This is a genomic window from Paenibacillus sp. OK003 (assembly GCF_900109515.1).
Classification (GTDB): Bacteria; Bacillota; Bacilli; order Paenibacillales; family Paenibacillaceae; genus Paenibacillus; species Paenibacillus marchantiae.
The window spans coordinates 288,357-403,699 of sequence record NZ_FOBD01000002.1 but is presented as its reverse complement, the minus strand read 5'-3'; the positions used below and the strand labels follow the sequence as shown (position 1 = coordinate 403,699).

Genomic DNA, 115,343 nt, shown 5'->3' with positions numbered 1-115,343 from the left:
CTACACGGGGTTTGTGTATGAGGAGCTGATAACAGACCCGTCACGGATGGAGTTATCCCGGCTATGCGACGTCATTATCGATGGACCTTATATCGCAGCTGAGCGTGATGTGTCACTACCTTTTCGCGGCAGTCGTAATCAGCGCATCATCGATGTGGGGGCAACGACGGCTCGCCAGACCATCGTTACTGTGCAGTTAGATGCATGGTAACGATTTTTTATTTGAGAGGAATTAGCACAGCGTGGGAGATGATATGGTTCATTTTAAGGAGTCAAATCTGCCAATATATCTAAGATTCATAGAGCACTTTTTTATTTCCGATCGGATTAATGATATATGTTGCAAGCCCTTAGGTTATCGTCTATGATTGGTAGCATAAGAGCAAGTATACGACGATTGCATCATGATACAATCTATCATCTATGCTTGGTCGCCAATTTCATAGCCAGAGATGTGTACGCACATTTCTGCACACGGAAACAGGTGCCTACCGCGCTACATGCGTGGTCAGGCTTAAAAGGGAAGCACGGTGCAAATCCGTCGCGGTCCCGCCACTGTATACGGGGAGTCTATGCATATAATCCACTGGTGTAACCACCGGGAAGGAATGCATATGACCATGATCCGCAAGCCAGGAGACCTGCCTGTTTCGACAGCATCGCATGACCTACGGAAGATAGGAAGGTGTTAGAGCAGCCGCTACAATGACTTATAGCAGGTGTTCTTTCCCATTCTATCTTTGTGCACAGTCGTCATTCATGATGCCTGTTTCTCGGGGTATGGAATCGGAAGGAACGCCTTTTTTTGATGCCTTCTTAAAAGAAACACACCACAATAGCTTCAACTTGATGATTTTACTTATTATAAATGAGGAGGAATTTTACATGTCGCAATCACAGCAACAACAGCCACAAGTCCTGACAGGCAACCTTGGTTACCCCCGCATCGGTGCGGGACGCGAATGGAAAAAAGCACTGGAATCCTTCTGGGCTGGCCGTATCGATGAATCCACGCTTCATCAGGAGCTGACTACTCTTCGGTTACAGGATCTGAAGAAACAGCAGGCACAGCAGCTCGATCTGGTTCCTGTGGGCGACTTCTCCTATTATGATCATATGCTTGACGTATCCGCGATGTTTGGCGTCGTTCCTGAGCGCTTTAACCATACAGGCGGACCGGTATCCGTATCTACCTACTACGCCATGGCCCGGGGTAATGATGAGGCAACCGCCTGTGAGATGACCAAGTGGCTGAACACCAACTATCACTACATCGTACCTGAGATTCATAATGATACTGCATTTGCATTGCTTGAAAATAAACCCCTTGCCGCCTATCGCGAAGCGAAGCAGGAGCTTGGGCTGGAAGGTAAACCGGTTGTAGTCGGTCCGTACTCGTATGTACGGTTCGCCAAAGGCTATGACGCGGAACGCTTCGCAGAAATCGTCACACGCCTCGTTCCCGTATACGCCCAGCTTCTCTCTGAGCTTCAAGCAGAAGGCGTACAGTGGGTACAGATCGACGAGCCTGCTCTGACGCTGGCTGTCTCTTCCGAAGATGAAGCCTTGCTGCAGCAGGTGTATGCTGCCTTGGCACAAGCTGCACCAGAATTGAAGCTGCTGCTTCAAACATACTTCGAATCGGTGGAAGCTTATCCGGTCGTGACAGCACTGCCTGTAGCCGGAATCGGCCTGGACCTGGTCCACGGCTATGAAGGCAACCTCGCCAGCCTGCGGGAGCATGGCTTCCCGCAGGCTAAATGGTTGGGCGCCGGTGTCATCGACGGGCGCAACATCTGGCGCGCCGATCTCGCAGAGACGGCGAAGCTGCTGGAGCAGGTGGCTGAATTCGCAGCCGAAGGCAAGCTGATCATTCAGCCTTCCTGCAGCCTGTTGCATGTACCGGTTACGGCCGCTCAGGAGAGCGCGCTTGATCCGGTACTGCGCAATGCCCTGGCCTTTGCCGACGAGAAGCTGGAGGAAATAGCGACGCTCGGCACGTTGTTGTCCGGTGGTGCGCAGCAGGCGGACCAAGCAGCGGCTTTGGCTGAAGCCAGCCGCCGCGCCCAGTCAAGCACCGAAGCGGTGCGCCTGCTGAGCGAGTCCGAATCACGGACACGCCTGAGTGGTGCGCCTGCTGGGGTGCACGCTGACGAGCAGCTGCTTCGCAGCGCGTCATTCCAGGAGCGGCGCGAATTGCAGCAGCAAAAATGGTCGCTCCCTCTGCTGCCAACGACAACAATCGGCAGCTTCCCGCAAACGGCGGACGTGCGCAAGGCACGTGCACTCTTCCGTAAAGGGGAGTGGAATGCGGAGCAATATGACGCTTATGTGCGTGAACAGATCCAAGAATGGATTACCATCCAGGAGGAAATCGGTCTGGATGTGCTGGTACACGGTGAGTTCGAACGTACCGATATGGTCGAGTTTTTCGGTGAGAAGCTGACTGGATTCGCCTTCACCAAAAATGGCTGGGTACAGTCCTACGGCTCACGCTGCGTGAAGCCACCTGTAATCTACGGAGATGTACTGTTCAATGAACCGATGACGGTGAAAGAAACGGCCTATGCCCAGACACTGACCAGCAAACCGGTGAAAGGCATGCTAACAGGTCCGGTAACGATCCTGAACTGGTCCTTTGTCCGCTCGGATATTCCACGCAGTGAAGTATCCTACCAGATCGCTCGCGCCATTCGGGACGAGGTTGAAGCGCTGGAGCAAGCAGGCATCGAGATGATTCAGGTCGATGAGCCAGCTCTGCGTGAAGGACTTCCGCTCAAACGGAGCAAGTGGGATGAGTACCTGCAATGGGCCGTGGAATCCTTCCGTTTAGCTACTGCTACCGTAAAACCAACAACGCAGGTGCATACCCATATGTGCTACTGCGAGTTCGATGATATTATTGAAGCCATCAGCGACCTGGATGCAGATGTGATCTCGATCGAAACATCCCGTAGCCATGGGGAACTGGTAGGCAGCTTCGAGCAGAATACGTATGACAAAGGCATCGGACTCGGTGTATACGATATCCATAGTCCGCGTGTTCCAGGCAAGGACGAGATGTTGAATATGATTGAGCGTGCACTTCAAGTACTGCCAGCAGATCTGTTCTGGGTGAATCCTGACTGCGGACTGAAAACACGTGGTAAAGCGGAAGTTGTGGATGCATTAAGCATCATGGTAGACGCCGCTCGCACGGCAAGAGAACGGGTAACCGCTGATTCTTCAATTTAAACGAAGCTTGTGAATGCAAACAAAGGGGCTGTCTCAAAAGGAATTCCGCCTCGCTCCAAGCCCTAACGAACCTACCGCACCTTAAAAGGCGGATCATCAACGCTTGCAAGATTTAACGAACCTCCGTAACGCTATTTCGTCATAAAACGTTGTCAAAACCTAAAAAATCGACCGAATCGACGAACTAACGTCTCTGTGATTCGTTAGTTCTCAGATCTGGGCAAATGGGAGCGAATAGCGTGTCTCAGGTTCATTGAAACAAAATAACACGAACAAGGGATGTCCCCTGTCATATTCATGACTTATGGGACATCCCCTTTTCATTTACCATCATTCTATTTATTTATCTGGTTGAAACTACAGCTAACTCTTCTAAAGGATCATATATTATCATTTCTCTCTATTTTATTCTCTATTGCATGACGATATATGATATAGGCAGTTATTAAATAATAATTTAAAACAATCATTTATCAGATCAAAAATTGAGGAGATGGACCTTTCCAATGGATATGATTCAATCATTAATCGCATGTATGCCCTTTTTTCGGGATACGATTCGCCAAGATGTAACCCTTTCCATTATTGACCGGGAGAAATTCCTGTATTTTTCCGCAGGAGAGTCGTTGAAACAACTGGAGTTCAAAGCAGGTGATCCACTGCTCGAGCCTAATCGTAATTTTGCCGATCTAAAAGGCGGTACAGACAAACAATTTGATCATTACCCGAAGGAATTATTTGGAGTGCCGTTTGATGTCGCTTACCTTCCCATCAAAAATGAACAAGGCGAGGTCATCGCTATATTCAACCTGCTCTATAGTATGGATGATCAGGATCAGCTGCAGCAGCTCATGAATGCAACTGAAAATCTGACCAACCAGTTGATAGACAGTGTTCAGCACGTGGCTGCACATTCGGAGGAGCTGAGCGCCACCACCGAAGAAATTCGCAACAACTCCAAACAAGCTGTACAGAAATCAGGCAACGTGACTCAGGTCGCCAGCTTCATCCGTGAAATCTCAGAGCAAACGAATCTGCTCGGCCTGAATGCTGCCATCGAAGCTGCTCGTGTCGGTGAAGCAGGTGCGGGATTTGGCGTGGTCGCCAAGGAAATCCGCAAGCTGTCCGTAGATACAAAGGAAGCGACTACGCGTATTGAAGAGTCTCTCCTCTCCGTCCGCCAATCCATTCAGGGGATGGAGAATGAACTTGGGGAGATCACCGCGAGTTCTCAGGAGCAGGCGGAACTGGTTAACAATTTTATGAGCACGATCGAGCAGTTGAATGCAACGAACCAGCAATTGAAACAATTTGTGCACAAACTGATTACGTTTGACGGAAAGTAAAAAGGGAAATCACCTCCATACCTACTCAACCAAACGCACAAACAAAAGCCTCCGAATCTCTTCGGAGGCTTTGTTCATTTACTATCAATCCATTTTGGTCATCTTGCTAATGTTATCCTATCCGGCTTAACGAATCTCGAAATGGCTGAGACGTACTCCTTCAGACAATACAAGGTATACATCCTGTTTACCTGATACGCCCTGCAAGTCTGCCTTAACCGTGGACCACTGCTGGGCCTCGCCCTGTGCCAGCTCCACACGCCCTGCCAGTGCACCGTCAGGTGCGCCCAGTCGAACTTCCAATACTGCATCTGCCTGCTCTGATGATACGCGAGCTTCAAGCGCTGCTGCACCGCCGCCCAGATCTGCATCCTTGAAGGCAATCCAGCCTTGTTCACCAATCACACGGACAGAAGTTCCACCTTCCTTGCTCTCATCCAGATCCACACCGAAATATGCATCGTAATTTTCGGCGCGTGTAGCCACACCCAGATTACGTGAAGGAATGGTCTCCCCTTGTACCGTCAGGTCAGCAAGAAGCTGAACATCGGCGGAAGATTTGCCCACCATAATGGAATACGTGCCGCTTTCAACTACATAACGATCACGGGTTACATCCCAGATGGCCAGTTCCTGAACTGGGAGTGTAAAGCTGACTTTCACTGTAGCTCCAGCTTCAATATGAAGACGACGGAAGCCTTTTAATGTTTTGAGTGGACGTTTCACACGGGACTGTCCGGCACGCACATACAACTGCACGACCTCATCACTAGCGATCGTTCCTGTATTCGTCACGTCCACATGTACAGTGATGGTCTCGTCGACTCCAGCTTGGGCCGGGTTCAGCTCCAAGTTACTGTATTTAAACGATGCATACGTTAATCCATGTCCGAATGGATACAGTACATCACCTTCAAAATACTGATACGTACGTCCCGATTGGATGATATCGTAATCTCTGATATCGGTCAGCTGATCTGCCGATTGCACCCACGTCATATTCAGGCGGCCTGCTGGCGCATAATCGCCATATAATACGTCAGCCACAGCATTCCCCAACTCTTGCCCTGCATGGGATGTATACAATACAGCCGGGATGTTCTCCTGCACCCAGTTGGACGTGAACGGGTAACTTCCCACGATAACTACAACGGTATTTGGATTCGCTGCATAGACGGCTTCAACCAGACGCTGCTGGGATTCAGCCAGATCCAGACCTGGACGGTCGATCTCTTCTTTACCATTCACAAGCGGATTGTTGCCGACAAATACAATCGCCGTCTCCGCTTCCTTCGCAGCCGCTGCCGCTTCCTCTAAACCATTCACCACAATATCCTTCTTAAATGTTTCCGTAGCACCGAAAGATTTCAACTCTTCGGATACCGCAAACGCATCGTTTCCACCATGGGGTGCCGTTACTATTTTACCGTTCCAAGTCGTCAGCCCCACGCTCCCGTCCTGTTGTGGCAACAGATGGAATACTTCCTTCACAAACCAGCCATACACTTCATCCGCCGAAGCCGTAACCGTTTCTTCATCCGTCGTCAGGTATTTGCCATTACGGTCTGCCTTCAGCGTGTAACTGCCAAAGCCCCAGTCACTCAGTGTAAAAATCTCGGCATCTCCTGAAGCAATAATGGATGATTTCTCATCTTCAGCCAGTCCGACAGCCTTGCCACTTGCCACGGAAGTCAAAGTAATGCGGTCATTGCCATCCTTGAAGGCAACCTTGTCGCCGCCTACTTTGCCGCTGATCGCTTCAAGCGGGGATACGCTATATGGCATGGTTCCTGCATACCAGTCACGGTAGACTGTTCCGCCCAGTTGACCAATCACAGCCACTTTGCCGGATTTTGTTTTATCCAATGGCAGCGTGCCTTTATTATTTTTGAGTAGTACCACTTGTTCTCTCGCTGCTCTCAATGACAAGGCCTTCGCCTTCTCCGTCATCATCGCTTCTTCACCAATCGAAGCATATGGATTGCCCTCCGCCGGATCGAATTCACCCAAACGGAAACGCACACGGAACGTATTGAACAATGCCCGATCGATATCTTCCATTGTGAGTGTGCCTTGCTCAAGTCCTTCTCTCAGCGCCTGTTTGGACAGATCCGCATCATCGGTAATGCTGTCAATTCCGGCTTTGACGGACTCTACTGTTCCTGGTGTGTGCGAATCATAGTATTTATGATCGTTCTTGATCCCCATGACATCCCCTGCATCACTGACGATGAAGCCATCCATGCCCCATTCGCCCTTCACAATCTCGTTTACAAACGGATGCAGCAATGCCGGTGTACCATTAATAGAGTTGTACGCGGTCATCATGGACTGCGCGCCGCCCTCTTTGAACGGTTTCTCGAACGCCTTCAAATAATATTCACGCATGTTACGCGGATCAATACTCGATGAACCACTGCCACGGTCCACTTCATTATTGTTTGCTAGAAAATGCTTCAATGTGGCAACCGCCTTATAATACTTCGGATGGTCGCCCTGGATTCCCTTAACCAAGGCCGTTGTCAGCTCAGCAGTCAGTTCCGGATCTTCGCCATAAGCTTCTTCGTTCCGACCCCAACGCGGATCACGCTCCATATCAACTGTAGGTGCCCACAGCGTCAGACCGTTTACTGCTGGGTTGCGTTTGTAAAATACACGTGCCTCGTCTCCGATCACGGAGCCAATCTCTTTCATTAGGTCTGCATCCCATGTACATGCCAGCCCTACCGGCTGCGGGAAGGAAGTCGCTTCGCCAAGCCAGGCCAGCCCATGGGCTGCTTCCGTGCCGTGTTTATATGCTGCGATACCTAGGCGTTCTACTGCGGGTTGGTATTGCAGCATGGATTCGATTTTCTCATCTTCTGACAGACGGGACACGAGGTCCTTTACACGTGTATCCAGTTCGAGCGTTGTATCCTGGAAAGGATATTTCGTTTGGTTAGTCATGAATGGAATCTCCTTTAGGCTTTCAATGTTTTATTTAGAATGATAGCGGATACATAATCGATAAAATTAATACGATGTGATCTTGATGTATCCGAGCTCATAATTCGAAGATTTACCCTTTTAGAACAAGTACTTTACGAGCCGTGGTTATCTCTTCATTTTATTTACTAAAACGATTTCGATAAATCTATCATATAGCATGTTTAGCAAAAAAAACAGGGGTGCTTTACAGGAAAATGTGAACTTTCCTCAGGAAAGTATGCGGACAATCGTTTTATTCTGGCACAGTATGGTAATCATGGATAGGAGTATAGATATGACGTACTTATTGAGCTGAGCATAGTCCTTAATGAAGAAGAATATTGAAGGAGGAAAATCGAGTGAATGACCATCAACAGCCCCCTACAGGTTTGCCTTCCATGCCGGAATCCCTGTGGAGAGCAACAAACACATTCAATGAATATCCGAAACTGACAGAAGATACAACCACCGATGTCGCCATTATTGGTGCAGGAATTGCAGGCATCACAACAGCCTATTTGCTGGCACAGACGGGAATGAGCGTAGTTGTGCTGGAAGCTGGAAAAGTACTGGATGGCACAACAGGCCATACAACGGCCAAGGTATCCGCGCAGCATGGCGTAATATTTGATGAATTGCTTCATCATTTTGGAGAAGAACAAGCCCGCATGTATTATGAAGGCAATGCTACAGCCGCCAAGTGGATGCGCGATCTGGTGAAGGAAAAGCAAATCAATTGCCAGTGGGCTGAGGAAGATGCCTATGTCTACATTCAATCCGAGGAGAATCTCAAGAAGCTGGAGATTGAATTGACAGCCTATGGCAAGCTGAATATTCCTGGTCAATGGGTCGATCCTCTTCCCATCCCTGTCCCATCTAGGGCAGGGATTAAAATGCCGGGACAGGCACGCTTTGACCCGCTCAGTTATTTACATTACCTGCTGGAATCCGCAGTCAAGCAAGGTGTCCGCATCTATGAACATACAACGGTTACCGATGTGGAGGAAGATGCCTCGCTACATGTGCGGACATATGAGAATGGTCCATCCGTAACGGCCGAACATGTCGTTGTGGCCTCCCATTTCCCGGTCTATGACCCCGGATTTTATTTTTCAAGGCTGCACGCCGAGCGTTCCTATGCTGTTGTTGTTGAACCTCAGAAACCTTTCACCGGTGGCATGTATATCTCTGACGATAAACCCTATCGATCACTGCGTACCGTCATTCATAAAGGGAAGGAACACATCCTCTTTGGAGGGGAAAATCACAAAACCGGACAGGGCATTTGTACCGTCGGTCATTATGAAAATTTGGAGCGCTATGCAGCAGAAACATTTGGCATTCGCAACATCCCTTTCCGCTGGTCAGCTCAGGATCTGATCTCCATCGATAAGGTCCCTTATATTGGACCAATTACTGGACGACATGAACGTGTCTATGTGGCTACCGGCTTTGCCAAATGGGGCATGACCACAGGAACGATGGCTGGACATATCCTGACGGACCGGATTACTGGACGAGATAACTCTTATGCAGCAGTATTCGAACCTGCAAGATTCAAGGTAGACCCTGGGGTGAAAAACTTCCTTGTAGAGAATGTCAATGTAGCCGCGGAACTGATCTCTGGCAAAGTCGGCATTATTCACAAGAACACGGGAGAACTCGGCAACGATGAAGGGGCTGTTGTTCGCCATGACGGCAAACGTGCTGGCGCCTACAAGGACCCGACTGGCAAACTCTTTCTGGTGGATACCACCTGCACCCATTTGGGTTGTGAAGTGGAATGGAATGCCGGGGAACGTTCCTGGGATTGCCCATGCCACGGATCACGCTACGATTACGCGGGCAAAGTCATTGAAGGCCCTGCCGTTAAAGACCTTAAAATGCTGGAAGCACAAGAATAAACGAAGCTGTTACCCCCATCAACGTATATCATCATCCCATAGACCCGGATCGGAATCCGCCTTCAGACGGAAGTAACCGATTCGGGTTTTGCGTATGCTGATCTATAGATAAAATAGCGAGAAAACAAAGTTAATCCAACTTAGCGGGACATCGTGATACGGAACTATTTTTAAATCACTACCTTGCATTAAACAGTACCGGGTGCTATGATGAATTCACGACTACTGAACAATACACACTAGTGATTGGATAGAGCAACAAGGAGGAACCCAAGTGAATGTTAATATTCAATTCAAAAAAGGGGTGCTGGAACTATGCGTCCTCGTGTTAATCAACCGCCAGGATCGTTACGGCTACGAACTGGCTCAGGCTGTATCCCAGCATATTGAAGTGGCGGAAGGTGCGCTGTATCCCCTTTTGCGGAGATTGGTCAATGACGGCTATTGTACGACTTACCTGCAGGAATCCAGTGAAGGCCCACCACGTAAGTATTACAAACTGTCCGATACCGGTCGTGACTATATGAAAACTCTGACAAATGAATGGAATGGTTTTGTGCGCAATGTCGCAAATCTTATAGAGGAAGGTACCCCCAATGAATAGACAACAATTCATGCAGGCAATGGAGATTCATTTAAGACCGATGGAACGGCTGGAGCGAGCCGAATTGCTCGCTGATTATGAACAGCATTTTGAGATGGGATTAAGAGAAGGAAAACTGGAAGAAGAGATTGCACGGGAACTTGGGCATCCGATCGAGATTGCCAGAGAAGCGCTCGGTGAACGGTATGATGCACAGACGCCAGGATCTGATCCGTTCTACGCAACGACATTCGAAGAAATGCGTTCACAGCAAATGAAAGGAAATCGAGCTGCACGCAACTTCTTCACGGCCATCGGACTTTTTTTCCTGAACATCATACTGGCGATTCCGTTAGGACTGACTCTGTGGTCGGTATGGCTCACAATTGCCAGTTTGTCGCTACTGGTCGTAGCCCCGGTTGCAGTTGTGGTGGATTTCTTATATCTCGGTCATTTCGAGTATTCTGAATTGTTCGTTTCAATTGGATTATTCGGTATAGGCATTCTATTCGCCATTGCGACAAAATCGGTGTTTAAAGCCTTTAAGCGGATAACTCTTCAGTATATAAGATGGAATCAAAAGACGATGAAAGGAGATGTCTAATGATGAGCACCAAAAAATGGATTGCTTTAGCGATACTATGTATCGGCATCGGTTTGCTCGGAACCTCCATTTACGGAGTTCAGTTCGGAGACCAGAGAGAACACTACTCCAAACGTTGGGAATTCAAAAATGATGAGCTGCACAACATCATGATGAATGCCAACTTAAGCGCAAATATTGAATTTGTTGTCAGTTCGGATTCCAATGGCTACATTGAAGTCGACGGGAAGTGGGACCCGGCCGTAATTGAAGGTTTTAAACAGGCCTCGATCACGGATGGAACCTTTACGTTAAACCAGAAAGAACGCCAGCGTTTGCAGTTTTTCACCCTTTATTGGAATAACCTGCAGCAAACGATCACGGTTGCGCTACCTGAAGGACATCAGCTGGATGAAGTTAACATCGTCTCTTCTTCCAGTGATCTGGATCTGAAGGGACTGCATGCCAATACCTTGGACCTTAACAATACGTCTGGAAGCATTCACCTTCAGGACATTACCGTACCAACCATTCAACTCGATCTAACTTCAGGAGACATTAAAGCTGCAGCAATTGCGGGAGATATGGAAGTCAAACAAACGTCCGGAAGTTTCACGCTGAATGGCATTGATGGCGATGTGACCCGCAGTGTACAGTCGGGAGATACCAGAATTACTCAATTGAACGGTGCAGCAAATGTTAAGTTCACTTCCGGCAGTGTGAAGATCGAGCAAGAAGTCACCGGTCCCATTGATGTATCGGGACAGTCAGGAGATATTTCCATCCAGGCGGCGCCTGATTTTGACGGCATTTACGACGCACAGGCCATTTCCGGTGATGTAAATATACCTGATTCCCCCATGGTAAGCCGTGAGGTCATCAAAGCTCGCACTACCTCAGGCAGCATCAAGATCAAGCAATCATGATAACTCATGATGAAGCAAATATTCGAACTGTGGGTAATATAGTATAATTAAATGCTAGTCCAATTCTAAGGAGGAGTTACCCACATGGAACTTAAAAATAAAACGGCTGTCATCACTGGCGCCGGTAAAGGTATTGGCCGTGCCATTGCTGAAGCACTTGCCAAGGAAGGTGTGCATCTCGGACTGATCGCTCGGACGGCCTCCGATCTGGAGGCTCTCCAGCAATCGCTGAGCCAGGAATATGGTGTAAAAGTAACCAGTGCTATTGCGGATATTTCCGATCGCACTCAGGCTGAAGCAGCCGTAGCTGCGATTGAGATGGAGCTTGGCGCAGTCGATATTCTGATCAACAATGCAGGCATTGCAAGCTTCGGCACACTGCTGGATATGGACCCGGAAGAGTGGGAACGTATCCTGCATGTTAATGTCATGGGTACATACTATGTAACTCGTGCTGTACTGCCAAGCATGATTAAGGAAAGCAGCGGCAGCATTATCAACATCGCCTCCACCGCAGGCGAGCGTGGATTTGCTACAGGCTCAGCTTACTGTGCTTCCAAATTCGCATTGCTCGGCATGACCGAATCCCTGATGCAGGAAGTGCGCAAATCCAATATTCGGGTTACTGCGTTAACACCAAGTACAGTGAACACGGAGCTGGCGACGAATGCCGGACTCAAAGTTGGTGACGAAGACCGTATGATGCAAGCAGAAGACGTAGCTGAACTGGCTTTGGCGACGCTCAAACTGTCGGACCGTGTATTTGTTAAAGCCGCAGGCATCTGGACAACTAATCCACAGTAAGCAGGAGTAGTGAGACCATTTATAAAGAACAATGAATGACGGAAGCAACCATTTCTAATGATGCACTCCGTCGCCATCCGGCCGCCCGAGAAACCTCTGGGCGGCCTTTTACATATTCAGCAGTCGCCATCGTGTCCGAATACGATTCATCACGCTGAATCTCTACCCTTATGATTAATGCAGCGTTACTTCTCTCATTCTCCATTCCACGATCCTCTGCCTATGCGTTCCACAAATGGTCCAAATCCAGTTCCTTGGACACGGCGATCAGTACTACCGCGGGTTCCTCCCCAATATTGGTTACTTCGTGGGGAACGATGGCATTCCAGCTGAATGAATCCCCCGCTTCCAGAATCTCTACGTCCTCACACTGCGCTGCGCGAATTCGGCCTTGCAGAACCAGATGACTCTCTTCTCCAGCGTGCTTATTAACCCCAGTCGATGCACCTGCTGGCAGCTCTACAATGGACATGCGCATGGCACCCTTGGCCGTTAGATGCTGTACTTTGATCTGCCCACTTCCGGCAGTCGTCTCCTTGCGTTCATCCTTGCGCACCACATTCATCCGCTGCTCTGGTGACAGCAGCAAGTATGGCAGTGGCACTTCAGTCCGATTTTATTATCGTCGCCGTACGTGGGCCTATTGTTCAGGGTAGCGGCTACGCCTATTTTCAAATTAAAAGCATTGGCAATCCCGTCCGTGAGTTGTTCGACGCCTCTGTTCAGGGACTGCAACAGCTAATGGTTGACTTGTCTGCCAAATATGCCATTGACCCGGCACGGCGTTATATCGCCGGATTCAGTCAGGGAGCCATTATGGCGATGACGCTCTCGCTGATCATGGGAGATGCAATCAAGGGAATGGTAGCCATGAGTGGTTACATTCCGCAATTTGTGAAAGACCAATACAAGATACAGCCCAACTCGGAGTTATCTGTATTTATTTCGCATGGCGATCAGGATCATCTCTTCCCGCTGCAACTTGGTGAAGATAACGCCAGCTTCTTCCGTGAACAGACCAATAACGTTACGTACGTTCCATATCACGGTGGACACCAAGTCACCCCCGACTTATATCAACAATTTCAACAATGGCTTCGGACGGATGCCAAGCTGACTGCCGAAGACCCGAAAGGACTGAATTCATAATGATGCCATCCCTGTTTATTGCTCACGGTGCGCCATCACTCGCACTGGAGGAAAATGCATACACTGAGTTTCTGCAACAACTTGGACAGGAACTGCCGAGACCCAAAGCGATCGTATTGTTCTCTGCTCACTGGGAATCCACAACTCAGTTGGTTTCTTCGGTAGCTAATTACGAGACCATCTATGATTTTGGCGGCTTCCAGCCCGAGCTATATCAGATCAAATACCCTGCACAAGGACATGAAGAGACAACAGCGGACATTCAGCGCCTGTTCGGGGATGCTGGTATTCCGGTGGAAAGCGACTCTGTTCGTGGTCTGGATCACGGTGCTTGGGTTGTGCTTCGCCTGCTCTATCCAAATGCGAATATTCCGGTCGTTGCTTTATCCGTGAACCGTTATCTGTCCAATGAACAGCAATATCAGGTTGGGCAGGCACTCGCCACATTGCGTGAGCAGGACGTTCTCGTCATTGGCAGTGGTGGGACGGTACACAACCTGCGTCAGTTAAACTGGGAAAGCGCAGGCATTGACCCTTGGGCCTTGGCGTTTGACAACTGGCTGCAAGACAAACTTGTGAGCTGGGATACAGCGTCCCTATTCGCCTATGACAAGCTGGCACCATCAGCCCAAGCAGCCGTGCCTACGCCAGAGCATTTTGTACCATTGCTGCTCGCCATGGGTGCGGGAGATCAGAACAAGCAGGCATCACTCCTGTTCAAAGCCTATCAGTATGGCAACCTGAGCCTGTCCTGCTGGAGATTTGATTGAGCTTACCTTACCCCAGCCGGGAGAAAATTGGGTATACAATGACACAAATTGCCGACTATGAAGCCAGCGAACAGACCATGCAAGCCTAGCTTATTTTTTGATGGAGCCGTTCATCATAAATAAAATCGTCACTTAAAGCCGTCACCTATCTTTTTTTGCAAAGCAGCAAAACATTTTTTTCTTGCTCTAACCATTGTTTGGCCTATAGCTTGTTCGGTTTTACCTAGCCGCTGCGCAATTTCTTTATACGATTTTTCTTCAATATAGTATAAATACAAGGCTTGTCGGTATTGGGGAAGTAACTCATTTAAAGCTTCATGCAGCATTTCATCCCGTATTTTATCTTCAACTTGTTCCGACACCGTAGGAAGTAAAAAAGGAGCCTCTATGTCAATAACGACTTGGGGCTCCGAAACATGATGATATTTATTCTGTTTTTTTAAAAAGTCACAGGCTTGGTTTCGAGCGATTTTTGTAATCCACGCTTTATGTATAGCTCGGGCTCCAGGTGCTATATTAATCACTTTAAAGAATGTTTCTTGGACAACATCTTCGGCAAGTTCATGATTACGATATAAAATGTAAATATCGCGATAAACAAAATTTCGAAACGCATCATAAATCAACTTCTGCACGCTGTAGTCTAATTCGTAAAAATTAGAACGTAAAAAAATCAACCATTGCTCTTGAATCACTCATATTCTCCCCCACCCTTTTTATGTTTGACTAAAAAATTAAAAAAATATGTAAATCAAACCTTATATTATCATAAATATATATTTTGCTCATTATTTTTTATTTAATGAATATCCGTCATAAATTACTAAGATAAGTCGTTTATAGAGTAGACTAACTTATTAGAACCAAACACCTTTTACTAGCTACCTTACTTCATTTTAAGCAAGGTGACGTACAAGGGGCATATCTACATAAAAAACTTGCTCAAAAAAAGAAGAGTAGCTCACATTTATGAAACAGGAGGTGAGTCTTTTTATTGTCGGTCTGAATCTGTTCAACTTATAAGAAAAATAATACGAAAACAGGAGGAATTTTATATGAAATTCAGAAAAATATTTATGTTGGCGTTGACTATGGTTATGATTTTCTCCACCTCTGTGTTTGCTGCAGCGAATGATAAAGAAGTAACTCGAACACCAGGTAAAAAAGTAGAAATTGACTTTTCATTAGGGGCCAGAAATGTTGACGTTCTTGATTTGAAAACGAGGAAATTAGACTCATACGATGAATATGGGGCCAAAGTAACTACTTATTTAACTGCTGCGCAAGTAGCTGATAAGGTTGCTGAGGCTGAATATGGAACAATGAATTATGATACAAGTAACATTAATATGCATGTTCCAATAAACATTAATGGAAATCAAGGAGCGAACGTTGGGTCCTATAGCATTGTAGCGCCACACAATAATGTGAACCTCCTTGTAATATCGTTGCCACAAACGACCATGCCAACGATTAACGTCGCATTTACCAATGCTTTCGGAGACGATACTGGCTGGATGGCAAACGTTCCCCAGAATACCCTCGTTACTAAGAGAGCGATCTATCCGAATGAATCTTACGTAGCCCGCGTCAGTACCAACGAACTGTATTCATCCATTGCTACATTAAGATCATTCTCTTCGTATTAATCAAAAAAAGCACAGCCGACTACACGTCAAGGCTGTGCTTTTCTTTTTTGCTATTCTTGAGTAAATGTAGCAGTGCGGGTTTTACTACTCCAACCGACTTTAATGCCTAAAGTTTCAGCAAGCTGCCTAACGGGCAAAAACGTCACCTTGCCTCGAACCATAGGTGCTACTCCTTTAAGATCCACCTTATTTCCGTCAACTAGCATTTCTTTTTTTCCAATATGCATAATAATGTTTCTGCTGTCTTTTTCCAAGGTTATTTTACCTTCACTTTGCTCCCACTTCACCTCAAAACCGAATGCATCTGCGACTGCCCGTAAAGGTATCATGGTCTGACCGTTTTCAATAAAGGGCTCAACCCCACTTCCGGCCACGGCGTGCAAATAGTTCCCATCCACAAGGACTGAAACACGGTTTTTCATTGCTTCATCGCATGAGGGGAGATCGAGATCAATTTCCTTGCCATCTATGACAAGGCCCATTTTCCCGGTCGATCCGTCTCTGGTGTTATTGGTACATGAAGGTCTAGGTTCTGCACCTGACCAGAAAAATCCCTCACTGGCATGAACAGAAGTACCGAACATTAAAGAAAACAACATCAACACGACAATGCTCTTTATTCTTATCGTTTTCAAACTGTATCAGCTCCATATTATTTATGATTTGATCAAATCAGCAACATTAAAAGTGCTAACTCCATCTTCGGTGAAAAGATCAATTTGGTTTATACCGTCGAACAAAGCGGCCAGCTCATCTTTTTCACCCTGTTTCTTCAATTGGGTAATGTACCCTTCCGGTACAGGAATTCCTTTTTTGATATGCAATTTAATACGCTCCACGATTTCTTCTTTCGTAAACACTCTTGGCTCATGACGTAGTGCCACTGGTATAATATTCCCTTCTTTATCGTAAGAGATCGTTGTGCCATCACTGCTTACTACTGTCACATTACTGCCTCCTTCACGTAAATATTTGGAGGAAGTGCCTGCAGCTGCGCTAGCATAATTTGCGGCGATTCCGCCACTACCAACCAAAACGATACTTGCAACGAGAGATAACATAACTATCGATTTTTTAGTCTTTTTTGCACTCATGAGATTTCCTAGTCTCCTTTTCATGTCCTCTTTAGAATGATATAAGCTACTAATGCCCATAAGGTTTCTTCGCATGACGCCATATTCCAGCATAGATAAAAGTGTCTCTCCGTAAAGCCTTCGACTTTCCGAATCCATTTCCTGAACGACCTTCTCATCGCAGGACAGTTCACAGTAGATGTTTGTCTGTTTGCTAATGAAGTAGACCATTGGATTGAACCAGTGAATCGCATTGGCAAGTAAAACGAAGAATTTCACTAACAAATCACGTCGATTTATGTGAATGAGTTCATGAGAAAGAATCATCGCCGTTTCTTGTTTTCCAAGACATGTATCAGGCATCACAATAACGGGTTTCAGAAAACCAATAACCATAGGTGTTATGGCATTGGGGCTTATAAACACCTTCACGGATTTGATGTCCATGTTAGCTGCTCGGCTATTCTGCAAGATTGATCGTTTAAATACCCAATAATTATTTGCATTCACGGCAAGAAAAACAATAATACCTGCAATCCAAGTCGCTAATGTGATTACAAACAAATCATGTATGTTCGCGAACTGTAGCAGAGAATCAACCAGAGTTTGCATAAAAGGCGGATTACCTGCTACCGTATGCTCAATCAGGGAGATATGTTCAATTTGTTCTATTATGGATTGAGAAGGGATCATTACACTTTTACTCGTAAGGAACGAATGTATAAACTGAATCATTCTGATCATAATTTCCGTACCGCCAAGCAGAAAGAATACAGGGATCAGAGCCGTATAATAATGCCAAGCTTGCGAAAAGACTTTTTGTGTAATCGGGCGCATACTGCTTTGAACAATCCAAATCATCGATCCGACGAATGAAGCAATACTTAGAGAAAGTAACAGTTCCATCATTCTTCACCTTTTTTTTGCCTAAACCATTCTTTTAACTCCGCAATGTCTTGTTGATTAAATTTATCATCGTTGACCAGCGCTGTAATAAAGTTTGTCACCTTCCCATTGTATAGGCGGTTGAGGAAGGTCTGGGTTTCACTCTTCCGATATTGTTCCAATGTCACTGTAGTGTGGTAGTAGTTCACTTTACCATCCAATGTTTTTGTTAGAAAACCTTTTTCAATCAATCGCTTTAAAAGCGTTGACACGGTTGATTTCTTCCAATACTTCGCTTCAAAAATTTCATGCAGCTTAGATACGGTTACCGGTGTCCTTTCCCGCCAAATCACCTCCATAAGTTCCATTTCCGTTTCAGATAATCTTCCTAAGTTTACCATTATGCGGACACCTCTGATCTTATATACGACAAGTTGTCGCAATCAAAATATACGACAAGTTGTCGCAGATGTCAATATGTTTTTTACCATATTTAGGATGGACGTAATGATTCGACAGCAGTTAATTAGCATAGTAGGGGTTAAAGAATGATTGTGACCAGTACCGATACCTCGGGAAGAGGACCTAGACTAAAGTCTAGGTTCAGTTTAACTCCAAAGACCGAGGATACCCTCTTGCGGTTAATGGTATGCTGTGAATAACGAGAATACATACTCCATGATTGTTCGGGAATTGATCTTGTATTGAAAAGGAGAGATATCATGGCTAAACGCACCATCCTTGCGCCTGTGCTTATTTTGCTCGGCGTGTACCTGATTTTGAACCAGGGAGGTTCACTCGGTCCAGGTACAATCTTTGCCACGTTCTGGCCCACCCTATTTGTGATTCCACTGGGGCTATTCTTCCATTGGCTCTACTTCTCCATGATTGGACGAGGGATCGGATTGCTAGTTCCAGGTGGCATCTTACTTACGGTAGGTGTTGTCAGCCAGATCGCCATGCTCTTTGGTAACTGGAGCACGATGTGGCCCGGCTTCATTCTTGCGGTAGCGGTAGGTCTGTTTGAATTATATTGGTTCGGTGGCCGTAACAAATGGTTGCTGATTCCGATCAACATTCTGACAGTTATCTCACTGTTATTCTTCGCCGTCATGTCGATTGGCACGATGCTGAACAGTCTGTCCTTTATCCAGCCATTCGTGGCGATTGTGCTGATTATGGGTGGGGCGTGGATCATTGTCGGTCGCAAAAAGCGCATGTAAATCTTAAGTCGTTTACACTAGAACACTGCGGTGACAGAACAACTTCGGATCGCTGTTATCCCCAGATTTTTTTGAATCCCATCTACAATGGGAAAATCCGGGGATAAAGGCGAGCGCTTCGCTTCCTTCGTTTGTTCTGTCCCCTCCGTTAACGTGTAAACAAAGATAAGACAACCACCTGAGCTATTGCTCTAAGGTAGGGTAAAGAAAAAGCCAAACATCCCCTGGTCCATTAAAGGATCAGGGGATGTTTGGCTTAGAGGCATGTATGGTGATATATATTCGCCATATGGAAATACTCCGCATGGCTAAACCTTTTACTTGCTATGCATTTTAAATTCGAGGAACAAATCGTTATAATGCGAGAGCATTTTTTTGCCCAGATTATCGTAGACCTCAAGTTTACCCGTCAGTGTCTCATCTGGATAGAATCGCTCATCCTCGGAAATATCCTCTGGCAGCAGCTTCAATGCCTTGGCGTTCGGTGTAGAGTACCCGACATATTCAGCATTACGAGCCGCATGATCCGGGTCCAGCATGAAGTTGATAAACTGATGAGCACCTTCAATATTACTGGCAGTCTTCGGAATAACCATGTTATCGAACCAAAGGTTCGAGCCTTCCTCAGGAACCACGTAATCCAGCTTGTCGTTCTCATCCATAATTTCTGACGCATCCCCCGACCATACAAGTCCAACAGCCGCTTCCTCGTTTGCCAGCAGCATCTTGATCTCGTCCCCGACAATCGCTCTGACATTAGGCGTGAGGGTGGACAGTTTCTTCAAAGCCTCCTGCAGATGATCTTCGTTCGTATCGTTCAACGAATACCCGAGGCTGTTCAGCCCCATGCCGATGACTTCACGGGCACCGTCGAGCAGCAGGATTTGATTTTTCAAACGTGGGTCCCACAGGTCGTTCCAGCTCTCAAATGTTAACCCATCGACCAGTTCAGGATTGTACACAATACCCACCGTTCCCCAGAAGTATGGGATGGAGTACTTGTTGCCCTCATCAAAGGACAGGTCCATGAACCGGGAGTCGATGTTGCTCAGATTGGGCAGCTTGCTGTGATCCAGCGGAATGAGCAGGTTTTCCTCTTTCATTTTGCTAATCGCATACTCGGAAGGAATCGCCACATCAAACGTCGTTCCGCCCTGCTCAATCTTGGTTAACATCGCTTCGTTCGAATCAAACGTCTGATAGATAACCTTGATGCCGGTCTCTTGTTCAAATTCCTTCAGCAAATCGGGGTCGATATAATCGCCCCAGTTGTAAATCGTCAGCGTGTTGCCGCCGGAATACCCCTGACTCTTGTTCAGATACGAAGCGAAAATCATCAAGGCAAAGGCAGCCACAAATACAATTGCAAATGTCCGTACCAGTTGCTTCATGGACGCAGCCCCCTTCCGGCAGGCGTACGCGCGGCACGGCGGTTAATGAAGTAATACCCAACCACCAGCAGCACCGTCAGCAGGAACAGCAGCGTGGACAGCGCATTGATGGACAATGACACACCCTGCCTTGCTCTTGAATAAATCTCCACAGAGAGTGTGGAGTATCCGTTACCCGTGACAAAGAATGTTACCGCAAAGTCATCAAGCGAGTAAGTCAATGCCATGAAGAATCCGGCAAAAATACCCGGTTTAACGTATGGAAGCACGACACGAGTTAGGATCTGCCATGATCCAGCACCCAGATCGCGCGCCGCATCCATCAAGGTCGGACTCATCTCCTGAAGCTTGGGCAGTACCATAATCACAACAATTGGCACGCTGAATGCGATATGAGACAACAGTACCGAAGTGAATCCAAGCTTGATGCCAATCATGGTGAACAGAATCAGAAAGGATGCACCAATGATGACATCCGGACTAACGATCAGCACATTATTGAGTGACAGCAACGTATTCTTGGTCCGTTTGCGCCGCACATGGTAGATCGCCAGTGCCCCTGCCACACCGAGCATCGTCGAGATCGCAGAGGACAGGAGCGCAATAATAAACGTATTGAGTACAATGATCAGCAGCCGGGTATCGGCAAATACTTCCCTGTACCATTTCAATGTAAATCCTTCGAAACCGCGCATATGCCCGCCACTGTTGAAGGAATAGAAGATCAGATACGCAATCGGTGCGTACAGTATGGCGAATACAACGGCCAGATAGACGTTAGACAGCTTTCCGTTTCTTCCCATTACGCACCTCCTTCTTGCCTGATCCAGTCAGGAACATAATGATCGCCATCGCAATAATCAAAAAGACGGCAATCGTCGAACCCATCCCCCAGTCCTGGGTGACGAGAAAATGCTGCTCAATCGCTGTTCCCAGCGTAATTACCCGGTTCCCCGCAATAAGGCGGGTAATCATGAACAAAGATAGCGCCGGAATAAATACGGCCTGACAGCCGGATTTCACTCCGCTGAGCGTCAACGGGAAGATAACCCGGCGGAACGTCAGCCATGACGATGCCCCAAGATCCCGGGCCGCATAGATCAGCGAAGGATTCATCTCTTCCAACGCGTTGAAGATCGGCAGGATCATGAACGGAATGAAGATGTACACCGAGACAAAGATAAAACTGAAATCGGTGAACAAAATCTGTTGCGTGCCAATGCCCACCACTTCCAGCAGGGAATTGGTCAAGCCATACGTGCCGAACAGGCCGATAAAGGCGTACGCTTTTAACAACAGATTGATCCAGCTTGGCAAAATAATAAGCAGCAGCCACAGCTGCTTGTGCTTCGTACGAGTCAGTAGATACGCCGTCGGATACGAGACCAACAGCGAGAACACCGTGATCAGAAATGCATACCAGAACGAGCTCAGGGTCATCTGCATGTACACAGGTGTAAAGAACCGAGCGTAGTTACCCAGCGTGAAATTGCCCTCCACATCGAAGAACGAGTAATACACCACCAGCAGAACCGGAGCAACTACAAACAACACCATCCATAATACATATGGAATCAGATACGCATTGCGTGTACTCGCCTTAGTCTGCATGAACGGCCTCTTGGTAGGCTTCCAGACGTTTATCGAACTCTTCTTCCGTCTCGTTAAAGCGCATGACGTGGATGGCTTCCGGGTCAAAATACAGTCCAATCCGAGCGCCTACGACAGCTTTCTTCGTGGAATGCACCAACCACTCATTACCCGCATCATCGTATGTGGATATCTCGTAATGCACCCCACGGAACAGCTGGGAGTCCACGTTGACCTGCATCTTGCCCTGTTCCTCGGTTGTAATCTCCATATCCTCTGGACGAATTACAATCTCCACAGGCTCGTCCCGCTGCAAACCCTGATCGACACACTCGTACTCTGCGCCAGCGAATTCCACCACAAAGTCCTGCTTCATTTTGCCGGATACAATGTTCGATTCACCAATAAAGTCCGCCACAAAACGGTTAATCGGCTCATCATAGATATCATTCGGTGTGCCGCTCTGTTGAATGACGCCGCCGTTCAGGACAAAGATCTCATCTGACATCGCTAAGGCTTCTTCCTGATCATGCGTGACAAAAATAAACGTAATACCCAATCGCTGTTGCAGCTCGCGCAGTTCATACTGCATTTCGGTCCGCAGCTTCAAATCGAGCGCCGATAGTGGCTCGTCCAGCAGCAAAATCTCGGGTTCATTCACAATTGCCCGCGCAATGGCGACGCGCTGCCGTTGTCCACCGGACATCTCGCCAATTTCACGGTTTTCATAGCCAGAGAGATTGACGAACTTGAGTGCTTCCAGCACTTTGCCTTGAATTTCAGCGGTTTTCATTTTTTTGATCCGCAAACCAAAAGCTACGTTCTCAAATACGTTCAAATGTGGAAATAACGCGTAATCCTGAAATACGGTATTCACCTGCCGCTGGTGAGCCGGCACTTGGTTAATCAGTGCACCGTTAAAATAAATACTGCCCTGTGTCGGCTCCGCAAAGCCGGCGATCAGGCGCAATATCGTTGTTTTCCCGCAGCCTGACGGGCCGAGTAGCGTATAAAATTTACCCCGCTCAATCTCGAAGCTGACTTCCTTCAATACGGCTTCATCCTGATCGTATTGCTGGGTCACCCGGTCGAACCGGATAATCGGTTGTTGTTCTGACATGCTTCATTTCGCCCCCTTTAAACTTGAGGTATACGTTGAGCCTGTACACTTCTTTTCATGCATGCTTCATTACAAATCCCATCTATTATATATGATTCAGCTATATCCGCAATGGTTTTGATGTAAACGCCATGTGTTATTTCTTCTTATTCTCATAAATACAGCATACATTACGGGTATATGTCGATATCTACGCATCCAAGTAGAGCGATTTCATGAGGATTGTCGGATCAAGTCTTGAGAGAGGAGTCCTGTTCGTGGATATTCGCCGTAACCTGCCTTTGCTGATGATCATTTGTTTTCTGAGTCAGATGGGCGGTTTCATGATCCTGCCCCTGTTCCCTTTGTTTATTGAGGAATTCGGCCTGTCCGGCTGGATGATGGGGGTTATTTTTGCACTCTTTTATGTCGGCAAAGTGATTGGCGGGGTGCCCGCTGCGGCACTCTATCGAAAAATTGGGGGCAAGCGGGCACTTATTGCCATGCTGCTGCTGCTCGCTGTTTGTATGGGCGGTTTCGCTGTATCTTCTGCCGCACTAGTATTTGGTCTGCTGCGGCTGCTGCAAGGGCTCGCTTCTACCGGACTAACGGTCGTCGTACGTTCCATCATTGGGGATGAGGGGAACGTCGACAACCGGGGGCTGTACAACGGTTATATCAGCAGCAGTGAAGGCGGGGGCATGGTGCTGGGTCCAGTCATCAGCGGCTGGCTCTCGTTGCATTGGCCGTTATCGGTGCCTTTTTTACTCGTTACCGTGTGCTGCCTGATGGCTGTGGTTGCGGCAATGGGGATGAAGACAGCAGTAAAGCCCAATCCTGTATCTGAAAATGTGGCGGACGGCCACGACTTAAGCGAGTCTCCAACGGATGCCAAACCAACGCAAACGCCTGCCGATTATACAGTTTCTCCAGTAAACGCTACTCCTAGCCCAATCATTCCTGAACCGTCCACCGGACTTACCCGGAGGCAGCAACTGATTGGCTACGGTACGGTTCATTTCCTGGAGATGAGTGCTTATGCCGTGTTTCTGACTTACTTTGCATTGTATGCAGCTCATATCATGCAGTGGGACCCGTTTGCGATCAGTCTTGCCTTTACCGTTGTTGGTATCTCTACACTCGCGGCTGCTCCGGTAGCCGGTTACCTGTCTGATCGGATGGGTGATCGTCTGCTGCTCTGCATGTTCGGCATGCTGATGATTGGTATCGAAGTGGTCGTTTTTCTGAGCACATCTTCGTATGTGCTGGTTTACGTGGGCATGCTGATCGGCGGCGTAGGCGGTGCATGTTACATGGATTCGTTCTTTGCTCATATCGGGGATCATATCCCGGACGAGGGTAGAAGCTCCGTCATAGGCAAAATTGTCTCTGTGGCAGAGATCGGTTCCATCGTGTCCCCTCTGGTGGCTGCTCTGCTTGTGGAGCGTGGATCGCTGTATACCGTGTTTGTGTTCAATCTGCTTCTGATTGCTGCTGCCATTGCCGTTCAGGCTGTGATGCGCAGCCGTTACAGATCGAAACGAGTGTAGACGCACAAAACTGCCCACATCAGTGGGCAGCCTCCAATCATTTTTTACCCAATAGTGCTGCGATATGTAGTGCATTTTCTTTGATTTTATTTTTCAAATAAGGGTCTGTGTTCTCAGGCAATTCCGTCGGCTTGTAAAACTTTGCTTCAAGAACTTCCACCCCATCGGGCTTCAAATCACCTTCGAACTCTGTGCATGGGTAGCCCTCCTATATTAAGTCATGATCCTTATTATAGAAGTGCAATTCATTTCCATATAGAGAAAGAATCTTCAGCATTTTTTCCTATTATAGAGCCCGTGCTTGATGAAAAAACAGCAAAAAAAACCGCTCGCACCTCAGTGTGCAAACGGGCATTTCATTGGTGAATTCTCAGGCTGGGGCTGATGATCCCCCTCAGGTTGTTGTTTTCCCCCGTCCATCCGTTCAGCTTCCGTTTTCTCTGTATCCAGTGTGTAGGAATGATCTCCATAGAAAAAGTTAGGTTTCACAATCTCATTGCGATAGGAACTGTGAAAAATATGCGTCGTCGCCGGCGACACCGGCGGAATCAGCCAGACCCAATCGCCTGTCAGTTCGCGTCCGGCTTTCTCTTCCCGCTGCTCAAACAGGGCAAATTGCGCTGCCGCTGTGTGGTGATCCACAATGCTGACGCCTGCTTTCTTGAACGAATGCAGCACAGCTACATTCAGCTCTACCAAAGCCCGATCCTTCCAAAGTGTCGTTTCACTCGACGTATTCAAACCAAGTGCTGCCGCTACCGCTGGTAGTTTATTATACCGAAACGTATCTGCCAGATTGCGTGCACCAATCTCAGTTCCCATATACCAGCCATTGAATGGTGCTGCCGGGTAAGATATGCCGCCAATCTCCAGCCGCATATCGGCAATCATCGGTACACCGTACCAGCGCATGCCCAGTTCGGCAATTTCCGGACGTTCCGGATGTTCAATCCTCACTTCCACGATGTCTTCCTTGGGAACAGGATACCACTCTGGAGCTTGTCCCTGAGCCTGGAGAATCAATGGCAGCACATCATAAGGCGTACCTTCCCCCTGCCAGCCAAGCGACATGGCTGTCTTTGTTAGCTCAACGGATGCAGGGTCACCTACAATGCCATCCGTCGTCTCATATCCGGCATAACGGATCAACTGGTGATTCCAAATTCGCACGGGGGCTCCATTCGGTCCATCAGGTGGAAGGATCGTAATCATGGGAATAATCTTCCCTTTGTTGGAGGCCGCTCTAATGTGCGTCATCACAGCATCCGCTGCCGTTCCAACCGTATCTGCATGACGTGCATCCACAATGCGCAGTTTATCCCAGAATAGCCGGCCGATGCAGCGATTGCTGTTCCGCCATGCCATTTTACAGCCATGCTCCAGTTCATCCGCAGTATGCACATAAGTGCCTGTGTGTTCAATCTCGTTCAAAACGGCAACAAGCCGGGCCTGCGCGTCTTCACGCGAATGGCCCAGCTCTTCATAACATCTATATATAAACCGTTCAGCTTCATCCCGCAGTTCTTCCAGGTCTGTCCGCATTATTCACTCCACCAATCTATACATCTTGAATGCCATCATTATACGGCAAGCACACCGGATTTGTAAGTGAACGGGCACTTTGTTCACGGACTCTACATATCGTTGTTCAGGATGCAGGTTAACTTTGCTTATTTGCCCAGAAATGCGTTTAACATCCAGACCTCTTTATCCAATGCAGCAGTGAATCCAATCAGCATATCTTCGGTCGCATGATCCTCAGCTTCGCCAGCTGCTTGAATACCCTGGTTAATTACATCCACCATCGCTTGCAGATCAGCAACTACGGATTCTACCATTTTTTCAGCCGACAACTGTCCCTGTGCTTCCTGAACAGGTGACAACCGTAGTTGTTCAGCCATCGTTGCGACCGGACGTCCACCAATGGCCAACAGACGTTCTGCGGCTTCGTCCATATTCGCCGTAGCCAAGTTATACAACTCTTCGAATTTGGCATGCAGTGTGAAGAAATGAGGACCTTTCACATACCAGTGGAAGTGGTGCAATTTAGTATACAGTACAGACCAACCTGCGATCTGGCGGTTCAGGACCTCTTGAAGTTCAGTGGTATGGTTTGTAAAAGTATTGTTTCTAGTTTGGATTGTGCTCATGGAATTTATCCCCTCTCGAATACGATATAGTTTTGATTTTGATAACGTAATTTAACTTGCTTCCGTTTATTTAATTTAGACTTAATCTAAATCTTGTTTTAATTATAGCATTGCCCTTATCCTTTGTGAAGGCTTTAGCCCACTCTTTCGAATGAAGATTCCATGAAGCTACGCTTCATGTTTGGCTTGGGTAGGAAGACCCTTTTAAACATCTTTACACTTAGTATCTATACCTCGATTTTCGCCGGTGTACAATGACAATCCTCACGTGGTATATAACAAAAAAAAGCCCTGATCCTCACTGAGGATCAGGACTGCACCAACGCACATAGCGTACGCTTTATTGTTGAATCAACTCGGATGTAAGGATACGGCTTACCTCTTCATAACTGCGCGCTACATGATGTGGCTGATGCTCTGATTCTGGCAAAACACCACGATGGTTGAACCAGATCACTTTCCATCCGGCATCCACTGCACCGACAACATCATTGCGCCAGGAATCGCCGATGTAATAACAGGAAACGGAATCCGATCCCGTCTGCCTGCTTACATGCTCAAACAACCTGGGATCCGGCTTGGCGTAACCAAGGGTACCCGATATGAATATGCGTTCCTCGGGAATAAGGCTGAATACATCCAGCGCTTCGAGCTTCCGCTGCTGATGTTTTCCTTCTCCGTTGGTAATTAACCCTACTCTATGCCCTTCTGCAAGAAGTCTTCGGATAAGTTCATATGCTCCCTCAAAGGGCTGGATCTGGAACTGTCTACTCAAATACTGTGCTTGTAGTTCTTCAGCCTGCCCCGGTTGTAGCGGATGCCCAAACTCCGCCATGGTCAGCTCAAATCTGCGATGTCGCATCCGTTCCACCGCTTCCGGTTCGGGTACAGCAGACAAGTCTTCTTGGGCAGACAGCCAGTCGCTATAATAACGGAAGCGATGGTATGCCTCCCCATATGGGAACTCATCTGATAAACCAAGAACCTCCTGTAGTGCTCCTTTCAACGGTTGCAAGTGGTCATATAGGGTATCGTCTACATCGAAAAAGATGGCACTTTTCTCTTTGAGGTTAGATAACATTTGGTTAGTGTCCCCTCCTTTTAATTAAATGTATAATATCGTTGTTCTTCTAACCATTGGAGTTGATTAGACGATGAGAAATTTGCTTGATCCTAAAAACGCGCTTTGTTTTCAAAAATCTTTTTGGTAGGGAAGAGAATAAAGATTTACCGTTCGCTTTTCTGAATCAAATATTTCAAGAAACTGGAGAGCAACCACTACAGATATTGTACTTATAAATTCATATAACGACAAAGACTCCCCCGGTCAAACAATTCATATTGGAGCAAGTAATATTCCAGTCAGCTTAATGAAGGAAATGAGAAAAAATTAAAAGCTGTGTCACCATTAATATTCTGTTCTTTTAAACGAACGTTAGCATAACATATTTCATTTACGAGAAGTTAACACAGGAATTCCACTGACGGAAGATCTTGAAATACACTTTTTAGAACTATCCACACTCAATCAACAGTACACAGTCGACTCACGAGGTCGCTGTCAAAATGCTAGCCAAAAGCGTGGATCTTGAATCTGTTTTTAAATTCACAAGCTTTTTAGTTGAAGAGTTGAAAAAATGGATTCAACTTTTTAAAGCAATCTTATCAAAAAAGGCGTATGTGCTGTACCCCTCTCCAGGGTACAGCACATACGCCTTCACGAATTTACTTTTATACCAATTTTTCCGTTTAAATAGAAAATAATCCAACGACACAATCAATAACTGGATAATTAAAATTAGTAATTCCGAAGTTAGAAAACTTAATAGTTTACATTCTGAGTAGCAGCTTTTTGATATACCTTATCACTTGGACCAAATGTTATACCTGGTGTCGAGGATATCGTAGCAGACCAGTTCACACTGGATGTTGTGTATGCTTGTTTACCAACAACATCAAAAGAGCCATGAGATGAAATTGGTTTTTTTATTGTAACAAGTAAGCTTGTCCCAGCGTAATATCCATTACTAGGAACTCCATCGTAGGAATATGTTACGCCAGCTTGTGGAGCAGCATCAACTAGCACCGAATCAGCAGTATGCGAAGTCTCTACACCAAGAAAATTTTTTGTTTTCCAGGAAGCATAGGCAAATGATCTTACAATATTCCACTGTCCAGACCAGGCAGCCCCTGCACCCACCGCTTTTGAGTTAACGTTTGCTTTCAAACTTCCTGAAACAAGTATATCTTTATATTGGGATGTGGATGTGTTAGGGTAATCTGCTGAACTAGCAACAGTCAAGTAAGTGTTTAAATTAGAATTGGACTGAATAGTGTAATCATCTTCATTTGGATTTTCTATAGTAGAAATGGTATAATCAGGATGAGATTTGATAAATTTTATAATTTCATCCTTTTGTATTTCATTTAATTCTGAAATTTCTTGAGGGTAGCCGGCTTTAATAAGAATAGCATCTTTAGAAATTGACGGCTCCAATTCGTTAGCCATTGCGGCTAGAGGGAACATCAAGATTAACGACAAACATAATAGAATCACGCGACGTATTTTCATAAACAATTCCTCCTATAATTTGGTATAAAATAACCTTTTCACACTTTAATAGAAAATAAAACCATAAAAGGAGTTTTTATATGTTTAAATTGTTTAAATTCGTATTAATTATCCTCACCGTTTTAGCTTTAATGGGTTGTAATTCAAAAGAGAACTTATTAAATGAAAATAATATTCATCGCGAAAACATTATTGAAACAGCATCTCTAGATGATAAAAAAGACATTATTTTTTATGACGATATAGATACAAAAGGAATAAGTACTGCATTTGTAGTGGAAGGAAAAACGGGCTTTGGATACAAAATAATAAAAACAGGAAGTTTCTTAGCTAATATTGCAGATACTACACTACCGTATCATGTTACGAATCATAAATGGAGTGACAACAAAAACACATCCATTATCTATGGTTTAATCAACGATCCTCAAATAACCAAAATAGTCATTATTGATTTAACTAAGCAAAATTTTAATGAGATATCACCACAGATAAAGGAATTTGATCAAAGAAAACTCTGGTATGTGATTTTGGATAAACCCTTTACTTCATTCGAATTGAAACTTAAGGGATATAACGGTAAAGGGGAGCTAGTTTATCAAGTTAGTCCATAACATAGAGAAGCTCTGTATTCTCCTAAATACAAGGTAGAATACAGAGCTTCAGAGCCCCATAAATTTGAAGACACTTTCCTATAGAATCAACGGTACAACCTTGCCTGCATTCACATCAATCAGGCCGTGATCCGTAATTTTCAGAGCCGGACTTACCGCAAGGGAATGGGTACTGATGGACATGATTGGGTTATAGTGCACATAACCAAGAGACAACATCGCTGCACGCAGCTCTTTCACTTGGTGTGATACTACTGCCAGCGGTTCCTCCGTCAATATACCACCCACAGGAAGTTCGAGATGGGACAACACTTTGCCGTCTTCCACCACACAGAACCCACCCTGGCTCGAAATTACCGTGTTAGCTGCTAAGATCATATCTTCACGATTGCGTCCTACGACCAATAGGTTGTGGTTATCATGTGAATATGTTGTTGCAATGGCACCACGCTTGATCGTGTCTCCACCAATCAATCCATGTGCCCGATTACCGTTCACTCCATAACGTTCAAAGGTCGCAATCTGTCCATATTCACTTTCTTCCCAGAGAAGTTCACCATTCGCAGCCTGAATCTGTGCAATATGCTCTTCCACAAAGGTTGAACCATCCTTGACCATCATGACCCGGCAGTTGTTTAAACCATTTTCAGATAACTGCGTGTCTGAGTCAGATCTCTCACTTTGCCCATTCACCTTTGGATCAGACAAACGGATCGCGAAATCCTCGGCTCCCAGCAGATCCAATTGCACACTTTTGTAAAAGTGAGGTGGGAACTGTCCACTAATTCGGTCCTGCTTGTACGGTTCGTAGTCGTCATAAGCTTTACGGCCATTTTTGTATACCTGCTCTACTGCAAGTGTATCTAAGTTGGACAGCAGCACATAGTCCGCCACTTTGCCTGGGGCAATGCTACCGCGATCAGTCATTTTCATCCGGGATGCAGGGGTTGAGGTTGCAGCGTAAATCGCATCTTCGGGGCGCATACCCATCCGAATGGCCTTACGTACGATATGATCCAGATGTCCCCGTTCCACCAGCGAATCCGGCATAACATCGTCCGTTACGAAGCAGAAATGCTGAGCGACATCATGCTGAATCAGGTATTCCATGACTTCTGGCGTCATCGATTTTTCCTGAATTTCAATGAACATACCTGCCGCAATTCGCGCCTGCAAGCCTTCAATGCTCTGATGTGTATGATCAGAATCGATGCCCGCATAGATCAGTCGGTGCAGATCCAGACCAAGCAATTTCGGTGTATGACCTTCGATTACAAGATCGGGATAGTTTTTGCGAATATGCTGAAGAATCTGATTGGTCTTGCATTCCGGATCACGGATGACGTCCACATAGTTCATGATCTCACCCAGACAGATGATCTCGCCAGTAGCGAGCAGCACATCCATGTCTTCGATTTCGATTGAACCACCTGTTGTTTCCATCGGTGTCGCCGGAACGGAGCTTGGGATAGCGTAGAACATGTCCACCGTTGTCTCACGACTGGACGACATCATCTCCTGCACACCTTCCAGCCCAAACACATTCGCCATCTCATGCGGTTCCGCCACAATGGACGTTACTCCGCAGCGGATCAGACCATGGGAAAAGGTTGCGGGTGTCACCATCGTACTCTCAATGTGCAGATGAATATCAATAAGACCCGGAATCATGTAACGTCCACGTGCATCAATCACTTCATCGGCTTCAATCATCTCTGGTCCGTCTGGCCCAACATACATAAATCTACCGTCCAGTACAGCCACGTTGTTCATTTCAAATCGTTTATAATAACTGTTATACACATGTACATTCTTAATTAGTTGATCTGCACGCATGGGGCATAATCTCCTTCTTCATGAGCATCTTACAGCGATCCAGAGCAGCATTTACAACTAGCCTTAATGCTCTGGATTCAGCTGATAAAATGCCTCTTTTGCTGCTTCTGCTTCCTGCGGCTATTCCACAAGGACAAGTTTATCCTGCGGGAAAATCAGATTAACCCGCTGTCCGCTGAGATAAGGTGTCTCCATCTCCTGATTGGCTGTAAAGTCGCCAAGTTCTGTCTCAATGACGTACTGATAACTGCGTCCAAGGTACGTGCTTACTTTGATAATCCCTGGCAAAGCATTTGCCATGTCCCCAGAGGTATCTCCACTAACCATCAGATCATCCGGGCGAATTGCACCTTTACGTGCACCGGGACGTGCTGTTCCGGGATGCGCTGTTGCCGTGAACAAACGCCCCCCCGCTTTCAGCGTGATCACCTCTCCTGCATCACTGCGCTCTGCGAATTCAATAAAATTGTGGAAGCCGATAAATTGGGCTACAAATTCTGTGGCCGGGTATTTAAAAATCGTCTCTGGGCGGTCGAGCTGCTCGACAACGCCTTTGTTCATAATCGCTACCTGATCCGAGATGGAGAAGCACTCCTCCTGATCATGAGAGACATACAGCGTCGTAATGCCCAGCTCCTGCTGAATCCGGCGAATCTCCACCCGCATGTTCAGCCGCAGGTTGGCATCCAGGTTACTGAGTGGTTCATCGAACAACAGCAAATCCGGTTCAATGACGAGTGCGCGGGCAATCGCCACACGCTGACGCTGTCCACCGGACAGTTCCTGCGGGAAGCGCTTCTCGAAGCCGTTCAGGTTCACCACTTCAAGGATGCGCATTACGCGTGAAGAAATATCCTTGTATTTTACCTTGCGCATCCGCAGGCCGAAGGCCACGTTGTCATAGACAGACAGATGCGGGAACAGCGCATAACTCTGAAATACAAATCCGAAATTCCGCTTGTTTACCGGAACCTTCGTATAATCCTTGCCGCCGAACATAAACTTACCCTGTGTTGCTTCCAGGAATCCGGCGATGAGGCGCAGCGTAGTTGTTTTGCCGCAACCGCTCGGTCCGAGCAGGGAGAGCAGCTTACCTTTTTCCAGCTCCAATTGAAAATCCCTCAGGATCGTCTGGTTATCGTAAGCCACCGATACGCGATCCAATGTCAGCAATGCCATAGCGTTCTGCGCCTCCAATTAACGTTTAGTAAAGTATGAGAATCCGCCCATGATCCGTTCGATCACGAACATTAAAAGTCCAGTTAATACCATCAAAAGCACGGAAATGGCTGCAATGGTTGGGTCAAAATAATTTTCTACATAGGTCAGCATCTGAATTGGCAATGTGCTTACCCCCGGTCCGGTCATAAACACGGAAATGTCCACGTTGTTGAACGACTCCAAAAAGGCAATCAGCACCGCAGCGAGAATTCCTGAGCGAATGTTAGGCAGCACGATCTGGAAGAACGTTCTAACCCGTCCTGCGCCGAGACTCAGGGCTGCTTCTTCTACCGCAAAGTCAAAGCTCGACAGACTCGATGCGATAACGCGAATGATAAATGGAAGCATAATAATCGTGTGACCGATCAGCAGACCCAGATACATCGGCAGATGATAGATTACGATCAGGTATTTCATCAATGTAAAACCAAGCACGATTCCCGGAATGAGTACCGGAGACAGGAACAATGCATTCAGCACGGACTTGCCTTTGAAATCATAACGACTAAGTGCGTACGCAGCTGGAACCCCGAGCAACAGCGCCAGCAAATTCCCCAACAGGGAAATGATGATGGACGTCTGGAACGTGCGCAGGAAACCACCCGTGTTGAAAATATTCTCGTACCAGCGGAGAGAAAAGCCCTCCGGCGGAAATTTGAGTACCGTCCCCGGTTCAAACGAAGTCACCGAGATGATCAGAAGCGGGCCCAGCAGAAAGATAAAGACCAGCAGACTGAACAGGCCCAGCCCGATATGTTTCTCCCGCATATGTCTACCCCTTCGGATTTAAAGTTTTGGCCATTTTGTTCATGACACCGACCACGACAAACGTAATGACAATCATAATCGCAGCAACGACCGAGGCCAGATACCAGTCGTTCAGGGTCATGGCGTTCTGATAGAGGAACGTCGCAATTACGCGCTGTTTGCCTCCCAATAGTGCAGGCGTCGTATAAGCCGTCAGGCTGCCAACAAAAACAAGTACGGCTCCGATCACAAGCCCTGGCACAGCCAGTGGGAACACCACCCGGCGGAATGCCGTGAAGCGGGATGCACCCAGGCTCTGTGCCGCCTTGAGCAGATCACCATCGATGTTCTCAAGCACACCGACCAGGGAAATGATCATAAGTGGCAGGAACAGATGGGTCAAACCAATCATCATGGCTGCCGGCGTATACAGAATATCGAGCGGCTTGTCCACGATACCAAGCCCAACAAGGGCGTTGTTGATCAGCCCTTTGCGTCCGAGAATAATCATCCAGCTAAACGAGCGCACAACCGGGCTTGTCAGCAGTGGGAAGATTGCGAGCGCGAGCAGAATGCCTTTGCGACGCGGCGCTTTCCGTGAAATATAATAAGCTGTCGGGAATCCGAGCACCACGCAGACGATGGTGGTGACCACGCTGACCTGCAGCGTCGTAAGCAATATTTTCAAAAAGTAAGGGTCTCTGAAAAAATGCATGTATCCTTCAAACGTGAAGGAGTTTTCTTGAAAAAACGTCGATCCGATCGTCAGGACAATCGGAATGATCATAAATGCCGCCAAAAACACAAATCCCGGCAGCAATAGCCAGTATACTGATTTCTTCATCGCGGTACTCCTGACTTATAAAATGGTTTTATTCACACGTTTCATTGGAGCACATTTCAAAATAAATGCTATACGTTCGTCGCACCAACCGTTACGTTTACGAATCGTTCTTTCGATCGCTGTTATCCTTGGATTTTCTTGATCGCCTTCTGTTAGAAGGAAAAATCCAAGGATAAAGGCGAACGCTTCGCTTCTACAGAATCAATTTCGTCCCCTCCACTGCCAGCGAAATACGTAAGCACTGATTTTTAGACTGAACCCCCATGCCGTGAAGTTCATAGCTACGCATTTAATGCGTTAATAAACAGTTCTAGGAATGCTTCGGCATCTACCGTTTCGCATACGAGCGTGTTGGGTTGTTCGCCCAAACGGTTTTGGAAGTCACATACCATCTGACCATCACACAGGCGGCTAGCCGTCTCTACATCGACGAAATACGATTTGCGTCCAACCAGTTCCGGGGCAAGAGCGACACCAACGGCCAGTGGATCATGCAGGGCACAAGCGCGAATGCCGTTCATTTCTTCATACCGCTTGATGTAAATCTCTGTGCTCTGAGCCACGTAATCGCGCAATACCGGATCAGTTAATCGTCCGATGGCTTCTTCATTCAGCAGCGTTTGGCGGGTAACATCCAAGCCCACCTGCGTAAGCTTCTCGAAACCTGCGTGCAATACAATGCGTGCGGCTTCAGGATCGGCGTACGTGTTGTACTCCGCAGTAGGGGTAACATTGCCATGTCCACGAACGACGCCACCCATGAAGATGACTTCCTTCAATAATGTAGGCAGTTCAGGACACTTCATTAAAGCCAGAGCCAGATTCGTTAACGGCGCCGTCATGATCAGTGTCAGTTCGCCTGGGTACAACTTCGCTTGTTCAACGATAAATTCAGGGGCAAAACCTTCATCCGCCTGCTTGGACACGGCCGGATCAGGCAGCGCACCACCCAATCCGTCTTGTCCATGTACCCGGTGCTCATAGTGAGACTTGCGTGTGAGTGGCCCAGCCGCTCCGGCAATGACCGGAATGGAGGGTGCTCCCACCAGCTCGAGAATTTTGCATGTATTATCCGTTGCCTGCTGGAGCGATACGTTCCCGCAGACCGTGGTAATCCCGAGAATGTCCAGCTTCCGACTCTTGACGGCCAGCAAGATCGCCAGCGCGTCATCAATACCGGTATCCACATCCAGAATGATGCGATTTCCTTTTTCACTCATACATTCCCAACTCCTCTGTCGTTCAATGATTGCTTGCTGCAAATTTTTGTTTGTCGAGCACAATCTATACCTGTCTCTAAACCTTATCGTTCTAACGCTAATTATGCTTATTGTGCAATCTCGCGGTTCCAACGATCTGTCCATGCTTTAGCCTGTTGATTCACAAATTCCATATCCAGCTTGTTCAGCTTGCCAACGACGTCCGCACCATATGTTACGCCTTCAGCTTCTTCGGCATTCAATTCAACCTTCGTATTTACCGGGGAATCCACTTTAGCTTTGGCGGATTTGGCTTGTACATCCTGGCTCAGCTGCCAGTTGATGAATTCTTCGGCGAGTTCTTTGTTCTTGCTGCCTTTTACGACATTGATCGTATTCATGACTGCATATGCACCTTCGCTAGGTGTAACAAACTTCGCATTTGGAACTGCAGCTTTCAGGTCTTTGAAGTACATTTCCATAATCGGTCCGCCCGCAATCTCTTCCTGGGAGAACATGTTCACGAATTCGGAAGTTTGCGTGTAGAATTTAACAACGTTGCTGCTTAATTTTTTCAGTTCCGCAAATGCTGCATCTTCATTAAACGTTTCGTTTCCGGCTACACGGGAAGCTGCATCCAATACCATCGGGCCTGCTGTTGCCGTAATATTCGGAATGGTCAGGTTACCCGCAAACGCCGGGTCCCACAGATCTGCCCATGAAGTGACTTCTTTGTTAACGAGGTCTGGATTATAAGCGATTCCGAGCTGTCCAACCGTATAGGCCGGGCCGTAATCTTCGCCAAGCGGTGCTTTGGCAATATCATAAATATCATTCACATTCGGAATTTTGGAGCGGTCGATTTTCTCGAACAAACCTTCATCAATACCTTGCTGTGCATAGTAATCGGACAAATAGATCACATCCACATTGGATGTACCTTGGCGGATTTTGTTCAAACGCTCAGCGTTGTTACCCACTTCAAGCACAATGTCTACATTATGTTCTTTTTCAAATGGACCAAATACTTCTTCATTAAAGAAATCTTCCGAGAACCCCCAAGTGGAGATGACCAGCTTGGTTGGCGCCGTGCCTCCGCTGCCTGATCCGCCTGTTCCGTTCTCTGTGCTGCTGCCGCATCCTGCAAGTAATACCGATGTCATTGCCACTGCCGCCAAACCGCTAATCCACTTTTTCATCATGATCCTGATTCCCCCTGATATGTGTGATTTAACAACCCAAACCATTAAGTTGAACTAGCTTGATAACGCATTTCACGTAGAAAACAGAAAGAACCTGGAGAAACGAAGTGTTCGCCTAAAAGCTTTCTGAAAGAAAGCTTCTTCGGAAACATAAGCTATCACAAGATTTCTACCTTTATTAAAGCGATAAAAGAAATCTGGGGATAACAGCGATCGGAAGGTCTTCTGATTTTCGAAGGGTACATGCGTTATTTAGGGCTAGTTCAACTTAAAAAAACAAAAAGAAAAGCATTCTTGTATAAACAAGAACACTTTTCTTCGTAAACAAAGGAAAGCGACACCCGCTGCCGGTACATCATCGGTTTCTGCTTCAGAATCAATCCGAAGTCAGACGCCATCATATGAAATTGTTTGGAATCCGAATGATGAATTAGAATCGTGTGCAACGCATACATCGAACCTGTCGATCCATCCTATGCTTGTTCCAATATCACATTCGTGATGGCCCACTGCGTGGACGCATCATAATCCCGTAATACAGCTTCGATTGGCAAACCCATGTGCTGCTCCAACTTCTCCCTGAATTTCTTCTTATACAAGACAGACATGCGGAAGTCCACTTCCAGCTTCAAGCCGGGGGCCTCCCCTTCCAGGGCGTCAGAGCGCGGTGAACGTCGGTGCTTCGCGTAGAAGGTTACAATGTTCTGATCAATGGTCACTCTCAGGAGAGTGGTCCCAAAGCCGAACAGTTCCTTCGAAATTTCGTTATAATACTGGCACATCTTCTTCTTGCTCTCATTGCTGTCCAGCAGTTCCATGAACTCACCCACATCATTTACTACCGTACGTTCGACGTGTTAACACGATTGATTATACATATATCTACGTTTTTAGGCAACCCAAAAGATATAGTTAACATGAAAATAACACATAAAAGCGAACGATAGGTATAAACTAGCGAAAACAATTCGTAAATGTTCACCGTGAGCGCACTTCGCGTTACCTGTATCTCTTTTCTCTATTATTCTTGCTTAAAAACCCAATTTTGATACTCGTTCTCTCGACTGAGCATCACCTTTTCCTGATCCGCCTTGAACCGTGGCGTACTTTTTCTTGTCGTAAATGAGACAAAAATCCCACAAAGGACGGTGAGGTCACATAGCCAAGTGAACCTGCATCCGTCCCTTCTGGGACATTATTAATATAAGAAATTATAAAGCCGACGTTGGATTTTGCTGCAATGCCTCTAAACCCAATGCGAGGGCACCGCATAATCCTGCGTGCTGGCCCAATCCAGGCTGGACAATATATTGATCGATATGTTGCGTTATTGGGGCTGCATTCACATAACCATTCAGATTCCGTAAAACCCGATCCCGGATCATGGGGAACAGATGACTTTGCTGCATCACCCCTCCGCCCAAGATGACCTTTTGCGGGGAATGAAGCAGAATGGCTGTCGTGATGGACTCCGCAATGTAAAAGGATTCGATCTCCCAGGCAGGGTGGTCTGCCGGCAGTTCGCTGCCAGGGCTCTGCCAACGAGCTTGAATGGCTGGCCCCGCAGCCATGCCCTCCAAGCAATCGCCATGATACGGACATAATCCGGCAAAATGATCCTCCGGGTGCCGTCTCGTCCGGATGTGCCCACCCTCTGGGTGCTGCAATCCATGCACACGTTTACCTCCCGCCACAAGTCCAATCCCAACACCTGTGCCGATTGTATAATACACACAGTTGTCCAATCCCTTTGCTGCTCCCCAAGTGACTTCTCCAAGGGCCGCTGCATTCACATCGGTATCCCATCCGAAGGGAATCGGAAATTCGCGCTTCAAGGTTCCAATAACATTACAGTTTCCCCACCCTGGCTTGGGCGTTGTTGTAATGTAACCATAGGTGGGGCTATCCGGTTGCAGATCAATCGGACCAAAGGAGCCGATCCCGATCGCCACCACTCCTTTGTCCCTGAAATAGTCGATGACCTTCGCCAGTGTGGTCCCGGGATGTTCCGTTGGAAAGCTGCACCAATCTTCAATTTCCCCTCGTTCGTTACCTACACCACATAAAAACTTCGTTCCACCGGCTTCTATTGCTCCTATACGCATCTTGCTGTCCCCCTCGTGCTCATTTCAATTGGCCTTCAGCTCGGATAGGGGATAGCTCGTAGATATGAAGCGAAGCAAATACTACTTCCTTATTTTCGGACTGAACAGAGATTCCCTTGGAGCCCGCATCCGGATAGATCAGATCGGTAATCACCGCCTGGCCGTCATTGGCAAATACCTCTACGGATGAGCAATCCACAAAGATACGCAGATGTTGGTTGCCGTCCACTGCTTTTAATCCAGCTGCATGGCGACCCAGGAAATGTTCATGGAAATCGCTAATACCCGATCGACTGCGATCAACATATACCTCATTCTGGCTAGCGTCCACGCCGATGAGCGTTTCGTTGTCCGCACCACTTCGTAATGCAAATTGAACAGATTGATCAGAAGGCCATTCCGCATGAATCTCATAGTTTACAAGGCCCAAGGTGTTCAACTGCTCACTCACTTGTCTGATGGAAGCATTCTGTAAGGACATTACTGGCTTGCGGGCTTGCTCCAACTCGCGTGCAGGACGCTGAACCAGCAGGACTTCCCCGTCCCTTTTCTCCAATGTCAGCTCTCTCGCAATGGTCATCGCGCCGCGGTATGCTTCGGTTGGTGTCTGATTGGCATACATCCAGTTGCTCATCCAACCCATAAACAGGCGTCTGCCGTCTTCTGCCGGAATGTCAGACCAACTGACCCCTGCGTAGTTATCCCGACCATGATCAAGCCAGCGAACGGTATGGGAAGCTTCATCAGGAACAAATGTAATGCCATCAAAATCTCCGGTGAAGTATTGCGTTCTGGAGCCTTCTTTGAAGGCCGGATCTGCACCAATGCTGACGAGCATCACCCATTTCTCCTGGCTCGCATCTCCATCCACGGCCAGCGGGAACAGGTCAGGGCACTCCCATACGCCATCATGCGAACCGATCCCTGCGCCGAATTCACTGCCCAGTGTCCAATCCTTCAGATTGGGGGAATGGTACAGACATACCGTTTGACCACAAGCGATAATCATAATCCATTCCTTGGTCTGTTCATGCCAGAACACTTTGGGATCACGGAAATCCACGAACGACTCATGCTCCAGTACCGGATTGCCCTCGTATTTCATCCATGTTCTACCACTATCCTTGCTATATGCGAGGCTCTGAGACTGAACGGGAGGATTGTTAGGCACCTCCTGATGATGGGTGAAAATAGCCACAAGTCCTGGCTCATCGTCAAAGAATCCGGACGTATTGTTCCAGTCCACCACGGCACTGCCGGAGAATATCATGCCATGTTCATCCGGCGCCAAAGCCACAGGAAGCTCTTCCCAGGTAACCAAATCCTTGGTCACCGCGTGTCCCCAATGCATCGGTCCCCATGTTGTGCCAAATGGATGATGCTGATAGAACAAGTGATACTCGCCTTTGAAAAATACCATACCGTTGGGGTCATTCATCCAATTTTTCTTGGGCGAGAAGTGATAGGCGCCCCGGTAATCCGTTGTTGAAATGGTAGACATGTTGGTTTACTCCTTTGATTCAAACCGTTGAAGAGGAGACTTGCTTCACTCACGCACCTTAATGCTATGTACGGCAGAGTCTCCTCATCGAGTTTGTTTTATTGGGTATTGCGGTCATATCCCGCTTGTTTAATTTGAAGCCACTCTTGCAAGCCAAGACGATCCAGCTCTTTCAGATAAGCATCCCACTCCTGATCGATCTTTCCGTTCTGATACCATTCCGTGCGCATACGCAGCACATAGGCGAACAGATCGGTCTCAATCGTGGAGAGGCGGTCGAGTTCATCAATTGAGAAGAACACTTTTGGATAGACGTTTTCTGCTTTCATATGCGGAACCATAACTTTGTCAAGCAATTCCATACGCCATGCGGCATCATCCGGTTTAGTCGTGTATTTATCATAGTAACTGTCGAGAATGGCCAGTGGTCCTGATATACTCGTTTTCTGTCTGAGCTCAACAGGTGCAGAGCCTTCCAGCGGAAGATGCTTCAGCATACCCTTGGCTTCATCGAATTCAAATATATTCTGCTGTGTCTCATCGCCGTAGGTTCCCCAGTTGTTCTGCACGGATTGGAGCGGATCGTACAATTGGTCCACCCACTTCGCTGTGGATTCCAGATTTTTATTGCTGCTCGTAATAACCATACGTCCCCGGTCGAGGCCAATACCGTTCGTACGTGCAACATTAACCTCTCCATTGGGCCCGGCAACTGGAGGCAGAACATCATAGGTATCATTCATGCCTGTAATGTTGGCCTTATCCCAAGTGAAGTACATGCCATACTTGTTGTCTTTGCCCTTGGCCAGATACGTATTCCAATCCTGCTGATACGCTTCGATATCCACGAGACCTTCCTGAACCAATTCGTGAATATATTTGACCGCTTCCTTGTAGCCTTCATCAGCTGCCGTGAATACCACTTTTCCATCGTTGGTTACAACCGTGTGATCCGAGTTCTCTCCAAGTCCAAATGCGGCAAAGAGAAATGTCAGATCTTCTCCGCCAGGCTTGTTAATGAAAGACAACGGGATTTCGTCCGCCTTACCATTACCGTTGGGATCCTGGGTTTTGAACGCAATCAGCACTTGTTTCAGCTCTTCGGTCGTCGTTGGCATCTTCAGTCCCAGCTTGTTCAGCCACTCCACGTTGATCCAGGGCAAGTCATCAACCGCCTGTATGCGCTGCTTGCCACTTCCGAGCTCCTCAATCCAGGGAAAGGAATAAATATGTCCGTCTGGTGCCGTAATCATGCTTTTGTATTCGGGAGCTTCCTCCAGCACCTTTTGCAGATTTGGCATGTATTGCTCAATCAGGTCTTCCAGTGGAATGATGGCCCCGTCCTTCGCCAGTTTCAGGAGATCATAATCCCCATAACCTGCGTCAAAAATAGCATCCGGCAAATCACCGCTGGCTACCGCCAGATTTCTTTTTTCCGCAAACACATCACTCGTATAGTTCTTCCAGTTGATATGCACATTGGTTTTCTCTTCGAGTCTCTTGTTAATCAGCTTCTCGTTCGGATCAGACGGAGCCAGCGGAGAGCTCTGTGTTATAAAATTCAATGTCACTTTGCCATCAGGTGACTGAGCTTCACTCGCTGCACCACCTCCACCCCCACCACAGGCCGAGAGCAGGAGCATGGCTGACAACATGGAGATGGATGCCGTTGTAGCGGCTTTTCTGGACTTGTTCACTTTTTTCATGATAATGACCTCCGTGGATTATGTTGGATCGAGCGTGCTATATTTCAGGCTGTTCACTATTTGAGTGAACCTACCATGACACCTTTTTCGAAATATTTCTGAAAGAACGGATACATGATAATGAGTGGCAGACTCGAAATGACAATGGCTGAATATTTGATCATTTCCGAGAGCCGTTTCAGTTCCGCCATCGCAAGCTGATCACTGATCATGCCCGGTGCAGCCTGATTCTGAATCAGAATGGAGCGCAGAACGAGCTGTAACGGATGAAGGTTCGGATTATCCAGATAGATCATGGCGTCAAAATAGGAATTCCACTGCCCAACAAACGCGTACAACGCGAGAACAAAAATAATAGGTTTTGATAACGGAATGACGATCTGGAAGAAAATCTTCATCTCGGAGGCGCCATCCACATTGGCGGCTTCTTTCAGTTCTCGCGGTACCCCTTTGAAGAAGGTTCTGGAAAGAATGATGTTCCATACGTTGACTGCGCCTGGGATGATAATGGCCCATACCGTGTCCAGCATGCCGAGATTACGAACAAGCAGATAGGTAGGGATCAAACCGCCACCGAAGAACATCGTGATGATAAATATAATCATGAAAAATCCTCGCCCAGCCAGCCTATCATCAGACAAGGCATAACCTGCAAATATGGAGACGGTCACCGTCACGAGTGCAAAGGAAACCGAGTACAGCACCGCATTGGCAAATCCTCGAATCATGGCCGGATTGGATAGAATCATCTGATACCCATCCAGACTCCAGTCGGATACATTGAAGGACAATCCCCGATTCAGCAGCACAGTAGGGTCCATAAATGAGGCGATAACGATGTAAATCAAAGGAACGACCACAACCAGTACAGCACAGGTGAGAAAGATGGCGTTCAGTGCGAGGATCAGACGATCCATTCCCGTATGTTTGACTACCATGGATAATACTCCTTTCCTAATAGAGGCCTTCGCCTTCATTCAATTTCTTCACAATCAGATTCACAGTCACCAGCAAAATGACATTGATGACCGAGTTGAACAATCCCACTGCCGCAGAATAAGCGTAATCTCCGGACTGCAAGCCCACCTTGTAGACATACGTGGCAATGATCTCGGAGGAAGGCAGGTTCATGGACGTCTGCATCAGGTAAGCCTTCTCAAATCCAATGGACATGATTCCGCCAGCGGCAAGAATAAATACGATAGCCATAATCGGACGAATCGTCGGAAGGTCGATGTGGCGAATACGCTGAAGTAGATTGGCTCCATCCAGATTGGCCGCATTGTGAAGTTCCGGATCGACATTGGCCAAAGCTGCTACATAAATGATGGAAGCCCAGCCCGCTCCGGTCCAAATATCCGACAAAATGTATATCCAGCGGAAATATTCCGGCTCGGACATGAACATGATTGGATGACCGGTAATCCATGTCGCGAATTGGTTAACCGGTCCTGTCGGGGATAGGAAGATGAACAGCATACCCACAACGACAACAACCGATATGAAGTTGGGTGCATACAGAAACAATTGAATATTTTTTTTCACTCCGGCTTTACGTACCTGATTGAGCATAAGAGCAAGTAGAATGGGCACCGGAAAACTGAATATCAACCCCAAAAAGCTCAGTTTAAGCGTATTCATTAAAATGATATCGAAATTGGGTGAAGCTATAAATTTCTCGAAATGCTTCAGTCCTACCCAATCACTGCCCATAATGCCTTTGATCGGACTAAAATCCTTAAATGCGATAATGGCTCCGTACATCGGGATGTATTTGAAGACAAGGGTTAGGATCAGAGCTGGTGCGAGTAACAAATACAAAAAATAATTCTTTTTGAGCTGCTGCATCCTGTAACCGGTTGACGCCCTCTCTTTCAACGCCCTTCCTGTACCCTTTTTGGTATCCACTGTGTTGTCCAACACGTTACCTCCGTTCATTCCTGAAGTTGACAATTGCTTGTAGTAAGGGCTTTCAATGTTTACAATTGTTCATTTAATAATTTACAATTTAGCAGGATATGTAGACTTTAGTCAATACATTTTGTAAAAAATAATTGTGCATTTGATAACATTTTGTCTATTTCCCGAGTTCTGAATGTGCATTTAGTTGCATATATAACGTTTACTCATATGCCTTCAACCTGTTATTCCCCTTATCAGAGATAGGGTATTATGTACTAATTATCATTTGTAACGAAACTTCTGAATACATATAAAAGTGTATTATCCTAATTTAATAATGTAAACTAAAATGTGCATATGTAAAATTGAGATTGCTATTTGTTCCGATCTATTATACATTTGACTAAGATAATTCTATGGACGACCATATGATCATTAGAGGTGAAGCACTAGATGGCAAAAGAAAAGGTTACGATACAGGACATCGCGGATGCTTTGGGCATCTCCCGGAATACAGCTTCCAAAGCCTTGAATGATAGCGGAAACATCCCGGATGAGACACGTAATCGTGTAATTAAAAAAGCAATTGAACTTAAATATAAACAGTTTGCCTATATGGAAAATGAGCATGTTCTAACCAAAGCACCGAGCAATATCGCCTTGTTAACAGAAAATCTGCCCAATACATCTCACTTTGGTTCGATGTTAATCAGTGGTCTGGAGAAAAGAATCAGCGCAGAGGGGTACAATCTCTCCATTCATATCGTGCGTGAGGTTGATCAGGACTCACTTACACTTCCCAACAATTTTGATATTTCCAACGTAGATGGCATCATCTGCATTGAATTGTTCGATCTGAAATATACGCAGCTTATTACCGATCTGGGAATTCCCACAATCTTCATCGATTGCGCTTCTGACATATGTTTTCCGGAATTTCATGCAGATTTGCTGCTAATGGAGAATGAGCACAGCACGTACCAGTTAACCAGAAAATTAATTGAGAGCGGTTATAACCATATTGGATTTGCCGGGGATTACAATCATTGCAAAAGCTTCAATGAACGTTGGGTAGGATATCAGCGGGCCATGCTGGAAGCGGGGTTGCAGGTCGATCCATCCCAATGCATTGTGGATGATGACCGCCTGTTCTTCTCGAAGCCCGGCTGGTTGAACGAGCGAGTAGCGGAGCTGAAGTCACTGCCTGATGCGTATGTATGTGCCAACGACTTTATCGCAGTCGATCTCATCAGAGCTTTGAGAGCAAAGAGTGTTACAGTGCCGCAGGATATCGTCATATGCGGCTTCGATAACGCACCTGAATCACGGATTATTGAGCCTGCATTAACGACGGTTCATATCTACAGCAACGAAATGGGCATCAAGGCTGCGGAGATGCTGTTATCCCGGATTGATTATCCGTCACAGCCTTATCAGGTCTCGCATATCGTGACCAAACCGATCATACGGGAGTCCACTCCCACACTTATGAATGCCAATCCACAGACCGTTTAACTTATCTCATGAATCTCTAAAGAAATAAATAGCCGTATCTTTCACGCAGAGTAGATCGTGAAGGATACGGCTTTTTTAAAGGGACTTCTATATGCCCTTTGTATGATGCAGTCACAATATGATGCGAACAGGACGCAGCCTTTAACCAAAACTCGTAGCTCCGTGCTACACGGATGCCTTGGATGCTCCTTTGGCCGAACGTACCTCTGTGCGAATCAAATTAAAGATCATAAAGACCAGCACAACGAGTTGTGGAATAAAGGTCTCCCATGTCGGATACATGCCAAGCCAGCCCATCGTTGGCAGACTCGGCACAACATGAGCCCCCAGCGCTGCTGAGACTTGAAGGGAGTGAATACTCTCTCCAAGGAAACGAAATACCAGATAATAAATCAGCAGCGTAGCGGTCAGGAAAAACCATCGTACAGGCAGACGTACACTGAACTGAATAATGGCTACAGCCAATACAATCAGGATGAGCAATGCTGCCCCCATACCGATCAACATCTGCGAGGTATCAATTGCAGGCGCCATGCCAATATAAAAGATCGCAGTCTCCGCACCTTCCCGCAATATGGCGAGACCTGCCACAGCGAAGAGTGACCACAGACTCCCCCTTGCCAGTGCACCACCTACCTGTCGCTGTACATAACTATTCCAGGAGCGGGTATTCGATTTGCTATGCATCCAATGTCCAACCGTCAACATTAGTACAACGGCTGCAAGCCCCGTATACCCCTCAATCATCTCCCGTGTGCTACCCGATGATGCCACAGCAAGGGTCAGCGACAGTACAACGGCCAGCGCCGCACTAAGCAGCAGACCACTACCGGCACCAGCCCAGATCCAGCGCCGGGCCGCAGTCTCGCCACTTTTCTTGGCATAAGCGAGCAATGCAGCCAGTACCAGAATGGCCTCCAATCCTTCGCGAAGCAAAATCAAGGCCGCATCCCATGCCGTGTATGAGGTAGTAGCCGTTAGCGGCTCCAGCCGATGGATCATGCGGGTTACAACCTCGGTTGCCTTCGCCGTATTGGGCGGATTCGAGACGACATATCCAGATGCTTCAGCCATTTCATTCTCAATGGCCGTATATGAAGCGGGAGATGATATCTGCACCTGACCTTCAACCAAAGGCCAGGCCACGATAAACTGCTCCAATCCCGTTGCAGCAGAAGTGGTATCCCCGGCTTGAATCTGCTGCTCTATTTGCTCCAGTAATTTCAGCAGGTCGGACAATGAAGAAACACCAGAGGATGCTGACGTATCCTCAACTTCCCCTTCCTTGAGTGTCCCTGCACTGTAGTCCGTGAGCAACGTGACTAGTTCCTGCATACGCTCTGTTGCCTGTTCTTCCTTGCGGGGCTCGGCCTGCATTGAAATACGAACCAGGCTGATGTCTTTCTCCAACTGGCTGTATACGCCAAAATGATCCTGACGGATCGGAGCTTCGGTGCCTTTCCATGCCGTAACAATCCGTTTATAGGCAAGCTCTGCCTGGGTCCAATCGCCCTGTTCCATTGAACTCAAACTTTTACGTGCGTCTGGCAGCAGCCTTCCGGCCGCTTTACGGCCTGCGTCGCTGCTCTCTTCCGCACCCTGAAACGCCTCAATATACTGATTGGTCGCACGGGCAAGATCCGCCAATGCTTTCTTGGCAGCATCAGAATCATTGCTCGACAGTGCCTGTTCCGCTTTGGACAAGGCTTCACCTACAACGCTGGCGGCCGTCGCAACCTGATCTGCGTTCTGCTCCGGCACCAACGTGCTGGCATCATCCCACAGTTGCCGGAACTCAGCGACATCCTCCGTCGCTTCTGCCAGCTTGCCCTGTCCCGCTTCAACCAAGGCGCTGCCCACAGGCGGCAATAGACTATCCAGTTGTTTTTGCACAGACTGCTCTTCGTTTTGGAGCCCCTCAGCAGAAGCGTGTGACATGCCCGGTAAACGAATCACCCCGGACCCCACCATCAGGAACACCAGCAGCATCAGCAAAAAGCGCATCAACCTTCCTTTGTACATCCGCCGCTTCTGCGCCTTCCGATCTGCGATCCTGCCCATCATTGTCATCCTCCCCATTAAATTAAGGTGTCCCCAATGTATCCACCGTTCGTAACCCCGGGGAAGCAGGCAAATACAGCACTGCCCGTGTGCACAGTATATTCGTTTAGCTTATCGTTCTTTGCCAGTCGTTTCTGAATCGGAATAAACTGCTTCTCCAGGTCCCGTTGATAGCTAATGAACAACAAACCTGCATCCAGCTGCCCAGTCTTGGCATCGAGCCCACTCGAATACGAGTAGGAGCGGCGTAAAATTTGCTGACTGCCGTCCCCCTTGGCGAGACGCAGATGTGACGTTGCCGGAATGATAGGCTGCCCATCGGCAGACTTGGCCTTCAAATCTACCGGATCGAACTCGCCGCGGCTGCCGAGCGGCGCTCCGCTGTCCCGGTGGCGTCCAAATGTCGCCTCCTGGTCTTTCAGTGTGGAGCGGTCCCACACCTCCACACGCATGCGAACCCGGCGGACGGCCATATAGCTGCCGCCGGCCATCCACCCCGGACCGTCAGCAGGCTGCGCCCAGACGGTCTGGTCCATCAGCACCGCATCCGTTGTATCCGGATTGCCGGTGCCATCCTTGAAGCCGAGCAAGTTGCGCGGTGTTCCACCCGCAGGGTCAGCTCGGCCTGTGCGCTGGAAGCCTTCCTGCGTCCAGCGCAATACCGCATGCCCGCGTGCGATGCGCGCGAGATTGCGGATGGCATGGAAGGCGACCTGCATATCGTCTGCGCAGACTTGCACGCACAGGTCGCCACCACACCACTGCGGGTCCAGCGCATCTCCAGCGAATGCCGGCAGATCGCGCAGGCCCTTGGGCTTCCGGCCCTGCAGCCCGAAGCGCCCGTCAAACAAAGAGGGCCCCACACCAAACGTCAACGTGGTTCGTGACGGTGTCAGGCCTGCCGCTTCACCCGTATCGGTAGGCGGCGTATTCAGCGTTGTATTATGTTCGCCAATCATCTCTCCGGCGGCCATAGCAGCGGCAGCCGCCGTCCAGTTCTTGAACAGACGGCGGAGATCATCCGCACTACCCGCCGTCACATCAAAGGCGGCAAAGCAGATGAAATCCTGAGCCGGGGTAATAATGCCCGCCTGGTGCTTGCCATAAAAGGGCAGGCCTTTGTCATTCGGCGAGGCTTGCTCCACAGCGGACGCCGGGCGACTCTTGCGGCCCAGCGCCATCAGACCGCTGGCACCGCCTCCACCCAAGAGCAGACCCAGTCCGGCCACGCCGGTCAGCTTCAGCATTTCACGCCGTGACAACGGCTTTTTCAGCGAATCCTTTTTCTGTTCTGTCATCGTTCTACACTCCCAGTACTTGTCCCATATTCGACAGCGGCTCGGCCAATGCATCCAGGTTCTGACTCAGCTTCTTCACGTCCTCATCCTTCAGCTTCTCATAGGAAACGTATCCATCTCCATCCTTGAATGGAGCAAGCTCTTTCTCGAGTGCATCGAATCGGTCCGCAATCTGCTGATTCAGATCTTTGTCTTTGGCAGCCAGATCATCCTTGAGCAGGTTATAAATCTCGCGTGCTCCCTCTACATTCGCTGCAAAATCATACAGATCCGTATGGGAATAACGTTCTTCTTCACCGGTTACCTTGCTGGAGGAAACCTCATTCAGAAGTTCTACCGCACCCGTTACCATCAGGCTCGCATCGATGTCCATCGTCTCGACTTTGGCACGCAGGAGCTTCGCATCACTCAACAAGGTATCCGCAAAGTCAGTCATGCCTTCGGTCGTCTTGTCTTCCCAAAGTGCTTTCTCAATCCGGTGGAATCCGCGCCAGTCGGCAGCCTCCACATCTCCGTCACGTGCATCGATATTCGGGTCCAGATCCCCAAGTGCTTCGGCTACCGGTTCAATGCGTTCATAATACATACGAGCTGGTGCATATAATGATTTGGCAGTCTCCAGATCACCAGCTTTGACAGCATCCGTGAACTTCTCCGTTTGCTTCACGAATTCATCGATCTGCTCAATTGCAAACGCGCGATAACCATCCACTGCGGTTGTATAATCGCTCCCGGCCACTTCCTGATCCGCTGCATCCGTGGTTTCTGTGGAAGTTTGATTTTCGCTTTGAGCAACCGGTGTTTCTGCCTGCTTGTCCGTAGCCGCTTCATTATTGCCGCAAGCGGCGAGTAAAACCGAAGTTGCCAGCACAACAGCCGGCAATGCCAATATTTTTTTCAACACGATACACTCCCTATTGATTAGACTGATTTGTCTATACTCGCGCGATTAATATGTCGATGAGTACAAACCCTTGGATTAACGTTCATTTAATGATAATGATTATCAATTTCGGTAATGACATCATAATTCCGGCGCATACTTATGTCAATATGAAAATAAGGGGACCGGTTTAATCATATACTCAGGTGGAAAATACCGGGTATTAATTCCCTTGAAAACATAGACAAACTTCGTCATCAACCGTTAAAATGAGACAAAATGTCTAGATTATTTTAATTTATGAAATTGGAGGCTCATGCCATGAAATGCCCAGTATGTAATCATGAAAATGGAAATGCCAGTTTTTGCGAGAGGTGCGGCGCTAATCTAGCCCCTTCCTCCCCTACTGCAAATTCCGCTCAGGAGCAACAATCCGCTGCTGCCGAACCTGAATATACCCGTTGGTCGAGCACACAGGCGACACCTTCTCACGCTCCCATTTCTCCCAACACACCTTCTGCTCCCAGACCTGTACAACATGTATCCGACTCTTCCAGCACAGAGGGCGCTTCATCTTCAGGAGACAACAACGCCAATCAGTGGAATAACATCGTACAAAATGAGAAAGTTCAGCAAGCCAAAGAAGTAAGCAAACAGTATCTATCCTATTTCCTTAGTGTGCTCACCCGCCCTTATCAAACCATGAAAACCGTTGGTGAACAGCACTATCTTAACGGCTGGATCACGATGGCTCTGATTGCGGTTCTATCCTCTACATACTTTTTGATTACATTCGGCCGGATGGATATGGACGGATTGTTCATTGTCGGGTTTATCAGACCGCTGTTGTTCACCGCCATTTCCTTGATCGTTGCAATCGCATTGATGTATGCCATACTGAAGATTGAGAAAATAACGTTCCGCCCCAAAACGCTGGTTGCTCAGTTTGGTACATTACTTGTGCCCGCTATAGCGTCACTCGTACTGGCGAATCTGTTTATTGTGATCTCGTATTCCATCGCGATCTTCTTCCTCGTTGTCTCGTATTTGATTATCTTTGTATCTCTTAACACGGTGCTGTTCCAGTATCCGCTGAATCGTACGAAGGCAGCCATCGATAGCATGTACAGCGTGTTGATTGCCAATGTGGTATTGTTTTATATTCTGTACCGCTTGTTGGCCACAATGATTATTGGATTGATTAGCCTGATGTTTTCTCCATACGGTCGTATGTAGTATCTAGTTCAAAAGCTCTGACGAAGGCTCTCCCTGCTTATGCGAGGAGGGTCTTCTTTTGTTTGAAGCGTTAGCAGATTGCACTCGTTGCGTCCCATACACTATAATGTGTAGTGTAAAAGGTATGTTCTTTTTTACGTAAGGATATGAGATGAGAAACACTCCATGCTTATATGGAACCTGTACCATTGCCATCAACACTACATTATGTAGTGTATTGTTATGATCATTCATTTTATTAAGAAGGGTAGAGGAAATGGATATGGACATGAATATGAATCATATGCAAATGGAGCACGAGGCAGGGACATCCTATCTTTGGCTTATCATTGGGGCAGTCGTTCTATTGCTCTCCATCGCAGCTTATATCTGGTCTGCACGCACCCAGAAGTCTGTACTGGCACATATGAAGAAGAATGAACGAGCTGTGATTAAAAAGAAAACCCGATCCATCCGCCTGGCTGCTCATGCCCTACTGGGGGTGTCGATCATTGCGTTTGTTCTTTTCTTCATGCAGGGCGCATTTACCAAGTATGATGTTGCGGATCTGAATGCCGGTGCTGCGATCGAAGTGACTGACGATAAATACTACGGAGCCGATCATACGGAAGAGCCGATTCAATATGAGATGACCATCCCGACATCGGGGCCTCATAACCCGCATGATATCAAATTTGGATTCTACACCGATTTCCCCGGTTATCCTTACCTGGTACATAATCTGGAGCATGGGGATATCATCATTTATTACCGTGAGAATGCAAGTGATGAGCTGAAGGAGCATCTGAAGTACCTTGCCAAGTTCCGCAAAGCTGGATCAGGTATTCTCGCTGTACCGAACAAGGACATCCCCGAGGGCAGTGAGGTCGTCGTGACGGCATGGACCAAAACGATGAAGCTGGACCAATTCGATGATGCCAAAGTAGGCACTTTTATTAATAAATATATTAATCAGGGACCAGAGAAGATCCCTGCATCCATCCGCCAGGGTGGCGGGACGATGTAATGCCCTCTTTGTAGTAACAGCAGCACATGGTTCCTGCAATCGTGGGGAGTGCAAGAGATGAGATATCCATTTTACGTTTCAAACAAGATAAGCTCCTGGATCTACTTGATCCGGGGGCTAATTCTTTATCAGGCAGATGCCGATATTTTAAATAGAAATGAAATACATATATGTACGTTAGCAAAGTAGCAAACGCATTCCCAATAAGACGATTCATCCAGCTTCAATATAAGAATTCATAGTCCTACATATCAAGGGGGAACATTTCTACTAATGAACAGTTTGTTTATGCGTATCTTTTTATTTTTTTCCTGTCTGATGCTGGCGGCAGGAGCCGTTCTTGGCATTACCATGTATCGCTCATCTGCACAGCTGGTTGAACAATCGATGGGCATGCAGGCACAGGCTGTTGCCGAACGAGCAGCGCAATCCATCGACACCTCCCTGTATGCGCCATTAAGTACAGGACAGGATCAAACCGAGTATTACGATACCTTGCGCGAACAACTCAGCCAGCTTCGTCAAGCCAATGGATTGAAGTATCTGTATACACTTGGTAAACATGAAGAGAACGGAGCCGCATCGTATTATTACGTGGTGGATGGCGCTGCTCCGGATGTGGCAGAGGATGATTTCTCGCCCTACGGGTCCCCAGAAGAGAACCACTATGCGGGAATGCTGCAAGCCTTTGCACAAAACGAACCTTTCCGGGGCGATCTGACCCAGGATGAATACGGCGCAACGATTACGGCCTATGTACCGATTCATGGAGCCAATGGGGAACTTCTTGGTCTGGTTGGTGCCGACCTGGATTCCACTGCCGTCTACGAGCTGATGACACGCAATCGGATGACCATGATCTGGACCGCTCTTGCCATCGTATTGCTCAGCGTACTGCTGGTCTATGGATTTGCTCATTATTTGACACGTCCTCTGGTGAAACTGAAGAAGATCATTGCTGAGGTGGGCAAAGGTGATCTGACCGTCGATGTCGAGCTTGGACGGAAGGATGAGGTCGGACAGCTGGCTTCGGAGTTCAAACATCTGGTCAAGGATACACGGGATGTCATGACAGGCATCCGCAAAAGCTCCGATTCCCTGCTGCAAGCAGCCGAAGGAGTATCCAGACACTCGCAGGCGTCAGCGGAAGCCAGCCAGCGCATTGCCGAGCACACGGATCACACAGCCAAAGGGGCTGCGGAGCAGGTTGCACGCGCGGGGGAAGTTACTGTGGCGATGGAGGAAATTACACGCAGCATGCAGCATATTGCGAATTCATCTTCCATGGTGGCTGATGTATCCGAGGAGACGACCCATAACGCGATACAGGGCCAGACCAACATCAACACAGCGATTGACCGCATGGACAAAATTCATCAGGCCAACGCCCAGATGGAAGCGTCCACCTCCCAGCTTGCGCAATACTCCAGCAAAATTGAATCGGTAGCCCACATGATGAAGGGCATCGCTTCCCAGACCAGTCTGCTGGCATTAAATGCAAGCATTGAAGCTGCTCGGGCCGGTGAACATGGCAGCGGATTCGCCGTTGTTGCTTCCGAGGTTCGGAAGCTTGCGGGGGAATCGGAGCAATCGTCCCAGCATGTGTCTGAACTGATCGCCGAGATTACGCGCCAGACTGCCGTCCTATCTTCGCATATGTCAGCCAGTACCTCAGAAGTTCAGGCCGGTCTGGCTGTTGTTCAGGAAGCAGGACGTTCGTTCACGTCCATTCATTCCGGCATTGAGACGATGAATGAACGTCTGCACGAAGTGTCCGCCGCTTCCGAGCAGCTCTCCGCCAGTGCCGAAGAAGTATCCGCTTCCGTTGAGGATATGGAACATATCTCGCGCAAGTCCTCTTCCAGCATTCAGGAGGTTTCGGCTGCAACGGACGGGCAGCTGCAATCGATGGATGAGATGAGCACATCTGCGGAATCCCTTCGTGTGTTGTCTAGTGAATTGAACGGGTTGATAAGCCGATTCAAAATATAGATCCGACTCCAGATGGGCGATCCATGGCGCCCACCAGATGAATACAAAAAAGCCGCAAGGCAGAGAACGGAAACATGGGGATTACCCCATTCCTGTTCACTCTGCCTGCGGCTTTTTATTGTTCTACCTTTAATGGAGGCTGGCCTCGCGGCTGCCCGAATTAATAGCGCTGCGGAGCAGCTTTTTTGCCCAGATCGGTCATGTACGTGAAGAACGCTTCCGGATCGGTATCATAAACCAATTGTACCGGGCGTCCGTCTGCTTGTTCCACCGTACGGCCCTGGCTTGGACCATCCGGGATAACAATACAGTTCACGGTTTTCTTCTTCACGATGTCCTCACGTCCAACGGAAGCCGTAGTCAACACATCCCACAGATAATACGTGGAATTCGTTTCGCTGTACACCAGTGGCGGACATCCTGCATAACAGTTACCCAGGAAGTCAACGCCTTCAAAGCGGCGCTCTGCAGCCCAGCGGTTACGTACAGCAGGTGTCAGAGGTACTTTGTTCGTGCTTTCCAGGGCTACCAGATCAATCTGGATGCCGCTCTGCCATACACGGTAAGCCGCTTCCGGGTCCCAGAATACGTTCCATTCTGCTGTACCATCATGCTCAGGCTCTTCAACGTTCCCTCTTTCAAACGTTCCACCCATCCACACGAGCTTGTCGATTTTCTCTTCAATGTCTGGTGCTTCGTCCAGTGCACGCGCGAGGTCAGTCAGCGGGCCTGTGAACAGAAGCAGCGTTTTGCCTTCGGTGCTGCGCACTTTCTCAATCAGGTGCTGGTGAGCCGGAACGGCAGACAAAGGAGCTTCCATTTTGCCGGATTCGTTCAGTACTGGAAGTGCATCTACATAGAAGGAATGCAATCTCCACGCCGCAGGAAACGGATTTTTCCCTCTGGAGTTGGATTTCGCTACCTCTACGGAATATGTGCCGAAGCGATCGATAATTTTACGGCTGGCATCTGTAGCTGGCTCCAGATATCCGTCTGCCGGAATAACCGATACACCGGTTACATTTACATTGTCCATTTGCAGAAGCATGAACAGCGATACGAGGTCATCCACGCCGCCGTCATGGTTAAAGTACACATTACGTTGGTTCGTCATGCTTGTTTTCATCCTTCCCCCTGGTTGTCCCATTGATGTTCATTCCATCCGTCTGCCCGTGGCTGACGTTACCTCTATTATGTCCCAAAACCCTTGGCCACGTAAACCTTCCTTGTACAAAGAAAGTAGCGACCAGTTCTGTTTCTGCTGATATTTTACAGTTCCCCCATTCCATCTCAGCATATACTCGGATCAACCTGCATTCCAATATGAAAATGGTAAAGACAAGGACAGTGGGCTAGAGGCGCCACTGTCCTTGTCTGAATCCATCCATCGATTACATGGATTGATTTTGTTTTTCTTTGGCCTTCTCTGCAACAGGCACATACTTGCCTGGCCAGAAAGCCCATTTGCCCAGCAACGTGGTAATGGCTGGCACCATGAACGGTCGAACAAGGAACGTATCAAGCAAGACACCCGCAGCCGTGATAATACCGAACTGCACCAGCACCTGTATAGGCAGTGTTGCCAGTACAGCAAACGTACCTGCGAGAATCAGACCTGCGGAAGTAATAACAGATCCGGTTTCACCCACCCCTTCCTTGATCGCTTGGCGAAGTGGCATCGTTTTGCGTTTTTGCCAGATGCTTGAGATCATGAAGATGTTGTAGTCCTCACCCAGCGCCACCAGGAATACGAAGGAATACAGCGGAATCGCTCCCTGAATGGCGTCTGCTCCCAGTCCATAGTGAATAATGAGCCATCCCAACCCCAATGCAGAGAAATAGGATAGTACTACGGTCGCGATCAGATACGCTGTTGCTACAACAGAGCGCAGATACAACAGCAGCAGCAATGTGATCATCCCGATCACCACCGGGATAATGATGCTGGCATCCCGCTCTCCAGTGACTTCAATGTCATACTGTTCAGCCGTCTGACCGTCGATCCAGACATGGCTGTCCACGCTTGTTATTCCAGCATCTTTCAAAGCCTGTTCAGCCGTTGCCCGCAGATCCGGGATATGCTGCATCGCCTCCATGGAGTATGGATTCAGATTGAATTCCACATCGTAAGCGGTGATGTTTGCATTCTCGGCACCCTGCTGCGCTTCACCTACCTTGCTTACGTAATCCAGCGATTCCAGACGTTGTTTCAGATCTGTCTCGCTGCCTTCTGTATCGATAATCACTTTCGCCGGAGCGAGTTCACCTTCCGAGAACTGTTCTCCAATGACTTTGAAACCTTCACGAGAAGCAACATTCTCCGGGAAGGATGATAGCAAGTCATACGTGAATTTAATTTGGCTAGAGAAAGCAGCCAGTCCACCCAACAATACCAGCGTAATCGCCAGTACTGTCCACGGTTTGGTGACTACGGTACGGCCAATCCAGCTTTCCTTGATTTTACGCGGAGCAGGCGCTGGTTTGCCTTTTTTCTTCGCACGTTCTACCTCCATATCATGCGTACGCGGTACAAACGGGTAGAATGAACCCCGACCGAAGATCGCCAGCAAAGCCGGAACCAGCGTCAGGCTCGCAATAAACATGATGAAGATGGATAAACTGAATGGTACGGCAAAACGGTGATAGGCACCATATTCTGCGAACAGCAGTACAAGCAGTGCTGCAACAACTGTAAATCCACTCATGGCAATCGCACCGGACGATCCGGTAATCGCCTGGAAGAGTGCTTTCTTTTTATCCGGCTCATGATAGAGAGTTTGACGGAATCTGGAGATCATAAACAGGCAATAATCCGTTCCTGCACCGAACAACAGCACCGTCATAATCGAGATGGACTGTGCGTCCACTGTAATCCAGCCCTGATCCGCCATAAATCCGAGAATAGGACTAGTGACCATATAAGCGAACCCAACTGCAATAATCGGGATAATCGCCAGTACGGGCGAACGGTAGATCAACAGCAATAGCACAAGTACCAGCACAACTGTTGCAATCAGCAGGGATACATCCGCAGATGAGAACAATCCGCTCGCATCAATCGATATCCCAACCGGACCTGTAACGCGTGCACTTAGTGCGCTGGCATCATCAATGGCAACGTCAAATGGGTCGGAACCGAAAATATCTTTCGTTTTCTGCTCCAGCGCTTCAATGCCTTCTTTCAACTGTGACGAATCAGCTTCCTGATTGAAAAAGAGCGGCATAACCAAGGTGCTTCCGTCTTCCGAAAGCTGACCTTTCAGAGCCTCAGGGGGCAACTGATATAGTGGTACCACAGATTGCTGCTGCTCCACCGGATCTTGATCCAGTCGCTCGGTTAACGCCTGAATGTTCTTAATCTGTTCATCTGTCAGCCCGCCGGCTTGACGCCATACGATGAGCGCGGGAACACCTTCGCCGCCGGGAAATTCTTTCTGGGCAACTGCTGCCGCCTTCACCGATGGCTTGGAATCGCTCAAATCCTGTGCGTTATTCGTTTCACGGTCACCAACAGCAGGCCACACTACACCAAAAACAACCGCAATGATGATCCATACCAACAGTGTAATCCATTTGCTTCGTTTGCCGGCAACCCAGCGGCCGTAGCCCGAACCTTCTTGCATTGTCTCTTCATCTCCCTATTTTGGTTCTATGAAGCCGTTTTTATGTGACAAATATAGAAATGAACCACGGGTCATAGTATAATTGACTTAATTATATATACCGGAAGGTTAATATTGCAAATACTAATTTTGTGAACACTTTTGTACAGCCAACACGAATAAGTAAAGAGGTATGCAATTATGAGCAAAAAAACGAATCCTCCCCGCTCGCCGGGAAGGCCCAAAGCCGGTGCCGATCAGGCATCAGCCCAGTCAAAAATACTGATGACCGCCTCGCGGCTATTTATGGAATACGGGTATGAGCCCGTCTCTCTTCAGCAAATTGCCTCGCTATGCGGCGTGACCAAAGCATCGATCTATTATCATTTTTCCAGCAAGCCACAGCTGTTCACCGTCGCCATTACCAGCATGATGGCCATGGGCATGCAGCAGACAGCAATCCGTATGGATGCACCCGGTACATTGCAAGAGCGGCTGGAGAAAGTTGCGGAAGGACGGATGCAACACTCCCACGTCGATACCGAGACCATGATGCGTGAAGCCAATACCTATCTGGATGCAGATCAGCTGGCCCAGATCCGTGAAGCCGAAGTCCGCATTTATGAAGTCCTTGCCACCCACTTCAAGCGGGAGATGGACAACGGTTATTTGCGATCTGCCAATCCGATACTGCTTGCCCACGCGTTCACTTCCTTGCTGATGCTGGCAAACCGCGAAGGAGTACGCGACATGTATGCAACGATTGCCGATCTGGCACGTGAGCTGGTAGCTCTATTTTTGGACGGAGCCGCTCACAAGGTGTAAAGATCTCTCCATGCATCGGCCAATGCGGCGATACCAGCTCGATCGGGCCTGCATGACGACTTAAACTTACAGGAGGAATAACCCATGTCTCAACCAACGCGATCCCAACGCATCCCACGTCTGTTGGAAACGAAGCGTATCTATCTGCGTCCATTTGAATCGACTGATGTTGATACCTATTTCCCCGGATTGTTTGACGCCGAGATGCGCAGACTCACCGGGACACAAAACAGCTTCACCCGCCCCCAAGTGGAGCGCTACATCGAAAACGCGGCCCAGGATGACTCACGCTTGATGCTGCTGATTGCCTTGCAAGAGAATGACCAGGTCATCGGAGAGATTGCCCTGATGGACATGCATACCAAAAATCGCAGTGCGCACATCCGGATCGCCATTGATCATATAGAGCATCAAGGAAAAGGCTATGGCAGCGAGGCACTGCTGCTTATGCTGGATTATGGTTTCGGTATCTGCAATCTGCACCGAATCGAGCTTGAAGTGTATGCCTTCAATCAGCGTGCCATTCGTACATATGAGAAGCTCGGATTTCAACGCGAAGGCGTACGACGAGATGCCTTGTATTACAATCATCAATACCACGACGCCATTCAGATGAGCATGCTGGAGAATGAATTCCTAGAGCGGCATGTCAGCAGCCTTGGATAACAAAGACTACGTGCTACCGGGAGGGAATCTCTTCCGGTTGGTTTACGTTCCCGGCAAATAACCATGCTCCAGTGGACTTATCCACTACAGCAACCATAAATGGACGATTCACCTCCATCTTGGTCCAATCTGTGGGCGGAGCACTTCCAGCCGCCATTCCCACTAATGTCGAAGCAGCAGCTACAGTTCCTTGTTCGCTCACTTCCATCACGGCACGATGCATTACCTGACCAATGTATACTTGCAAGTTCGGCCCCGGAGAGATCATTTCCGTGAAATTGGCGGCATACGGGTCAAAGGCCATTTCCATCCCCATCTGCTGCAACGTCTCTTTCAGGTTCATACCGTATTCCGCACGAAAACGTGGCAAAGACAGCTCAACTAAGCTATATTCGGAGCCGCGATCAAGCCGTTTTGGGTCATCCAGCAACTGCTGCTGAACCTCATCCAGCGTACGCCCCTCTCGCGGCAAAACGACGAGCAGATGCATCTGGCCATCTCCGTAAGGCAGCCTCACCGCCTGCCAAGCCTCATTCTCCGAGTATTGGAACTGCTTTGTCTGATGCATCATCCGCATAGATAATGCCTTTCCATTTGTCAGCTTAAACTCGTCATCCGTCGTGTACTCCGGGTCAAACTCAGCCATCCAGTTTCCATCAAATGCAATGGCATTCACCAGAATCATCAGGGCTTCCTTTGCAGGCGGCTCCTGCATCAAATTTGGAATCATATCTTCGGTGTGCTGCTTCACCCATTGATTGATCTCTTCCTTTGCTTGTGCTGGTTGTCCATTGAGTGTCCTGATCTCGGCTTCATACGTTTGCTGTACGGCTGTTTGGTACGCTTCCTCTACCGGGATTCCGTCCTTCACCCACATGGAGTTCGCAATACCGACCTCAATGCCTTTTCCCGGATGGGTCAACAACTGCTGTAAAGCCGCTTGAAAAGCATTCACTTGCTCCATTTCTAGCCCCGACCAGCCCATGACCTCTGCCATCTCTCGCCTAGTCTCACCTACGCTGCCGTTATATGCCATGACAATTGCCGCCGTAATACTGTAAGGAGAGATCAGCAGATTATTACCGTCAGCCTTCCCTTTTGCACCCATCTGTTGAAGGATGTGAAGCCCCATGGTGTTCATAGCTTGGATTCTTTCGGATTCGATCTCTTTCAGAGCAGCGTTTCGTTCTGACTCGGATAGCTCCTGATTCGAATTGATTTTCATCTGGTTCGGGTCCCCCTTTGCTGAACAGCTCGTAATGATCAGCCCACTTATACAGCATAATAACAGTAACACTCTTAACCGTGCATGCATCGTAATCCCCCCTCATCCGTAATACTCAGATACCGTCATAGCGATTCAGTAATTTCCTTTTTTTACTAGACGTACGGTTGAGAAAAAAGGTTACGTTACACTCATATCCAAGGTCACCAATTTCTACTGTAACAAACACCATTCAAAATCAGTCAAAACGGTTATATCTATACCATATACGAATGGAGGGATTCCCTATGATTCCGGCAACGTTGGAACAATTGGAGCAAGTTCGCAAGGAATGCCGCACCATGGTCAAAAAGAGAGCCTCCGCTTCCGCGGGTGCAACACTGGTTCCCCTGCCCGGTACAGACGTACTGGCCGATGTGGGAATGCTTATGCAGCTATTGCCTGCCATTAACGATAAATTCGGGTTATCGCAAAAGCAGCTCGACGGGATGGACCCTGAGACCAAATCCATGATCTACGGATTCGTTATGTCCGTCGGAAGCAAGGTTATTGGACGCTTGGTGACCAAGGAACTGGTAGTAGTCGTGCTAAAAAGGGTCGGGGTACGCGTAGCCACCAAATCAGTCGCCAAATTTGTCCCTTTTGCAGGTCAAGGATTGGCAGCCGCGCTCAGCTTCACAGCCATGCGGTATGTTGGCAACAAACATGTTGAGGACTGTTATGAGGTTGTGAAACGCATGATCGAGCAGCGTGAATTAATACCGGGTGAGCCGGCACCTTCTGTGCTTGAGGAGACAAACGAAGATCCGAAGCTGGAGGTAAAGACGTCATCCGACGTCGACGGAGATGCACCTGCGAAGGAGTCTGACGATCAGTAAATAAATAAGGTAGATGATTCGTGATGTCAGTTGGATGAACGTTTAACGAATCAAGCACTGCATCGTATGGCACACTGCCTCTTGCCCTGAAGCACATCATTCGCAAACCAATAGCCGGGTTCACCCAAAGGGTGCCCGGCTATTTTTGAAGCTATAAGCGATCAGATTGCCTGTGGCTGTTGCTCCGTAAATTGACTGTTGTACAGATCCGCATAGAAGCCTTGTTTCTCCATCAATTCCTCATGATTACCCTGCTCAATCACGTTACCATGATCCATAACAAGAATCAGGTCGGCTCCGCGAATGGTGGACAATCTGTGGGCAATGACAAAGCTGGTGCGATCATTCATCAGAGCATTCATCGCTTTCTGGATGAACACTTCGGTCCGTGTATCGACACTACTCGTTGCCTCATCCAGAATCAGAATGGCTGGATTCGCCAGAATCGCTCTCGCAATGGTCAGCAATTGCTTCTGCCCCTGGGAAATGTTCGATGCTTCTTCATTCAGCACCGTATCATAGCCATCAGGCAAGGTACGAATGAAGTGATCCGCATGGGCCGCATCGGCTGCCTTGATGACTTCCGCTTCCGTTGCGCCTTCTCGGCCATAGGCAATGTTGTCACGGATCGTTCCGTTGAATAGCCATGTGTCCTGAAGCACCATCCCAAACAGGCTGCGCAGCTTGCCGCGTTCCATGTCCACGATATTAACGCCGTCAATCGTAATTTGGCCGTCCTGAATTTCGTAGAAACGCATCAGGAGGTTGATCAGCGTTGTTTTCCCCGCTCCAGTTGGCCCAACAATGGCTACCGTCTGTCCCGGTTTTACATCAATATTCATATTTTGAATGAGTAACTCATCCGCTTTATATCCAAAATTCACACCATGGAATGCAACGGCACCCTGTGGATACTGCAATTGTACTGGTTTCGAAGATTCTGGAACCTCTTCCTCCTCATCCAGCAATTCAAATACCCGCTCCGCCGAAGCGATGGTGGACTGAATGATATTCGAGATGTTGGCAATCTGGTTAATTGGCTGAGTGAACTGACGGGAGTACTGTGTGAATGCAAGAATATCCCCGATGGAGATGGCTCCACGTGTAACAAAGATCCCGCCCACCACACAGATGAGCACATAACCAAGGTTACCGACAAACGACATCAGGGGCATAATAATCCCCGAAATAAACTGGGCCTTCCAACCGGATTCATACAGTTCTTCGTTGACTTTTTCGAACTGTTCTACCGAATGTTCTTCCCGTCCAAAGGCTTTGACCACTTTATGCCCCGTGTACATTTCCTCAACATGCCCATTCAATTCACCAAGTGATTTTTGCTGGCCTGCAAAGTGTTTTTGCGATCGAGATGCAACCAGCATCACAACAACTACACTCAGCGGCAATGTCAAAATGGTAATGAGCGTCATCCATGGACTAATGGTCAACATCATGACGATAACCCCGACAATGGTAACTATAGACGTAATAAACTGCGCCAAACTTTGCTGGAGCGTATTACTGATGTTATCCACGTCATTTGTCGCCCGGCTTAATGTTTCCCCGTGGGTACGGGAGTCAAAATATTTCAGTGGCAGACGTCCCACCTTGGCGCTGATCTGCTCACGCATGTCATACACCACCCGCTGAGCTACGCCAGCCATCAGATATTGCTGAATATACGCAAAGGCTGCACTGAACAGATACAGTCCCACAAGCAAATATAATACTTTCATCAAGGCAGGAAAATCAATCCCGGCCCCCTGCACACCCTGAAGGATGGCAATAGCCCCTTTACTGAGAATATCGGTGCCTTCCGCCATCACCTTTGGACTGATAATGCTGAATACGGTACTCAGAATCGCTGCCACCAATACACCGAGCAGACGATGCGAGTGTGGCTGGAGATACTTCATCAAGCGTCGCAGTGTACCCTTGAAATCTTTCGCTTTCTCAACCGGACCTCGCATGCCCATTCCGCCGCCTGGATGGCCTGGACCGACCGGGCCTGGGGGACGAGGTGACTTGCTTTCTCTGCGTTCACTCATGCGATCTCCTCCTCTGTCAGCTGGGAGGATACAATCTCGCGATACACTTCATTGTGCTCCAGCAGCTCTCTATGTGTTCCTGAACCAACAATCTGCCCCTCATCCATAACCAGAATACGATCCGCATCCATAACCGTACTTACACGCTGAGCCACAATAAGCACTGCCGCTTCCGTCGTTTCAGACTTCAAGGCAGCACGAAGCTTGGCATCCGTTTTGAAATCGAGAGCCGAGAAGCTGTCGTCAAAAATATATACTTCCGGACGACGAACAAGTGCGCGTGCAATGGACAAACGCTGTTTCTGTCCACCGGATACGTTGTTGCCCCCCTGCGCAATGACGCTATCGTAGCCGTCTTTCATCTCCGTAATGAAGTTCTCTGCCTGAGCCGTTCGGGCTGCGTGGACAATCTCCTCCATCGTGGCATCATCCTTGCCGTGCCGGATATTTTCCGCAACAGTACCTGTGAAGAGCACTGCTTTCTGCGGTACAAATCCGATTTTCGCCCGCAAATCCTCCTGCCGAAGCTCGCGCACATCCGTACCGTTTACCCGGACACTGCCCTCCGTTACATCATAGAAACGCGGAATGAGACTAAGCAATGTGGATTTACCTGAGCCCGTACCTCCAATAATGGCTGTGGTCTCACCCGGACGTGCTGTAAAAGAAATGCCTGACAAGGCTGCATTCTCTGCACCCGGATAACGGAATGTCACATTATCGAATTCAATCGTGCCTTGCAGTGATTTCATATCACGAGGCTGCTCGGGATTGCTGAGATCCGGCTGCATATCCAATACTTCGTTGATCCGCTCTGCCGAAGCCGAAGCTCTTGGAATCATGACAAAGATAATGGAAACCATGATGAGAGAGAACATAATTTGCATCGCATATTGAAGAAAGGCAATCAAAGAACCAATGTTCATATTCCCGCTGTCGATCCGCAGGCCACCGAAATAAAGGATGGCAACCATCGACAAGTTCATAACCAGCATCATGACTGGCATTAATGTCGCCATGAGCACATTTACTTTAATGGAAACGTCTCTAAGGTCCGTATTAGCTCCATTAAAGCGAATACGCTCATGTTCCCCGCGATTAAAGGCACGAACCACGCGGATACCTGTTAATTGCTCACGCAAGACCAGATTGAGTCGGTCGAGTTTTTTCTGAATTTGTTTGAACATCGGCAAGCCCTTCGCACCAATCAGTGCAATAGCTCCGCCCAATACAGGCAGGACAACCAGGAAAATGGTTGATAATTTGGCATCCTGAGATACCGCCATGAAGATACCGCCGATACACATCATTGGAGCCATAATCATCATGCGCAGCATCATCGTTAATACGTTCTGAACCTGCGTTATATCATTGGTAGTCCGGGTAATCAGCGAAGCTGTACCCAGCTTGTCGAATTCCTGCAGCGAAAAGTTCTCCACATGGCGGAACACTCTGCTGCGCAGTTTTTTGGCAAATCCACCCGCTGTACGGGAAGACAAATAACTGGCTGTTACGGAACAGATCGTGCCTCCAATAGCAATGACCAGCATCCAACCGCCAATCTGCCAGATGTACGGAATATCCCCTTTTACTATACCGTCATTGACGATATCCGCCATCAGGGTTGGCAAATACAGTTCGGCCAGTGACTGCAGCAGCACCAGACTCAAAATGAAGAAAATGGGGATTCGGTATGGCTTCAGCATGCGAAACAATTTCATCATGGCGTATCATCTCCTTGTGTGGACGTCTCCGTCTGTTGGAAAACCACTGTATCAAAAAAGGTATAAACCTTGGTCAACAACTCCGTCAAATGAATGCTTTCTTCCTCACCTAAATGCTCGACGAGCTGGTTGAACGTTTGCATGCGCTCCTCATGTGCCGCCCGAATAATGTTACGCCCTGCCTCCGTAATGGTGATACGCACAGCACGGCGATCCTTCGGGTCCATCGTTCGTTCCACCAGTCCTTCGTCCTCAAGCCCACGAATAACCGGGGTTATCGTTGGTGATTTCACTCGCAGTAACGCACTGATTTCCGATACTTTTAGCCCTGGGCGACTCTCATTCAGCTCTCTCTCAAAATCTGGCGGATTATCCCGCCAATCCAGACGTTCTCCCGGATGCGTACCATGCAGCAAACATGCCAGCACCATAATCTCATTGTGATTACGCCCATGTGGTTTATGTTGCCTCCATTTGCCTTTATTAAACTGCATGATGGAATACAAAAGCTTCTGAGCAACCGGATCTATGCCAGTCATTATTGTCCCCCCCTTATTTTCATTATCATTCCATAGAGGTCCAACATCATAGGACATCTATTAAATAGCATTCCAATTAAATAGCCAATCAATTAATTAGGTGTACTAATTATATTACTGCAAAAATTGAATGTCAAATAGCAAATACACACCAAAAAACCGTGACTTTAAAGTCACGGTTTTGAACCAATTATAGAAGAATATGGATTACGAAGCAGAAACCGTTTTGAGAGCGGAAGCAAAAGGGAAATACTCCTTCGCATTGTTGTAGGCAATGCCCTGTACGATCTGTCCAAGTAATTCCATATCATGCGGTACCTCGCCTTGTTCGGCCCATTCCCCGATAAGGTTGCAGACCAGGCGGCGGAAATACTCATGTCGTGTATAAGAGAGAAAACTGCGTGAATCGGTTAGCATGCCGACGAAACGGCTGATTAGACCTACATTCGCCAGCGCCTTCATTTGAGCGAGCATGCCATCCTTCGTATCATTGAACCACCAGGCTGCACCAAGCTGGATTTTGCCTGGAATGCCGCCACCCTGGAAGCTGCCGACAATCGCTGCGAGCACTTCATTATCCCGAGGATTCAGGGAATACAGGATCGTTTTCGGCAGTGCTTGCTGCTGCTCCAACGCATCGAGCAAACCGATCATAGCTGAGGAAAGCGGCGTATCATTAACGGAATCATATCCGGTATCCGGACCAAGCTGGGCGAACATCCGACTGTTATTGTTGCGGGCCGCATTCATATGGAACTGCATGACCCAGCCCCGATCTGCATACAGCTTGCCGAGGAAAGTCAGCGTTACCGTCTTGTACTTGTCCTCTTCCTCACGACTGACCTTCTCGCCTGCAATGGCTTTGGCAAAAATCGCTGCTGCTTCCTCACGTGTGGCCGTGCCGTAAGGGACATAATCGAGTGCATGGTCAGACACCCGGCCTCCTACGGAGTGGAAGAACTCTACCCGTGATTCCAGAGCGGAGAGGAATGAGTCATAATCGGAAATCGCCGTTCCCGCTGCCTGCGACAGCTTGCCTACCCATTCCGAGAAGGTATCGCGGTTTAGTTCCAGCCCTTTATCCGGACGGAATGAAGGCAGTACAGCTGTATCGAATCCTTCAATTTCCTGAATCTTCAGGTGATATTCCAGGGAATCACATGGATCATCCGTCGTGCATACCACGGTAACATTGGATTTGGTAATGAGATCACGCGCACCGAATCCGTCACTGTTCAGCTTGGCATTTACTTTTTCCCAGATGGCCGGAGCGCTCGTCCCATTCAACACTTCATAGACACCGAAATAACGCTGTAATTCCAAATGAGACCATGCGTACAGCGGGTTACCAATCATCATCGGTACAGTTTTGGCGTACGCCAGAAAACGATCGTAATCGGTTACGCCCTCTCCTCCCGTAATGTACTGCTCCTCAATTCCGTTTGCGCGCATCAGCCGCCATTTGTAGTGATCACCGTATAACCAGGCCTCTGTAATATTGCCAAAGGTTTTATTCTCGTAGATCTCCTGTGGACTTAAGTGGCAGTGATAGTCAATAATCGGCATGTCTTTCGCATAATCCTCATATAACCTGATCGCCGTTTCATTGTGCAGCAAAAATTGTTCATCCAGAAAAGACTTCATTCGCCTCGCACGCTCCCTTTAGGTGAGTTTACGTTCATATGGGTTCACTTCCCAATCTTTACGCTACACTGTTTGCCCACAAAGTTCAATATAAAATGATAGCGTTATCACAAAAGGTTGATTTAGGCATATTTCCTGGAACGAGGTATACTAGAATTAATCTAATTGGTGCTAATCTGAAGATAATAGAAGGAGATGAAGTGGATGAAAATAACATTTCTCGGTACAGGAGACATGTTCAGCGTGGAGCAACACCACAACAGTATGCTGGCCGAATTCGGCGATACACATCTGGTGATTGATTTTCCGGAATCCAATGCTAAAGCATTAAAGGAATACGGCTTTCCAATGACGGATATTCACAATGTGTTTATTACCCATCTGCATGAAGATCATATTAACGGAGTACAGATGCTCGGATATTATTCACAGATTGTGGGCGACCGCAAGCCACGTCTGTTTATCCACGAAGAACTGGTTGATCCGTTATGGAGCATTTTATCCCCGGGCATGCGTTATACAACCGATGGGGAGCGTACGATGAGCGACTATTATGATATCGTACCTTTACCGGATGGAGGCACATTTGAGCTGGGGGGCGTAACGTTTGAGACTTTTCGAACACAGCACGTGCCGGGTATGGTCAGCAATGGCCTTCTTGCAAAGCCCTTCTTCTACTATAGCGCAGACAGTACGCTGGATCAGGAACGGTTAGAGCAGGCTGCCGCAGACGTACAGCTGATCTTCCACGAATGTCATATGCATGATCTGGTGATCAAATCACACACCTCACTGAAGGATCTGCAACAACTGCCTGCCGAAGTGAGACAGAAAACCGTGCTCATGCATTATCATGATGAATACGCCGATGCGGATAAACGGACACAGTTCAACCAAGAACATGATCTAAGAATGGTGGGCACGCTGGAGTCGTTTGAACTGTATAATGCGTAAATAGAGGGTATTGGATAAGTACCGTAATCGTTCTGTATTCTAATGGAGGTAAGTGCTATGGAGTATCGATTTGAACAAGGTTACTTTTTGATATATTCTTCTGCAAGAAGCACAAGTAGTGGAGATATCATGGTTGTTAAATTACTGGACAGACCCTTTAAAGATAGATTTGAATTCCTTGTCAACAGCAAAAACTATGAATGTACTACACACACTGAATTCAATCTCTGCCTTTGGGCTCTAACGAACATGAGAAGCCTTATTCGAGTTAAATTCGAGGTTTCAATATTCTAACGAATCTCAGACACTCTAGTCTAATGGTGTTGCTCCAAATGGGACTATTTTAATCGTTTTCATGAATAATAAAGTTACTGAGATTCTTTAGAATTCCCGTAACGCTAATTTAATGGAAATAAGGTGCGCTGAGTTCGTTAGGATGGAGCTTTAGTCGTACTTGAAAAAATGAAAACCACCTGAACATATGAACCTGTTCAGGTGGTTTAACGATCTGTATACTGTTTTTCATATTTATCTGTACGTTTCTGCATTCAACTGTCGATATTCATTCTATTACTCAGCATCTGCACAATCCTCACCCTGATCCGGGAGAGCCCATACGGAGACGCCTCCACCACATACATGGAAGGTGGCCCAGCCGTCATTCTCAATGGTAATGCTATCCTCGCAGCTGTGCGTCAGATCGGTCCAGACTTCACCAGCTCGGTGTTCGCCAACAAACATCCGTTTCTCACCATCATCACCATTCGAGATAACTACTGCACAACCGGAGCCTTCAATTTCGTCCTCCCCGCGGCGTACCCACCCAATCGTGTTTGCGTGATCGAAGTAATCTTCCTGCTCTCCATAAGCTTTGTCGTAACGGGCTGACATCAGAATGTCCAGAATGTCCTTCTTACCCTCAACAGGTTCGGGACCACCAATGCCATAATAATCACCGTAAAAGACAACCGGGTAACCGTCACGACGCAGCAGCGTCAACGCATAGGCGCTCGGCTTGAACCAATCGCCTACCCAGGATTCCAGTGCTTCATGCGGTTGGGAATCATGGTTATCGACAAACGTTACAGCATGCGTTGGATGTGTCTGCACCAGGGTATCGTCAAAAATCTTGGAAAGATCAAAGTCCCTGCCAGCCAGAGAGGCTTCATGAAGTTTGTAATGCAGGGACACATCGAACAGATCAATCTGATAGTCTACCGTATCCAGAAATTGACGACATGCATCGAGATTGGAGTTCCAGAACTCACCCACAATGTAGAAGTCCTGCCCGCGTTTGCGGATCATCTCAGCAGCGAATTCCTTGATAAATTCGTGATTGATATGTTTGATCGCATCCAATCGAAAACCGCTGCATTGCAGCGTATCGATGAGCCATTTTCCCCATTGGAGCATTTCCTGCCGGACATCCGGGTGATTGTAATCGATATTGGCGAACATCAGGTAATCATAATTGCCGAACTCATCGTCGACATTTTGATTCCAGTTCTTGTTCTCCCCTGCAATGCGGAACACACCGCTCCGTTCTTCCTTGGCATCAAAGTCTGTACCGTTGAAGTGTTCGGCGTTCCATTTGAAAGAGGAGTACTGATCCCCGCGGCCCGGAAATGTGAATTTGGTCCACCCCTCAATCTCGAACGGTTTGGAGATTTCCTTCAATCGATCATTGGGATCAACCTCAATCACCTTGAAGACTTCCGTCTCATCCGCACCCGCTTTATGGTTCATCACCAGATCCACATAGACAGCAACGCCATTCTTCTGGCACTCGGCAATCGCATCGACCAGTTCCTGCTTAGTACCATATTTGGTACGCACACTGCCTTTCTGGTCAAATTCGCCCAGATCGTACAGGTCATATACGCCGTAACCGGTATCCTCGGCAGACACGGCTTTGGTCACCGGAGGCACCCACACGGAGTCAATGCCTTTGGCTTTCAGTTCTGGCGCCATTTCAGCCAATCGTTTCCAGTGATTTCCGTCTGCGGCCAGGTGCCATTCAAAAAACTGCATCATCGTATGATTTCTCTTCATTCCCATCCGACCTCCTTGATTGCTTTCGAAGCGGACCACGGCACGTATCTGTATCGTCCTTGTTCGTTCGTATGCTATCCAAGTAATACCCTTTTCGGCCTATCCTTCAATCATGCACACACAAGAAAGCTAAAAAAAGTCTATGATCGTTCTTTAGCTATAAATTGAACTAAAGAATATTTACACTTGCCACTCCGATGACAGAACAACCCTCTGATCGCTGTTATCCCCAGATTTTTTGGATTCCTTTTTCAAAGGGGAAAATCTGGGGATAAAGGCGAGGTGTATGCTTCCGATGCAGCTTTCTTACAGAAAGCTTGTAGCTTCGCTTCTTCAGGTTATTTCTGCCCTCTCCGTTCCCGTGTAAATGTTTAGTTCAATTCATATAAATATCATTATTCGGGTGAAATCCGTGTGTAGTCCTGCCATTCCTCAGGCAGCAATGAACGATACGGTTCCTCGGTGAAACGATCGTCGACCAGTACCAGCACACCCTTGTCCTCTTCCGTACGTATCAGCCTTCCACCTGCCTGCAATACCTTGTTCATGCCGGGGAAAACATAGGCATAATTAAATCCGTTTCGCCCTGTCCGACTATAATAATCGCGTAGTACGTTGTTCTCCAGACCAATCTGGGGAAGTCCGGCCCCGACCACCACCACTCCGTTCAGACGATCACCCGGAAGATCCACACCTTCCGAAAATACACCGCCCATAACGGCAAATACCAATCGTGTTCGTTCCGGATGTGGCTGGAACGCGTTCAGGAACGCCTCCCGCTCCTCTTCACTCATGCCCTGCTCCTGCATCACGACTTCTGCCTCGCCCGGCTGTTCCATATACGTCCCGTGTACTTCGCGCATATATGGATAGGATGGGAAAAAGACGAGCAGGTTGCTATGCGGCCACTCGGCAACCAATTGGCGCAGCATATTGGCAATAGGCTGTCTGGAACGTTCACGATCCCGATAGCGAATCGATAACGGCAGCAATCTCACATCCAGCTGCTCTCGCTGGAAAGGCGAAGCAATACGCAAGGTATAATCCTCTTCCTCCGCACCTAGCATATCCCGGTAATAACCAAGAGGTGACAATGTCGCAGAGAAATGAATGGTAGAGCGGAATCCTTTGGCAGTCTGGCGCAGCAGCACAGATGGATCCAGGCAGAACAGCTTCACTCGTACTTCACTTCGTACACATTCCATATAGGTAATGAAGCGTTCATCGTACAGCTTGGCGATACGGAGGAAATTCTGTGCGGTGAAATAGGCTGCCAGCAGCAATTCATCCGTCTCCGCATTCCCCGAACCGCCTTCAACAAGGCATTGTTCCGCAACCATGACAAAAGGCTCCAGCAGTTCAATCAGTTCCTCTGGCGCCTCCTGTTGCAGCAATTTGCCCTCATCCCCACCGTTTTTGCGGAGCGTAATCAGGTATTTGTCTATGGCGCCCGTTCGATCCGCAATAGCTTTGGCGGCAGTCACACTGCTGCCCAGCGTTTGGAATTCCCTTTTGACATCCAGAAAGACGGCCTTCTCCAGCTCTGCCGAAAACATCATTCGGCCCCGATCGACCAGATTATGTGCCTCATCGACCAGTAATACCGTCTTGCGCTTCTGCTCCTCCAGCATTCGTTTGAGCGAGATACGCGGATCGAAAATATAGTTATAGTCGCAGATCACCGCATCGGCTGCATACGCAGCATCCAGTGAAAATTCAAACGGACATACCCGATGCTTACGTGCGTACTGTTCAATAACCGGGCGTGTCATTAACGTCTCATGTTCCAGCATATCCAGCACGGCTCCATTAATACGGTCATAATATCCTTCGCACATGCCACACTGTCCCGTATCACAGGCTTCCTCTTCCTTGAAACAGATCTTGTCCTTTGCGGTCAGACTGATCACATGCATCTTCAATCCTTCCGCCTGCATCCGGGCAAAAGCCTCTTCTGCCGCCACTCGCGTCGTCGTTCTTGCGGTCAGATAGAACAATCGTTTGGCTTCTCCTTCACCAATGGCCTTGACCGTGGGAAACAGGACTGACATCGTTTTGCCAATACCCGTTGGCGCTTTCGCCATCAGTCCCTGCCCCTCGCGGATGGTCTTGTATACGGCTCCTGCCAGCTTGCGCTGTCCCTCTCTGTATTTGCGAAAAGGGAAAGGCAGCTCTCGCACGCTTATATCGCGCTTCTCTTCATACGCCACAATCATCTCTGCGTATGGCGCGTAACCAGCGACCAGCTCTGCTGCAAACTGTTCCAGCTCCTGCCGTTCCAGCATCCGCCGAAACCGTCTTTCCTCATTATTCACGGTGTGCACGTATGTAAGCTGTACCTGCATACGGGGTTCATCATGCTGAACGGCGTACATATAGGCATACATCATGGCCTGCGCCCAGTGTACGGGGGCCCCATCGCCCAGATCGTCCAGATTGCCCGCAGTTGATTTGATCTCATCCACCGTCAGTTGACCATCCAGACGAATCAGCCCGTCACATCGTCCCTCCACCACGTAGGTCAAGTCTCCATGCTGCAGTTCCACTTCGAGAACCACTTCTTTCAAATCCTCTTCTGTGTAATCCTTCTGCACTCGCTGGTGTATCCGGGTTCCCTCTTGCATCGATGCATTCGAGCGGAACCCTGGACGTATGCTGCCACTGCGGTACACATATTCCACCAAAGGCCTGACTGATATTCGAATTGCGGTTGTCATGCGATCACCCGTTCTGATTGTAGTCTCTCTACTTTATCACGAAAAGCAGTGCTCAAACCAGCCAATCAGCGGATTGGACTCGTCCCTTCCCATATGCTATGTTGGGGTGTATAAGTTGAACTAGATAAAATTACACTTGCCACTCCGATGACAGAACAATCTTCCGATCGCTGTTATCCCCAGATTTTTTGATTCATTTTCACAAAGGTAAACATCCGGGGATAAGCGTATGCTTCCGATGCAGCTTTCTTTCAGAAAGCTTTCAGGCGAACGCTTCGCTTCTCCAGCTTATTTCTGTCCTCTACGTTCTCGTGTAAAAGTGTAGTTAAACTTATATAGAATGTACGTAAATAAGGAGGCATCTTCTATGTATATCTATTTGGTCCCTTCACCGATTCCGGATGCACTTGCTGCATATCCGCATCTGACTTTGCGCAGCGAGGAACAGGTTCGTTTGGCCATTGAATCGACAGAACGTCTGATGAACATCGAGTCCGATGACAACGTAGCGGCGTACGAAGCCTTCGATGCCGCAGGCTCCTGGACAGGCGGCGGTTATGCCGTTCTGAACAATATACCTGTAACCGAAGATGGTCGGAACGACTTTGAGGAACGCTTCAAGAACCGTGCGCGCAAAGTGGAAGACGAACCCGGCTTTGTTGGTATTCGTGTGCTTCGTCCGCTAAAGGACGATACGTATGTCGTACTTACACTTTGGCAGTCCGAGGATCATTTCAAAAACTGGCAGCAGTCTCAAGCCTATAACCATGCTCACCGCAATCGCAGCACGAGTGAAGGGCTGACTGCACAGAAGCCCACCATGTTTCCAAGACCTTCATTCGTCACGACCTTCACCATAGAGTAAACAACCGGGAGCAAGCCTGATGTTTGCCCCAGAATCTGTATGCGTGTTTACAGATGTACTGTGATCAATGATTACACTTTGGGTAAGCATCATTTAATTATGTTCACTTTAAAATGCAACCCCTTCCGCCTCTTCCTCAATGGAAGGGGCTTTTTGTATACGTGAGGTCATGAATGACCCCAAGCGCCTCTCTCTTTTTTCCAATAATTGAAATAAATGAGCAATCAAGAAGTTCGGTGCTTTTGACACGACATGCCATGAGATAGCATAATACTTGTTAAATGAAACTTCGGAAAGAAAGGAAGGCGGTAACTTGTCACGCAATTCACTCACCCGGTTTCTAAGCGGACCGTTTATCGTGTTCACCGTTATTATGATGATCAAAAGCTCTCTGGCCTGGATTGTGATCTTCGATGACATCCCCGTCTGGAAACCGCTGCTGACAGAGTTGCCGCTGATCTGGATCTGCTTCTGTCTGATTGAATGGTTCGCAGCCAAACGCCGGATGTGGCTCTATCTCGGACTCAATCTGGTGTTATCGGGCATCTTCTTCGCAGCGATCATGTATTACAAATATTATGGTGTCATTGTCAATTATCACGCGCTCGCACAAGTTAATCAGGTAACCTCGGTCAAGAGCAGCATGTTCTCTTTGCTCGATCCGTATTATTTGTTTATTTTTGCAGATGTTCTGGTTATCGCGGGGATTCTGATTCGTCGGCGGATCAAGCTCGGCGGGACTGAACGTCCAGGCAGAGTGCCGCTTGAACGAAGGGCCAGAAGACGGATTGCCTCGGTCATTCTGATTCTGTCGATGATGCTGTGCATGCTCAACATTTACCCCAATCGGGCGAGCATGAGCGAGATTACACAGGCGGAGCAGATGGGGATTCTCGGTTACGAAGCCTACACCATCCTGGCTGATCGTCCTGACAAACCTGTGCCCCTTGATCAAATCGATCAAAATCATATCGACGAGATTAAACTAAAGACAGCATTGCCCTCTGTTGTTGAGGAGGGTGCAGCCAAAGGACGCAACGTTATTGTCCTCCAGCTCGAATCATTCCAGAACTTCCTGATCGGATTGCAGGTGGACGGACAGGAAGTTACACCCCATCTCAATAAGTTGGCTGGACAAAGCCTGTATTTCCCGAACTTTTATCAGCAAGTGGGACAGGGTAACACATCGGATGCCGAGTTTGTCGTGAATACATCGTTTTATACACCGCCCAACGGAGCCGCAGCTACCGTCTATGCCAATAAGGAATTTCCAAGTCTGCCCAGACTGATGTCCGCGAACGGTTATCAGACAGCCACATTCCATACGAATGATGTGCACTTCTGGAATCGCGATCAGTTATACAAGGCGCTTGGATTTGATCAGTATTATGACATCAATTATTTCGGAACAGAGGATTCCATCGCCTTCTCCGCATCGGATGAAGTGTTGTACAGCAAAACGCTCGATAAACTGGAGGACATGCAGGACTCAGGATCACCCTTCTATGCACAAATCATATCCATGTCTGCGCACCACCCTTACCATTTACCAGAAGATAAAAAAAGTCTGACGTTGCCGGAACGGTACGTTAATACGTTGCCAGGGGATTATCTTGTGTCCCAGCATTATGCCGATCAGGCCGTGGGGCAATTTATTGAGGGACTTAAGGAACGTGGACTATGGGAAAATAGCGTGCTGGTCGTTTACGGTGACCATCTGGGTCTGCCTATCTACTCCCTGGATCGGACTGATGAGAAGCTGATGCAGGAAATCTACGGTCGGGAGTACACGTCTGCGGACATGATCAATATTCCACTCATCGTCACGGCTCCTGGCATCACGCCGGCTGCGCAGCTGGAACAGATCGGAGGACAGGTGGATATTCTGCCAACGATCGCCGGCTTGACCGGAGCCTCTCTCCAGAACCAACTGTATTTCGGGCAGGATTTGCTGCGTGAGGGAAATAATCTGCTGCCAGAGCGCTATTATCTGCCCTCCGGTTCCGTATTGAACGATGCTTCATTGTTCGTTCCTGAGACGGGATACGGTGATGGTACGCATTATTCTCTTGCGGATGCCGGGAGACAGGATGTCGTTTCGGCAGAGTCTGACCGGGAGAAGGAAACGAATCCGGACAGTATGGAGGATCAACCGGCCGTGCCCGCATCTGCCATACCAACCGAAGAGGAATCAACCTCTTCCGAATATATTACCAAGGAACAGTATGAGCGGGCTTTGAATCTTCTCCACTTATCCAACAGTTATTTGAGTCAGTTACCGAATCGAAATGACGTTAAATAAAAATGAATCGTTAAATATATGTTTATAGGCTTTATTAACAATGAACTAATAATCTAGGATATGTCTTCAAACTCAGGTAAGCGATTTTCTAAGGAACTTGGGACGTCTTATTTGACCTCTAGGTCCTCTTTATACATTGTAAAGAATATCAGGCACGTTATTTTCCAAAATGCCCCGAAAAAACGCTGCAAACAGCTGTTTATTCTGATATAGCGTGTCTCAGCTTCCTTAGATTTCGGCGGACGTTTCAAATCCCTGAATAAGGCACCTCAGATTCGTTAGGGCAATAACCTAATGAAACCGGAAAGGCCCATTAAACAGAACCGATCACGGTCTGATTAACGGGCCTTTTCTTGGTTTTACTGCTGCTCAGAACATTACAATCACCTGTGACGGTCCTGCTCCCGTTTACAACGGCAGTAGTGGAACCGACTTGCGAGCAGTCAATTTCTCTACCATGGCAAGCCATTCTTGCGGTTTGTTCGGCAGCACCGCATAATATCGATTCAGGAAATCAGCCACCAGACTGGCTGGCAGTTCACCAAGCGACTCATCTCCTGGCATGAAGCACAGATCCAAGCCGCCAACCGCTTCCCCGTCCCCTTGCCAGGATGGATGAACGTACGGGAAGTCCAAACGCTGGTATCCCAGATGGGACAATACTTCGCGACGTACATACGGGTCCATTGGCTTGATGCCGCCAAACTCATGATCTTGACTCAGATAAGGGTTATAGATTTCGGCAAACATGCCGAACAGTTCTTTCCCGTTTGCCGCAGCCAACTTTTGCAGATCACGCTTGCGGTGATTCGCCAGAAAACTGCCGGTCCCCAGACCTTCGCGCCCAATTATCGTAAAGTCCGTCATGGCTACGTTCCAGTCCTCGTAATAACGGTACTCCGTCGCTCCAACAACTTGTCCTTCATGCACAGCCACGAACACCCGAATACCCGGATCTTCCAACGGCTCTGCCCACAGGGGGAAGTCCAGCACTTCTTCTCGTGGGAAGATCTCCTGCATCAGCTTGTGCATCTGGGCAAAAAGTGGATCGTTGATAGAGGTAATACGCGTGAATTCCATAGAAAAATGCCTCCTCATTCATGATATGTATTGGCGATTATATTGCCATCTTCGATGTGAATACTCCAGCCTTAATGTGTGCAAACATGTTTCACACTGACAAACGATGTATTATCTGAACGGATTCTGCCACTCCATCAGGGCTGCATAGTTGCACGATTCCTCATCGTCCAGATAGTCTGCGGTCACACCAACCGGCATGCGGCCACAGCGAAGCAGGAACGATATCACCGGATCACGCCTCTCGCCCGCCGCCACCTGATCCAGATATTCCTGCGCAGACAGTTGGTCTGCAGCCAAATGATAACCCGGCATTCTACCCGCACCTAGTAACCGATCCATACCCTGTGCAATCACTAGGTGGTACATCGCCTGCATCATAAGCTGAGCCAGTCCCCACTTGCGGTACTTCGGACGAACACAGAGATCGACAATATACAGCGTGTTGCCATCCGGGTTGTGGTTACGAATATAGCCGTCATCCGTTGCTTCGGCCCAGGTATGACTTGCTGGATGTGCAGGATCCCACTGCATCCGCAGCGAAGTCATCGAGCCGGCCAATTCTCCATCCACTTCAATACAGATGGCACCCTCCGGGTAATGCTGCACATGACTGGTGAGCTGCTCGTGACTCCAGAGCAGCTCTTCCGGATAAGGTGGAGGGAAACTCTCCGCCTGAATGCGAATGAGTTCCTCGTAGTCGGCTGCAACATAATTGCGGACGACTGCCTTTACCCTTTTGCCACTCTGATCTGGATCGGTAATCAGCATTTCTTTGGTATACATGTTCCCGGGTCACCCCTTTCCACTGACATATGAATTTCCTGTTCTGTTTCGCTTCGTTATAGAGGAAGCTTTACTCCCAATCGGTATACAGATCAGTCCGACGGTCACGCCAGGTCGTTACCGATCCACGTTCGCGCACCTCATACAACAAGTCCAGATCCAGATCGGCGGTCACGATCATATCATTGTTAATCTCACCCTCGGCCAGAATGCCACGTGGCGGGAATGGGATATCATTCGGCGTAATAATTGCAGCCTGTCCGTAGTTGGCACGCATGAAATCAACCGTCGGCAAGTTGCCTACCGTTCCGGTTAACACAACATACACCTGATTCTCCACCGCGCGGGCATGACTCGTATAACGCACACGGTAGAATCCGTGCCGGTCGTCCGTACAGGAAGGGCAGAAGATCACGTCAGCGCCTTTGGCTTTGGCCATCCGCACAATTTCCGGGAATTCAATATCGTAACAGGTCAGCATCGCAATACGGCCTTTATCCGTGTCGAACACCTCAAGCCCATCTCCGGGAGCCATATTCCATTCCTGTACTTCGGTTGGTGTAATGTGAATCTTGTCCTGGCGAGCGATGCGACCATCCGGGTAGAACAGGTGGGCTGTGTTGTACAGCTTCCCTTCACGGCGAATGACGTGGGTTCCCCCAATGACGTGCATGCCGTACTTGGCAGCAAGTGATGTGAATAGTTGCTCATATTGCTCCGTAAAGTTCGGCAGATCCTCAATTGTCAGCGCATTACCTTGTTTGTCCCCAATGGACATTAATTGCGTTGTGAAAAATTCCGGGAACAGCACAAATTCGGTTCCGTACTCGCTCGCTGTCCGTATGTAATGCTCAGCCTGAGCGGCGAACTGCTCAAATGAGCTGATTGTTTGTAATTGGTATTGTACAGCGGATACCCGCAGTTTCATGTTCCTACACCTCCACCATAATTATGCTTCCATTGTAACAACGATCCGGGGTCAACAAAAGAGTTTACTCACTCAGCATGGACTGTGTGAAACTGATCCACTCCCGGGTTGCAAAGGATAAATATCGGTCCTTCCGCCAAATCATGCCGAGCTGCCAAGGAATCACAGGTTCCATCACGGGTATAATGCGCACACGCATATGATCTACCTCACGGCAGATTGTCTCTGGCAGCAACGCCACACCCAAATTGGCCGCTACCATCGCACTGAGCAGATCCCACTGGGAGCTCTCATACACCACCCGAGGCTGGAATCCCACGTGCTGACAAGCAGCGATAATCCGGTCATGCAGCGCAAAATCCTCACGGAACAGCACAAATGCATCATGCTCCAGCTCGCGCAGCGCGACAGACTCTTTACTCGCAAGCGGGTGCGATGGATGTACGAGCAGATTCAGCTTCTCTTTAACAAAAACAAAATGATCCACCAGTTCATCCACCGTTGGAAGAACGGCAACACCAATATCCAGTGCACCGCTGATCACATCGGCCTCCACTTTTTTCGCACCATCCTCGAACAGCTGAATGGTCACCTGCGGATAGGCTTTGTGAAACTCACCGATAATCATCGGGAAAAAGCTGGACCCCACCATCGGTGGCAGACCAATGCGAAGATGCCCTTTCTTCAGATTCATCAGATCGTCCAGCTCGGACGATAAGCTGCGAAATGACTTTTCAATCTCCAGCGCCTGTCGGAAAAAGACATGCCCTGCATCCGTCAGCGCGACCTTCTTGCCATAACGATCCAGCAAAGTTACGCCCAATTCGTCTTCCAAGCTTTTGACGGTTTTGCTAATGGTCGGTTGTGTAATGAACAGCACTTCGGCCGCTTTGGTGAAGCTTTGCTGCCGCGCAACTTCCAGAAAATATTGCAAATGGCGGATATCCATCGTCTGATCCCCATCTCTCATAGATAAATGGAATGGTAAACATTCTTAATATGCATTTTACTCATGAAAGAATGCGATGTAAAATTTGTTATATCAAACAACGCTTCCATTCATTTTCATAAACAACTCAAAATCATCACGTTCATTATACAAGGGGGGATTGAAGTGAAGAAATGGGGCCTTGGCATTTTGCAAGTTGCGCTCTTGATGGCCTTTTCACTGCTCATGGACCAGTTGGCCCGTGCTCTCCATCTACCTGTACCAGGTTCAATACTCGGTATGATCGTGCTGTTCATTTTGCTTCAGACCCGTGTCGTGAAGCTGCGCTGGATCGAAATTGGAGCTGCCTGGCTGCTCGGTGAGCTGCTGCTGTTCTTCATCCCGTCAGCCGTTGGCATTATGAACTACATGCCCATGCTGGAGCAAGACGGATTGCAAATTCTATTTATTGTTCTGCTTAGCACGTTTCTGGTCATGGCATGCACAGGCCTTGTTGCCACCCGAATCGCCAAACGAAAGGAGCGTCACACTGGATGATTGGATTCTTCTGTCTCTTGTTAACCGTCGGTATATACTGGGTCGCCAAACGCATGTATCGCAACCTGCCCAAAGTGTATCTGTCTCCGCTGCTGATTACGCCACTTCTTGTCGTCGGTGTGCTGCTCGCAACAGGTACGGATTACGCTGCCTACAGCAGTGGTGGTAAATGGCTAAGTTTGCTGCTTCAACCGGCAACGGTGGCCTTCGCCATACCGCTCTATACGTTCTTCCATGTACTCAAAAAACATATTTCCGAGATCGTCTTCAGTGTTATGACAGGCTCCGTGGTAGCGGTCCTCTCATCTGCCCTGCTCGCCAAATGGCTGCGCCTGGACTCCGGACTCATTCATAGTCTGATTCCGAGATCAATCACGACCCCCATTGCGATGAACGTATCGGCTACCATTGGAGGCATTCCGGCCGTTACCGCGGTTTTTGTCATCATGACCGGTCTGCTGGGGGCAATTATGGGGCCATCCATTGTAAAAGTGCTGCGTATTGATGGCGAGATTGCACGTGGCACGCTGCTTGGAACCGGTGCCCACGGAACAGGCACATCCAAAGCATTTGAGCTCAGTTCACTGACTGGAAGCATCTCCAGCATCTCCATGGTACTGGCTGCCTTGTTCACATTAGCGGTTGCACCCGTACTATCTAAACTTATTTTCCCATAATAGATGGAATTAACCCTATTTCTTGAAATATTATTGTTGTATTAAAGCCCTTTCTTCCTTACAATAAGGACAGGTTTTAATTGTGAATATTGCGGGGGAGATGCGATGAAAAGAACCGGAATGAAGAGATCTCTGGACCGCCTTGGACGAATTGTCCTTCCCAAAGAAATGCGGGATACGATGGAAATCCATATCGGCGATCCGCTCGAGTTTTTCATTGAAGGGAAAGAGTTGATTTTGAGAAAGTACAAATCAACGTTGTGTGTGTTTTGCGGTGATGTGGATACGGAAATGTATTTCAAAGAGCAATTCATCTGCCGGACTTGTGCAATTCAATTAAAACACCCGGATGACACTCCCGAATGGTTCGTTCCTCAGAACAAACAGGCTCCTGCACCCGTGGAGCGTCCTGCTACCGAATCCGCCACAGTCTCGTCTCCCGCATGGGAAGAAGGGGCTACAGCTGCCAACCAAGAGTACCCGGACCTGCGGCCGAAGACGGCACGTATGCTGCAACAAATGAAGGAAATCGTTGAACAGAATCCCGGTTTGGCTCAACAGCAAATTGCGGAAAAGCTTGGCATTAGCCAAGGACGCGTCTCCCAACTTAAAAAGCTACTATAATAGGAATTTATTCGATTATTTATAATCGGGAGACCTTCCGTTTCAAGAAGTCCCGTTGCATGAGAACCCTTTGAACTCCGTGGGTTCTTCTTTTTTTTATTTTCATACGGTAAGGGAAAGGAATGCTATGGATAAAATCCTCTATTTATCACAATTCAATCTGATGTCCTCTTTGTCCGAGGCAGACCTGATCGAAATGGACAGCATGACGTCCATCACGACCTTGGCCAGGAATACGCTGATCCAGACACCGGATACATTTGCGGAAGGTTTTTATTTTGTGAAAAAAGGGAAAGTCCGCCTGTACACATTATCGGAAGAAGGGAAACAATTTACTCTCGATATTTTGAAGGAAGGAAATGTGTTTGGGGAAATGAACGGCATTTCACTTGGCACACGTTCCGTATATATCGAAACCCTGGAGGAATGCGATATTTGCCTGATGAACAGGCAGCGTTTTGAACAATTTCTGATTGAACACCCCGAGTTTATGATGAATCTGATGAAAGTACTCAGCGAGCGAATCAAGGGCATGAGTGAGTTGACACAGAAGCTGGCCTTGGGTAATCTGCATGACAAAATTATGCATAATCTTACTCGACTGGCGGATCAGATGGGGTGGGTGGACGAAGGAGATTATGGTCGGATCAACCTTGTACTGACCCATCAGGAGATTGCCTGGATGGCTGGGGCCACGCGTGAGTCTGTCAGTGTTGCCCTGCAAGATCTTGCACGGGTTGGCCGTATTCGTACTGGATTCAAATCCGTCGCCCTGCATCGTAATGAACTATCCGCTTCATGCACAGCTAACACCCAGTTGTAAGCCACATTACATCTCTATCCTGCTGCCAATTGTATCGTGTAGATGATGAATCCACATACATGCAAGGAGGAGTACGGTGATGGATGTACAGAAAGAACTGCATATACCCGAGGATGTTCTGCTTCGCAAAGGTGCCCGTAAAGGGATTGAGATCCCGGATCATATCCGCAACCTACTTCAATCGGGGCATATCGAATCCGTAAATTTGACGGAGTGGCTCGCCGTTGATCACATTCTCCTTTTTCAGCAGGTCTCTCATGGACGGGGAATGGATACCGATACACAGGAAATGATGGAACAGCTAGCACAGATAAATGAGCAGCGGGTCATGAAAATCATTCCGACTATCGCCGCGAACTGGCTCAACCTTCTGGAACGAATGGAGGAAAAGGAGCGATTACATCATTTTCGTTTCCTTGCAGAACACCGTTCAGACAGTGTACGCTGCTGGGCAGCCTATATCATCGGATTGGATTCCCGCTTAAGCCTGATTGAAAAACTCGATCGTATCCGTCCCTTTGCCGCAGATCATCACTTTGGTGTACGAGAAATTGCCTGGATGGCTGTTCGGGAGCCGATTACGGCTGAATTGTCGGAAGCGCTGGCGCTTCTCATGGACTGGGCGATCGATCCCGACCCACTGGTTCGACGGTTTGCCATAGAATCGACAAGACCGCACGGTGTGTGGGCCAAACATATTCAGGAGTTGAAAGAAAACCCTGCGATAGCTCTGCCTCTGCTGAACCATGTGAACTCGGATGCTCATAAATATGTACAGGACTCTGTCAGCAACTGGCTGAACGATGCCGCCAAAACCAACCCGGATTGGGTTCGTCAGGTATGCGACACTTGGATCCAGCAATCGGATACCAAGCATACGCTGCGGATTATCACACGTGGTCAAAGAAGCCTTTAATCTCAAAGCATTCCTTTCGTGGGACAGCCCTTCGATAATAAAAAAGATGACTACCGCTCCATTGCAGTGGTCATCTTCTTCATATTGGAACATTTGAATCCAAATCAATCAAACTCTTAGACCTGCACGAGATCGATATCCATTTCTTCCGCTTCCAGTTTACGCATACCCATAATAAGAACAACAATGTTAGCAACCAACAGTACTACCGGGAAAGGAACAGCCGCATATTGTCCATAAATCAGATGACTCCCCACAGCCCCAATCAGAATGAACGTCAATACGCCTGAAGCCAGAATACGAGTACGTGGAATCAGCAAGCCCACCGCACTGAGCAGTTCTACTGCACCAATGAGATACATCGTCCATGTAGGATAGGAGAAACCTTCGAAAGTCTGTACCATCATCTCTGCTCCACTAACCTTGTTAAAGCCTGTCATTACAAACACACCCGCAAGCACAACCAACGCAATATATCCCAAAATTCTTATGCCTTTGTTCATATGTATAATCCTCCTGAAAATGAATGTCTATATCCATCTGTTGTATAAAAGAAATCTATGTAAAAGTTACCACGTAACTCTATTTTTAAAATGGGTAGTTTGCATCTACGAAAATAGTATGTGCTGATATTATACATATTAATAATCATTAACTTACTTTTATGAAGTGAGTATATAATAATAACATTATTTATTCAAGTAATTTTTTGACGAATAGTGTATAATACATACAAAAGGTATGTTACAGTACATTTTGTATGTAACATGTTGACTTCATTGTCCCTTACTTTGGTCAGAGCGGCAGAAAGCCACGCACTTTTATATATACGAGAAAATCCATAATACTTACTTGAATCGAGGTGAACACGTTGAAGCTGAGAAAAGTAAAATCCCCAAGTCCCTGTCTCATTACGCAAGCCATGGATATCATCGGTAAGAAATGGGTACTGCTCATCATGTACCAACTGTTATCCGGACCCAAACGATTCACAGAGCTGGAAGCAGAAATGGCGATTAGCGGTCGGTTGTTATCCGAACGTCTGAAGGAAATGGAAATGGAAGGTATCGTAACCCGCCATATGTATCCTGAAATTCCGCCCCGCGTAGAGTATGAATTGACGCCCAAAGGCAGAGCTATCGAACCCGTCATCAATCAGATTTACAACTGGTCCTCAGACTGGTTGAAACAGCAGCAGTCTACTAAGTAGCCAGATTCTGATTCATGTACAACACAAAGACGCCCGAATTGAACTGATCTTCCGATCAGTCCAGATTCAGGCGTCTTTTTCATGGGGTTACATTTCTGGTTACGTCATAAAAGGATTAATGAGAGAGATGTTTGGAGCGCTGAAGCTGTACCGGCAATCCTGAATCTGCCGAAGCCAATGCCGCCGTTGTAATTTCCTGTGTACGGCAGGCATCCGCATAATCGGACAAAATCCGTGAACGATCTCCGGTACGAAGGGCGTGAATGAACGCTTCATTTTCCCGCTCATACGGGTTATGCCCTGCGGGAATCTCCAGACCTGCCATTGCATGAGGGGCAGCACTTGGCAGAAGAAGACGTTCAGGCGTCCAATCCCAGACTCCGGCATCTGTGTAGAACTGAAGCCCTGCGCCGCCCTCACCATCTGGCAGCAGGCAGGTATTCGCAATGCTCGCGATGGCCCCACTCTCCAGCTTAAGCGTTACATTCGCCACATCAGCTACCGTGACATGCTCATGCTTTTCATGCATGCTGCGTTGGGCCGCTACAGCGTATACTTCTGTCACTTCACCAGCACAATACCGCAGCAAATCCACGATATGGGTCGTCTGTTCCACAAACTGTCCCCCGGAGCCTTCCTGGCGACGCCACCAGGCGACTCCTGGCATTCCGCCCATCCAGCGCCCAAGCGCCATGCCGACGGTCTGCTCTTTCATCGCTTCTTTCAGTACCTGTGCAGCCTCCTGATAGCGGAAATGATAACCTACCGTTGTCAACAATCCGGACTTCTGTACCTGATCCAGCACCTGACGAGGGATATCCATGCCTGTACTCAGCGGTTTCTCCACCAGGAACGGGATGCCCCGACGAATCAATTCAGCTTCAATCGATCCATGAGACATCGGAGGCACACAGATATAGACTGCATCCAGCTTTTCACCATCCAGCATATGTTCAAGTTCACCGTAGCCAACAGCATCATAGACGGAAGCCATGGCCTCCGCCTTTTCCAGCGCTGTACCACAGACAGCTGCTACACGAACACCTTCCATTCGTGCCAGAATATCGGCATGTACCTTGCTGAACCAACCTGTTCCAATGATTCCGATCTGTAAAGTCATAGATGTAATCCCCTCTCCTTGTTACACGCTTACATGTTCCATTCGACCCCCAGATGCGAAATCCTGCATTACATTTTGCCCGATGCTTCCAAGAGCAGCTGATCCAGTTCATTCGCAAACCGTATCGCTTGCTCCTCCCGCCAATCCAGGCGTTCAGCCATATACTGAATAACCGCTGCCTTATACTGACGGACTTCGTCAATGCGGAAAAACAGGTCTCCGGTGCGTCTCACAAAAAAGTCTGCAGGTGTCACAGCCATCTCCTCGTCAATGGCATAACGCAGCATTAGCAGCAGCTCCTGTGACATTCCATACAGCTCGGCCTTTGTCCGCGGGTCAGGCATCCGCTCGTACAGTGCGTCCACATTGGAACCATACACTCGGGCTAATCGTTCCGCAGTAGATCTGTCGAGCCCAAGTGCTACGCCGTCCTTAATCTTGCGTTCAGCATACGCACCAAATCCGGCGGAACCGCCAACGTGGCCTCCAGAGATCGGCATCTTTTTTGTTATACATGGTCCAACGGATCTCCCCGTCTCCTGCTCCAATTGGCGGGCAGCCAGATCAACAACCATCTCGGCCATTTTGCGGTACCCGGTTAATTTACCCCCGGCAATCGTGATCAACCCCGAAGGAGCTGCCCACACTTCATCCTTGCGCGAAATTTCGGAAGGTCCTTTGCCTTCCTCATGAATCAACGGACGCACACCTGCCCAACCGGACTCCACATCCTCGGCTCGAATCCGAACGCCCGGGAACATGCCGTTGACAGCATCGATGACATAATCCCGGTCTGCTTCGGAGATTAACGGGTGTGCGGGATCATCTTCGTAGACGGTATCTGTGGTTCCTACATAGGTTTTGCCATCCCGCGGGACAGCAAAGACCATTCGTCCATCCGGTGTATCAAAATATACAGCCTGCCTTAACGGGAAACGTGTACCGTCGAATACCAGATGAATACCTTTCGTCATCTGCAACGTTTTGCCTTGGCGCGAACCATCGATCTTGCGCAGCTCATCCACCCATGGACCGGAAGCATTAATCACCTTGGTTGCCCGCAGATCATAAGATTGACCGCTGATCTGGTCCACAGCCTGAATGCCGGTAATAACTCCATTCTCCTTCAGGAATGCTACTGCCTTTACATAGTTCACAGCCTGTGCACCGCGCTGTACCGCTTCCTTCATTACCTCAATCGTAAGCCGGGCATCGTCCGTGCGGTATTCCACATAACGTCCACCACCCAGCAGTCCGTCCTTGCGCAGCAATGGCTCACTGTCTGAGACGGCCTCGGCATTTAACATCTGACGTCGTTCACTACGTTTTACTCCAGCAAGTCGGTCATACACCATCAGGCCAATGGATGTGCTGAAGCGGCCAAAGGTGCCCGCCGTATAGATGGGGAGCAGCATCGGTTCGGGTGTCGTCACATGCGGTCCATTCTCGTACACCACCGCTCGCTCCCGTCCCACCTCAGCCACCATTTTCACTTCAAGCTGCTTCAGATACCGTAGACCGCCATGCACCAGTTTGGTCGAACGACTGGATGTGCCTGCCGCAAAATCCTGCATTTCCACCAATGCTGTCTTCAATCCGCGGGAAGCTGCATCCAGCGCAATCCCGGCTCCCGTGATTCCCCCACCGATAATCAATATGTCAAAATGTGCATTCGCCATTCGATCCAGATATTCCGTACGCTTTTCTGCCGAGAACGATGTTGTCATCCTGATTCCTCCCATTGATTACCTCTGTTATACTCACAAAAGCACAAAAAAAAGACCACGTCATTCGCTTCAGCAATTGCTGAGCGGTACGTGGTCTCTCCCGATCTCCAGACATCATTTTTTTAACTTGTGACTTAATCCTATCACACATTTCTGGCGGCGTGAAGGCCTGAAATGACACATTATTCAAAAAATTTTCAAAAAGTTGTTCTGCCTGCGGATGGAATTTCAAGCTGACCCACTAATCATTTATTTTTCCTTATAGTGGGTATATGTTTTCTCTTCTCCAGGAAAATAACCCCTGTAAGTTATGCATCATTTTCCACCAATAAATATCATTTATTGTAGAACTTTAACGAAAAAGTACAAATGCCCATTCGAAATATAATCCACTCATTTGAAAACCATCGCTGCCTTCACGGCACGTTGCCACCCTGCATACCGTTCTGTACGCTCTTCTTCAGCCATAACCGGATGGAAGACACGTTCCGTATTCTCGTGATTCGCCAATTCATCCGCGCTATTCCAATAGCCTACTGCGAGTCCTGCCAGATAAGCCGCACCTAATGCCGTCGTTTCGTTCACATTGGGACGCTCCACAGGAATATTCAGAATATCACTCTGGAATTGCATCAGAAAATCATTGGCAGCCGCTCCCCCATCCACACGCAAGGCATTCACCGGAATACCTGAATCGGATTCCATTGCCGTCAGTACATCCTTGGTCTGATACGCCAGTGCTTCCAGGGTTGCACGGATAAAATGTTCTTTGGTGGTTCCTCGCGTCAAACCAAACACTGCTCCCTTAACTTCACTGTCCCAGTAAGGGCTGCCCAGACCTACAAATGCAGGCACCATATAAACGCCGTCTGTAGAGGGTACACGTGCCGCATAGTCCTCACTGTCTTTTGAGGAACGAAGCATCCGTAAGCCGTCACGCAGCCACTGTACCGCCGAACCTGCAACAAAAATACTGCCTTCCAGCGCATACTCGATTTTACCATTAATGCCCCATGCAATAGTTGTAATCAGCCCGTGGTTGGACTGTACGGGTTGTTCTCCAGTATTCATAAGCATGAAACAGCCGGTGCCGTACGTATTTTTCATGCTTCCCTTTGTGTAACAGCCCTGACCGAATAATGCCGACTGCTGATCTCCTGCTGCTCCGGCAATCGGAATCCGATGACCGAAGAAATGGTAGTCAACCGTGTGTGCGTACACCTCAGATGAACCGCGCACTTCCGGCAGCATGGCTCTGGGAATGTCCAAAATCTGCAGCAATTCCTCATCCCATTGCAGATCATAGATGTTGTACATTAAAGTGCGAGAAGCATTGGATACATCAGTGACATGAGTACCACCGCTCAGCTTCCAGATCAGCCAACTATCGATTGTGCCCAACAGGAGCTCACCCTTCTCTGCACGCTCACGGGCTCCAGGCACATGATCCAGAATCCACTTTACCTTGGTTCCCGAGAAGTAAGGGTCAATGAGTAAGCCCGTTTTCTGATGAAAAAGATCACCTAGACCCTTCGCCTTCAACTCATCACAAATGTCAGCCGTTTGTCTGGACTGCCAGACTACGGCATTATAGATGGGCCGGCCCGTTTCTTTGTCCCATACCACAACCGTTTCTCGCTGGTTCGTAATGCCGATGCCGGCAATCTGGACGGGCTTGATTCCACTTTCGGCCAGACATGAAGCCATCACTGCCAGAATGGAGCTCCAAATTTCATTGGCGTTCTGCTCCACCCAGCCCGGCTTGGGAAAGTACTGTGGAAATTCCTGCTGTGCAATATGTACAATCTCCCCGCTCCGGTTAAATAGAATAGCCCGGGAACTTGTCGTTCCCTGATCTAGGGCCAATATATATTTTTCCATACAGACAACCTCCTGTTGTGGGATTACTGCTTATATTCTGTATGCGATTTCTTGTAGTGCCGAATCAGGTCCACGTTGGAAGTGGTTACTGCAGTAGCTCCGGCTTCCAGCGCCAGTTCAACCTCTTCCGTTGAGCGGATCAACCCACCTGCAATAATGGGTATACCTGTCCGTATGGATACTTCTGCAATAATATGCGGGATGACACCAGGCAATACTTCAATATAATCTGGCTGGGTCTTGGACAGCAAAAGATAACTTTTCTCCAGCGCATTTGTATCCAGCAGAAAAACACGCTGAATGGCCGTAATCCCTTTCTGTTTCGCCTTCTGAATTACAGTGGCTCGCGTCGAAATCAGCCCTGCCGGACGAATATGCTGGCATAAATACTCTGCGGCATATTCATCGTTCTTCAGTCCCTGCACCAGATCGGCATGCAGTACTATTTTCTTGCCACGTCGCCGTGCTTCTTCCAGCAAACTATGAAGCTGCGCAATATGCGTATCCAGCATAACCCCATAGGTGTAAGGGCCTTCAATCATTGCTTCAAACTGCTTCATGCTCTTGGCAGCCGGTAACACATACTGTCCCTCAAATGGCACCTTCGTTCCTCCCGCATAAATCAGATGCCTATATTGTATAGTTCGTATGGTATGAACGGCAAGCAAAGTCAGGACCGTAAGATTAATTCTTGGCGTGAGACGGGACCGCTCCATTCTCTAAACTCAAAAAAGCTGTTCATGTATACCCCAGAAGGAGCATACACAAACAGCTTAAATTGTCCTGTCTATTGGACAGTATGGCGAACAGGCTTTATACCAAAATCATATTGAACGATCGATCGAGATCAGGATCGGGATCAACCTTTTAAGCCTGAGCATGCGGAAGCAAGGTTTCTCCGCCAACCCATCCATCATTTTCTGCCAAGTGACCGGAACGGCTCACTTTGGTCTGCAAATATTTTTCGTTGAAGGACGAGCGATCTCCCCACAGCGGCACACGTCCACCTACATTCAATCCCGCTTCCTGCAAAGCAGCGAGCTTGCGTGGATTGTTGGTGATCAATGTAACGGGTGCTGTACGAAGCGCACGCAATACGGCAATGGCATCATCATAATTACGCGCATCGTCTGTGAACCCAAGTTGCAGGTTGGCATCAACGGTATCCAGACCTTCCTCTTGCAGCAGGTACGCCATCGCTTTGCTGAACAGACCGATGCCACGCCCCTCATGGTTCGCCAGATAGAACAGCGCGCCTGCTCCATGGGCAGCAATCATCTTCATCGATTGCTCCAGTTGGAAGCCGCAGTCACAACGTTTGCTGCCAAAGATGTCGCCTGTATGACAGATGCTGTGCATCCGAATCAGTGCTTCCTGTGCTTCGGCAAAATCCCCGTAAACCAACACGCTGGATTGCTGACGTTCAGCCAGTTCGGCAGTAGCGAGAGATTCGATCAGCTCGCCGCTTTCCATAGCTTTCTCCGATTTCATCCAGCTGTACCACTGGAAGGTATGTGTCTCTCCATCCAGATTCACCGGAAGCTTAATCGGCCCAACGAGGTAAATGAATTCTTTTCCACTCGGAAAAGTCTGGATTTTGGGGGCGAGCAGTTGAATAATATGTGAATTAATCATTAGTAAGTTCCTCCTGTTAAGCCATCTTGGTTTGGTTATAAATTGATTCGCATCCAGACGGAAAATGGATCACTGGATTGCATATCATACGTATCTATATTATTGTCATCATCATTAGTTACTTTATGTAAGCAAGTTTAAAATAAAAATTATGTTGTGTCAAGTAACTTTTGTTTCTAAAGTAACTAATAAATTTATGATACGCAACCGACACAAATTTGTGTTTCATTTCAGGAATATTGGGTATGAGTTTATAAACTGCTCATACACTTATGTTGTAGTCCATCACACTTCATGCCTCGAACTTAACGATGAGGGGGTTATCACATGATCCGCCGGAAAAGAACATGCTGGACAGCCATTCTGCTAGTCTGTGTCATGCTGGTGAGCGGATGCTCCATCTGGCCGGGACAGAACGATTCATCGAACAACAAAAAGGTAGCGCTTACATTGTGGTACTGGAACCGTTCCATCGATGATAAGCTGATTGCCAAGGCCAAGGAAAAGTTCCCCAATATTGAACTGACCGCTCAGAAAATCGGTGGTGATTTCAAAGCAAAACTCAAAACGACACTCGCTGCGCGCTCAGGTGAGCCGGACATTGTCGCATTGAACGATTGGATCATGGAGCTCTTTCCCAGCGAGGACCGTTTCTATAATCTGTATGATCTCGGCGCAGGTGACGTCGAAGACCAATATCTGGATTGGAAATGGAAGCAAGGCGTTACACCGGGTGGACAAATGATCGGTTTCCCTATGGATACGGGACCGACAGCCCTCTTCTACCGTGCAGATCTGTTTAAGGAAGCCGGATTGCCTTCCGAGCCTGAAGAAGTGGCTCGTCAGATCAACAACTGGGACGCCTATTCTGCTGCCGGAGAACAGATCAAGGAAAAGTTCGGAGGCAAGGTTTTTCTAACCGACAATATTGGAACCGTTTACAATCAAATGTTATCGCAAGGAACCGAACGGTATTTCCGTCCGGACGGCTCGTTTATCGGTATGGATTCTCCACTCGTCAAGCAGAGCTGGGATACCCTGTATCCTTCAAGCAAAAAGGGCTGCTCGCTAATGCAGACGGCTGGACCCCGGGCTGGAACGCAGCGATGAATAATGGTGAGATTGCTTCCTTTGTGGGGGCGGTCTGGATGAAGCAGGTATTGCAGGAAGCCGCGCCGGATACCTCTGGCAAGTGGCGAGTCACTCGCGCTCCTGGTGGAGACGGCAATAACGGTGGATCATTCCTGTCCATTTTGAAGTCAAGCAAACACCCTAAAGAAGCGTTCGAAGTCATCCAGTGGCTGCAAAGCCCGGATAACCAGCTTGAACAATATAAAACGTTGAACCTGTTTCCTTCGGCACCTGGTGTGTTTGATACACCGGCGATGAAAGAAGAAGAACCCTTCTTCGGCGGACAGGCAACAGGGCCTGTATTTGCCGAATCGGCACAGCATGTGCCAGAGGCTTTCTTTGGCGAACGATACCCTTCGGTGCACAACATCATTACTCGGCGGCTGAATGATATTGCGAAGCAAAATGCCAACCCGGAGCAGGTCTGGCCTGATACGGTTCACCGTGTTGAGCGGGAGTTACAGCGTTAATTCAGACACTCTACTGAGATGGCAATCCGCAAAGGAGGAATTCATATGGCTGTAACCGAACCTCGCCTCACTCCGGATCCGGGGAAGGTAAGTCCGGATCTGGATCGGCAGAAATCACTCTTGTCCCGGATGTGGGAACATCGTGCACTCTATGTGGCGATCTCTCCGTTTTACATTCTGTTTGCCGTGTTTGGACTGTTTCCGATCGGTTTTTCCTTATATCTGGCCTTCCACAAATGGGATGGCATTGGTGTGATGACCTATAACGGATTAAACAACTTTAAATATATGCTGACTGATGCTGAATTCTGGCAAGCGGTGGGCAACACGTTCATGATCTGGATTTATTCCACTATCCCCATGCTGTTCTATGCCCTGATCATTGCGTTTCTGCTGCATGCACCTTTTGTGAAGTTCCGTACGCTGTTTCGGGTGGGGTATTTCCTGCCGAACGTGACGTCCATCGTGGCCGTGGCCATTATCTTCGGTGCCCTGTTTGCCAACAACTATGGCTTCCTCAACTATCTGCTACAGTCCGTCGGACTTCCCGTGGTGGAATGGCTGAATGCACCGTAGGGCATCAAAGTAGCGATATCCTCCATGGTAGTCTGGCGCTGGACAGGATACAACGCAGTCATCTATCTAGCCGGACTTCAGAGCATCCCGCAGACATTGTACGAGGCAGCCAAGATTGACGGCGCATCCGGGATACAGTCTTTTTTCCGAATTACGATTCCGATGCTGCGTCCCGTCATTCTGTTCACTGTGATCACATCAACGATTGGCGGCATGCAGCTATTCACCGAGCCACAAATTCTCATGGGTAACGATGGCGGCGCAGGTGCAGCCGGGATGACGATTGTATTGTACCTTTACCGCGAATCGTTCATAAACAACTATTTTGGTTACGGTGCTGCGGTTGGTTGGGGCATGTTCCTCATTATCGCCCTGTTCTCGATTGTGAACTGGAAGCTTGTTCAAGGCAAGTCATCCTGATGTGACAAGGGGGGAGCGCTCATGACGTCCAAATCTCTCAAATCGCTGGTGTTGTATATCGGTCTTATCGGGGGCATGCTCATTTCCATGTTCCCGTTCTATTGGCTGATTGTCATGTCTACCCGGACGACGTCCGACATCTATAAATTCCCGCCTCAGCTCTGGTTCGGGGGCGAACTGTGGAACAATATCAGTGGGGTGCTTCAGCAGATTGACTTCTGGGGCGCATTCATGAATACGTTGTTTGTGTCGGGCTTGGTGACGGTACTGGTGCTGTTTTTTGACTCACTGGCAGGGTTTTTGCGAAGTTTGAATTCCCGGGTAAAAAATGGCTCTTCGTCCTGCTGCTCGCCACCATGATGGTGCCTTCCCAGCTGTCGCTGGTCCCTTCCTTCGTGCTCATGGCGACGTTCGGATGGGTCGGTTCCTTCAAAGCTCTCATTATTCCGGGCATGGTGAACGCCTTCGGCATCTTCTGGATTCGCCAATATGCCACGGAGTCCATACCGAATGACCTGCTGGATGCCGGACGAATCGATGGCTGTAATATTTTTCGGCTCTATTGGAACGTAGCGTTGCCCATTCTGCGGCCTGCGTTTGCTTTTCTCGGTGCGTTCACGTTTATTGGCGTATGGAATGATTATCTCTGGCCCCTGATCGTTCTGACGGATGCGCGAAAGTATACGCTGCAGATTGCGCTGTCTCAATTAAACGGACTGTACAATACGGACTACGCGATGGTTATCGCGGGTACATTGCTGGCTGTTATTCCGTTGATCGTGATGTTCCTGTTCATCAGCCGCCAGTTTATCTCCGATATTGCCGCAGGAGCTGTAAAGGATTAGATCTGGCTTATAGTGTATTTTGATCCATCCCTCAAGTCTGATATTCTTATCTATAGATAAATACCAGCTGCCATATAAGTTGGATGAATAGCGCCACGTGGGCAGAGGGGACAGAAAAGGCCTGAAGAAATGAAGTTAAAAGCTTTCCAGAGGAAAGCTACTTCGGAAGCATATGCTTCGCATTTATAACCAAATTTCTCCCTTTGAAGAGGGATCAAAGAAATTTGGGGATAACGGCGATCGGAAGGCTTTCTGTACCCGGAATGTTAACGTGTAACAGCATTCATTTCACTTATATATTCAAGAAAGAGGGATGACAAAATGGCTTCTTCACCCTATATGATCGGCGTAGATATCGGCACTACCTCCACCAAGGCCGTCCTGTTTGAAGAGAACGGAACCATTGTGGCTCAAGGCAGTGCCGATTACCCGCTGTATACCCCTACTCCTGCGATTGCAGAGCAGGATGCAGAAGATATTTTCAAAGCCGTAGTAGAATCAGTTAAACAAGCGACCTCCAAAGCGGGCATCCAACCGGATGAAATCCTGTTTGTATCGTTCAGTTCAGCCATGCACAGCATTCTGCCTGTCGATCAACACGGCAAACCGCTGATGCGGGCCATGACTTGGGCAGATAATCGCAGTGCCGAGTGGACGGAAGCACTCAAAACCGAAATGAACGGTCACGAAATCTATTTGAGAACCGGTACGCCGATTCATCCGATGTCACCTCTGACCAAAATCATGTGGCTAACCAGAGATCAACCCGAACTGTTCAAACAGACGCACAAATTTATTTCAATGAAAGAATACGTATTTTATAAATTGTTCTCCGAGTATGTGATTGACCATTCCATGGCCTCAGCTACCGGAATGATGAATCTCGAAAAGCTAGACTGGGACGAGGAAGCTCTCCATGTCGCAGGCATCACTCCGGATCATCTGTCCCGCCTCGTGCCGACGACACATGTACTCAAGAAAGGCATGAATCCTGAGTATGCCAAGGAGATGGGTATTGCGGATTCGACGCCATTTGTCATCGGGGCAAGTGACGGCGTGCTCTCCAATCTGGGCGTAAACGCCATTGATCCAGGCGTCGTGGCCGTTACTATCGGTACCAGCGGAGCGATTCGTACCGTCGTGGACAAGCCAGTCACTGATCCGAAAGGGCGTTTCTTCTGTTATGCGCTCACTGAGGATGCGTGGGTGATTGGCGGTCCAGTCAACAATGGCGGGGTGATATTCCGTTGGATTCGGGACGAGTTTGCGGCTTCCGAGGTCGAGACGGCGAAAAGACTTGGAATTGATCCATATGAAGTGCTCACTCGTGTTGCGGAAAATGTACCTCCGGGTTCGGAAGGTCTCTTGTTCCATCCGTACATGACAGGTGAGCGGGCTCCGCTCTGGAATCCGAACGCACGTGGCTCGTTTTTCGGCCTGACGCTGCATCATAAGAAAGAACATATGATTCGCGCTGCGCTCGAAGGTGTATTGTTCAACCTGTACACGGTCATGCTCGCGATTGAAGAAAAGATCGGTCGTCCGAAAAAAATCCAGGCGACAGGCGGCTTCGCCCGCTCGGAGTTATGGCGACAGATGATGGCGGATATCTTCGATCAGGATGTGATCATTCCCGAAAGTATCGAGAGCTCCTGCCTCGGGGCAGCTGTGTTGGGGCTTTACGCCCTTGGGCGCATCGATTGCCTCAGCGCAGTTTCAGGCATGATTGGATCGACTCATCGCCATCAGCCAGACCCGGATAGCGTTCGCATCTATCGCGAACTGCTGCCGATCTTCATCCGCATCTCCCGCAAATTTGAAGAAGAGTATGCCGATATCGCTGCTCTTCAGAATAAAACGATGCAGAAATGAGTGGAATTGGGTGGGTTAGTCGATAGGCAAGTAGGCGAGTTCATCGAGTTCATCGAGTTCATCGAGTTCATCGAGTTCATCGAGTTCATCGAGTTCATCACAGGCTACGCCTTCCTGCTGCCAAACGCCATACGCTAACGAACCGTGCGCATCTTATTAGAGATATAAAGCTTGGTTTAGTATTCTAACGAACTTCAGCCACCTTATGTCGGCTGATCGCAGCATATATCTGCCTATAAATTGAAAATACAGGGCATTAGCTTGCCTGAGATTCGTTAAACATTTAATTAAGCCGAATACCCTCCAATAGCGTGTGTGAGGTTCGTTGAAAGTAGCCGTTCACCCTATCCATGCTAGGATGGCCGCTGGGGGCCGTGCCCGGTTCGTAATACCATACGACATCCGATGACCCGTCTGATACATATTCATGAGGGCCGTCTCCCAGTGCAATGGGGGAGGGCCTTTTTCATGCAGGCTTTTTTTCACAAAATATAATAAGAATGATCCACGTTACTCCTCCAATTCCTCCACACTTAATAACGTGCTGATGAGATATTAAGCAAAATAGTGGCAATCAGCATGCTCAATAAAAACAATGATTAATTTATATATTGGCATAACAAAACTCCACAGCATGAAGCTACCGTGGAGTTATATAGGTTATCTACAGGTTGCTGAGAATTACTGGTTATATTTGCTGAATGCATCCTTGTCGGACTGCACATTTTCCAAATATACAATCTGTCCCGCCTCATTCACACGAGCGATATCGATGCCTGTTTTGGCATATACCGTTCCGTCCGCCGCTTGTCCGCATACCGCCCAGTTCGTTTGATAGCTGCCGTCCGGCTGAAGCTTCCACTCGTCCCACATGTGTTTCACATCGCTATTGTATTCATAGAAAGCCTTCATAAATCCATCGAATCCTGCTCTGCTGGTGCCGTTCAGCACAATCTCTGCATCCGGTGTAAATAGGGACAACAGATCCTGCATCGCACGTTCGTCTGTACGGGAAGCGTCAAATAAACGGAAATAGTTGTTTAACAAGGTAAGCATAGGTATTCCTCCTGAGATGTATAAGCCGATTTGGATTTCAGTTCGAAAAATATCAAACTAACTGAGATAAAATGTACCACACTTTCGGTCACAATAACAACCCTCAGTTCGAAAAAATTCAAACATTGAAAGAGATCGTCGAATATGCTACCGTCATAGATATGAAAACTCCAACGATACCTATGGCTTCGGAATTGAATCTGACCATGGTCTGCAACGCACTCGGTGATCCGGTACGGATGAAAATTGCACACTGTCTGGCCAGCTCTGGCGAGAAAAACTGTTCCGCCTTCGAAGTAGACCATATTTCCAAATCAACGTTGTCTCATCACATCAAAATCTTGCGTGAAGCAGGCCTTATCCGGCCTCGCATTGAAGGTAAACAGCACTTCTATTCTCTGAGAAAGGAAGACTTGAACTCCCGTTTTCCCGGTCTTGTTGAACTGATTCTGAATACAACCGAGGAATATGTACATTAAGGAAAACGATGCTTGAATCATGCGACACATCATCTTATGGATTGTATAAAGGAGGTTGATTTCTTGGATAAGAAAGCGGCAAAAATTCTGCTAGGCACCTTCTGGGGAAGCGGCGGCTGGAAAACCATATCTGCTCCCTTCTCGGGGGATGACTTTGAGTATGCCAAAAGCAAAGGTCTTATGTTCGATCCGCTGACCATTACCCATGATGAGATCGTCGCACGTTTGCATGAAATTCATCAGGACAACACCATCAAGCAACGGGTAGTATCGGCATTTTTACACAGTTTGTCTACCAAAAAAGGTTATCTGCGCAGCGCCCTTTCCAGCTGGGCTTTAACATCGAAACTGCCTTTGCATACCTACGAGGAACGACGTGCACTGCATGCCAACACCAGCTCCTGCGGGGATTGCAACTTCCTGCGCCTGCAATCGGACAAGACGTACACAGACGTCGACCTGAACGTATTGAACTTTGAACGGGTGAAATGGGGCGGGGTTCGCCATAATAACCTGTTATACTGCCTGATGGATCTGGAACTACTGTTGGCCAGCAAGGAAGCCACCTATGAAGTGACTGATCCAGACATCGCTATACTTGTGAGCATGCTTGAAACAGCGCAGACCTGCGAGCCTCATGACAGCGCACGCGGGTTGGAAAAACGCTGGAAAGGTTTGTTTCCTTCGAGCAAACAGGAACGCGACGCGATCCTCGAAATCTGGGGTGCATCCGGTCTGCTTATTCCGCAGGATACGCCACGAAAAAGCAGAGGCGGGTACAGCGACTTCCACTTTGCCGCAACCTGGCAGGGAGATGACGGTTATAGCGCAGATGCGGCAATTTCCATCTTTGGCTCCTATCTGCCCCAGAAACTCTAAGCTACATTCGGCTCTCGTACAAGTTTAAATCAAGCTTAGGTTACAATAATGACATCGACAGATTTCCTGTTTAGCTCGTATAATAGGGGGAAATTGGTAGATAGGAGTGAATCAAGCGAAGTTATGGTATACATACTGGCTTTTATGCTGTCTTTTGCTGTCGTGGTTCTGCTTATTCCGCCGCTTGGTCGACTGGCACATCGGCTCGATTTTGTGGACAAGCCCCGAGAAGATGTGGAGCGTAAGCTGCACAGGCAGCCCATTCCACTGACGGCGAGTTACGCGATATTTACTGGATTCTTCCTGACATACATTGTTCTTACGAAAGAAATTTCATGGGAAACGGCGGCCCTGGTCGCTGGCGGAATGCTTCTGTTAACGATTGGTACAGTCGATGACTGGTACAAAACGAAAGGCAAAGACTTCCCTGCCCTGCCCAAGATGCTCGTACAGGTCTCTGCCGCAGTGCTCGTATTCGCTTCCGGTATTGCGTTCACCGGGTTCGTGAATCCCTTCAATTCCGAATACATTATGCTTCCGATCTGGCTGCAATTCATTTTGACGATCCTGTGGATCTTCGGGGTAACTACCGTCATCAACTTCTCGGACGGCATGGATGGACTGGCAGGTGGCTTGTCCGCCATCTCAGCCATTACCTTGTTCATCGTTGCCATGACCAAAGGCCAAACTGACTCTGCACTGATGGCGATTACGCTGGTGGGCGTTACGCTTGGTTATCTGAAATTTAACAAAGCACCCGCCAAGGTGTTCATGGGCGACGCAGGAGCGACGTTTCTCGGCTTCATCCTGGCGGTCATCGCCCTGGATGGTGCTTTCAAACAAGCGACCATGTTGTCTATTTTCATCCCGATTCTGGCGCTCGGTGTGCCGATCTTCGACAACATTTTTGTGGTCATCAAACGCTTCATTCAAGGCAAAGCGATCTACCAAGCCGATGCGAGTCAGGCTCATTATCGACTATTGCGTGCTGGTCTGAATCAAAATCAGGTGGTCGGTGTGCTATACCTCGTCAGCACCTGCCTCTGTCTGTCCTCCATCATTCTGATGCTGGTGGAGCTGTAAAATAATAAAAACAAGCAAAGAAGCAGCCCTCACTCAGATGAGGGCTGCTTCTTTGCTTTCGGTTTTAACTCATGTGTATCACTCCACACGCTGGCCTACCCAGTCAGGCGAACGAGCAATGACTGCTCGCGCAGCAGTCCCTATTAGCTCTGCACCAGAATTTAAGATTTAATAGCCCCGGCCATGGCACCTCCCACAATGAACCGTTGCAGAGCAACGTACAGGACAACCAGCGGCAAGGTAACAATCAGAATGCCGCAGGCGAGCAGCGGCCAGTTATTCATGTATTGTCCATAAAATGTGAAGAGTCCTTTAGTTACCGGCTGATAACTCGGATCAGATAAATAAATAGTCGGCCCGATAATATCGTTCCATACACCAATCGCGGTGAGAATAATGCCTGTTGCCAGGATTGGCTTCATTAACGGAACAAGGATCGTGAACAGATAACGTGTATATCCACACCCGTCCATGGCCGCAGCCTCATCCAGCTCACGCGATACGGATTTGATATAACCCACAAACATCAAAAAGGCGATCCCCGTCCCTGTCGTCTTCAGCAAAATATACCCCAACTGCGTGTTGTAGAGACCCAGATTGTTGATCAGGGAAAACTGCGGAATGAGCGGGTTAGGAAGATACATGGAGATCAAAAAGAAAATATATATAAGTGTGCTGAACTTCACGTATCGGCGTGCGAGCGGAAATGCGGCAAAGATGGACAACATTAATGTCAGAAGGGTGGACATCCCTGTATAGAGCACGCTGTTCCACATATACTGAGAGAAATTCCCTTTATTCCATGCCTCGGAAAAGTTCTCAAGTCGGATTCCTTCGGCCATCGCTACAGGATCAAGCAAATATTCCGTCTGCGTCTTCATCGATACATTGAACAGATAGAACAGCGGGAAAACGTACAACGCAAGCATAAGCAGGACGATGACGTAGCTAACCATTCTCGACGTTTGGCTCTGCTTCATTACACTTCCACCTCTCTTCTGCGAAGATAGAACAGCGCAATCATGGATATCGTAAATACAAAGAGGAACTGAATCATGGCGACAGCAGAAGCCAAACCGTAATCAGCCGTTCCGCTGCCAAACGCCGTAGCGTATACATCAAACGCAAGCGTCGTTGTATTAAACTTGCCACCCGTAAGTACATAGATAATGTCAAAAGTTTGCAAAGCTCCAATAATGGACAACAGCATGTTGACCGTAAATGAAGGGGCAATCATCGGGAATGTAATGTTGGTAAAGGCTTTCCATCCCGAAGCACCATCCATGTAACCCGCCTCGTACAGATCGCTTGGAATGGATTGCAGACCTGCAAGAAAGATCGTCATGGAATAACCCATGTACATCCAGATCTGAACGAAAATAATCAGTTCAAAGGCGATATTATAATCACCAAAAAAGTTGGAGCTGGTGCCAAACAAATTCAGAAGCGACTGGGCTGGTCCACCCAGCGGATTCGCTACGAGTTGCCAGATCAGTCCGGACACCGTAACCCCCAATACAACCGGCAGAAAGAATACCGCACGGTACAATTTGTCGCCTCTAAGCTTCTTGTTGATTAAGATCGCCATGAACAAACCAACCGCATTTTGGATGACCACCACAGCAAATGCAAAATACAAGGATCGCCCAATAGCATCCAGCCGATCTCCGGCATTGGATGCACCAAAGAATGTTTTATAATTTTCAAAGCCGATAAAGTTCCATTCCTGACCCCGAACACCAGTTGCATCCGTGAACGAAAACAGCACTGTTACGATCGATGGCCCGAAACCAAACACCATGTACAGCAGCAACGGAATGCTCAAATAGAGATAAGGAACAAGCCGAGCCTTACCTTTTCCAAAGGGATACATCATCCTCACACCTTTCATGTGGTAAAACCAAGACAAAGGAAAGCCGAAATAGCGATCTGGCCTGAGCCCGAAGGCTCTGACCCTGAGCGTTATTCCGGCGTATGCGGCACATATGTGCCATCGATGCTAACTTATTTTGGAGCAGCAGCGTCCCAGTCCGCTTGTGATTTGCTTGCAAGCTCTTCCGGCGTTGCAATCGGTCCGGCAGGCTTGAGCATTTCCGCGTGAACGCTGGACTCCGAAATGTATTGCCCTACATTTTGACGGTTAATGAACAACTGATCCCAGGAAAGCTTGAAGTTTTCCAGGTAAGGCTGAATGTCCTTGATAAATTCGCTCGTTATTTCCACATCAGGTTGTGTTGGGAGGAAGCCGGCTACATTAACAAAGTCCGTATAGTTCTCATTCTCGGACAACATATCAAGCCATTTCATTGCGTAGTCCTTGTTCGGTGATTTATCCACCACCATCCAGGTCATATCGTATTTACCGGCCAAATCTTTGTTTTTGGCCGCATCATTGCTGCCAGGAATAGGGAAATAGCCGAATTTCAGTTCAGGGTTTGCCGTTTGAATCGTTGTTGCATCCCAAGTGCCGTCAGCAATCATGGCAACCTTTCCTGTAGCAAACAAACTTGGCAGTGTGCCGTAGTCAACACCCATGAAGCCCGGCATCGCACTGTTCATCAACACTTGAGATTTTTGCAATACTTCGATCTGGACTGGATCAGTCAGCTTGGTTTCGCCAGTCCACAGACCTTTGATATAAGCAAGCTGATCCTCATGAATAGAAGCCTGAAGACCTTGCACCGCGAGGCCAATCGGCCATACATCCTTACCCGCCAGACCAAGCGCCTCTACCCCATTATCTTTAAACACTTGGATGACATGTTGCAATTCATCCCAGGTTGCAGGCACTTCCAGATTATATTTGGCGAAAAGCTCCTTGTTGTAAAACAGTCCTGTGAAAGCCACTTTACCCATGTTTACGCCGTACACTTTGTCGTTGTACGTCATTGCGTTCTGTACGTCCACTTCATTGTAGTTTTGGATGAATGATTGATCAGACAGGTCACTGATCAGCCCTGCATCAATCCATTGCTTCCACATCGGATCAGCAGCGCCCTTGGACCAGTCCTGCGGAGCGCCTACAAAGCTTGATTTAAGCGGAATGATATCGACATCCCCACTAGTACCGGCGTTCATTCGTGTTTGCATCAATTGATCATATGTAGCATCCGCCGGAACCGTCGTATACTCCACCTTCACTTCCGGATACTTTTCTTCGAATTTTTGATTAAACGCTTTGATGTAGTTGTTAATGTTCTCTTGCTGCCAGTGAATGATCTTCAAGGTAACTTTCTTGCTGCTGTCTGTAGCCTGAGTTCCTTCTGATTCCGAAGAGCTGCTGCCACAAGCGGCGAGCACAAACAATAAAGCGGTTACAAGTGAAATGGCTAACATCTTTTTCTTCATTTTCGTTGTCCCCCAAGCATTTGAATTAAATTTACGAAATCAGTTTCGTTAATCACACCCTTATTATGACTTCGGCTCTTTATTTTGTAAATAGTCAATTTATGTTTTTGTTTTTCATGCTCCAACCCCGCTTGATAAAAGCTTTTTTTATCGTTGGTTGAGTTGAAATCAAGTTAATCTTTACGAAAGTTACGAAACACAGTACATAATATGATTTCATGTACAGCCACAGATCACCCCGTATTCTCTTAAATGGACTCAAAATCTGTAAGATAATTGTGATTATAAGCTAAAATTAGTCCTTATTTTTCGCAACAAACCTCCTTGATTCCTTCAAACCTATAAACGCATGTTATTTCATGTGGTAAAACCCCTTTCTGCTGTTGACTCTCCGGTCTTTGTAGCATAGAATACTTGCAAGAAAGCGAAAAAACCGACACAGCCTTAGTTTACGAAACTAGTTTAGAATCCGAGGGATGTTTATGAATATCAAAACGATAGCGAGTTTAGCTGGCGTGTCTGTAGCAACGGTGTCCAAGATTATTAATAACTATCCAGATATTAGCGAGGAAACGCGCCAGCGCGTGCTTAAGATTATGGAAGAGACAGGCTATCGTCCATCTTCTTCAGCCAAAACACTGGCGACCAAAAAATCCAGCCTCGTTGGCGTCGTTTTTGCAGGGAAGCTGAACGTCGATTTCAGCCACCCTTTCTTCGTACAGGTCATCAATGCGTTTAAGAAACAAATTGGCTTGCTTGGATACGATCTACTTTTCTTCTCGAATGAGAAGTTTCTGGATCAGGGTGAGGATTACTTGGCGAGATCCAGGTATTTTCAAGTGGATGGCTGCATTATTATTGCGGGGGATGAAGTGGAGAGCAGCGTATTCGACCTGGATGCCAGCCCGATTCCTTGTATCGGCATTGACATTGAGCTGAAAGGACAGGGCTCCTGTTACATCATGTCGGATAACGAGAAAATTTCAAACAAAGTTGTCGAGCAGTTCTATATGAACGGGTACCGGGATATCGGTTTTATCGGGCTTCAGCGTGCCTCCTTAGTGATGGAGCAGCGGGAAGAGGCATTTAAGCGTTCCCTAAAACAGTTTAGTATTGAGGAGAAGCCCGAATGGATGGTATACAGCACCGATTATGCCGCAGCAGACGGATATGAAGCAGCCAAGAAAATGCTCTCCTGTGATGTTCTGCCACGGGCAGTGTTTGCAGCCACGGATCTGCTCGCCTTCGGAGCTGCCCGCGCCTTCAAGGAGCACGGCCTGCGCATACCGGAGGACATCGCGATTGCAGGCTGTGACGATATCGAGGCCTGCCGCTATACCGATCCGCCGCTCACAACCGTCAAGCAGGACACCGACAAAATCGGACGCCTTGCCGCCATGATTCTGTTCGATCTGATGAACAAGCAAATGGATAACCGCTGCATTAAAGTGGAGCCGGAACTGGTTGTGCGTCAATCCTGTGGCACAGCGATGCTGCTGGCACAGGAGATCTGAGCGATACGTCTTTGGGACTGGCTGCTACAGATCAGATCACATTCTGGACATAGCGAATTTTTCATACCATTCCCTAACAGGAATCGAAAAGGGGATGTCCCGTAAGTCATGAATATGACAGGGGACATCCCTTGTTCGTGTTATTTTGTTTTAATGAACCTGAGACACGCTATTCGCTCCCATTTGCCCAGATCTGAGATCTAACGAATAACAGAGACGTTATTTCGTCGATTCGGCCGATTTTTTAGGTTTTGACAACGTTTGATGACGAAATAGCGTTACTGAGGTTCGTTAAATCTTACAAGCGTTGATGATCCGCCTTTTGAGGTGCGGCAGGTTCGTTAGCGCTTGGAGCGAGGCGGAATTTCTTTTGAGACAGCCCCATTTTGCGATGCTGACAGAACGGACAGTCCCGGCTCTGATCATGGTTACACCGGGAAATCCCCTGCTATCTGGAGGCTACAGGTGGTAGCGTGACCGCAGGTTGCTGCCCATCTGCCCAACCCGGTCGATCAAGTTCAACGAGACGGCGATAACGCTCTTCCCGGGCTAGCAATTGTTCGTGAGAACCCTGCATGGTGATCTGTCCATTTTCCATAAAAATAAGTTCATCCATCCGTTCCACTCCCATCAGGTGATGGGTGACCCAGATCATTGTTTTGCCCTGCATGCTGTCCAGAATCGTCCGCATAAGCGCCCGCTCCGTCACAGGATCAAGTCCTACAGTCGGTTCATCGAAAATAACGACAGGCGTTTCACGAAGAAGTACCCGAGCCAGTGCAATCCGCTGTCTTTCTCCACCAGAGAAACGAAGTCCTGTCTCCAGCATCGGGGTATGATAACCCTGCGGTAAAGATTCAATGAGATCGGATAAACCTATTTGCGCAGCCACCCGCTGGATTTCTTCGTCTGTTGCATGCGGACGGCCGATCCGCAGATTGTTAGCTACTGTTGTATCAAATAGATGTGGACTTTGGTTCAGCACCGCAATGACATCCGTTATATTTTCGCCCATCGTTTGTACTGGAAGATCATTGATGAATATGTTCCCGGCAGATGGGAGCAACGCTCCCTGAATGAGCTTCAGAAGGGTTGATTTCCCACCACCACTGCGACCGAATATAGCCAAGCGTTTGCCCTGCGGAAGATGAAGAGATACCTCCTGCACAGCCAATGGAGCACCTGACGTATAACGATAACTCACCTGATCGATCTGAATATCGGCTCGCAATCTGGGAGGAATACGTAGGCGGATACGTCGGTCCGACGCTTTTTCCTTACGCTCCAGAGAACCCAGCTGTTGTCCTTCTACAGGATTGCTGCCTGATATACCTGTCGTCATATCATCTTTGGCTCCGGCTGCTGCTTTCGCTTCTTCAGTTCCAGACTGTTCTGGCTGATGCTCTTCACCTTCCAAGTGCTGCAATCGTTCCAGCGATTCACGATACTGCGGGATATGCTCCACCGCATCTCCTACCGGCAGCAGTGCTTCCGTGAGTGGAAACAGTACCAGTACAAATGCTGCAATCATGACTGCAGGCAGCTGTCCCGCAGAAGCCGCACTTCCCGCCCATAAGGTCACGGATACCACCATTAGTCCGATCACACATTGGGCAATCAGATCACGCCAGCGCGTCCATTGCCGCAAGCGGAGGCGAATCATATCTGCCTGGCCTTCAGTCTCTTCCTGCCGACGCACAAATTCTTCAGCTCGTCCACTTGCTATCCAATCTCCGAGGCCAAGCACACCATCGGTCAGACGAGTGTACAACTTGGCGTTTTCCCGCTTCAGCCGCACTCGCAATTTCCAAGTCACTCGGAGGGAAATGGCTGGCAGCACGGCAACCAGAAACAGCATATACAACCCCATCCACATTCCAAAACCCAGATTAACGCTGCCAAAGGCCACAACAGCTCCACCGTACATCATGAGCGCCGTAACCGCCGGAAATACTGTACGCAGGTAGATATCCTGCAGGCGTTCTACGTCCTCTGCGAGAGCACCAAGTACGTCTCCTGTCTGCATGCGAGAGCGCAGAAACAGTGCCTGCGGCTCCAAAATCCGATACAGCTTCACACGCTGATCCGCGAGTATACGCAAAACCGCATCATGTCCGGCCAGGCGTTCGACATACCGGAATACGGCACGGAAAATCCCAAATGCACGAACACCCACGATAGGTACATATACCATCAAAATATTTTCAGGACGGAGCGCTGACTTGGAGATCAGAAACCCGGAGGTGAAGAGCAGCAGCACAGCACACAATGTAGCGCATATCCCCAGCGCAATGACTGCAAAGAGTCTCCAGCGGTACTGTGCCACGTACGGAGTGATCCAGCTATTTTTTTTGCCCCCGCTCCGGGCTGTTTCTGTCTGCTCATAACCGGCTTTCATCTTACACCGCCTCCATCTGGGCCTGAATCATCTGGTAATATACGCCTTGTCGGGCCAACAATTCCTCATGTGTTCCTGTCTCTGCAACCGTGCCGCCCTCCATCACGATAATGCGGTCCATATGGGGCATCCAATGCAGTCGATGTGTTGCCAGAAACACCAGCTTACCTTCAAACAGCGGTAGCATCGTCTGTTTCAATTCATACTCGGTCTCCACATCCAGATGCGCTGTCGGCTCATCCAGTAGTAGGATCGGGCGCGCACTGAGCAAAGCCCTCGCCAAAGCTACCCGTTGCTCCTGTCCTCCACTGAGCTGCCTTCCCCCAGCCCCAATCGGCTCCTGCAATCCATTGGGCAAGGAGGAGGTAAGCTTATGCAGACCTGCTGCGTGAATGGCTTCAGCCACCTCTGCATCCGAAGCCTCAGGCATATAGAACCGAATATTATCGGCCAAGCTACCACTGAAAATAGTTGGATGCTGCGGAATGGCCGCCGTTTGTTTTCTCCAATCTTCCATCATCTCTGGAGATAAGGGCTGGCCGTTATATAAAATCTGACCTGAAGTAAGCTGCTGGAAGCCTGCCAGTACATCAATCAGGGTCGATTTCCCTGCTCCGCTCGCTCCGATAATCCCTACTTTGCCAAGGCCAGAAACCTGAAACGTCACATCATTCAGCGAGCATGGCCCGTCTTCCTGATGCCGTACCTGTACGTTGGTAAGCGCCAGTCTGCTTGTCGCCTCCCAAGAGGTTTTCGATGAGGAGGCAGCCACGCCAATAAGGGCATTTACCTCACGTAAAACCACCCGTATGGTTGATGCGGACACATCACTTTGACCAAAAGCAGGTTCAGGCGAAGAGGATTCTCCGTTCTTTTCTGACACACCATGTTGAACAGCACTCGTGTACGCTTCCTTTTGCTTACGTTCGGCCATTTCCCCTCGTTCAATCATCTGGCTGATCGCTTCCCCGGCCTCTTTGCCGTCCAGTGTAGCGTGGTAATCTGCGCCTACCATTCGTACAGGCAGGAAGTATTCCGGCGCGAGAATGAGTACGGTCAACGCTGGTCCAAGCAGCATATGTCCTTCCGTCAGGCGCAGCCCCAAACCAACCGCCACCGAAGCCACCGACAGCATGGTGAAGAAATCAAGTGCGAAGGAGGACAGAAAAGCCATACGCAGCGTAGACATCGTAGCCTTGCGATAACGCTGACTAACCCGAATGATTGTTTCTCCATGTCTACCGCTTTGTCCCAGTGTTTTGAGTGTTTCCAGTCCACGCAGCGTATCTACAAAATGGTTCGCCAGCGCTTTGTACGACTTGAACTGTCCATTGATCTTGCGTTGTGCAGCCAATCCCACCAAAATCATAAACACAATCAGGATCGGCAGCGTCAGCGTCAAAACAACCCCGGACATCACATCCAGCTTGAAGACGTAGAACAGAATAACGATTGGCGTGAACCCCATCCCCAGCATTCGGGGAATAAACAGTTCCAGATACGTCTTATACTGGGCTGTTCCTTCGCGTGCCAAGGTTACCAGGTGCCCTGTTCCTTCCGTTTTGGCAAAACGCGGCCCCATCCGGAACCACTGCTCCACCATCTGTCTGCGCAGATCGTTTCCTGTCTTCTCCGCGTACCGCGAAGCGATGAGCTGCAACCAGAACGACAGGGCATAGCGGGCGGCAAAAGCGGCCAGGAACAGCAGCAGCACCGGGTACTGCTCTGTTACGGGTGAACCTTCAAACAATGCCGTAATCGCCCGTGCCAGCCATTTTGCCTGCATGAGAATCGTCATCGCCTGCAACAGTACTAGCGCTGAGGCCAGCGCAAGTACTGGCCGGATGCCCGGCAGCTTCAGCAGCCCCCGTCCCATATCAGTACTCCAGGTGATGCTGATCGTTCAGACGTTTGCGGAAAATGTAATAACTCCAGATCTGATAGCCAAGTACAAACGGAAGCAGCGTACAAGCCACTATCGTCATCACTTTCAGTGAATATGCACCGGATGAAGCATTGTAGACCGTCAGGTCAAACGCCGAACCCATTGAACTCACCATGACCCTTGGGAACAGACCGATAAATACGGAGGCAAACGCGATTGCAATCACGGCTCCCGTCATGCCGAAGGCCCATGCTTCACGTTTCTGACGCACGAAGTAAGCAGCCAGACCCAATGAAGCAGCACCCAGAACAACCATAATCCAGAGAGCCCAGCCGCGTACGGCGAACACATCGGTCATGAAGTATGTCATCACAGCGTAGATCGCGAGGATCGCTGCGAGCGGCAGCATCAGTTTTTGGGCCATATTCAGGGCACGTTCTCTAAGATCTCCCACGGTCCGTAAGGAAGCAAACAGCAGACCATGCACCAGGCACAACAACGTCACGCTCAACCCACCTACCACCGTATACGGATTGACGATGTCTAGGAAGCCGGGACGGAGCTGCATCTGAGCATCAATAGGAAGGCCTTTCATCAAGGTAGCGAAAACAACTCCGAACAGAAATGGCAGTAACGCACTGGAGACTACGATGATGATGTCCCACGTTTTGCGCCAGCGTTCATGTCTCATTTTGCTGCGGAATTCAAAGGCAACTCCGCGTCCGATCAAGGCCAGCAGCACCACGACCAGCGGCAGATAAAAACCGCTAAACAGCGTGGCATACCAATGCGGGAAGGCTGCAAACATAGCACCCCCTGCCGTAATCAGCCAGACCTCATTGCCATCCCAGAACGGACCGATCGAGTTGATCAGGGTACGACGTTCACGATCCGTTTTGCCAATCATTGCAGTGGACATGCCCACACCAAAATCAAAACCTTCCAGAAAGAAAAAACCAACAAACAAGACGGCAATCAGCAAAAACCACAACTCACTTAGTGACAACAGAATAACCCCCATCCACGCCGAACGGATCGGCCGATTCATCATGCTCCTCCGGCTTTTCGACTGCATATGGCCCTGCCTTGATTTCACGAACGAACAGATAGACCATCACAATGCCGAGAACCGTATACGCTGCGGTAAAAGCAATGGTGGAGAACAAAATTTGGCCTGCGCTTACGTTCGGGGATACCCCGGCTGCGGTTGTCATATAACCAAATACCGTCCACGGCTGCCTTCCCACCTCTGTCATAATCCAGCCCGACGTATTAGCGATAAACGGTAGCGAAATGGCGAACACCATCAAACGCATAAACCACTTGCCTGCTCCCTCCAACTTGCGGCGCATCGCCAGGAATGAACCGTATATCGCTAGCAAAATCATTAATCCGCCCGCAGCAACCATGATGCGGAAGCTCCAGAATGTCGTCCGTACTGGTGGAATATAGTCCCCTGGTCCATACGTTTGCTCATACTCCGCTTGCAGTTCTTTCATGCCTTTGACACTGCCAGAGAACTTGCTATAGGACAGATAACTGAGCAATCCAGGGATTTTGATCTCGCCGGAATTCTCCTGTTTGTCCGGATCGATCGATGCTACCACCGTCCATGGGGCAGGGTCTTCTGTCGTCTTCCATGTCCCTTCACTCGCCGCCATTTTCATCGGCTGTGTCTCTACCAGATATTGCGCCTGGAAGTGACCTGAAAAGGCAACCCCCAGTGAGGAAACCAGACCAATAATGATGGCAATGTTGAACGATTTGCGGAAAATCTCCACATCCTGCTTCTTCATCAATTTGTAGGCACTAATTCCTGTTACCACAAATGCACCTGTCATCAGGGCACCAAAGATCGTGTGAGGGAACTCTACCAACAGCTGACCATTCGTAATCAGTGCAAAGAAATCATTCATCTCGGCGCGGCCATTATTAATCTCGAAGCCAACCGGATGCTGCATGAATGAATTGGCTGCCAGAATCCAGAGCGCGGACAGGAATGTGCCGACAAATACCAGCCAGATACAAGCTAGGTGCACCTTTTTGGACAAACGATCCCATCCGAAAATCCAGAGTCCAATAAAGGTAGACTCCATAAAAAACGCCAATAAGGCTTCCACAGCCAGTGGCGCACCAAATACATCCCCGACAAAACGGGAGTACTCCGACCAGTTCATGCCGAACTGGAATTCTTGCAGAATGCCTGTAACTACACCGACGGCGAAGTTAATCAGGAACAGTTTGCCCCAGAATTTAGCCATCGTTTTGTAGACTTCCTTACCCTTCACTACGTACAACGTCTCCATAATCGCTACCAGCAGCACCAGACCGATAGACAGCGGCACAAAAAAGAAATGGAAAATCGTTGTGAGCGCATATTGGATACGCGATAACATGATCGGATCCATACCGTTACCCCTTCTTTCTGTTCATATCGCAGTTTTCGTATTTGGCATTGAAGCCCCTTCTTCCGTTTCTGTCAGCCAAACACGTATTGATGAACGTATTGTGCCAGATAGACTATTTTATACATGTGACAATTATCACAAACCCTGCCATGACAGCAAAAAAAAGTGACGATGGTCACACAATAGAAAAAATTAAACTTAATCTTTGGGCTTGCCAGCTTCGTCTATTCACGGAAGATGCTCATGTTTGGGACGGAACGCCCATATGTTAGTGTCAGGCATAAAATACGCTGGGCAAAAAAAGGCATTACATATTGAATCATTGGATTCATTGATATCATTCAAAGCAGCGCCAATCCGATGTTTATCAGGTGGTGCTGCTTCAATCCATGAACGGACAAAAATGCAAATCAAGTGAGGTGATTCATCAATGGAAGAGCTGTCTCCAACCCCGGACTCGGAGAACCATCAAGGGGTAGATGCGGAACAGTCAAGTACGGCCTTGCCTGCCTTTCGTTATGTTCTTTTCCCCCGGAAGGGAGGATGGTCTGCTTTTCCCTATCCAGACATCGCTGCTCTGATGGTGGCGGAAGGGCCTGTCTACTATGTCAGCAGTCTGGAGCGCTCCGAGGAAATGCCTGCGAATATCACCGTCATCACGCTTCCTGAAGCAGAACAATTGCTGCAAGAGCCTCGTACGGTTGCCGTGGTTGCCCATCCCTACTGGCTGACCGCCACAGCCTCGCTCCTTCCGGAGCTCTGTATTGTACTTCTTCCCGAGCCGGTTGGTGAAGAAGCGGAGTCCCCCTTATGGGAGAGCTGCATTTCAAGACTGGTCGGTATCGCCGATCTGGTGGGCACCACTTCAGAAACACGCTATATGAAGCTGGTATTCCAGGGTGTGCGCGCCATTTGGCTGAATGGAGAGGATACCTCCCCTGCTGGTGTCATGCAAAAGGATGACCTCGAAGTCCCTCTCCGGGACTATGAACTGCTATTCCTGCATGCGCTGCGACAGACCCTCTCAGGTGTTCAGGATTCGATCACCCAGCTGCAATGCAGTGTGCGTGCCGACTTCTATCGTCAGCTTCGGTCCAAAGCAGGAGCGCATGAGACGATTTCCTTTTTGCTGGCAGCCTATGAATATGTGCTAGAGGATTCCAGAGCGGCCGCTTCACTCAAGGAAGCATTCTCTCACGCGGTATTAAACGGGCGCAATGATTGTGTAAGCTCACACTATCGATTCCTTTCCGCCATTCATGCGAGGGCCGGGGAAATCGAGAATGCGTTGCAGGTGTATGGAATCAGCGCAGGCAACGCACAGGAACGGCACCATTATGAACAGCTCTGTCGCTGGCTGGAGGCCGGGGAGGAACAGCTCGTCCAGGCAGAACTGCTGCGTCTGAATGATGATTATGGAAATGCATTGCACATTTTGGATAATCTCGGAGGCGAAACGGCACGACATTGGAAATTTCGTATCTATCAAGAGACTGGACGTGTGGAGGATGCATTAGATTTGGTGCACGCAGTGGATATTCAGGATAGCCCCAGCCGACAGGATTATCGGCAATTATGGGGTCTAGCTCTGGCTCTGCGCGGAGATCGTCACGGGGCGGTGAGACAATTTCTGGAGACGGCACTGGAGGATGAAGATGCTCTTGCGCGAATCGTCGAGATGGAGCTGTTGGATCAAGCCGTCCAGCAATTGCTGGGGGAGGTGCCATGATGCTGGACCCGAAGAAGCGCAGACAACATGTTAATATACCGATGGTGCATAGGGATATACGATCTGAAACAACTCATACCCCAACGGAAACGCTGGAATCGCTGCATGCTGACCCAGAGGGGCAAGGGGATCAGCAGGATGCTGTAAAACGCCAGGATACAGGCCTATTCAGAGAGCCGTTTTCCATTCGCCGTGTTCGTAAAAGTCAGGGCAATAAACTGACCGCCATGCTTCAGGTTCGTAACGAGCGCGGGCGATATCTGGAGGAAGTGCTGGACGATCTAAGTGAATTCGTAGATGAGATCGTCATTGTGGACGATGCCAGCACGGATGGCACACCCGATATATGCAGAGCCTATCCTAAGGTCGTTCGTCTGGAAGTGCTGGAGAAGCCGTTATTTGCGGAGGAATGGCGATTACGCAATGCGCTATGGCAGGCAGCGGCAGGTACCTCGCCGGATTGGCTGCTCTCGGTGGATGCCGATGAGCTATACAGCACGGAAGCGAAGAAAGGGATACGCACTCTGATTAACCAGGATCATGCGGACTGGATCGCTTTCCGTTTCTACGATATGTGGGGCGGCCGAACCCATTTTCGGGAGGATGACCTTTGGGGGCTTCATCGACGTCATACCGCTTCCCTGGTCCGCTATATGCCGGGTTATCCCTACTTTTATCCGCAGCAAAATCATCATGTGCCTCGTCTTCCCTTGCCATGCACCGTATTGCCCGGAATCAGCACGGAATTGAAAGTCCAGCATCTGGGCTGGGCAGGAAGTCTGGAGGATCGGGTTCGGAAATATTTGCGTTATAAACGAATTGATCCACACGGCGAGTGGGGCAGTCTGGAACACTATGAATCGATTCTTGATCCGGAGCCCCGACTGATTCCGTGGAAGGAGGAGCAGTGAAATGGGCGTGGTCAGCATATTGACACACAGCTTCACCGATGGATATAACCGGGAATTCAGCCGGGTGTTCGGGGGCGGTCTGGAGCGTTACGTCCTGGATTTATGCAGTGTAATCCGCGGATTGGGACACATCCCCGAGGTTCATCAGTTGTCCTATTTTGAAGCTTTTCAGACCCGTACGGAACAGATTGATGTATACGGATATGCCTACGATATGAATGATGTGCCCGAAGCTTTTGCCCGAATGGCTGCCGCAGCACGAGGACCCGTGATCTATGCAAGCTGCCTGTGGCAGCCCATTGCCTACAAGCCGGGCAGTCTCGGCATCTGCCACGGTATTAACTGGGATCGTCCCGCGCTGCCGCTCGAAACCAAGCAGCAAGTCGCGGAGCATATTCAGCTGGCACTGGATGGACTTGTACGCATCGTGTCGGTCGATTCTCATTTTCAGACCTTTTGCCGTGCTGCTTGTACGTTTGCCGACCCCGGTCAGGTCGTGCTCATTCCCAATGCAGTGGATACCTCCTACTTCACGCCTGCTCCGCCAAGGCGTACATTCGAGCATGAACAGGAAGAAGAATGGCTGGCAGCTTGGAAGAAAGATCTTGCAAGTTATGAAGATCATGCTGGAGCTGTCATTTCGGGGTTGAATGCTGCATCATCCGTGGGGGAAAGAAACGATGGAAACGGCATGGTTCGGGCGGACAGATCCGAGGTGACAGTAATCGCTGAAGAACTGGACTCGCCAAATATCAGACAGGGCATGGCTGGTCACCAGCCAAATGTGCTAACGGGTGATCATTTGAAGGAGCAGGAGAATGACACAACGGCCGCAATCCATGTGAGCCCTTCCCGTCCACTGCGCATTTTATATCCACGCCGCATCAGCATGGAACGGGGCATTATTCCGATGATGCTGGCAGCTGACCGACTGCTCGGTGCCTTTCCTGATCTAGAGGTCGAATTTGCCGGAGAGCTGGTTGAAGGCAGCACGGTGGGCCGATCCTTCCGGTATTGGCATCGCACGCACCCTCATACGGATCGAATTATACAGCGCACGTATGATTTTCGGGATATTCGCGAGGCCTA

The 115,343-nt window shown here is 48.4% G+C and carries 98 protein-coding genes, 2 pseudogenes and 1 riboswitch (2 of these 101 cut by a window edge); of the genes and pseudogenes, 43 read left to right on the top strand and 57 right to left on the bottom strand.

Going from position 1 to position 115,343, the window contains the following annotated elements; genetic code table 11:
* The 3 genes from nrdG to BMW94_RS04610 form a co-directional block, all read left to right on the top strand.
* Positions 1-211 carry the 3' portion of an anaerobic ribonucleoside-triphosphate reductase activating protein gene (gene nrdG / locus BMW94_RS04620; RefSeq protein ID WP_090994991.1) on the top strand. The gene continues 299 nt to the left of window position 1, outside the view, so 211 of the gene's 510 nt are visible here — the last part of the coding sequence; its start codon lies off the left edge, out of view; the stop codon is at positions 209-211.
* Positions 212-465: 254 nt separating this feature from the next.
* Positions 466-664, top strand: a riboswitch (cobalamin riboswitch).
* Between the two features lie 221 nt (positions 665-885).
* Positions 886-3,234 carry a 5-methyltetrahydropteroyltriglutamate--homocysteine S-methyltransferase gene (metE, locus tag BMW94_RS04615; protein WP_090994989.1) on the top strand — a complete coding sequence of 783 codons (2,349 nt, stop codon included), beginning with the start codon at positions 886-888 and terminating at the stop codon, positions 3,232-3,234.
* 506 nt (positions 3,235-3,740) lie between these two features.
* On the top strand, positions 3,741-4,580 hold the full coding sequence (locus BMW94_RS04610) for a methyl-accepting chemotaxis protein (RefSeq protein ID WP_090994987.1): 840 nt from the start codon (positions 3,741-3,743) through the stop codon (positions 4,578-4,580).
* 126 nt (positions 4,581-4,706) lie between these two features.
* On the opposite strand, the gene BMW94_RS04605 is transcribed toward BMW94_RS04610, so the two are convergent.
* On the bottom strand, positions 4,707-7,526 hold the full coding sequence (locus BMW94_RS04605; protein WP_090994985.1) for a glycoside hydrolase family 3 C-terminal domain-containing protein: 2,820 nt from the start codon (positions 7,524-7,526) through the stop codon (positions 4,707-4,709).
* 419 nt (positions 7,527-7,945) lie between these two features.
* On the opposite strand from BMW94_RS04605, the gene BMW94_RS04600 reads away from it, so the two are divergent.
* From BMW94_RS04600 to BMW94_RS04580, 5 genes are all read left to right on the top strand, one after another.
* A complete protein-coding gene (locus BMW94_RS04600) occupies positions 7,946-9,451 on the top strand; it encodes an FAD-dependent oxidoreductase (RefSeq protein ID WP_090995199.1) in 1,506 nt (501 codons plus the stop codon).
* Between the two features lie 274 nt (positions 9,452-9,725).
* A complete protein-coding gene (locus tag BMW94_RS04595; protein WP_063567210.1) occupies positions 9,726-10,055 on the top strand; it encodes a PadR family transcriptional regulator in 330 nt (109 codons plus the stop codon).
* Positions 10,048-10,638 (top strand): HAAS signaling domain-containing protein, encoded by a 591-nt coding sequence (locus tag BMW94_RS04590; RefSeq protein WP_090994982.1) that lies wholly within the window; start codon positions 10,048-10,050, stop codon positions 10,636-10,638. The genes BMW94_RS04595 and BMW94_RS04590 overlap by 8 nt, the downstream gene beginning before the upstream one ends.
* A complete protein-coding gene (locus BMW94_RS04585; protein WP_175480577.1) occupies positions 10,638-11,543 on the top strand; it encodes a DUF4097 family beta strand repeat-containing protein in 906 nt (301 codons plus the stop codon). Before BMW94_RS04590 ends, BMW94_RS04585 begins: the two co-directional genes overlap by 1 nt.
* 84 nt (positions 11,544-11,627) lie before the next feature.
* Entirely contained in the window at positions 11,628-12,347 is a 720-nt protein-coding gene (locus BMW94_RS04580; RefSeq protein WP_090903393.1) for a 3-ketoacyl-ACP reductase, read from the top strand.
* A 19-nt stretch (positions 12,348-12,366) separates the two neighbouring features.
* On the opposite strand, the gene BMW94_RS30100 is transcribed toward BMW94_RS04580, so the two are convergent.
* The gene (locus BMW94_RS30100; protein WP_139209297.1) at positions 12,367-12,552 is read right to left on the bottom strand and encodes a hypothetical protein; all 186 of its coding nucleotides are present in this window, start codon (positions 12,550-12,552) and stop codon (positions 12,367-12,369) included.
* Between the two features lie 15 nt (positions 12,553-12,567).
* Positions 12,568-12,936, bottom strand: coding sequence for a cupin domain-containing protein (locus BMW94_RS04575; protein WP_254790111.1), 369 nt, complete (start codon positions 12,934-12,936; stop codon positions 12,568-12,570).
* A 2-nt stretch (positions 12,937-12,938) separates the two neighbouring features.
* Between BMW94_RS04575 and BMW94_RS04570 the strand changes: the two genes are divergently transcribed.
* The gene (locus BMW94_RS04570; RefSeq protein WP_090994976.1) at positions 12,939-13,496 is read left to right on the top strand and encodes an alpha/beta hydrolase; all 558 of its coding nucleotides are present in this window, start codon (positions 12,939-12,941) and stop codon (positions 13,494-13,496) included.
* Positions 13,496-14,266 carry a dioxygenase family protein gene (locus BMW94_RS04565; RefSeq protein WP_090994974.1) on the top strand — a complete coding sequence of 257 codons (771 nt, stop codon included), beginning with the start codon at positions 13,496-13,498 and terminating at the stop codon, positions 14,264-14,266. Before BMW94_RS04570 ends, BMW94_RS04565 begins: the two co-directional genes overlap by 1 nt.
* Positions 14,267-14,394: 128 nt before the next feature.
* On the opposite strand, the gene BMW94_RS04560 is transcribed toward BMW94_RS04565, so the two are convergent.
* Complete coding sequence (locus tag BMW94_RS04560; RefSeq protein WP_254790110.1) at positions 14,395-14,961, bottom strand: RNA polymerase sigma factor; 567 nt, start codon at positions 14,959-14,961, stop codon at positions 14,395-14,397.
* A 360-nt stretch (positions 14,962-15,321) separates the two neighbouring features.
* Here BMW94_RS04560 and BMW94_RS04555 point away from each other — a divergent pair, with 360 nt between their 5' ends.
* Complete coding sequence (locus BMW94_RS04555; protein ID WP_090994971.1) at positions 15,322-15,915, top strand: hypothetical protein; 594 nt, start codon at positions 15,322-15,324, stop codon at positions 15,913-15,915.
* Positions 15,916-15,965: 50 nt separating this feature from the next.
* On the opposite strand, the gene BMW94_RS04550 is transcribed toward BMW94_RS04555, so the two are convergent.
* Genes BMW94_RS04550 through BMW94_RS04540 form a run of 3 tightly spaced genes read right to left on the bottom strand, consistent with a single transcriptional unit; the run spans position 15,966 to position 18,274 of the window.
* The gene (locus BMW94_RS04550; RefSeq protein WP_090994969.1) at positions 15,966-16,550 is read right to left on the bottom strand and encodes a copper amine oxidase N-terminal domain-containing protein; all 585 of its coding nucleotides are present in this window, start codon (positions 16,548-16,550) and stop codon (positions 15,966-15,968) included.
* Between the two features lie 21 nt (positions 16,551-16,571).
* On the bottom strand, positions 16,572-17,897 hold the full coding sequence (locus BMW94_RS04545; protein WP_090994966.1) for a M56 family metallopeptidase: 1,326 nt from the start codon (positions 17,895-17,897) through the stop codon (positions 16,572-16,574).
* On the bottom strand, positions 17,894-18,274 hold the full coding sequence (locus BMW94_RS04540; protein ID WP_090994964.1) for a BlaI/MecI/CopY family transcriptional regulator: 381 nt from the start codon (positions 18,272-18,274) through the stop codon (positions 17,894-17,896). The genes BMW94_RS04545 and BMW94_RS04540 overlap by 4 nt, the downstream gene beginning before the upstream one ends.
* Positions 18,275-18,595: 321 nt before the next feature.
* Between BMW94_RS04540 and BMW94_RS04535 the strand changes: the two genes are divergently transcribed.
* On the top strand, positions 18,596-19,096 hold the full coding sequence (locus BMW94_RS04535) for a hypothetical protein (protein ID WP_063567201.1): 501 nt from the start codon (positions 18,596-18,598) through the stop codon (positions 19,094-19,096).
* Between the two features lie 317 nt (positions 19,097-19,413).
* Here BMW94_RS04535 and BMW94_RS04530 read toward each other — a convergent pair whose 3' ends face one another.
* The 4 genes from BMW94_RS04530 to BMW94_RS04515 are packed head-to-tail and all read right to left on the bottom strand — an operon-like array spanning position 19,414 to position 23,197.
* The gene (locus tag BMW94_RS04530) at positions 19,414-20,487 is read right to left on the bottom strand and encodes an ABC transporter substrate-binding protein (protein ID WP_090994961.1); all 1,074 of its coding nucleotides are present in this window, start codon (positions 20,485-20,487) and stop codon (positions 19,414-19,416) included.
* Complete coding sequence (locus BMW94_RS04525; protein WP_063567199.1) at positions 20,484-21,290, bottom strand: ABC transporter permease; 807 nt, start codon at positions 21,288-21,290, stop codon at positions 20,484-20,486. The genes BMW94_RS04530 and BMW94_RS04525 overlap by 4 nt, the downstream gene beginning before the upstream one ends.
* Positions 21,265-22,098, bottom strand: a complete 834-nt coding sequence (locus tag BMW94_RS04520) for an ABC transporter permease (protein WP_024632841.1) — start codon at positions 22,096-22,098, stop codon at positions 21,265-21,267. Before BMW94_RS04520 ends, BMW94_RS04525 begins: the two co-directional genes overlap by 26 nt.
* On the bottom strand, positions 22,088-23,197 hold the full coding sequence (locus BMW94_RS04515; protein WP_063567198.1) for an ABC transporter ATP-binding protein: 1,110 nt from the start codon (positions 23,195-23,197) through the stop codon (positions 22,088-22,090). Before BMW94_RS04515 ends, BMW94_RS04520 begins: the two co-directional genes overlap by 11 nt.
* A gap of 257 nt (positions 23,198-23,454) precedes the next feature.
* Here BMW94_RS04515 and BMW94_RS04510 point away from each other — a divergent pair, with 257 nt between their 5' ends.
* Positions 23,455-24,726, top strand: a complete 1,272-nt coding sequence (locus BMW94_RS04510) for an MFS transporter (protein ID WP_175480576.1) — start codon at positions 23,455-23,457, stop codon at positions 24,724-24,726.
* A 336-nt stretch (positions 24,727-25,062) separates the two neighbouring features.
* Here the strand turns inward: BMW94_RS04510 and BMW94_RS04505 are convergent, their stop codons facing one another.
* The 3 genes from BMW94_RS04505 to BMW94_RS04495 form a co-directional block, all read right to left on the bottom strand.
* On the bottom strand, positions 25,063-26,268 hold the full coding sequence (locus BMW94_RS04505; RefSeq protein ID WP_090994955.1) for a nitric oxide synthase oxygenase: 1,206 nt from the start codon (positions 26,266-26,268) through the stop codon (positions 25,063-25,065).
* Between the two features lie 128 nt (positions 26,269-26,396).
* Positions 26,397-26,876: a Dps family protein gene (locus tag BMW94_RS04500; RefSeq protein ID WP_090994952.1), complete on the bottom strand. Its 480-nt coding sequence runs from the start codon at positions 26,874-26,876 to the stop codon at positions 26,397-26,399.
* A 340-nt stretch (positions 26,877-27,216) separates the two neighbouring features.
* Positions 27,217-27,957: an HAD family hydrolase gene (locus BMW94_RS04495; RefSeq protein ID WP_090994948.1), complete on the bottom strand. Its 741-nt coding sequence runs from the start codon at positions 27,955-27,957 to the stop codon at positions 27,217-27,219.
* Between the two features lie 86 nt (positions 27,958-28,043).
* On the opposite strand from BMW94_RS04495, the gene BMW94_RS31225 reads away from it, so the two are divergent.
* Entirely contained in the window at positions 28,044-28,175 is a 132-nt protein-coding gene (locus BMW94_RS31225) for a PD-(D/E)XK nuclease family transposase (protein WP_175480575.1), read from the top strand.
* A 523-nt stretch (positions 28,176-28,698) separates the two neighbouring features.
* Here BMW94_RS31225 and BMW94_RS04485 read toward each other — a convergent pair.
* Positions 28,699-29,448, bottom strand: coding sequence for a hypothetical protein (locus BMW94_RS04485; RefSeq protein ID WP_090994941.1), 750 nt, complete (start codon positions 29,446-29,448; stop codon positions 28,699-28,701).
* An 80-nt stretch (positions 29,449-29,528) separates the two neighbouring features.
* Between BMW94_RS04485 and BMW94_RS04480 the strand changes: the two genes are divergently transcribed.
* Positions 29,529-30,062 (top strand): hypothetical protein, encoded by a 534-nt coding sequence (locus BMW94_RS04480; protein ID WP_090994938.1) that lies wholly within the window; start codon positions 29,529-29,531, stop codon positions 30,060-30,062.
* A gap of 78 nt (positions 30,063-30,140) precedes the next feature.
* Here BMW94_RS04480 and BMW94_RS04475 read toward each other — a convergent pair whose 3' ends face one another.
* The 12 genes from BMW94_RS04475 to BMW94_RS04415 all read right to left on the bottom strand — a co-directional run bounded on the left by BMW94_RS04475 (position 30,141) and on the right by BMW94_RS04415 (position 44,271).
* Positions 30,141-31,898 carry an adenine deaminase gene (locus tag BMW94_RS04475; RefSeq protein WP_090994935.1) on the bottom strand — a complete coding sequence of 586 codons (1,758 nt, stop codon included), beginning with the start codon at positions 31,896-31,898 and terminating at the stop codon, positions 30,141-30,143.
* Positions 31,899-32,018: 120 nt separating this feature from the next.
* Positions 32,019-33,077 carry an ABC transporter ATP-binding protein gene (locus BMW94_RS04470; protein WP_090994933.1) on the bottom strand — a complete coding sequence of 353 codons (1,059 nt, stop codon included), beginning with the start codon at positions 33,075-33,077 and terminating at the stop codon, positions 32,019-32,021.
* A gap of 18 nt (positions 33,078-33,095) precedes the next feature.
* Entirely contained in the window at positions 33,096-33,887 is a 792-nt protein-coding gene (locus BMW94_RS04465; protein WP_024632851.1) for an ABC transporter permease, read from the bottom strand.
* A gap of 4 nt (positions 33,888-33,891) precedes the next feature.
* On the bottom strand, positions 33,892-34,710 hold the full coding sequence (locus BMW94_RS04460) for an ABC transporter permease (protein ID WP_090903370.1): 819 nt from the start codon (positions 34,708-34,710) through the stop codon (positions 33,892-33,894).
* A 281-nt stretch (positions 34,711-34,991) separates the two neighbouring features.
* The gene (locus tag BMW94_RS04455; protein ID WP_090994930.1) at positions 34,992-35,930 is read right to left on the bottom strand and encodes a nucleoside hydrolase; all 939 of its coding nucleotides are present in this window, start codon (positions 35,928-35,930) and stop codon (positions 34,992-34,994) included.
* Positions 35,931-36,037: 107 nt separating this feature from the next.
* A complete protein-coding gene (locus BMW94_RS04450) occupies positions 36,038-37,108 on the bottom strand; it encodes an ABC transporter substrate-binding protein (RefSeq protein WP_090995193.1) in 1,071 nt (356 codons plus the stop codon).
* A 476-nt stretch (positions 37,109-37,584) separates the two neighbouring features.
* Positions 37,585-37,929 carry a Na-translocating system protein MpsC family protein gene (locus BMW94_RS04440; RefSeq protein WP_024632855.1) on the bottom strand — a complete coding sequence of 115 codons (345 nt, stop codon included), beginning with the start codon at positions 37,927-37,929 and terminating at the stop codon, positions 37,585-37,587.
* Positions 37,930-38,322: 393 nt separating this feature from the next.
* Positions 38,323-39,216: an ROK family protein gene (locus BMW94_RS04435; protein WP_090994928.1), complete on the bottom strand. Its 894-nt coding sequence runs from the start codon at positions 39,214-39,216 to the stop codon at positions 38,323-38,325.
* Positions 39,217-39,235: 19 nt separating this feature from the next.
* The gene (locus BMW94_RS04430; protein WP_090994925.1) at positions 39,236-40,717 is read right to left on the bottom strand and encodes a glycoside hydrolase family 32 protein; all 1,482 of its coding nucleotides are present in this window, start codon (positions 40,715-40,717) and stop codon (positions 39,236-39,238) included.
* A 98-nt stretch (positions 40,718-40,815) separates the two neighbouring features.
* A complete protein-coding gene (locus tag BMW94_RS04425; RefSeq protein ID WP_079695532.1) occupies positions 40,816-42,423 on the bottom strand; it encodes an ABC transporter substrate-binding protein in 1,608 nt (535 codons plus the stop codon).
* Positions 42,424-42,479: 56 nt separating this feature from the next.
* Positions 42,480-43,361, bottom strand: a complete 882-nt coding sequence (locus tag BMW94_RS04420; protein WP_090994922.1) for a carbohydrate ABC transporter permease — start codon at positions 43,359-43,361, stop codon at positions 42,480-42,482.
* Between the two features lie 16 nt (positions 43,362-43,377).
* Entirely contained in the window at positions 43,378-44,271 is an 894-nt protein-coding gene (locus BMW94_RS04415) for an ABC transporter permease (protein WP_254790121.1), read from the bottom strand.
* A 507-nt stretch (positions 44,272-44,778) separates the two neighbouring features.
* On the opposite strand from BMW94_RS04415, the gene BMW94_RS04410 reads away from it, so the two are divergent.
* Positions 44,779-45,840, top strand: a complete 1,062-nt coding sequence (locus BMW94_RS04410) for a LacI family DNA-binding transcriptional regulator (protein WP_090994916.1) — start codon at positions 44,779-44,781, stop codon at positions 45,838-45,840.
* A 165-nt stretch (positions 45,841-46,005) separates the two neighbouring features.
* On the opposite strand, the gene BMW94_RS04405 is transcribed toward BMW94_RS04410, so the two are convergent.
* From BMW94_RS04405 to efeO, 3 genes are read right to left on the bottom strand one after another with little or no spacing between them, the layout of a single operon-like run.
* Complete coding sequence (locus BMW94_RS04405) at positions 46,006-47,904, bottom strand: FTR1 family iron permease (RefSeq protein ID WP_254790109.1); 1,899 nt, start codon at positions 47,902-47,904, stop codon at positions 46,006-46,008.
* A gap of 14 nt (positions 47,905-47,918) precedes the next feature.
* A complete protein-coding gene (gene efeB / locus BMW94_RS04400) occupies positions 47,919-49,199 on the bottom strand; it encodes an iron uptake transporter deferrochelatase/peroxidase subunit (protein ID WP_090994914.1) in 1,281 nt (426 codons plus the stop codon).
* Between the two features lie 4 nt (positions 49,200-49,203).
* Positions 49,204-50,100: an iron uptake system protein EfeO gene (gene efeO / locus BMW94_RS04395; protein WP_090994912.1), complete on the bottom strand. Its 897-nt coding sequence runs from the start codon at positions 50,098-50,100 to the stop codon at positions 49,204-49,206.
* Between the two features lie 303 nt (positions 50,101-50,403).
* Between efeO and BMW94_RS04390 the strand changes: the two genes are divergently transcribed.
* From BMW94_RS04390 to BMW94_RS04380, 3 genes are all read left to right on the top strand, one after another.
* Positions 50,404-51,318: a zinc ribbon domain-containing protein gene (locus BMW94_RS04390; protein WP_090994909.1), complete on the top strand. Its 915-nt coding sequence runs from the start codon at positions 50,404-50,406 to the stop codon at positions 51,316-51,318.
* Between the two features lie 256 nt (positions 51,319-51,574).
* Positions 51,575-52,324: a DUF3105 domain-containing protein gene (locus tag BMW94_RS04385; RefSeq protein ID WP_090994904.1), complete on the top strand. Its 750-nt coding sequence runs from the start codon at positions 51,575-51,577 to the stop codon at positions 52,322-52,324.
* A gap of 273 nt (positions 52,325-52,597) precedes the next feature.
* Positions 52,598-54,316 (top strand): methyl-accepting chemotaxis protein, encoded by a 1,719-nt coding sequence (locus BMW94_RS04380; protein WP_090994901.1) that lies wholly within the window; start codon positions 52,598-52,600, stop codon positions 54,314-54,316.
* Between the two features lie 160 nt (positions 54,317-54,476).
* Here the strand turns inward: BMW94_RS04380 and BMW94_RS04375 are convergent, their stop codons facing one another.
* Together BMW94_RS04375 and BMW94_RS04370 are read right to left on the bottom strand one after the other, a co-directional pair.
* The gene (locus tag BMW94_RS04375) at positions 54,477-55,430 is read right to left on the bottom strand and encodes a nucleoside hydrolase (RefSeq protein ID WP_090995187.1); all 954 of its coding nucleotides are present in this window, start codon (positions 55,428-55,430) and stop codon (positions 54,477-54,479) included.
* A gap of 277 nt (positions 55,431-55,707) precedes the next feature.
* Positions 55,708-57,939 (bottom strand): MMPL family transporter, encoded by a 2,232-nt coding sequence (locus BMW94_RS04370; protein WP_090994897.1) that lies wholly within the window; start codon positions 57,937-57,939, stop codon positions 55,708-55,710.
* 180 nt (positions 57,940-58,119) lie between these two features.
* Here BMW94_RS04370 and BMW94_RS04365 point away from each other — a divergent pair, with 180 nt between their 5' ends.
* Positions 58,120-58,743: a TetR/AcrR family transcriptional regulator gene (locus BMW94_RS04365; protein WP_090994894.1), complete on the top strand. Its 624-nt coding sequence runs from the start codon at positions 58,120-58,122 to the stop codon at positions 58,741-58,743.
* Positions 58,744-58,827: 84 nt separating this feature from the next.
* Positions 58,828-59,409, top strand: a complete 582-nt coding sequence (locus BMW94_RS04360) for a GNAT family N-acetyltransferase (protein WP_090994890.1) — start codon at positions 58,828-58,830, stop codon at positions 59,407-59,409.
* 13 nt (positions 59,410-59,422) lie between these two features.
* Here the strand turns inward: BMW94_RS04360 and BMW94_RS04355 are convergent, their stop codons facing one another.
* Positions 59,423-60,634 (bottom strand): serpin family protein, encoded by a 1,212-nt coding sequence (locus BMW94_RS04355; protein WP_175480573.1) that lies wholly within the window; start codon positions 60,632-60,634, stop codon positions 59,423-59,425.
* A gap of 287 nt (positions 60,635-60,921) precedes the next feature.
* Between BMW94_RS04355 and BMW94_RS04350 the strand changes: the two genes are divergently transcribed.
* Positions 60,922-61,512, top strand: a complete 591-nt coding sequence (locus BMW94_RS04350) for a hypothetical protein (protein WP_090994884.1) — start codon at positions 60,922-60,924, stop codon at positions 61,510-61,512.
* 161 nt (positions 61,513-61,673) lie between these two features.
* On the opposite strand, the gene BMW94_RS04345 is transcribed toward BMW94_RS04350, so the two are convergent.
* The 4 genes from BMW94_RS04345 to uxaC all read right to left on the bottom strand — a co-directional run bounded on the left by BMW94_RS04345 (position 61,674) and on the right by uxaC (position 67,467).
* Positions 61,674-63,560 (bottom strand): ABC transporter ATP-binding protein, encoded by a 1,887-nt coding sequence (locus BMW94_RS04345; RefSeq protein WP_090994881.1) that lies wholly within the window; start codon positions 63,558-63,560, stop codon positions 61,674-61,676.
* Positions 63,557-65,284 (bottom strand): ABC transporter ATP-binding protein, encoded by a 1,728-nt coding sequence (locus tag BMW94_RS04340; RefSeq protein WP_090994878.1) that lies wholly within the window; start codon positions 65,282-65,284, stop codon positions 63,557-63,559. The genes BMW94_RS04345 and BMW94_RS04340 overlap by 4 nt, the downstream gene beginning before the upstream one ends.
* A complete protein-coding gene (locus BMW94_RS04335) occupies positions 65,281-65,823 on the bottom strand; it encodes a MarR family winged helix-turn-helix transcriptional regulator (RefSeq protein ID WP_090994876.1) in 543 nt (180 codons plus the stop codon). The genes BMW94_RS04340 and BMW94_RS04335 overlap by 4 nt, the downstream gene beginning before the upstream one ends.
* A gap of 207 nt (positions 65,824-66,030) precedes the next feature.
* Positions 66,031-67,467 (bottom strand): glucuronate isomerase, encoded by a 1,437-nt coding sequence (uxaC, locus tag BMW94_RS04330; RefSeq protein WP_090994873.1) that lies wholly within the window; start codon positions 67,465-67,467, stop codon positions 66,031-66,033.
* A gap of 204 nt (positions 67,468-67,671) precedes the next feature.
* On the opposite strand from uxaC, the gene BMW94_RS04325 reads away from it, so the two are divergent.
* Positions 67,672-68,421 (top strand): MBL fold metallo-hydrolase, encoded by a 750-nt coding sequence (locus tag BMW94_RS04325; RefSeq protein WP_090994870.1) that lies wholly within the window; start codon positions 67,672-67,674, stop codon positions 68,419-68,421.
* Positions 68,422-68,991: 570 nt separating this feature from the next.
* On the opposite strand, the gene BMW94_RS04315 is transcribed toward BMW94_RS04325, so the two are convergent.
* A complete protein-coding gene (locus BMW94_RS04315; protein ID WP_090994865.1) occupies positions 68,992-70,473 on the bottom strand; it encodes an alpha-amylase in 1,482 nt (493 codons plus the stop codon).
* A 395-nt stretch (positions 70,474-70,868) separates the two neighbouring features.
* A complete protein-coding gene (locus BMW94_RS04310; protein ID WP_090994863.1) occupies positions 70,869-73,190 on the bottom strand; it encodes a helicase C-terminal domain-containing protein in 2,322 nt (773 codons plus the stop codon).
* Positions 73,191-73,557: 367 nt separating this feature from the next.
* Here BMW94_RS04310 and BMW94_RS31115 point away from each other — a divergent pair, with 367 nt between their 5' ends.
* Positions 73,558-74,055: an antibiotic biosynthesis monooxygenase family protein gene (locus BMW94_RS31115; protein WP_090994860.1), complete on the top strand. Its 498-nt coding sequence runs from the start codon at positions 73,558-73,560 to the stop codon at positions 74,053-74,055.
* A 313-nt stretch (positions 74,056-74,368) separates the two neighbouring features.
* Complete coding sequence (locus BMW94_RS04300) at positions 74,369-76,357, top strand: LTA synthase family protein (RefSeq protein ID WP_254790107.1); 1,989 nt, start codon at positions 74,369-74,371, stop codon at positions 76,355-76,357.
* 408 nt (positions 76,358-76,765) lie between these two features.
* Here BMW94_RS04300 and BMW94_RS04295 read toward each other — a convergent pair whose 3' ends face one another.
* The 4 genes from BMW94_RS04295 to BMW94_RS04280 all read right to left on the bottom strand — a co-directional run bounded on the left by BMW94_RS04295 (position 76,766) and on the right by BMW94_RS04280 (position 80,100).
* Positions 76,766-77,437: a GNAT family acetyltransferase gene (locus BMW94_RS04295; protein WP_090994857.1), complete on the bottom strand. Its 672-nt coding sequence runs from the start codon at positions 77,435-77,437 to the stop codon at positions 76,766-76,768.
* A 111-nt stretch (positions 77,438-77,548) separates the two neighbouring features.
* The gene (locus BMW94_RS04290; protein ID WP_090994856.1) at positions 77,549-78,223 is read right to left on the bottom strand and encodes a GNAT family N-acetyltransferase; all 675 of its coding nucleotides are present in this window, start codon (positions 78,221-78,223) and stop codon (positions 77,549-77,551) included.
* A 70-nt stretch (positions 78,224-78,293) separates the two neighbouring features.
* Complete coding sequence (locus BMW94_RS04285; protein WP_090994853.1) at positions 78,294-79,151, bottom strand: carbon-nitrogen hydrolase family protein; 858 nt, start codon at positions 79,149-79,151, stop codon at positions 78,294-78,296.
* Between the two features lie 64 nt (positions 79,152-79,215).
* Positions 79,216-80,100 carry a cidABC operon transcriptional activator CidR gene (locus tag BMW94_RS04280; protein WP_090994850.1) on the bottom strand — a complete coding sequence of 295 codons (885 nt, stop codon included), beginning with the start codon at positions 80,098-80,100 and terminating at the stop codon, positions 79,216-79,218.
* Positions 80,101-80,265: 165 nt separating this feature from the next.
* On the opposite strand from BMW94_RS04280, the gene BMW94_RS04275 reads away from it, so the two are divergent.
* From BMW94_RS04275 to BMW94_RS04255, 5 genes are all read left to right on the top strand, one after another.
* Positions 80,266-80,637: a CidA/LrgA family protein gene (locus tag BMW94_RS04275; protein WP_063567332.1), complete on the top strand. Its 372-nt coding sequence runs from the start codon at positions 80,266-80,268 to the stop codon at positions 80,635-80,637.
* Complete coding sequence (locus BMW94_RS04270; protein ID WP_090994848.1) at positions 80,634-81,314, top strand: CidB/LrgB family autolysis modulator; 681 nt, start codon at positions 80,634-80,636, stop codon at positions 81,312-81,314. Before BMW94_RS04275 ends, BMW94_RS04270 begins: the two co-directional genes overlap by 4 nt.
* 105 nt (positions 81,315-81,419) lie before the next feature.
* Positions 81,420-81,938 carry an AbrB/MazE/SpoVT family DNA-binding domain-containing protein gene (locus BMW94_RS04265; RefSeq protein WP_090903297.1) on the top strand — a complete coding sequence of 173 codons (519 nt, stop codon included), beginning with the start codon at positions 81,420-81,422 and terminating at the stop codon, positions 81,936-81,938.
* Positions 81,939-82,065: 127 nt separating this feature from the next.
* On the top strand, positions 82,066-82,761 hold the full coding sequence (locus BMW94_RS04260) for a Crp/Fnr family transcriptional regulator (protein ID WP_090994845.1): 696 nt from the start codon (positions 82,066-82,068) through the stop codon (positions 82,759-82,761).
* Positions 82,762-82,840: 79 nt separating this feature from the next.
* Positions 82,841-83,677: a DNA alkylation repair protein gene (locus BMW94_RS04255; RefSeq protein WP_090994839.1), complete on the top strand. Its 837-nt coding sequence runs from the start codon at positions 82,841-82,843 to the stop codon at positions 83,675-83,677.
* 116 nt (positions 83,678-83,793) lie between these two features.
* On the opposite strand, the gene BMW94_RS04250 is transcribed toward BMW94_RS04255, so the two are convergent.
* Complete coding sequence (locus BMW94_RS04250) at positions 83,794-84,180, bottom strand: DoxX family protein (RefSeq protein ID WP_090994836.1); 387 nt, start codon at positions 84,178-84,180, stop codon at positions 83,794-83,796.
* A gap of 419 nt (positions 84,181-84,599) precedes the next feature.
* On the opposite strand from BMW94_RS04250, the gene BMW94_RS04245 reads away from it, so the two are divergent.
* Positions 84,600-84,887: a winged helix-turn-helix transcriptional regulator gene (locus BMW94_RS04245; RefSeq protein WP_062321783.1), complete on the top strand. Its 288-nt coding sequence runs from the start codon at positions 84,600-84,602 to the stop codon at positions 84,885-84,887.
* 115 nt (positions 84,888-85,002) lie between these two features.
* Here the strand turns inward: BMW94_RS04245 and BMW94_RS04240 are convergent, their stop codons facing one another.
* From BMW94_RS04240 to BMW94_RS04220, 5 genes are all read right to left on the bottom strand, one after another.
* Positions 85,003-86,007: a Gfo/Idh/MocA family protein gene (locus BMW94_RS04240; RefSeq protein WP_090994833.1), complete on the bottom strand. Its 1,005-nt coding sequence runs from the start codon at positions 86,005-86,007 to the stop codon at positions 85,003-85,005.
* Positions 86,008-86,075: 68 nt separating this feature from the next.
* The gene (locus BMW94_RS04235; protein ID WP_090994830.1) at positions 86,076-87,734 is read right to left on the bottom strand and encodes a glycerol-3-phosphate dehydrogenase/oxidase; all 1,659 of its coding nucleotides are present in this window, start codon (positions 87,732-87,734) and stop codon (positions 86,076-86,078) included.
* A 393-nt stretch (positions 87,735-88,127) separates the two neighbouring features.
* Positions 88,128-89,615, bottom strand: coding sequence for a glycerol kinase GlpK (glpK, locus tag BMW94_RS04230; protein WP_090994827.1), 1,488 nt, complete (start codon positions 89,613-89,615; stop codon positions 88,128-88,130).
* Between the two features lie 23 nt (positions 89,616-89,638).
* Positions 89,639-90,217 carry a glycerol-3-phosphate responsive antiterminator gene (locus tag BMW94_RS04225; protein ID WP_090994824.1) on the bottom strand — a complete coding sequence of 193 codons (579 nt, stop codon included), beginning with the start codon at positions 90,215-90,217 and terminating at the stop codon, positions 89,639-89,641.
* A gap of 265 nt (positions 90,218-90,482) precedes the next feature.
* Positions 90,483-91,250, bottom strand: coding sequence for a GTP cyclohydrolase II (locus BMW94_RS04220; RefSeq protein WP_090994821.1), 768 nt, complete (start codon positions 91,248-91,250; stop codon positions 90,483-90,485).
* Between the two features lie 327 nt (positions 91,251-91,577).
* Here BMW94_RS04220 and BMW94_RS30835 point away from each other — a divergent pair, with 327 nt between their 5' ends.
* The 5 genes and pseudogenes from BMW94_RS30835 (at position 91,578) to gntK (ending at position 96,564) form a co-directional block, all read left to right on the top strand.
* Positions 91,578-92,360 carry an ABC transporter substrate-binding protein gene (locus BMW94_RS30835; RefSeq protein WP_254790106.1) on the top strand — a complete coding sequence of 261 codons (783 nt, stop codon included), beginning with the start codon at positions 91,578-91,580 and terminating at the stop codon, positions 92,358-92,360.
* A complete protein-coding gene (locus BMW94_RS30830; RefSeq protein ID WP_254790105.1) occupies positions 92,357-92,851 on the top strand; it encodes an extracellular solute-binding protein in 495 nt (164 codons plus the stop codon). The genes BMW94_RS30835 and BMW94_RS30830 overlap by 4 nt, the downstream gene beginning before the upstream one ends.
* A 129-nt stretch (positions 92,852-92,980) precedes the next feature.
* Positions 92,981-93,847 (top strand): annotated as a pseudogene (locus BMW94_RS04210) (carbohydrate ABC transporter permease).
* A gap of 21 nt (positions 93,848-93,868) precedes the next feature.
* Positions 93,869-94,692 (top strand): annotated as a pseudogene (locus BMW94_RS04205) (carbohydrate ABC transporter permease).
* A gap of 321 nt (positions 94,693-95,013) precedes the next feature.
* Positions 95,014-96,564 carry a gluconokinase gene (gntK, locus tag BMW94_RS04200; protein ID WP_090994817.1) on the top strand — a complete coding sequence of 517 codons (1,551 nt, stop codon included), beginning with the start codon at positions 95,014-95,016 and terminating at the stop codon, positions 96,562-96,564.
* 681 nt (positions 96,565-97,245) lie between these two features.
* On the opposite strand, the gene BMW94_RS04195 is transcribed toward gntK, so the two are convergent.
* Complete coding sequence (locus BMW94_RS04195; RefSeq protein ID WP_090994815.1) at positions 97,246-97,620, bottom strand: polyketide cyclase; 375 nt, start codon at positions 97,618-97,620, stop codon at positions 97,246-97,248.
* Positions 97,621-97,781: 161 nt separating this feature from the next.
* Here BMW94_RS04195 and BMW94_RS04190 point away from each other — a divergent pair, with 161 nt between their 5' ends.
* The 3 genes from BMW94_RS04190 to BMW94_RS04180 all read left to right on the top strand — a co-directional run bounded on the left by BMW94_RS04190 (position 97,782) and on the right by BMW94_RS04180 (position 100,061).
* On the top strand, positions 97,782-98,099 hold the full coding sequence (locus BMW94_RS04190; protein WP_254790119.1) for an ArsR/SmtB family transcription factor: 318 nt from the start codon (positions 97,782-97,784) through the stop codon (positions 98,097-98,099).
* Between the two features lie 63 nt (positions 98,100-98,162).
* On the top strand, positions 98,163-98,978 hold the full coding sequence (locus BMW94_RS04185; RefSeq protein WP_090994812.1) for a hypothetical protein: 816 nt from the start codon (positions 98,163-98,165) through the stop codon (positions 98,976-98,978).
* A 123-nt stretch (positions 98,979-99,101) separates the two neighbouring features.
* Complete coding sequence (locus BMW94_RS04180; protein WP_090994810.1) at positions 99,102-100,061, top strand: MraY family glycosyltransferase; 960 nt, start codon at positions 99,102-99,104, stop codon at positions 100,059-100,061.
* 161 nt (positions 100,062-100,222) lie between these two features.
* Here BMW94_RS04180 and BMW94_RS04175 read toward each other — a convergent pair whose 3' ends face one another.
* The 3 genes from BMW94_RS04175 to BMW94_RS04165 form a co-directional block, all read right to left on the bottom strand.
* The gene (locus tag BMW94_RS04175) at positions 100,223-101,041 is read right to left on the bottom strand and encodes a carbohydrate ABC transporter permease (RefSeq protein ID WP_090994807.1); all 819 of its coding nucleotides are present in this window, start codon (positions 101,039-101,041) and stop codon (positions 100,223-100,225) included.
* Entirely contained in the window at positions 101,041-101,934 is an 894-nt protein-coding gene (locus tag BMW94_RS04170; RefSeq protein ID WP_090994805.1) for a carbohydrate ABC transporter permease, read from the bottom strand. The genes BMW94_RS04175 and BMW94_RS04170 overlap by 1 nt, the downstream gene beginning before the upstream one ends.
* A gap of 131 nt (positions 101,935-102,065) precedes the next feature.
* The gene (locus tag BMW94_RS04165; RefSeq protein ID WP_090994802.1) at positions 102,066-103,409 is read right to left on the bottom strand and encodes an ABC transporter substrate-binding protein; all 1,344 of its coding nucleotides are present in this window, start codon (positions 103,407-103,409) and stop codon (positions 102,066-102,068) included.
* A gap of 482 nt (positions 103,410-103,891) precedes the next feature.
* Between BMW94_RS04165 and BMW94_RS04160 the strand changes: the two genes are divergently transcribed.
* The gene (locus BMW94_RS04160) at positions 103,892-104,923 is read left to right on the top strand and encodes a LacI family DNA-binding transcriptional regulator (protein ID WP_090994799.1); all 1,032 of its coding nucleotides are present in this window, start codon (positions 103,892-103,894) and stop codon (positions 104,921-104,923) included.
* Between the two features lie 448 nt (positions 104,924-105,371).
* On the opposite strand, the gene cydC is transcribed toward BMW94_RS04160, so the two are convergent.
* The 4 genes from cydC to BMW94_RS04140 are packed head-to-tail and all read right to left on the bottom strand — an operon-like array spanning position 105,372 to position 111,614.
* On the bottom strand, positions 105,372-107,321 hold the full coding sequence (gene cydC, locus BMW94_RS04155; protein WP_090994796.1) for a thiol reductant ABC exporter subunit CydC: 1,950 nt from the start codon (positions 107,319-107,321) through the stop codon (positions 105,372-105,374).
* Position 107,322: 1 nt separating this feature from the next.
* The gene (gene cydD, locus BMW94_RS04150) at positions 107,323-109,197 is read right to left on the bottom strand and encodes a thiol reductant ABC exporter subunit CydD (RefSeq protein WP_090994794.1); all 1,875 of its coding nucleotides are present in this window, start codon (positions 109,195-109,197) and stop codon (positions 107,323-107,325) included.
* A gap of 1 nt (position 109,198) precedes the next feature.
* The gene (gene cydB / locus BMW94_RS04145; RefSeq protein ID WP_090995173.1) at positions 109,199-110,215 is read right to left on the bottom strand and encodes a cytochrome d ubiquinol oxidase subunit II; all 1,017 of its coding nucleotides are present in this window, start codon (positions 110,213-110,215) and stop codon (positions 109,199-109,201) included.
* Positions 110,199-111,614, bottom strand: a complete 1,416-nt coding sequence (locus BMW94_RS04140) for a cytochrome ubiquinol oxidase subunit I (protein ID WP_090994791.1) — start codon at positions 111,612-111,614, stop codon at positions 110,199-110,201. Before BMW94_RS04140 ends, cydB begins: the two co-directional genes overlap by 17 nt.
* Positions 111,615-112,044: 430 nt before the next feature.
* On the opposite strand from BMW94_RS04140, the gene BMW94_RS04135 reads away from it, so the two are divergent.
* The 3 genes in view from BMW94_RS04135 to BMW94_RS30825 are tightly spaced (at most 1 nt apart) and all read left to right on the top strand, a layout consistent with a single transcriptional unit that may run on beyond the window.
* Positions 112,045-113,343 carry a tetratricopeptide repeat protein gene (locus BMW94_RS04135; RefSeq protein WP_090994788.1) on the top strand — a complete coding sequence of 433 codons (1,299 nt, stop codon included), beginning with the start codon at positions 112,045-112,047 and terminating at the stop codon, positions 113,341-113,343.
* The gene (locus BMW94_RS04130; RefSeq protein ID WP_254790104.1) at positions 113,340-114,254 is read left to right on the top strand and encodes a glycosyltransferase; all 915 of its coding nucleotides are present in this window, start codon (positions 113,340-113,342) and stop codon (positions 114,252-114,254) included. Before BMW94_RS04135 ends, BMW94_RS04130 begins: the two co-directional genes overlap by 4 nt.
* 1 nt (position 114,255) lies before the next feature.
* Positions 114,256-115,343 carry the 5' portion of a glycosyltransferase family 4 protein gene (locus BMW94_RS30825; RefSeq protein WP_254790103.1) on the top strand. The gene runs 346 nt beyond the window's last position, so 1,088 of the gene's 1,434 nt are visible here — the first part of the coding sequence; its start codon is at positions 114,256-114,258; the stop codon falls past the right edge of the window.

What these genes read in the sequence shown, in the direction of transcription:
- BMW94_RS04610 (WP_090994987.1), top strand. Translation starts at nt 3,741, where the DNA reads ATGGATATGATTCAATCATTAATCGCATGTATGCCCTTTTTTCGGGAT.
- BMW94_RS04285 (WP_090994853.1), bottom strand. Translation starts at nt 79,151, where the DNA reads ATGAAACTGCGGGTATCCGCTGTACAATACCAATTACAAACAATCAGC.
- BMW94_RS04235 (WP_090994830.1), bottom strand. Translation starts at nt 87,734, where the DNA reads ATGACAACATCGTTCTCGGCAGAAAAGCGTACGGAATATCTGGATCGA.
- BMW94_RS04570 (WP_090994976.1), top strand. Translation starts at nt 12,939, where the DNA reads ATGGCAGTGGCACTTCAGTCCGATTTTATTATCGTCGCCGTACGTGGG.
- glpK (WP_090994827.1), bottom strand. Translation starts at nt 89,615, where the DNA reads ATGGAAAAATATATATTGGCCCTAGATCAGGGAACGACAAGTTCCCGG.
- BMW94_RS04545 (WP_090994966.1), bottom strand. Translation starts at nt 17,897, where the DNA reads ATGATGGAACTGTTACTTTCTCTAAGTATTGCTTCATTCGTCGGATCG.
- BMW94_RS31115 (WP_090994860.1), top strand. Translation starts at nt 73,558, where the DNA reads ATGTATATCTATTTGGTCCCTTCACCGATTCCGGATGCACTTGCTGCA.
- BMW94_RS04475 (WP_090994935.1), bottom strand. Translation starts at nt 31,898, where the DNA reads ATGCGTGCAGATCAACTAATTAAGAATGTACATGTGTATAACAGTTAT.
- BMW94_RS04355 (WP_175480573.1), bottom strand. Translation starts at nt 60,634, where the DNA reads ATGAAAATCAATTCGAATCAGGAGCTATCCGAGTCAGAACGAAACGCT.
- BMW94_RS04465 (WP_024632851.1), bottom strand. Translation starts at nt 33,887, where the DNA reads ATGCGGGAGAAACATATCGGGCTGGGCCTGTTCAGTCTGCTGGTCTTT.
- cydD (WP_090994794.1), bottom strand. Translation starts at nt 109,197, where the DNA reads ATGGGACGGGGGCTGCTGAAGCTGCCGGGCATCCGGCCAGTACTTGCG.
- BMW94_RS04565 (WP_090994974.1), top strand. Translation starts at nt 13,496, where the DNA reads ATGATGCCATCCCTGTTTATTGCTCACGGTGCGCCATCACTCGCACTG.
- BMW94_RS04390 (WP_090994909.1), top strand. Translation starts at nt 50,404, where the DNA reads ATGAAATGCCCAGTATGTAATCATGAAAATGGAAATGCCAGTTTTTGC.
- BMW94_RS04255 (WP_090994839.1), top strand. Translation starts at nt 82,841, where the DNA reads ATGGATGTACAGAAAGAACTGCATATACCCGAGGATGTTCTGCTTCGC.
- BMW94_RS04345 (WP_090994881.1), bottom strand. Translation starts at nt 63,560, where the DNA reads ATGAGTGAACGCAGAGAAAGCAAGTCACCTCGTCCCCCAGGCCCGGTC.
- BMW94_RS04380 (WP_090994901.1), top strand. Translation starts at nt 52,598, where the DNA reads ATGAACAGTTTGTTTATGCGTATCTTTTTATTTTTTTCCTGTCTGATG.
- BMW94_RS04525 (WP_063567199.1), bottom strand. Translation starts at nt 21,290, where the DNA reads ATGGGAAGAAACGGAAAGCTGTCTAACGTCTATCTGGCCGTTGTATTC.
- BMW94_RS04430 (WP_090994925.1), bottom strand. Translation starts at nt 40,717, where the DNA reads ATGTCTACCATTTCAACAACGGATTACCGGGGCGCCTATCACTTCTCG.
- BMW94_RS04480 (WP_090994938.1), top strand. Translation starts at nt 29,529, where the DNA reads ATGTTTAAATTGTTTAAATTCGTATTAATTATCCTCACCGTTTTAGCT.
- BMW94_RS04440 (WP_024632855.1), bottom strand. Translation starts at nt 37,929, where the DNA reads ATGGAACTGCTGGACAGCAATGAGAGCAAGAAGAAGATGTGCCAGTAT.
- BMW94_RS04365 (WP_090994894.1), top strand. Translation starts at nt 58,120, where the DNA reads ATGAGCAAAAAAACGAATCCTCCCCGCTCGCCGGGAAGGCCCAAAGCC.
- BMW94_RS30100 (WP_139209297.1), bottom strand. Translation starts at nt 12,552, where the DNA reads ATGGAGAATGAGAGAAGTAACGCTGCATTAATCATAAGGGTAGAGATT.
- BMW94_RS04135 (WP_090994788.1), top strand. Translation starts at nt 112,045, where the DNA reads ATGGAAGAGCTGTCTCCAACCCCGGACTCGGAGAACCATCAAGGGGTA.
- BMW94_RS04280 (WP_090994850.1), bottom strand. Translation starts at nt 80,100, where the DNA reads ATGGATATCCGCCATTTGCAATATTTTCTGGAAGTTGCGCGGCAGCAA.
- BMW94_RS04175 (WP_090994807.1), bottom strand. Translation starts at nt 101,041, where the DNA reads ATGAAGCAGAGCCAAACGTCGAGAATGGTTAGCTACGTCATCGTCCTG.
- BMW94_RS04130 (WP_254790104.1), top strand. Translation starts at nt 113,340, where the DNA reads ATGATGCTGGACCCGAAGAAGCGCAGACAACATGTTAATATACCGATG.
- efeB (WP_090994914.1), bottom strand. Translation starts at nt 49,199, where the DNA reads ATGACAGAACAGAAAAAGGATTCGCTGAAAAAGCCGTTGTCACGGCGT.
- BMW94_RS04435 (WP_090994928.1), bottom strand. Translation starts at nt 39,216, where the DNA reads ATGCGTATAGGAGCAATAGAAGCCGGTGGAACGAAGTTTTTATGTGGT.
- BMW94_RS04505 (WP_090994955.1), bottom strand. Translation starts at nt 26,268, where the DNA reads ATGCGGACAGACCTGGAAGAACTGCGGGATGAAGCTGAACGGTTTATA.
- BMW94_RS04335 (WP_090994876.1), bottom strand. Translation starts at nt 65,823, where the DNA reads ATGACTGGCATAGATCCGGTTGCTCAGAAGCTTTTGTATTCCATCATG.
- BMW94_RS04585 (WP_175480577.1), top strand. Translation starts at nt 10,638, where the DNA reads ATGATGAGCACCAAAAAATGGATTGCTTTAGCGATACTATGTATCGGC.
- BMW94_RS04540 (WP_090994964.1), bottom strand. Translation starts at nt 18,274, where the DNA reads ATGGTAAACTTAGGAAGATTATCTGAAACGGAAATGGAACTTATGGAG.
- BMW94_RS04340 (WP_090994878.1), bottom strand. Translation starts at nt 65,284, where the DNA reads ATGATGAAATTGTTTCGCATGCTGAAGCCATACCGAATCCCCATTTTC.
- BMW94_RS04160 (WP_090994799.1), top strand. Translation starts at nt 103,892, where the DNA reads ATGAATATCAAAACGATAGCGAGTTTAGCTGGCGTGTCTGTAGCAACG.
- BMW94_RS04265 (WP_090903297.1), top strand. Translation starts at nt 81,420, where the DNA reads ATGAAAAGAACCGGAATGAAGAGATCTCTGGACCGCCTTGGACGAATT.
- BMW94_RS04370 (WP_090994897.1), bottom strand. Translation starts at nt 57,939, where the DNA reads ATGCAAGAAGGTTCGGGCTACGGCCGCTGGGTTGCCGGCAAACGAAGC.
- BMW94_RS04360 (WP_090994890.1), top strand. Translation starts at nt 58,828, where the DNA reads ATGTCTCAACCAACGCGATCCCAACGCATCCCACGTCTGTTGGAAACG.
- BMW94_RS04295 (WP_090994857.1), bottom strand. Translation starts at nt 77,437, where the DNA reads ATGGAATTCACGCGTATTACCTCTATCAACGATCCACTTTTTGCCCAG.
- BMW94_RS04450 (WP_090995193.1), bottom strand. Translation starts at nt 37,108, where the DNA reads ATGAAAAAGTGGATTAGCGGTTTGGCGGCAGTGGCAATGACATCGGTA.
- BMW94_RS04495 (WP_090994948.1), bottom strand. Translation starts at nt 27,957, where the DNA reads ATGTTATCTAACCTCAAAGAGAAAAGTGCCATCTTTTTCGATGTAGAC.
- BMW94_RS04245 (WP_062321783.1), top strand. Translation starts at nt 84,600, where the DNA reads ATGGATATCATCGGTAAGAAATGGGTACTGCTCATCATGTACCAACTG.
- BMW94_RS04350 (WP_090994884.1), top strand. Translation starts at nt 60,922, where the DNA reads ATGATTCCGGCAACGTTGGAACAATTGGAGCAAGTTCGCAAGGAATGC.
- BMW94_RS04485 (WP_090994941.1), bottom strand. Translation starts at nt 29,448, where the DNA reads ATGAAAATACGTCGCGTGATTCTATTATGTTTGTCGTTAATCTTGATG.
- BMW94_RS04180 (WP_090994810.1), top strand. Translation starts at nt 99,102, where the DNA reads ATGGTATACATACTGGCTTTTATGCTGTCTTTTGCTGTCGTGGTTCTG.
- BMW94_RS30830 (WP_254790105.1), top strand. Translation starts at nt 92,357, where the DNA reads ATGAATAATGGTGAGATTGCTTCCTTTGTGGGGGCGGTCTGGATGAAG.
- BMW94_RS04410 (WP_090994916.1), top strand. Translation starts at nt 44,779, where the DNA reads ATGGCAAAAGAAAAGGTTACGATACAGGACATCGCGGATGCTTTGGGC.
- BMW94_RS04290 (WP_090994856.1), bottom strand. Translation starts at nt 78,223, where the DNA reads ATGTATACCAAAGAAATGCTGATTACCGATCCAGATCAGAGTGGCAAA.
- BMW94_RS04600 (WP_090995199.1), top strand. Translation starts at nt 7,946, where the DNA reads ATGCCGGAATCCCTGTGGAGAGCAACAAACACATTCAATGAATATCCG.
- BMW94_RS04535 (WP_063567201.1), top strand. Translation starts at nt 18,596, where the DNA reads ATGGCTAAACGCACCATCCTTGCGCCTGTGCTTATTTTGCTCGGCGTG.
- BMW94_RS04310 (WP_090994863.1), bottom strand. Translation starts at nt 73,190, where the DNA reads ATGACAACCGCAATTCGAATATCAGTCAGGCCTTTGGTGGAATATGTG.
- BMW94_RS04195 (WP_090994815.1), bottom strand. Translation starts at nt 97,620, where the DNA reads ATGCTTACCTTGTTAAACAACTATTTCCGTTTATTTGACGCTTCCCGT.
- BMW94_RS04555 (WP_090994971.1), top strand. Translation starts at nt 15,322, where the DNA reads ATGAAATTCAGAAAAATATTTATGTTGGCGTTGACTATGGTTATGATT.
- BMW94_RS04580 (WP_090903393.1), top strand. Translation starts at nt 11,628, where the DNA reads ATGGAACTTAAAAATAAAACGGCTGTCATCACTGGCGCCGGTAAAGGT.
- BMW94_RS04240 (WP_090994833.1), bottom strand. Translation starts at nt 86,007, where the DNA reads ATGACTTTACAGATCGGAATCATTGGAACAGGTTGGTTCAGCAAGGTA.
- BMW94_RS04405 (WP_254790109.1), bottom strand. Translation starts at nt 47,904, where the DNA reads ATGATGGGCAGGATCGCAGATCGGAAGGCGCAGAAGCGGCGGATGTAC.
- BMW94_RS30835 (WP_254790106.1), top strand. Translation starts at nt 91,578, where the DNA reads ATGATCCGCCGGAAAAGAACATGCTGGACAGCCATTCTGCTAGTCTGT.
- BMW94_RS04325 (WP_090994870.1), top strand. Translation starts at nt 67,672, where the DNA reads ATGAAAATAACATTTCTCGGTACAGGAGACATGTTCAGCGTGGAGCAA.
- BMW94_RS04220 (WP_090994821.1), bottom strand. Translation starts at nt 91,250, where the DNA reads ATGATTAATTCACATATTATTCAACTGCTCGCCCCCAAAATCCAGACT.
- BMW94_RS04470 (WP_090994933.1), bottom strand. Translation starts at nt 33,077, where the DNA reads ATGGCATTGCTGACATTGGATCGCGTATCGGTGGCTTACGATAACCAG.
- BMW94_RS04500 (WP_090994952.1), bottom strand. Translation starts at nt 26,876, where the DNA reads ATGAGCACAATCCAAACTAGAAACAATACTTTTACAAACCATACCACT.
- BMW94_RS04605 (WP_090994985.1), bottom strand. Translation starts at nt 7,526, where the DNA reads ATGACTAACCAAACGAAATATCCTTTCCAGGATACAACGCTCGAACTG.
- BMW94_RS04270 (WP_090994848.1), top strand. Translation starts at nt 80,634, where the DNA reads ATGATTGGATTCTTCTGTCTCTTGTTAACCGTCGGTATATACTGGGTC.
- BMW94_RS04315 (WP_090994865.1), bottom strand. Translation starts at nt 70,473, where the DNA reads ATGAAGAGAAATCATACGATGATGCAGTTTTTTGAATGGCACCTGGCC.
- BMW94_RS04455 (WP_090994930.1), bottom strand. Translation starts at nt 35,930, where the DNA reads ATGAGTGAAAAAGGAAATCGCATCATTCTGGATGTGGATACCGGTATT.
- uxaC (WP_090994873.1), bottom strand. Translation starts at nt 67,467, where the DNA reads ATGAAGTCTTTTCTGGATGAACAATTTTTGCTGCACAATGAAACGGCG.
- BMW94_RS04170 (WP_090994805.1), bottom strand. Translation starts at nt 101,934, where the DNA reads ATGTATCCCTTTGGAAAAGGTAAGGCTCGGCTTGTTCCTTATCTCTAT.
- BMW94_RS04260 (WP_090994845.1), top strand. Translation starts at nt 82,066, where the DNA reads ATGGATAAAATCCTCTATTTATCACAATTCAATCTGATGTCCTCTTTG.
- BMW94_RS04515 (WP_063567198.1), bottom strand. Translation starts at nt 23,197, where the DNA reads ATGTCAGAACAACAACCGATTATCCGGTTCGACCGGGTGACCCAGCAA.
- BMW94_RS04530 (WP_090994961.1), bottom strand. Translation starts at nt 20,487, where the DNA reads ATGAAGCAACTGGTACGGACATTTGCAATTGTATTTGTGGCTGCCTTT.
- cydC (WP_090994796.1), bottom strand. Translation starts at nt 107,321, where the DNA reads ATGAAAGCCGGTTATGAGCAGACAGAAACAGCCCGGAGCGGGGGCAAA.
- gntK (WP_090994817.1), top strand. Translation starts at nt 95,014, where the DNA reads ATGGCTTCTTCACCCTATATGATCGGCGTAGATATCGGCACTACCTCC.
- BMW94_RS04375 (WP_090995187.1), bottom strand. Translation starts at nt 55,430, where the DNA reads ATGACGAACCAACGTAATGTGTACTTTAACCATGACGGCGGCGTGGAT.
- metE (WP_090994989.1), top strand. Translation starts at nt 886, where the DNA reads ATGTCGCAATCACAGCAACAACAGCCACAAGTCCTGACAGGCAACCTT.
- BMW94_RS04165 (WP_090994802.1), bottom strand. Translation starts at nt 103,409, where the DNA reads ATGAAGAAAAAGATGTTAGCCATTTCACTTGTAACCGCTTTATTGTTT.
- BMW94_RS04590 (WP_090994982.1), top strand. Translation starts at nt 10,048, where the DNA reads ATGAATAGACAACAATTCATGCAGGCAATGGAGATTCATTTAAGACCG.
- BMW94_RS04420 (WP_090994922.1), bottom strand. Translation starts at nt 43,361, where the DNA reads ATGGTAGTCAAACATACGGGAATGGATCGTCTGATCCTCGCACTGAAC.
- BMW94_RS04425 (WP_079695532.1), bottom strand. Translation starts at nt 42,423, where the DNA reads ATGAAAAAAGTGAACAAGTCCAGAAAAGCCGCTACAACGGCATCCATC.
- BMW94_RS04385 (WP_090994904.1), top strand. Translation starts at nt 51,575, where the DNA reads ATGGATATGGACATGAATATGAATCATATGCAAATGGAGCACGAGGCA.
- BMW94_RS04250 (WP_090994836.1), bottom strand. Translation starts at nt 84,180, where the DNA reads ATGAACAAAGGCATAAGAATTTTGGGATATATTGCGTTGGTTGTGCTT.
- BMW94_RS04460 (WP_090903370.1), bottom strand. Translation starts at nt 34,710, where the DNA reads ATGAAGAAATCAGTATACTGGCTATTGCTGCCGGGATTTGTGTTTTTG.
- BMW94_RS04140 (WP_090994791.1), bottom strand. Translation starts at nt 111,614, where the DNA reads ATGGATCCGATCATGTTATCGCGTATCCAATATGCGCTCACAACGATT.
- BMW94_RS04190 (WP_254790119.1), top strand. Translation starts at nt 97,782, where the DNA reads ATGAAAACTCCAACGATACCTATGGCTTCGGAATTGAATCTGACCATG.
- BMW94_RS04415 (WP_254790121.1), bottom strand. Translation starts at nt 44,271, where the DNA reads ATGCAGCAGCTCAAAAAGAATTATTTTTTGTATTTGTTACTCGCACCA.
- BMW94_RS04520 (WP_024632841.1), bottom strand. Translation starts at nt 22,098, where the DNA reads ATGCAGACTAAGGCGAGTACACGCAATGCGTATCTGATTCCATATGTA.